The organism is Rhizobium leguminosarum, from assembly GCF_004123835.1.
In the GTDB taxonomy this organism is placed as follows: domain Bacteria; phylum Pseudomonadota; class Alphaproteobacteria; order Rhizobiales; family Rhizobiaceae; genus Rhizobium; species Rhizobium leguminosarum_M.
In genome coordinates, this window is sequence record NZ_MZMU01000001.1 from 1 (window position 1) to 114,127 (window position 114,127).

Below are 114,127 nucleotides of genomic sequence, written 5' to 3' on the forward strand. Positions count from 1 at the left end.
TCGCGGGGGCAGCGAGCGACAACTTCCACCTCGGCTCCGGCTCGGCGGCGATCGACAGCGGAACCGCTAAGTACGGCGTCGGGTCGGTCGATCTCGACGGCCACGCTCGCGTCGTTGGAACTGTCGACATGGGTGCCTACGAATCGGGCTCCAGCTCGACACCGGGAACGCCAACCACGCCAACGCAACCGGGGACGCCAACCACGCCAACGCAACCGGGGACGCCAACCACGCCAACGCAACCGGAAACGCCGACCACGCCGACGAAGGTATTCAACGGCACCAACGGCAACGACATCCTGCCACACACCGGTCAGTCCAACGGCGGCAACGAAACCTTCAAGGGTCTCGGCGGTAGTGACGTGTTGAAGGGCGGCGCCGGCGCGGACGTGCTCGACGGCGGTAATGGTACCGACACGGCCAGCTATGCGGGCTCCGGGGCGGTCAACGTCAATTTGGCGACCAAGGCCGTATCGGGCGGGCAAGCCACCGGTGACAAGATCGTCAGCATTGAAAACTTGACTGGCTCCAGCTACAGCGACGTGCTGACCGGCGGCAATGGCGGCAGCAACGTTCTCAATGGCGGGGCTGGCGCGGACAAACTCAGCGGCGGCGCCGGCGGGGACGTCATCAATGGTGGTGCCGACAACGACACTGCCGGCTATGCGAGCTCCGGCGCGGTCAACGTCAACTTGGCGACTGGGGCCGCAACGGGCGGCCATGCCGCCGGTGACAAGTTCGTCAGCATCGAAAACTTGACTGGCTCAAGCTACAACGACGTGCTGACCGGCAATAGCGGCAGCAACGTTCTCAATGGCGGGGCTGGCGCGGACAAGCTGACCGGCGGGCTCGGCAACGACAAGCTGTTCGGAAAAGCCGGCGCAGACATGCTGACCGGCAGCGGCGGCGGCGATACCTTCGTCTTCGATGTGAAGCCCAGCAATACGAGCGTCGACAAGATCCGGGATTTTTCCTCTGCGGCGGGCGACAAGCTGATGCTCGATCATTCGGTTTTCGACACGCTCAGCCTATCCAAATTTTCGGATGAGAATTTCGTTCTGGGAACGAAAGCGCTCGAGGCCGATGATAAGCTGATCTACGATAAGGCCAGCGGCTATCTATCCTATGACGCGGATGGAAGTGCAGCGGGCGCGGCCGTCCATGTCGCGGATCTCGATAATTCCGCAGCACTTCACTTCAAAGATTTCCTGCTTGTCTAACCGGCTCGGCCCGTCGCCTTTCAGGCGGCGGGCCTACAGCGTCACGGGCAGTCATGTCTCCTCCTCTTGCCCGCACGAAAAACCCGGCCACATTCTCCGTTGAAGCCACTCAGGCCGCAACGGAGAAGCCTTTGCCCTGGATCGCCTAGATTGCCCATTTCATCGCCGCGGCATTTCTGACCAACGGCATTCCACATTTCGTCACCGGCAGGAAGTTCTGCATCCCCTTCGCGCAAGGGCCAAAGCTCGGCTCACCGACGGCGAATGTCGTCTGGGCCTGGGCGAATTTCCTCATCGCCTTCCCAAGCCGCTCGGGCAGATCTCGCCAGTGACTACCGGAACGCCCCGGGAACACCGCTCGTCGTATCGCCCTTTCGTTACTCGGGCGGCGCGACTACGCTTTCGGTGTCCGCCCCAGCCTTCTGAAGATCCTGTAAACTGCCAAATTCTCCCGAAGGCATGATCCCGGGATGTATTCGGAAGCTCTTGTCGTTCAAATTGCCGGTGTAGCGGTTATTCGCGAACTGCACGTATCCAGGCCCATGGTCAGGAGCGTAGACATAGGCTGCAAGCCCGTTGCTACTGCCGATCGACACGATATTGCTCTCGATACGATTGGGACGTGCCCATGGCGGACGCCAACCCCTGCCCGTACCGTCATCAACGCGAAAAGCCGCGCCCGATCCGTGCGTGATGACGTTTCCCGTCACCAAGTTGCTCCAGCCGCCGTTGATGCCGATCGCCGATACGTTGTCCGAAAGAGTATTTCCTTCGATGCGCACCCCGCTGGCCTTGCCATCGGTGTAGATCGCCCAACTGATAGGGGTCGGCCATTCGTTGATATTTTCATATCCGGGAGGCCAAAACGTCCCATCGGCCCTGTTCATGAGTTGACCTGTCCCGGTGACCAGATTGTAGCGGATGCTGCTGTTCAGGAGGTCTGCCTGCTCGCCCATCAGCTTGATGGCACCGCCATCTGCCGTCTGCTGATTGGCATTGCGGATTTCGTTATGTTCGATGACTGCGTCGTGGACTGCGTCTTGTGCTCCCCACAGTGAGCCGCCGGCGATACCGAACTGCGCAGTATTCTCGACCAGGTTATGAGCGATCCTGATACTGTCGGTCGCCTGGAACCATATCCCCGCGGTTTCAAAGTAAACCCTTCCGATGTCATGAATATGGTTCGACAGGATTATGGCACCGTCGGATTTGCCGAAGCTGCCATAGGTCGTGCCAACGTAAATCCCGTTGCCAGCCACATCTCCAATCACGTTGCCGGCAATCAAGACATCTTTGCTCTCGGAAACATGGATGCCGACGCCGACATTGTCGATGGAGTTGCCGAGCAGCCGAACACCGTCCGAGTGATCGAGCCGTATGGCCCCAAAGCTTCTGGTATCGGTACCGAACTTGCCGCTGCCCCGCGGATCCCCATCCCGAAACCGGAGCCCCGATACAACCATCCCGTCGGCTCCATCCAGCCTGAAGAAGGTCGGCAGGATGCCGGCCACAGCCGTAGAACTGGTTGGTAGTCCATCGGTCGGGATATAATCGAGTTGACCTTTGGTGCGGTCGTACCACCACTCCCCGGGCGCATCGAGCAGTGCCGCCGCCCCGGTCAAAAAATAGCGGCTGCCTTCTGCGGTGAAGAAATAGCCGGTGCCTTGGGTATTTATCGCCCGGTTCGCGGTGTCGATTGAAACCACTGGGAGGGTGTCACTGCCCCACTGGCTGCCGGGGTGAAAACCACCGACGATGTGGGCGACAAGGCCTGCTGCATTTTTTGAGATCGGAAGATCGCCGGCATGGAAACAAAAGCGCGTGTTACCATGCCATAGATCGTCGTCCTGCGTGCACTTAGCCGCGAAAAGCCATCCTTTGCGCGGGTCTCCATCGAGTGGAGCGTTGGGAAAGCGAGCCTGCGTCTGGCGCGCGCCGCTGACGAAAAGATCGCCCACATCCCGGCCCGCAGGCAGCTTCAGTGACGCCTTCCAGCGACCATCGGCCTGCGCCGTCCAATTGCGCACAATCGGGCCGCCGTGCAGAACCGGCGCCTCGTTGCATCTCGCCGCGATGATCAGGCCCGCATCGCGAGCATCGAAGACTATCGGTTCAGCGAGATAGTAATCCCCATTGCCCATTGCGATCGTATTCTGGCCGCCCTTCTGGCGCGCAGCATCCCGCGCTCTTTCAATACTGGCAAAAGGACCGTCTGTACGCCGAGAATTTGCTTTAGGAAGGTGCCCGCTCCAGGTGTCTTTGCCATCGGGAGAGACATAGAATACTGCCCGGGCCGCGGATACTCCGGTCAATATATTGCTCAGCGAAGTCCCCTTCAGCTTGTCCGAAAAGGTCGCCGGCGAGGCTTCCGCGCAGGTTGCCTCCCTGACCGCCGTCTGCAGCCTGTCGGGCGCATCTGCGTCCGGGCTCACCGAGGCCAGCTTGCTCGGCTGCGGAAAGAGCATCGCAAGCAAAATGCTCAAGATCGGTGCGAAGCGCAGCCTCATGAGATTTGCAGCTCCGCCGTTGGGCTGCGGGCCGGTGCTCGCAGTTGCCGGCCGGGGGCCGTCGAAACAACAACAGGCTTGTATAGAGAGAACATGATGATGGCCGTTGTGAACAGAATGAAGATCGCGTCATTCTGGATCAGGAAGATTGTCTCGGTCAGGTTCATCACCAAAATCACAACCGTGAAGACGTTCAACCAGAGCCAGCCATAACGCGGGTCCCCGCATTGGAGGGCCGCCCCTTGGCGGAGTGCCTGCAAAAGCATCAGAACGAACAAAGTCATTCCGCTTATTCCGAAGCTCAGCAGCGTATCGCGGAATCCATTATGGGCGTGGGGAGCCATCCATTGGATCTTTGACCAGATAATCCAGGCTTCGGGATTCGCCTCTGTCCAAAACGCTTGGTAGCCGAAGCCGAGCAGCAGATGATCGGCGATCTGACCATCGACCAACTCCCACAAGGGTACTCGGCCCGTCAAAGTGGCATCCTTGCCAAGCGCCTCAAGGAATGGGACCAGGAATTCGTGAAGCAAAAGGAGGATTCCCACGAACATTTGAACAAAAAACAGGATGAAGACGATGCGACCGATGCCACGGATCCGCTGCAACATGGAGTAGAACCCGATCAGGCAATATGCCGATACCGTTGCAATTGTCGCGGTCATCGATCCGGAAAGGAAGAGACAAGCCCCGCCCGCCATCAGCAAGATCAAAGCGCTTCGCCGCAAGCCTCGATTGCCGTCCATTATTACGGCTGTCGACACGAGTATCATCATGCCGGCGTACCAACCAAGGCTGTTCTTGTGGATGAATATGCCGCGCACCGCGCTGTCCGTGGGCATGCGAGCGAGCCCCGGCGACACCACAAGAAGCAACAGGCTGAGGACGATACATGTTCCGAAGGTGGCAAATGCGATGAGAAGCAACTGCCTCGGCGTAAAGCGTATCGCCAACACATAAGCCAGAAGTACGGTGAAGAGCAGGCCGATGGCACGCCTGAAAGTCGTCGACGGGCCAACCGACCAGAAGACAGACACGAAGGGCATGGCGACCATCAGCGGGACAAACCAATTTCGCTTAAGCGCTGTGATGAATTGCGGAAAATTTCGTGCCAGCATCAGCAATGTAAACCCGTATACGGGTAAACAAAGCAGACGCAATATAGACTTGGCATGACCGCTAAGGCCTCCGTCGGCATCCGCCAGCATGAGCGGGAAAAGCGCGCTTGTCTGAAGAAAAAGGCATAGGCCGGCGCCCCAGCACTCTATCGCTCGCCAACTGACAGTCGGCCCATTCGCTATTCTAAGCGTATACGCTCTCATTACCGGTCCCGACTTGCTTAGACGGAGAGGCTGTTGATCGCGGCAATTTGGAAAGACATGGGTCCCCTTTCATAGCTGCGCTGCCTGCCAACCAACAATCATCCCGCCACATCCCCAGTCAACCAACGCAAACGAAGGCAGGGCTAAGCCTAACGCGCATACCCACCATCCAAGGACGGTGTTTGGTTTAAGCTTACGGTCTACCCCTCCCCCAAAAGTTGGTGCTGGGGCCTACGACATTGCCCATAAGAGGAGATGTCACCCGTGACCAATCACCGGTAGCTTGACGATCAAAGCATACCGCGAAGCACGTCGCGCTGAGCCGCAGTTTCCGGTGAAGTGAGGCAATAATTCTGGCGCAGCCGGCTGTTGGCAGGTGACGCTTAGAAGGGTTGGGATTGCAATGGTTCTGCGTCATGGTCCTGGTTTTGTACGTTATATAACGGGAGCGTCACGCGTTGCGGCGTTGTCGGCGGTGACCCTACCGGCTCAAGGCGAAATCCTGATCGAGCAGAACTCCTTCCATCAATTCGCGCTGCCAAACGCGGGAGCGTTCGCAACTCTGGCGCACCGACGTGTCGCCCAGCGACGCGCTTGAGGGGTGTCATGGAGCGGCCTACAATCAGCGTCCTTATCAATAACTACAACTACGGTCGCTTCGTTGCCCGGGCAATTGACAGCGCCTTGAGCCAACAGGCGTCCAATGTCGAGATAATCGTCGTCGACGACGGCTCGAGCGACCAATCGCGCTCTGTTCTCGACGGCTATGACAAGCGGGTGACGGTGCTTTTCCAGGAGAACCAGGGACAGGCCGCCGCCATAAATGCTGCTGTGAAGTTAAGCAGTGGCGACATCCTCTGTTTTCTCGATGCCGATGACTGGTGGGCGCCAGGCAAGCTGTCGGCAACAGCCGCTGCTTTCCACTCCAATCCTCAGGCATCGCTTGTTTATCACCGACTTCAGCCAACGCAGACCGATGGCTCACCAGCCTTCAAGCCAATCCCTCGGACCTTGTGTTCAGGAAATTTGCCGCCACGGCTCGCCAGATCGGCTGGTTGGTGGCCCTTCCCGATGACATCAGCCGTCGCTGTAAGACGTAGCGCGTGGGATGCTGCAGGGGATATTCCCGAGCAGTTCCGCATGTCTGCCGATGCCTGGCTCACAGGCATCTATCCATTTCTGGGGAGCGTTGTCGCCTTGTCGGATCCACTCGGGTTCTATCGGATTCACAGCAATAATTGGTATCGGCCAGTCGATGACGCCGCCATGCTGCGCAGGCGGATGGCCCATTGGCAAGCTACCGTTGAAGCGACGAACCGGTTTCTTTCCGCGCACGATCTGGCGGGAAGGCTGCGTCTGACTGATCACTATCCGTACCGGGTGGCCTCAGCCAGGCTGCAGGGCGCCGATACACGCACCCGGTTCAGCCTTGCTGTGGAAGGGCTCTTTTTCGCCGGAGAACCAAACTTGCTGAGGCGGACGCGTGATGCATTGCGCACAGCCTACGACTTGCCTCGACTTGGTCAGGATGTCGGCGTGTCGGAGTCAGCGGGATGAAGGCGCTGCTGCTGGTTTCCGAACTGGAAGACTACACCATCTCCTTCGCCAGCGGCGTTGCGCGACATGCGCACGTCGTCCTAGCGGTTCCGCGCCGGCGCTACGCACACCTTGCTTCATGGATCGATCCGGCTGTCGATCTGCATCTCATGGACTGGCCAAGGCACCGCTCGCTCTCCAATCCCTGGTTCCTGCACCAACTCACACGTCTTATCCGGCAGGAGCGGCCGAACGTCATTCACCTTCTGAGCAACTCGACGCTCTGGTTGAACTTTGCCGCGCCGTTCTGGCGCCCGATCCCGATCGTGACCACCGTCCATGACGTGGAAGTGCATCCCGGCGATTCCGACACCCGCACGCTGCCAGCCTGGGCTCCTCAATTGATGGTGCGGCAATCGGGTCATGTCGTCGTCCATGGCGAAGGGCTGAAACGAATGGTCCTCGAGCGATATTCAAAATCGCCTGATTGTGTCCATGTCCTGTCGCATCCCGCCATTCATCGCTACGCGGAACTCGCTCGGCGGCACAAGATGGCGCGGCGCGGCGCAGATGGAACTTTGCGCGTTCTGCTTTTCGGACGGATTTTTGCTTACAAGGGATTGGAGCATCTGATCCGTGCCGAGGCGATGCTCAAGGACCTGCTCCCCAATCTACGCATCACGGTGGCAGGCCGCGGCGATGATCCGTGGATCTTCCAGCCCCTTATGGGGGACGCCGTCCGCTATGATATTCGCAACCGCTTTATCGAGGATATGGAGGTCGCCCAGCTCTTTCTGGATGCCGACATCGTTGTCCTTCCCTATACGGAAGCCTCTCAAAGCGGCGTCCTCAATCTTGCCGCGGCATTTGGCAAACCGGTTATCGTGACTGATGTCGGCGAATTGCGAGCCACCGTTCTGCCAAACGGACTGGGAATGGTGGTTCCACCCGGGGATGTGGAACAGCTCGCGATAGCCATACGGACACTGGCGGAAAACAGCGAGCTCAGAAGCAGCTTCGGGATCAACGCGCTCGCATGGGCTACAGGTCCGAATTCGCCTCAACAGGTCGGAGCACAGGCTGCGGCCGTTTATCGTAAGGTGGTCGGGGCATGCTAATGAACGCGCTCACGGATGGGAATCGGGTAGCGACGCGGAACGCAGCAGCAACCGTCCGCCACTACGTCCCGGGTGGTTGCGAAAACGGTGGCGGAATTGGCAGGCTCGTCGGCTATATATCGAACACGGCGAAGGAGGCCGGCGAAACACACCTCGTCACCGACACCAGAGGGCCTCGGTGGTCCTCTGTTGCGTCGCCTGTGCGCCTGCTCGGCGCCGTCTTGATGATGGCGAAGGACCGGATAATTGCTCCGACACGCATTCACCATATTCATGTCGCGGGTCGCGGCAGCACCGCAAGAAAACTGATCCTGACCGAGGCTGCCCGTCTCCTCGGATGCTCTCACATATTGCACCTGCACGACTACGACTACGCGAGCGACTTTGCCGCACGCTCGCCACGTCAACAGATGCTTGTACGCCGGATGTTCCAACATGCTGACCAGGTCGTGGCACTGGGCCAGCGCGACCGCATGACGCTAACGACGCTTCTCGGCGTGGAAGAGCGCCGCGTAGTCGTCATCCGCAATTGTGTTCCCGACCCCGGGCCGCGCAATGTTCATGTCGGCGAGATGCCGTTGATCATATTTCTCGGCCGGCTGAGCGAACGCAAAGGCGTTCAGGAGCTTCTGCTTGCCTTAAGTCATCCGATCATGAAAGAGCTCCGGTGGCGAGCCGTGCTGGCAGGCGACGGACCTGTGGAAGACTACCGGCGCCAGGCTGCCGCCATGGGACTTTCAGATCTGGTGAAAATGCCGGGCTGGCTTGGCGCCGACGAGGCCCAAGCCTTGTGTACACGGGCAGATATCCTGGTCTTACCTTCGCATGCCGAGGGCTTGGCAATGGCTGTGGTCGAAGGGCTTGCCCATGGGCTCGCCGTCGTCACCACGCGCGTCGGCGCGCATGGCGAAGTCATCTCCGACGGTGAAACCGGCGTCTTCGTACCTGTCGGAGACAAGGATGCCCTGGCTGCGGCGCTGGCTAAGCTCGTCACCGACCCGGAAGTCCGAAACTATCTGTCGGCCAAGGCCCGCGCTCATTATCTCAACAATTTCAGTATGAAGGCTTACATGCGATCGCTGGACAAACTCTACGACGCGATCTCCGCGCAACCTCAAACAACGGCTGGTGAACGATGACTATTTCGACTGTGCCGCCAGACCGCAACTCCTCGCTCTCATCGATGCGCTACGATCCCCGGCTTCAGGTGGAGACTCGTTCGGACGACCTTGATCTGACTTCAGGCTTGCGCCTTATCCGGCGGCGGATGGCCATGATAATGGCCATCATCATGCTCCTTATGGTGGTTGCCGCAACCGTGATTTCGGGATTGAAGCCGACTTATCATGCCGAGTCCCGGCTGATCATCCACACGCCTCTGGCGACAAAGCTCGGCACCGACGAGTCCGGCCGCAACGATCCGCTGGACGCCACATCCGAGACCGAGCGGCTTCTTTCCAGAAGCATCGCAGAGCGGGTGATCCGCGACCTGCGGCTCAATGAATGGCCGGAATTCAATCCGGCGCTGCAAGAAATCTCGCCTATCGACAAGATCCGATCAATGCTGCGCGGTTGGGTCGATAGTGAAAAACCGTCCTTGCCGATACGGGACAGCATCGAGCCGATAATCCCGAAGTACTACAAGGCCCTCCGCGTTTGGCGCGATGGCCAAGGTGATGTCATTCAGATCGGTTTCGATGCGAGCGACCCCGAACTGGCCGCCTCGGTCCCGAACCGGCTCATCAGCATCTACCTCGAAGAGCGGAAGGACAGTCTGCGCGGTCGAGTGGACGCAGCAGAAGAATGGCTTCTGCTGCGCATCGACGAACAGATGGGGCGCGCCAAGGCAGCACGCGATGCCGCCGACATGTACCAGAAAACTACCGACGTTGCCTCAAATGACGACGATCAGGTTGAACAGATCAAGTCGATAATGGAGCTGGGCGAGCGGCGGACAAAAATTGAACAAAGCCGCGCTGAAGCGAGAGCAACGATATCCGCACTCGAAGCGGCCGACGACCCCTCGCTCGTCCTGCAGAATATGGTCATTCCCGACAGCATCGTTGCAATGCAACGCGAGCTTCGTGCGCTGGAGCAAGATCTCGAGCGCCTTCTTGAGACATATGGCAACACGGCCGAAGCCGTGGTCGACGCGCGCGCCAAGATCCTTAAATCCCGCACCGATCTCAGCCTTGCAACCGATCGATATCTCCAATCGATACACGCCAAGCTTGCGGCGCTCGATCATGAGGACGACGCAGTCCGGTCGGCATTGGCGGCCGCTCATGAGAAACGCACTCGCTCTGCCCTGGCGCAAACCGAGTTGGCCCGACTCCAGCGCATGGCTGACAAAGAGCAAACGGCGCTGGACAAGCTCGAGGAGCAGCGCCGTGGCCTGGCTGCGCAAGCCATGTTGCCGGGCGCGGAACTGGAAGTCTTGTCACCGGCAGCGGTGCCGCTTGCGCCGCAGGGACGCGGGCGGCTTTTCTATTTGATCGGCGCCCTTTTGGCTTCGATATCGATCGCGGTGACGGCCGCTTTCGTGGTCGAGATGTTGGACAACTCAGTCCGCAGCTTCGACCAGATGGCCGGAATGTCGCGCATCGTACCCGCCGGATTCATCCCGCACCTGAAACGGAGAGACCGGAGAGATCCGTCGATGCTCTTCGGGAGCATCCAAGACGGGATGTTTGACGAAGCAATTCGCTCCGTCATGACTTCGCTCAAACAATCCAACGGCGGAAAGTTGCCCAACAGTATCGTTGTGACGTCGGCTCATAGCGGAGAGGGCAAGTCGCTCGTCGCCAGATCCCTGGCAATCGATCTCGCCGCCAACGGAATTCCGGTGCTGCTTGTCGATGGCGACCTCAGACTCGGAAATCTCGACTCGTTTTTCAAATCAGAGCTAAAGCAGGGGTTGAACGAATTCCTGTGTGGACAGGCCGGAATGCGGGACATCATCCATCACCATCCAAGCGGCATCGACTTCATCCCGGCTGGCAATGCCAGTCTCCATCGGCGCGTTCGTTTGGCTGATGCGGCGGACATCGTCGCGATGGCCGCCTCACTCGGCCAAATTGTCATCTTCGACAGCGCGCCTGTGCTCGCCTCAGCCGATACGATGCATCTGACAGCGTTAGCAGAACGAACGCTGGTGGTCGTAAAATGGGGAAAGACGAGCCGTCGCGCCCTAGAATTTTGCCTACATCAGCTGAAGACCGCGCGCAACGCAGAGATTGCCGTTGCCATAAATAACGTCAATCCGAACAAACACGCCATGTACAACTTCAGCGATTCAGAACTGTTTGTGAGCTCATTGAGGAAGTACCACGAGTTCACATGAGTTCGAACAGCGTGTCCGCCTGATTCCGTCGAAATAAATTACGGAGACCGCAGTGAAAAATGAAAATAAAGTCGCGCTGGTTACGGGTATAACAGGTCAGGACGGTGCGTATTTGGCCGAATTGCTCCTGGAGAAGGGCTATATTGTTCACGGCCTCAAGCGACGCTCATCGTCCTTCAACACGAGTCGCATCGAGCATCTATACGAGGATCCCCATGTCGAAAATCCTCGCTTTATTTTGCATTACGGGGACATGACCGATTCAACGAACCTCATCCGCGTCGTTCAGGAAACGCAGCCGGACGAGATCTATAATCTCGCCGCACAGAGCCACGTTCAAGTCTCTTTCGAGACGCCGGAATATACGGCTAACGCCGATGGAACCGGCACCCTTCGGCTCCTTGAAGCCATTCGCCTCCTGGGGCTGACCAAGAAGACCCGGTTCTATCAAGCGTCCACCTCAGAGCTCTACGGCAAAGTCCAGGAAGTCCCGCAGAGCGAAACGACACCTTTCTACCCTCGATCACCCTACGCGGCGGCCAAGCTCTACGCCTATTGGATTGTGGTCAATTATCGCGAGGCATATGGCATGCACGCCTCGAACGGCATTTTGTTCAATCATGAAAGCCCGATCCGCGGCGAAACATTCGTGACACGTAAAATCACCCGGGCGGCGGCGGCGATCCATCTTGGGCTGCAGGAAAGGCTCTATCTCGGCAACTTGGACGCCAAGCGCGACTGGGGACATGCACGAGAATATGTCCGCGGCATGTGGCTGATGCTGCAACAGGACGAACCGGAGGACTATGTCCTTGCGACCGGCGAAACGCACTCGGTTCGTTCCTTTGTCGACAAAGCCTTTGCCAAGGTGGGCATGCCGATTGATTGGCGTGGGAACGGGGTTGAGGAAAAGGGATATGATAAAACATCCGGTCAGTGTGTGGTGGAGATCGATCCAGCTTACTTCCGTCCGACTGAAGTTGATCTTCTGATCGGCGATCCGACCAAGGCGCACACGAAGCTTGGCTGGAAACATGAAACCAATCTTGATCAGCTGATTGCGGAGATGGTTCGCGAAGATCTGAAACTCATGGCACGAAATGTTCCGTCGGTCGGTGTCACCAAAGGTTTTGCCTATGCCTGAGGTGATCTACAGCCTTGCCGGAAAGAGGGTCTATGTCGCGGGCCACCGCGGCATGGTGGGCTCTGCGATCGTGCGACGTCTCGCTTCCGAAGGCTGCGAGATTTTGACGGCCACCCGCGCCGAGGTCGATCTCAGACGGCAGGACCAGGTGGAGGCTTGGATGAGTAAGCATCGTCCCGACGCTGTCTTCCTGGCTGCGGCGAGGGTCGGCGGTATTCTCGCGAACGATACCTATCCGGCCGACTTCCTTTACGACAACTTGATTCTCCAAGCGAACGTCATCCACGCCGCCCATAGAACTCACGTCGAAAAACTGATGTTTCTGGGCTCGTCCTGCATCTATCCGAAATTCGCCGATCAGCCGATCGTTGAGGACTCACTGCTGACCGGATCGCTTGAGCCCACGAATGAATGGTATGCGATCGCCAAAATTGCCGGATTAAAGCTCTGCCAAGCCTATCGCAAACAGCACGGTAGAGATTTCATCTCGGCCATGCCTACCAATCTTTATGGTCCAGGCGACAATTTTGACCTCGGGTCAAGCCATGTCATGCCGGCGCTCATACGCAAGACACATGAGGCCAAGGTCAACCGGCAACAAGAGATATGCGTCTGGGGTACCGGCACGCCGCGGCGCGAATTCCTGCATGTTGACGATTGCGCCGACGCCTGCCTCCATCTCATGAAGACCTATTCCGCCGAAAGTCATGTGAACGTAGGTTGTGGCGAAGACATTACCATTCTCGAATTGGCATACCTCGTCTCCAAGATCGTTGGTTTCGAAGGCAAGATCACCCGCGACCTCACCAAGCCAGATGGCACGCCACGTAAACTCCTGAGCGTCGACAAGCTTCGCACTCTGGGCTGGTCTCCTAAGATAGGTCTGAAGGAGGGCATCGCAGATGCCTACCGTTCCTTCCTTGATGGCCACCATCTCGAACGCAGCAACAGAGCTCTGTCCAGTGACTTGATCGGTCAAAGCGACATCAGTTTTGAGAAAGCCAAGACTTCGGCGCACGCGGCCACGCTCTCTACAGTTGCGCATCATCCCTCGCGCATAGGCAATTTGCACGAGGGATAACAGGGTTTTGTCTCGAGGGGCGCATATGCTGGGACGGAGCAAATAATGCAACCTGTAGAAATCAGGATTGCAGCGCTCATTTTCCTAGTAGTCGTGTGGGTGATGATTGTCGTGCGGCAATGGATTTTTTCGCGGTCGAAATGCCGGTTTCGCTTGTCGCGCTATTGCGCAGATAGTCCACATCGGATGGCCCCACGGGGTCTTACCTTCGGCTGGACTGCCGGACGACAATCGCTGCAAGAAAGTCGACAGGCGAAGTGAGGAGCCGGACGGAACCCCGCCTCAGTTGATTGGCGGTTCCGCATCGATGTGACCGGGCGGCAAACCTGGCTGACCGAGCCCGAAGAACGCGCGCGCGGTAACGCAAGCGTCATCCCCTGGGACGCAGGCGCGGCAGACGTCAGGCCGAAGATCGTACACTTGACAGGATGTCTCTGAACCGACGCGACCGACCAGTGCGGAGCAGCGCGCACCGTCGCAACGCATCCCTTGCTGGTTCGCGGCTACGAAATGCGCCGGCAGCAAATCGAGAGCAGCGTCGGTTTCGGTGGAAAATCTGGGCCAGGTTGGCGAAAAGGAGCAGCAGGCTCCGCAGCCTTGGCAATCAAAATCGATCAATGATGTCATGGCCCGCTCCTATCACACAGCCCGCCATGAGCAAAGCCTTCGGCTATGCGCTTAACCTGGAGCGAGCGCATCCACCTTCATCAGGCTCCTCGAGGGCTCGTTCATGAAGTCGTATCTGTTCAAGTGAATTTGGGATCAATGGATTTTCTTACTTCGACAGTTGCCGTCAGACCGGCAATGAGATGCACGATTTACCGCCGCTGTTGAGGATGGGTGGCTGGCGTGCTCCTGCAAGCCAGCCAGCGCACTCGTCGACTTTCCTGACGAGGTGCCGGGAATGCGGCGGCAATTCCAATAGAAGGCGCGACCTGTCATGTGGCCTCGAGAATCATGTTGAGGGGCGTCTGGGCTGCACGCCGGATATGGGTGAAACCGCCTGAGCGGATCACCTCGGTCAATCGCCGCTCTCCCGCTTGCGCACCGAGCGCGAGCCCTGTCTCCTGCGCAAGCGAGGTCGGAACGCAGATCATCGTCGAGGCTGAGTAGTAGAGCCGTCCAACCGGATTGATATTCTCCTCCAGCGTATCTCCGGCCATTGGTTCGACCACCATCCAGACGCCGCCCTCTTTTAACGCCTTTCGGATATGAGCCGCAGCGGCTTTCGGGTCGCCCATGTCGTGCAAGCAGTCGAAGCAGGTGATCAAATCGAAATCTCGGCCGTCAAAGTCCTGCGCCCGGCCGACCTCGAAGTGCAGGTTCGTCAATCCGTGTGCCTGGGCGTGCGCGGACGCAGCGGCAATCGAGCCTGGATGGAAGTCGTAGCCCACAAACCGGGAATTGGGAAACGCCTGCGCCATCAGGATCGTCGATAGCCCGTGCCCACATCCGACATCCGCCACCTTCGCACCCGCTTTCAACTTATCAGTGACACCGTCGAGCGCCGGCAGCCAGTCCTGCACAAGAGCATTGACATAACCCGGGCGGAATAGGCGCGCGACGGCACAGAACATGCAGCCAGCCTGATCGCCCCAAGCAACGCCTCGGCCGGTTTTGAAGGCGGACTGAACCTTCGGCTGGTTCTCGACCATCGCAGCAGCGGTATCGAAAGCGCCGATCAGATTGACCGGGCTGTCCGGCTCGGCAAACACGAAGGCCTGCTCGGGCGTCAGCGAGAACAATCCTCGCTCATGGTGCACATAACCTGAGGCAGCCTGTGCCGCCAGCCACTCGCGCACATAGCGAGGTGCGCATCCCGAGGCATCGGCAAGTTCGTCGGCCTTCACCGGCCCGATCTCCTTAAGTTTCCTGTACAGCCCGAGAGCATCTCCGATCCGTACCAGCGGCACGCTGACCGCTCCGCCAAGGTCGTCAAGGACGCGGCCCACCAGTTCATTGAGCGTTGTTTCGTTGATTTCCGTCATCTCGAATTCCTCCCGGTCTTCGGACGGCGTCTTGCCATCCGTGACGCCAAGGATGAAGCTTGCCGTCTCGGCGAGCATGAGGCGGTTGTCCCGCGTCTACGAAGAAATCCGCTCCTTGGAGGGACAGATGTCCCATCGGCATCGGAGGATGTGTCTATCTACCTGTAGAAGCGGGACTATCGGGAGAGCGCGACGACGATCGCTTGCGAGCGGCTATGCACGCCGAGTTTGGTGAAGATCACTGACAGCTGGTTTCGCACCGTCTTTGCACTCTTGCCAAGCCGTTCTGCAATCACGCGGTTGTCTAGCCCCTCCGCGACGAGGTCGAGAAGGGCGGCTTCGGCGGGTGTCAGACCGGCCTCACGAACTGCGCGCGGCTGCACGGCTCGATCCTGTCCGAGGAAGGCGGCAAGTTCGGCTTGAAACAGGTTCCACGCAGGCTCGTCCGGCAAGAGCACATGATTCTTGCTCTCAAGAGGCACGAAGCGCGCGCCCGGAATCGCGGCGGCGAGCTTGCAACCCTGGTCAAACGGCACGCGCATGTCACCGCGGCTGTGTGCGATCAACGTCGGGACGCGCAGCATCGCCGCAAGGTCCAGCACATCGATCCCCTGCATCTGCCAAAGCAGTTGTGCGGCGACGTCGGGCGTTGCCGTTTGCCGCTCGAGATCGCCCCACCAGCGATGCTGTTCAGGCGTGCCGTCCGGGATAAAGAGATTGGTGAAGAACCGGCAAAATGCCGGATTATCGCGTCCCCAGCCGACGCGAACGAAATTGACAAGGGTCTCGGCTTCCAGCCGCTCTGCCTCGGTCTGCGCTCTGGCGCGTGCACCCTGACCGTAGGCGTTCAAAAGCACCAGATGCGATACTCGCTCGGGATACTTGAGGGCGTATGCGATAGCGAGTGCGCCGCCCTGCGAAAGACCGAGGAGGACGAAGCGCGGCTCCTCGATCGACGCCGCCACGGCAGCAAGATCTGCGTGCCACGCTTCCACCGAGAGGTCGCAGACATGCCGGTCCGACAGACCGCAGCCGCGCGGATCGTAGCGCACAAACCGGTTGTGGGCGGACAGCGCCTGGAGCCACGGCCGCCACACCGGGCTTTCAAGATCGTAATCGACATGGCTCAGCCAATGCGCCGCCCGCAGGATCACCTGACCCTGCCCGCAAGACGCCATGGCGATACGGGTGCCGTCCTCGGCGGTAGCGAACCGTATGGTCTGACTGAGTTTCATCGGTCGAGAATATCGCAACCGAAGATCGCATAACAGACCTATCTCCTACAGGATGATTCTCCTGGAAGACAGTTCAGCCTGGGACGCTCGCTATCAAGCCTTTCGATCAGTTTCGCCCGCTTCGGGCCATATGCCCGACCGGCGAACCGGAGACATGGGTAACACTTTTCGCATGTGCGGGAGGTGTTGATGCCGTGGAGAAGACGTCGATGTTGGCCTTTACCGACCACGCGCGGCGACCGGTGCGTATACCAACCAACTGCCTGAGCCCTCCCGCTAGCGCTTGAGCACGAAGCGAAGTCGCCGCGACCTCCGTTGACTGTCGCTGAACTCACGGTCTTGCGGTGAGTGCGAGGAGGCCATCGTAAAGCGCGGTGGCAAGCGGGTCGGCGTCGGGGGCTTCCTGGTGGAGGCGGAAGGTCGTCGCGACAAGTTTACCGCGGCCGAGCCGCTTTTCGATGATGAAGGCAGCGGGTTTGTGAACCCAGCCGATGACGACGCCGGCGTGCACGCGACCTTGGAATTCCCAGGGACGGAGGCCGGCCATCACCTGGTGCGGCGCGACACCCGTGAATGACAGATCGAACAGCGGACCGCCCGGCACATGGGCGAAGACACCATCCCGGCGCAACCAGGAGAAGTTGCCGACCCAATCCCCGCGCCAGATCGATTTGTGACGATTGACGAGATTGTAGCCGGGAAAGCTGAAATATGGCCCGGAAACCATGCCGCCGGCGCCCGGATCGATTTCGATCGACATCGGGCCATCGCGCGGCGGCGCGTCATCGCGCAGACGGCCGGGATCCTTGTCGACGATCTGCAGCACCCGCTGGCCGGAATGGATTGCCTCGACGCGATCGGCATCGATGTCCTTGGTGATGAAGACATCGGCGTCGTGCGGCGACACGCTGACATGGCCAAGGGCCGACAACCGCTCGGCAAGGCCGTCGTCGTTCGAAGCAAAGCGGATGGGCGGGACATCGCGTTTGCGATAGACCGCGAGTGTCTCGGAATTCTGAGACAGCACGCTTCCATCAGGCGCCACGACCCGGAAGCGTGCCTTGCGAATTTCGGACACCGGCACTCCATCTGCAGTCACGCTAATCGGGGCATTGTGAACCTGCATCGGTGCCATGGCCGGCAGCAATATCTCGCCTTTTTCCGCGCCGAACTCCCAGACGAGACGACTACCTTCGGGCAGCGCTGTTCCGCCGCTCGACACTTTAATGTCGAAGCTGGCCGTCTGCCCCTCATAGACGGCGTGACGGGCCGCGCCCGGCGCAATGACGATGTCGGAATTGATGGCCGGCAGCGCTTGGGCGAAGACGCGCGGATTGCGTGCCATGTCCATCAGTCCATTGCCCTCCCAATGGACATCGGTGAGTTCGGTGATGACATAGCCTCCGATCGGCGCGTGCGTTCGGATGACCTCGATCTCGTATTTGAGGTTCATATATTGATACCATTGCACCTTCTCGATGAAACGAGCGAGATCACCAAAAACCTTCTCAAGGGCGAGTTCGCGGAAACGGGCTTCGATGCCCTGGGGCAGTGCCGTGCCATCCGCCCAGGTGGCACCATAGGCCATCCACCAGGGGTCGCGGCCGTTCTTTTCGCGCAGACGGGCAGGATCGGGTAGACCCCAGACGCCGAACTCGGAGAGGACAAGCGGTTCCTTCCTCCTGCGCACCGCTTCCTTTTCGGTTGAGAAGGTCCAGTCGGCATTGCCTGCGAATTCGCGGCAGAGCGTGTCCCATTCCTCGCGCCGATCCACCGCCGTTCGGTAGAAGTGGTAGTCGTTGATGTCGGTCTTGACGTGGACGTTCGGGAAGCAGGCGGAATTGTCGACAACGAGCCGTAGCGGGTCTTCGACGCGCAACCAGTCGACCATGTCGGAAATCCATTGCCGCTGTTTGGCCGCTTCGCGCAGCCGAGTGCCCCAATCTTCATTGATCAGGGTCCAGATCACGATGGAGGGGTGATTGCCGTCACGGGCGAGAATACCTTCCATGGTCGTGCGCAGGCGGTCGGCGGAGGCCGGGGTGAAGGTCTCGATATTTGGAATTTCGCTCCAGATCAGCATGCCCAGCCGGTCGGCGACCTCATAATAGCGCGGGTCCGGCACCTTGATGTGGCAGCGCAGGCAATTCAGGCCCATTGCCTTAGCCTTGCGCAACTGGTCTTCGAGCAGGTCGAGCGAAGGCGGCGCGCCGAAACCATCGGGATAGTAATCCTGATCGAGCGCGGCGCGCAGATAAAACGGCTTGCCGTTCAGATGCAGGAAGCCGTCCTTGGCTTCGAAGCGGCGAAAGCCGAAACTTTCCTGCCGGCTGTCGATCTCGACGCCGTCGGCGCTGAGGATCGTTGTGATCGTATAGAGGTTCGGGCTGTCCGGCGACCATGGCACGACGGCGTCGAGCTGGATCGAATGTTCGAGGGTATGTCCCGTGGCCGGAATGTTTCCGGTAAAGACGGGCATGCCCTGCGGGCCGATGATCTCGATTTTCAGCGAACCTGCAACCATGCTCGCAAAGCTGGCTTTGAGATCGAGCCCGGCTTCCGGCCAAATCGGGTAGAGGCGAAGCGATGAGATGTGAGCGGGATCGCGGGCCTCGATGAGGACGGACTGCCAGATGCCGCCTTGCGGGCCATACCAGCTCTGCTTGCCATGCGGGATCTCCGCAAAATCGACGCCACTCTCGTTGCGATGAGCATCCGGCAGGCAGGCTACGACCTTGACGGTGTTCTCCGCCTTCAACAGAGCGGGTGGGATCACGAATTCAAAAGGAAGATAACCGCCTTCATGACGGCCGATCTCAGTGCCGTTGATGAAGACAGTGGCCAGATCGCTGACAGCACCGAAGCGGATGGCGATTTCCCGAGCCGACCATTCTGCGGGGAGCGTGAAGGTCCTGCGATAGGTTGCCGATCCGAAGCTGACGGCGAGATCCTCGAAACAAGCCTGCCAGTGCGCCGGCACCTTTGCATGCCGCCATGCACGATCGGTCTCGTGGCGGAACTCCCAGGTCCCATCAAGGGAAAACGTTTCGCGGAGCGGCGTGTTCGCTGGGGCGAGCGACTGGGAATAGGCGTTCATCGGTTGTCCTTGGAAGATCGGCTTTTTCGATTGGGGTTCCGGGATACGCACGGCGTGGCGCGTATCCCGGTGGGAGACCAACCCCTCAGGAGGGGTTGGAGGAACTAGCGATTGCGACGCAGGACGCGCTCGACGCCGGCCTGCATCGCTTCAAGCGTTGCCTGCGGATCGGTGCCTGTCAGCCACATCGCGTTCAAGTCGGTGATCATCGCGTTGTAGACCGCACGTTGGTTCTGGATCTGCGGCAGTGACGTGGCATTTTTGGCAGTGTCGGCAAACTCGGCGCGATGCGGTAGGGCCTTGAACTCTTCGGAATTCAGAACCGACTGACGGGTCGACAAATGGCCGGTACGCGACCATTGGAAGTTGTTGTCGTTCAGAAACTTCAGGAAGGCGAGAGCGGCTTTCGTCTTGTCTTCGCTGCGATTGTCGTCCTTCGGGATGACCCACATATGGCTGTCAGCCCAGACGGACGGTTTGGCGTAGAGCTGCGGCACATTGGCGACGCGATAATCCTTGAGGGCCACTTTGCCGCTCTTGGCCTGGGTATCGTAGTTGTCGACGCCCCAGGTGCCGTTGATCAGAATCCCGGTTTCGCCGTTGAGGAACGCCTGTTCGGAGCCGGGATAATCCAGCGCCGGATTGGCAAGACCTTCCGAGAATATCGATGAGATCAGCTTGGCTGCGTTCAGCCCTTCCGCTGTGTTGATGTTTGCCGTCTTACCGTCGGCGGAGATGACGTCGACGCCCTGCTGCCAGAGAAGCGTGTCGAACAGGCGCACCATCATGCCTTCCGAACTCTGGGCTTCGGAACCGATGTAGTATTTGCCGGTCGCTTCCTTGAACTTCTTGCCCTGCTCGAGCAGTTCCTCGGGCGATTTCGGCAGGATCGGCGAGCCGTCTGCGTTAACAAGGCCCGCCTTCTTCATCAGGTCCATGTTGACATGGAAGAGCAGCGCATGAAGGTCGTATGGGAGAGCATAAATTTCATTCTTGGCGGTAGCGTTCTTCAGCGCCGCCGGTACGAAGTCGTTTGTCTGGATACCGAGATCGGCAATAGGCTTGGTCAGCGGCGTCAGGAGATCCCGGTCGGAAAAATTCGGCATTATCGAGGCGTGCATGACGGCGACGTCAGGGATGTTGCCGGTGGAATAAGTCGCGGTCAGCAGGTCGTAATAGGCACCCCATTCGGCCGTCTGTGTGACGACCTTGGCGCCGATGGTGTTTTCTGCGTTGAACTTGTTGGTGAGCGCGGTGATGATGCCGCATTCGCCATTGGTCTTGGTCACGTCTGTCACCTCGCCGTATTCGCCTTGGCAATCGCCGAAGAAGCGGAAGAACGAGATGTCGACTGCTTGGGCTGCTCCTCCCCAGAGCGCGGTCATCAGTGTCGTGGCGAGCGCCAGACGTTGCAGCATTTTCGTCTTGTGCATCATATCCTCCTTGCGATGCCGTTGCGAAAAACCCGTCCCGGCATGGCCGGCCGGGCCGGTGCCTATTTGCCGGCGCTCATGGCAACACCTGCCACGATGAAGCGCTGGAAGATCAGGAACAGAAGAACGATGGGCAGGCTGGCAAAGACCGCCGATGCCATGACAGCGCCGATGCCCTCCGAGAAAGCGAAGTTGGTCTGGATCGAGGCAAGGCCGACCGTGACCGTGTACATGTCGGCCTTGGTTGCCGAGACGAGCGGCCAGAGAAAGTCGTTCCAGGCGAAGATGAAGGTGAACAGACCGAGCGTGGTCAGTGCAGGTACGGAGAGCGGCAACATAATCTTCAGAAAGATCGCCAGCCGTGAGGCGTGGTCAATGGCGGCTGCTTCCTCCAGCTCTTTCGGAACGCTGCGGAAGAACTGCATCATCAAAAACACACCGATCGGCACGGCGACGCGCGGCATGACCAGCGCGAAGTGGGTATTATGCAGTCCCCAGCCCGAGACCATCGTGTGCAGCGGAATGAACACCGCCTGCTCGGGCACCATCAGGCCAGCAATCACGAGCATGAACAGCGTCTTCTTGAAGGGGAACTCCAGGCGCGCAAACGCATAGCCGGCCATAGACGAGACGATCAGAACCAAAATTGTCATCGTTACGGAGACGATAAGACTGTGCATCAGCCAGCGCGGCACGGTATCGAGCTTCAGGAGACCGATATAATTATCGAGCGTGAAGGGGACCGGCAGGAAGCCTGCCGTAGAACGCATCAGCTCGGTATTCGGCTTCAGCGACATGGCGACGACCCAGACGACGGGCAGAAGCCAGAGGATCGCAAAGGCGATGGTTGCGCCGAGGATGAGAACGTCCGTGGCGCGGCGCAGGCCGCTTGTGCGTGCGCTTGGCATCATTCGTCCCCCCTGCGGCCGAGCCAGAGCTGCAGCATTGTGAAGCCAAGCATCAGGATGAAGAGCCCGAATGACATCGCCGTGGCGTAACCGACCTGCCAATCGCGGAAGCTCGTCTCGTAGATGTACTGAACCAGCGTACGCGTCCGATTGGCGGGGCCGCCCTGTGTCATCAGGTGGGCCTGGCCGAAAATCTGGAACTGACCGACGATCTGCAGGACCAGAACCAGGAGCACGGTGTGACGGATCGACGGCAGGGTGATGTTTTTCAGGACGCTGAACCGACCGGCATGATCGAGTTCAGCCGCCTCGTAAAGTTCCGGCGGTATCTGGCTTAGTGCCGCCAGAAACAGCGCCATGGGGAGGCCGACACCCCACCAAAGCGTCGTCAACGCAATCGACGGCATGGCGAGCGTCGGGTGCCCGAGGAAATTGATGGGCTTGACGCCGATGAGATTGAAGAGCGGCACCAGCAGGCCGTTGTCCGCAGACAGCACCATCGACCAGATCAGCGTCACGACCGATACCGAAAACACGCTCGACATGAAGAACACGGACCGCAGCACACCCTTGAGCCGCCCCTGCCCGAACACGGCAAGAGCCAGCACCAGCGCCAGTGCTGTCATGGTCGGAACGGTCATGGCGACGAAGGTCAGCGTGTTGCCCACGGTCTTCCAGAAGATCGTGTCGAACCACATGTCCTCGTAGTTCAGGAGGCCGATATATTTCCGGTAGTTGCCGGCAAGCTCCCAGTCGTGGAGACTGATCCACAAGCCCTTGAAGAAGGGGTAGACCAGAAACGTGGCATAGATCACCGCGAAAGGCGCGAGGAAGATATAAGCGGCGAGCGCATCGCGCCTGCGCGCGGCGGTCAGGCTGCTGGTGCTCATGCTCCACCCACTTCAGAATACAGGGTGATCGAGACCTTGTTTGCATCGAAGACGTGGCGTGTGCCGGGGCCGATCGCAAAACGGGCGACGGAGCCGATCGAGGGTGCCGCGCCGCTGCGCAGTTCGGAGACGATGGTGGTGCCATCAGCAAGGGTTGCATAGACAAGTTGCAACGAGCCGAGCTGCTCAACGACATCAACGGTTCCGCTGAGCGCTCCTTCATCGGCCGGCGACAGGATTTCCGGTCTCAGGCCGATCGTCACCGTGTCGCCTTTGGCGGGACTGGCACGGACCTTGGCAGTAAGGCGGGCATCTCCCGCACAGGCGAGTTCGACCGTTTCGCCGTCGACGGCTGTGACTGTTGCCGGGAGCAGATTGATGCGCGGCGCACCGAGGAAGCCAGCCACGAAAGCATTGGCGGGGCGCTGGTAAAGCTCGATCGGCGCGCCGACCTGTTCGATCTGCCCGTCCCTGAGGACCACGATACGGTCTGCCATGGTCATGGCTTCCGTCTGATCGTGGGTGACGTAGATCATGGTTGCGGCGAGGCGGTGGTGGAGCTTAGCGATCTCGGTGCGCATCGAGACGCGAAGAGCGGCATCGAGATTGGAGAGCGGCTCGTCAAACAGAAAGACATCCGGTTCGCGCATGATGGCGCGGCCGATCGCAACACGCTGACGCTGGCCGCCGGAAAGCGCCTTGGGCTTGCGGTTGAGATAAGGCTCAAGCTGGAGGATGGCGGCGGCCTTATCGATGCGTGAGGCGATTTCGGCCTTCGGCGTACCAATATTGCGAAGGCCGAAGGCCATGTTCTCGCGAGCTGTCATGTGGGGGTACAGCGCGTAGTTCTGGAAGACCATTGCCACCCCGCGATCGCGGGCGGCCATGTCATTGACGCGGTTGCCGCCGAGCAGGACGTCGCCGCCGGTGATGGTTTCGAAACCGGCGATCATCCGCAGAAGCGTCGATTTCCCGCAGCCGGAAGGTCCGACGAAAACCAGGAACTCGCCGTCGCTGATCGAAAGCGAAATGTCACGGATGACATTCACCGCGCCATAGCTTTTGGACACCCCAGCGAGCGTTACTCCTGCCATGCACTCCTCCCAGAGTGATTAGTTATAAATCACTGGTTATAACTAAAATTATTATCAGGCAAGCCCTCGCCGCTTTTGCGTTCGTAAAACTTCGTGCTAAGCGAATATTCAGTCTTGCAAGGGGTTCGCGTGATCAAAAAGCCGACGATGTCCGACATCGCTGCCGCCTGTGGAGTCTCGCAGGCGACCGTGTCGCTTGTGCTCAACAATGCTCCGGGAACGCGCATATCGCCGGCAACGCGTCAGGCTGTTCTAAGTGCGGCGGCCAGGATGGGTTACCGGACGCAGGCTCGGCGCATCGACCGGCGTCCGCTCATTGCCATGCTCATCAACGAGGTGACAAGTTCGCCCCATGTCGCCGGCTTGATCGACGGAGCCGGAGAGGCGGCAAACGAGCTGGGCTATCTGCTTTCGGTGATGCCGACGGACGCCGACGAGGAGGCAGAGCAGGCAGCGCTGAGCCATCTCGCGACGTTACCCGCTGCGGGCATCATCTATGCGCGGCTGATCACGCAGCAAGTGACGCTTGCTCCGCAGCTCGCGGAATGGCCGACGGTACTTTTGAACTGCTATACGGTCGATAACCCCCTGCCGAGCGTGGTGCCCGGAGACCTGTCGGCTGTCATGAAGGCGACGCTGTCGCTGATCGATGCCGGGCATACGCGCATTGCTTATATCGGTGGCGAGGACGCGATCGAAGCTTCTCGCGAGCGCATCAAGGGTTATCGCCGAGCTTTGACAATGCGCGACATTCCCGTCGACAACCATCTTATCATCAAGGGGCGTTGGACGATTCAGGGAGGTTATGCAGCCTTCAAGCGCCTGCAAGCGCTCGATGACCGGCCCACGGCAATATGCTGTTTCTGCGACCGTATTGCCATGGGTGTCTATGAAGCCGCGAAGGAAGCCGGCCTCTCTATCCCGCGCGACCTTTCGGTCATCGGTTTCGACAATGAATCCTATTCAGGCGATATGCTGCCGCCCCTCACGACGATGCAACTGCCCCATGCCGACATGGCGCGCTATGCCGTCGAAAAGCTTGCCGAGATGATCGCCGCGCCGCGGATGCGGCATGACAATCACAAGGTCAAGCTGGAGTGCGAAATGATCGTGCGCCAGTCGGTCGCGCCAATAGACGCCGCGTAGGCCGGATGCCAGGGTGGATTCCCCAGTTGTCCACAAGCGCTTCCTTGGATGACCGGCTCAAGGGCGAAACTCTGTTGAGGAGCAGACATGAGCTTCAACTGACAGAGTGACAGCCATGCGCCCTGCTGTGGCCACATCGAGGCCGCGGCGGATCGCTTTCGTTGGACGGACCCCTACTATGGAAGTCGACCATGCTTCTTCGCTCCATGTTTGCCCAAAATTACCGCTCGTTACGCTCCATCCGCATGGATCTGGCCGGCGTTAATGTGTTCATCGGCGAGAACGGCGTCGGCAAATCGAACCTCTACCGCGGCCTCCAGCTTGTGCAGGCGGCGGTGCGCGGCACATTCGCGCATGAGATCACCGCCGAGGGCGGAATGGCTTCGGCGTTGTGGACCGGCCCAAGGCGCGACGAGAAGAATTTTCGCATCAAGCTGGAGGTGGAGGTTCTCGACGAGGAGCGGGCTATGACGTGGCGATATTGGGTCGAAGCCGGGCTCAGACCGCCGGCCGCCGCCGCTGGATTTGCCTTCGAGCCTCAGGTCAAGGCCGAAGAGCTTTGTTTTGAGGCCGGATCGCGCCCCGTTACGATGATGAAGCGCGCCGGGCCGGGGATCATGGTTCGCGGTGACCGCGGCCGCATGGAGGATTATCCCGAGCAGGCGATGACGTCGGAAACAGGAATCGCGATGCTCGGAGATGCTGGACATTATCCGGAAATTGCGGCCTTTCGCCGTCTGATCGACGGCTGGCGATTCTTCCATGGATTCAGGACCGATCGGGAGTCGGCGTTGCGGCGTCCCTGCCTGGCGGTCACGTCGACGCTGCTGGACCAAGACGGCGGAAACATGGCGGCAGTGTTTGCGACGCTTGTGTATACCCGCGGGGACACGGTCGAGCTCGACCGGGCCATTTCCTCCGCCTTGGGCGGGGCAAAGTTGCACGTGCCGGAACCGGGGGAACATGCGGAATTCGGACTGATCTTTCCAGATTTCCCGCGCCGGATTTTTCAGCCCCGCGAGCTTTCTGACGGACAGATCCGTTTCCTCGGGCTTGCAGCCGCGCTGATGTCCTATCGCCAGCCGCCGCTGATCGCATTGAACGAGCCGGAAGCAAGCCTGCATCAGGACATGCTGTCGCCGCTCGCCGACATGATCGCCGCAGCGGCACGATTTAGCCAGATCTGGATCGTCACCCATTCCCAACGTCTCGCCTCGGCGGTGGAAGAGCGCTGTGGGGTGCGGCCGAAGCGGGTGATCCGAAAGGATGGCGCCACCTGGATTCAGGGTATGAGGCTGACGGGGGCCGTCGAAGACGAGGGCGATGATTAGCTGCAATCGAGCCGGTTCTTCTTAGGGCGCCAAGTCGGAGGCCGCGTATTCTGCGGCCGCATTCGCCGAACGACGTCGAGCAATATTCGCCGCCGCTTTGGCGCAAGGCCGGTGAGCTTCGGCGACAAGAGCGGCGATTGCGAGCTTCAAGACCGTGACTACGGTCTGGCTCCCGCTGGCTTATTGTCGTCGGCGTCCGATCGCTCAGCAAAAAGCTGAGACAGTGCTTGCGACGCAGCAATGGCACGGGGAAAGCCTGCCGGAACCGTTATCATATAGATCACTTCCTTGAGCTCCTCCTTGGGAACGCCGATGTTGAGCGCATATCCGGCATGAACCTTCATCAAGTCTGTCAGGCCCATTGCCGCAAATGCAGCGACGGCGGCGAGTTGGCGCGTGCGGTTATCGAGATCCGGGCGCGACCACACGTCTCCGAGAGCGTAGGCTTCGGTCGCTTCGGCGAGGAACGGAAACTCTTGCCGCATCGCTTCCAAATTTGGCTGTGTCGTGCCGTTGTTGAGGCTCCGGATGACAGCAGCACCGCGTTCGCGACGCTCCTCCACAGTCTGAGCGAAGGCCACATCCGGCGACACGGCCAAGAGCGCCGCAGTACCTGCGGCTGCAAAGTGTGAGCGGATATTCTGATACATGGAAGTTTCTCCTTGTTCGGTCCATTTTTCGGACGCGAGACCTGAGGACCCGGCTCGCTCCGCTTTCGTCAGCGCCCCAACCCAGACCTTTGCTAAATGTGACCGGCCGAGCGAGAGCGATGGAACGAAGCCCGCAGCGACCAGCGACCGATATCTTGTTAGAGAGGTGTGGATTTTCATCCCGAATGTCCTTTGAACCAAAAGTACGGCGGACACGGCGGCGAAACAATTTACGAATGGTGACAAGCTTGGTAAGCTTTTCTGACCAATGGCCATCGATCTAAAGCTCGTATCCGTATTCCTCGCCGTCGCGGAAGCGAAAAGTTTCCGCGGCGCGGCTGAGCGACTCGGCCTCACCCACTCGGCGGTAAGCCAGGCGATCAGACGGATGGAAGACCGGATGGGAGTTGCTCTCATCCAGCGCACGACGCGGAGCGTCAGCCTGACTGAAGCGGGCATGCGGCTTTACGAGCGCGTTGGGCCCGCAGTCGCCGAAGTCGAACTGGCACTGGATGATGCCCAGGATCGGGGCTCCCAGCCGACAGGACTCCTGCGGCTCGCTGTATCGTCGATTGCCGAGCGGTTTATTTCCGGGCCGCTGCTTGCGAGCTTCACGCACGCCTATCCGGGCGTGCAAGTCGATGTAAACGTCACGGATGAGGAGTTCGATATCGTCGCCGAGGGTTACGATGCGGGTGTGCGGCTCGGAGAAGTGATTGAGCAGGACATGATCGCGATACCGGTCTCTGGTAACCAACGGCAGCTCGTCGTCGCCGCGCCGTCTTACCTGGAACGCTTCGGAAGGCCCGCAAATCCATCAGAGCTTTCGCGGCACTGCTGCATCGGCTGGCGTCCGGCGCCGGATGTGGCGCCGTATCGCTGGGAGTTCGAGGAGAATGGTCGGGAATTCGACGTGGCCGTCAATCCGAGGATCACGACAAACGACATGGGGGTCATGGTGCGGACGGCGTGCGCCGGCGGAGGCGTGACATTCGGCATGGAAGAGACGTTCAGGCCATATCTCGACCGGGGGGAACTGGTGTCGCTTATGGAGGACTACCTACCGCCATTCCCAGGATTTTTTCTTTATTTCGCGGATCGCCGAAATCTGCCTCCGAAGCTGCGCGCCCTCGTCGATCACATGCGTTATCGCTCCGACAGGAATGGACATGAACCGTCTTTCGAGGCCGGCTGAGGACGAGGATCGGTCTCAGCCCGCTCCTGTTCTATACCGGAGGCGCCCGATCGAGCTACCGCAGCATTATCAGCGGCAATAGCTTTTCAAATCCTGCAGCCCAGCAGTCATAGTGCCGCCACAGAATTCGGCCCAATCAAGCTTGTTCAACAAGCGGATGGCGACAAGATGAGATTGCTGGCTCTCGTGGCTGCGGCCTTTTTGCTAACGGTCTTTCAGACTCAAGCCCAGATCTATGGGCCGTATGATGGATATGACGACTTTGGTGGATACGGTTACGACGATCCCTACAGCCCCTATCCGCCACCACTCGATTACGATCCGGCGCCTCCCTATCAAGAGCCCCTGCATGATCGCAGGCAACCGCCGACAGGGCGTGCAAAAGGAACCATCGAAATCGTGACGAGCGAGCATACGCTCATTTACACCACCCCTTGGGGTGAGCAATTCGCTTACCCCATCGCGGTCGGCCGTGAGGGCAAGCAATGGTATGGATCTACGCGGGTAGTGTCGAAGCGAGCACATCCTGAATGGCGACCCACGGCCAGCATGCGGCAGAAGAACCCTCGGCTTCCAGCGGTCGTGAAGCCCGGCCCCGCCAATCCGCTCGGAACCCGAGCGATCTATCTCGCCGATGGCCTGCTGCGCATCCACGGCACCAACGACCCCTCGTCCATCGGCACCAACGCGTCGAGCGGGTGCTTTCGAATGTACCGTCAAGATGTCGAAGAGCTTTACGAGATCGTCCAGCCGGGAACCAAGGTCATTGTTCGACGCTAGCTGTCAGCCGATCGATCGCTGATGGACCTCTGCGGATCGGCGTTGGGATATCTAACCGTCGATACGCCGCTTGCGCGCCAGAGCCTGAAGCTCCTTGAATCCTTCATAGCGCTTGTCATGAATACGAGGGATCTCCCCTTCTGATGGCAGGAATGTCGTTTCGACGGCCGAGAGTGTAGTCATCGCTTCGCGCACATCCGCAAACAGCCCGCTGGCGACAGCGCCCAGGATGGCGGCCCCCAGGAGGACCGGTTCTTCTGCCTTTGTCGCGATGACCGGCTTGCCGCTCGCATCGGCAAGCAGCTGGCGAACGAAGTCGTGCTGGCCGGCGCCACCGCTGATGACGATGTTTTCGATGGTAACGCACGCATCGGCCTGCGTCTCGATGATCTGCCTGAGGCCGTAGCCGATACCGCAAAGCCCTGCGACGTAAAGAGAGACCAGGCTGCCGATATCGTCCTCCATCCCGAGACCGGCAATGATTGCGCGGGCATGCGGATCGGCAAAGGGCGCGCGGTTGCCGAGGAACTCGGGAACGACGTGCAGTCCGCTCGCAAGCGTGACAGCGTCGGAGGAACGGCCCGCCTTTCGGGCGGCCATATCTGCAAGCAAAACCGGCAACGGAACGCCCGCCTTCTTCGAAAGCTCCCTCGCTTCTGCGGCAGCCGGATGGAAGGAGAGCAGCTGGTCGATCGCAGCGCCGGCGGCACTCTGGCCACCCTCGTTCAGCCATAGTCCCGGCACCATGGCCGAATAATAGGGGCCCCAGACGCCGGGCACGAACGACGGCTCAGCTGTCGATGTCATCGTGCAGGAGGACGTGCCGAAGACATAGGCCAGATTGGCTTGTGGACCGGCACCCGTGCCAACGGTTCCGATTCCGCCCGCATGGGCATCGATCAGTCCGGCAGCGACGGGCGTTTCCGGCTTCAGGCCGAGCTCGCCGGCTGCAGCCGCGGTCAGTCCTCGACCGAGTGCCGAACCGGGCTCGACGATAGCCTGCCCGATGCGGGCAAACTCTTCGTCGGCGAGCGTGCCGAGGCCGATCTGGTGAAAATAATCTTCATCCCAGCGCTTCTCATGGGCAAGATAGGTCCATTTGCAGGTGACCGTGCAGGTCGAACGCGACAGATCGCCAGTCGCTCGCCAGGTCAGGAAATCTGCAAGGTCGAAGAATTGCCACGCGGCATCAAAAACCTCAGGGCGATTTTCCTTCAGCCAGAGAAGCTTGGGCGTTTCCATCTCAGGCGAGATACGGCCGCCGACGTAACGCAGGACGTCATGGCCGAGCGCATTGATGCGCTCCGCCTGCGGCACGGCGCGGTGGTCCATCCAGACGATGATGTCCCGGTTCGGATCTTCCGAAGGCCCGACGGGAAGCGGCTTGCCGCCTTCGCCAAGGACGACGAGCGAACAAGTGGCATCGAACCCAAGCCCCATGACGGACGCCGGATCGATTCCGGCCGAGGAAACCACGTCGCGCACTGCCGCGCAAACGGCCGCCCAGATCTCGGTGCTCGATTGCTCAACCATGGAACCCGGCTCGTGAAACAGGGTGATATTTCGCTTGGCGGATGCAAGCATCCGGCCGGTCAGGTCGAACAAGCCGGCGCGGGCGCTGCCGGTACCGACGTCGACGCCGATGACATGTTTGGCATCCGCTTCTGGCGTGCGAGATGTGTCGCTCATGGTCTCTCCTTTGAAATCGGCAAGGATCAGGCTAATTGCAGTCTGGGCCGGCGTTTACAGATCCACGCTGTTCGGCAGAATCACCAGATCGCGGATCGTCACATTACGCGGCCGCGACAGGATGAAAAGGACGGCGTCGGCCACTTCTTTCGACTGCATCAGGCTGCCATTGGCCAGCGCCTCCTCCAGAATGGACGAAGGCCTGATCTGCGAATTTCGAGGCCGTGTAGGTCGGCTCCTACGCGACCGGCACGACGCCTGACGGCCGTCATTCCTGCGGAAACTGCTGCTGCCACGCCATGAACGCTATTTCCACGTGCGCCTGCGCATCTCAGGAACTCTCCGGTCGCCCATTTGTTTTACATTTTGCACCGCCCCGAAGTTTGCCCCCAGATGCAATCGGCGACAAGTGGAGCTGACCCATGGATATGACGCGCATCCGAGATCGCATGGTGGAGCACCACGTGACGCGTCGTGGCATTCGCGATCCAAGCGTGATCGAGGCCATGCGCACCGTGCCGCGCGAAAAATTCGTTCCTCCGGGCTCCGAGGAATTCGCCTATGAGGATGCGCCGCTGTCGATCGGCGAAGGCCAGACAATTTCGCAGCCGTTCATCGTGGCTTTGATGCTCGAAAAGGCCAATCTGGATGCCGGCGACACAGTGCTCGAGGTCGGAACAGGCTCCGGCTACGCTTCAGCCCTCATGAGCCGGGTAGCCAGGCATGTCTACTCCATCGAGCGCCACGAAAGGCTGGCGCTTGAGGCCAAGGAACGGTTCGAGAAACTGGGATACCGCAACATTGACGTTCGCGTCGGCGATGGCAGCAAGGGCTGGGCGGAAGCCGCCCCCTTCGATGCCATTGTCGTTTCTGCGAGTGCACCAGAGGTGCCAACCGCCTTGAAAGAACAGCTGGGGCTCGGAGGGCGGCTCATCATTCCGGTCGGCCGCGGTGAAGGGCAGCGCCTGAAACGCCTCACGCGCACGGGGGACGCCGCATTCGAGGAAGAGGATCTCGGCGGGGTGCTGTTCGTCCCCTTGATCGGGGAAGACGCCTGGACAGCTACCCATCCGATGTATACGGCGACGGCCCCCTCATTGCCGGGAACGGTTGCCTCCGAGCCAAGCTCTCCGCATGACGGACAGGGAGCGGGCATGCGAAAGATAGACAAATTGCCCGCGCTGCCGGAAGGTGTGCTCGATCATAGCGAATTTCAGCAACGGTTCTGGGCTGTTCAACGTTTTTCCTGGATCGTGTTCACGCTTCTTCTGGTGATCTGCTTGCTGGGATTGCTGGGAAGAGGCGGTCCGTTTTCGCGGCAAACACTGCTGTTGCCCGAAGGATCCGTGGATTTTCCCGTCATCTCCCGATGGAATGCCCCCGAGGACATGACCGTGACCTTCACGCCGTCATCCGAAGACAGGGTCTTCACGATCGATCCCGCCTTTCTTCAAAGCTTTTCGGTCCAGGGGATCGATCCGCCCCAAAAGGCGACCTTCGCGCGCGACGGCCGGATAGGTTATGTGTTCCCCGCCGACCCGGCTGGGCCGACGCAGATCGTCTTCCGTCTGCAAACGCAACTCCCCGGCCCTCGTCGCGCCCTCATCGGCATGGGCGGCGAGACGCGCACCCAATCGACTTTCATCTTTCCATGAGGGCGGCACGGTGGATGCGGTATTACGCGGACTGGCAATTTATTTCACGCTGCTCGTGATCATCCGTCTGTCGGGAAGACGGACATTGGCCCAGATGACGCCGTTCGATCTGGTCATCGTGCTGGTGATCTCGGAAACCACGCAACAGGCGATGCTGGGCGATGACTTCTCGATCACCAACGCCGTCATCTTGATCCTCACGCTGTTTACGACCGACATCGGCCTGTCCTACGCGAAGAGGTGGTGGCCTCGCGCAGCTCATATAATCGATGGCGTTCCAACCGTTCTGGTGACGGATGGCGTCTACGACGAACGCGCGCTCAAAGGCGCCCGGCTGCAAAAGGAAGATGTCATGCAAGCGGCTCGAAGCCAGGAAGGCATCGAGAGCGTGACGGAGATAAAATTTGCCATCCTCGAAGTGAGCGGCAACATCAGCATCATCAGGAAGCAGAAATCCGACTGACAATTGACGACGAAGAAGACATCCCGAGTTAAGGGGATGAACTCTCTGGCATTTCGAGCTGCCAGCTGCTTGGGATGCGTTTCAGAAGGATAGGTCGAGCACCCTGCCCTCGAACAAACGGTCCCGGGAGCCTTCGAGATGCGCCTTCATCAGTCTCTGCGCATCGTCAGGCCGGCCATCGGCGATCGCCTTGTAAATGGCGTTATGCTCTTCATAGACCTGTTCCAACCCCTGGCGGGGGCCGAGCAAAGAGAGGCCGTGGAGATGCATGCCGACGGCGATATGGGCCTTCAGCGCATCGATCGAGGCCGTGTAATAATGATTGTTGGCAGCCTCCGTCACCGCGCGGTGGAAGAGGAAATCAGCGTCGGTGCGGTGAAGCTGATGGCTGGTCGCCTCGCGCAGATCCGCAAGCGCGCTGGCGATCTTTTGGATCGCCTGCTCATTGCGGCGTTTGGCGGCGAAATAGGCCGCCGCCGGCTCGATCGTCAGGCGGAATTCGTAGCAGCGCTGAATGTCGGCGATCGTCTTGACCGGCGAATAGGCAAGTTGCGTCGTCGGCGATCCATGCGCGCTGACGAAGGTGCCGGCGCCCTGCCGGGCATAGACCATGCCCTGATCGCGCAGGCGCGCCAGCGCATCGCGGACGATCGGCCGCGACACACCCAGCATCGAGGCAAGCTCATGCTCGCCGGGAAGGCGTGAATCCGGCGGATAGTTTCCGCCGCGGATACGCTCGAGCAACTGATCGAGGACGCGATCGACCAGCTTGACGGCCTTGCCGCGTTCGGGCTTGCCCGGCGGGCCGGCTTCCGCGTTCAAAGATTCGCCATTCACTTCAGCCACGTCATTCTCCCCGACGGTATCTTACCAGAGCATGATGCCGAAAAGTGTGAGCGGTTTTCGGACGACATCATGCTCTCACTACAGAATTTAGAACAGGATGATCTTAGGCCGACCCGGCCTAAGATCATCCTGTTCTATGCCGCCCGATTCCAAAGGACCAGTCTTATCAAACTATCGGGAGTGCCGAAGCCCCCCGACTTCACGGCGCACCGAAAATGCCGCCCGTCGGCTGCCGTGACATCGAACCACGGCACGCCAGCTTCGATTTCGCCCTTCGGCGCCAGGACTCTGACCCCCAGCGCCTGGAAAACGGCAAGCGCCGTATCGCCGCCGCCGACCATCAGCATATCAGGCCTGGTATCGTCGATAACCGATCTTACGCCTGCCGCAAAACGGCGGGCGACCAATGCCGCATCCGCTGTCATATCGCCGGTGCAGCGCAGCAGTGCCGGCAGCGCCATTCCCTCCCCGCCTTCGACCTGTCCCACCGGCGCGTCCACCACCATGCGCAGGACACCCGAGGCTTCGAGCCGGTCCATCTGGATAGCGGTAATCGGGTCACGCGAGCCAAAGGCGAACAGGCTGCGCCGGGTCGCTACAAATTCCGGCACCGGCGGCTGCCCCGTCTCGCCGAGCTGGCGGGCAAGTGCAGCACCCAGACCCCGTGCGCCGACCGCTAGCGTCAGCCGCCAGTCATGATCGGCAACGATCTGGTCGAGATCACTATCGTCCTCCGCATCGGCAACAGCAACATTGCCCGCACGGCCCTCGAACAGATCGGCGATCGGCAGTGGCTTGTCGACGCCGCGGCCGACAACACAGCCTCTGTAGGTCACACGCTCCTGATCGGGAATAGCGGGCGCCACCAGGATGGTCTCCAGGCCGAGCGCATCGGCCAGCGCCAGGCTTTCCGCCGCGACATTGCCCTTCAGCCGGGAGTCGATCTTCTTCATCACGACTGCGGGCTTCACGCCGCGAAGTGCCGCGGTCGCGAAGCGGACCCTTTCGGCAGCTTCCGGTTCGCCAAGCGCGCGCGAAGCGGTGTTGACGACGACGACGTCACAGCCGGTGGCGATCGCATCCTCCGCGGCCTCGACATCGACGGCGACCGCAACCGAAAGGCCGGCTTCGACGAAGGGCGTGCCGGTATCGAGCGCGCCCGTCAGATCATCGGCGATGATGGCGGCCTTCAGCGTCATGCGGTCTGTCCGGTGTTGACGGCGTGACAGGCGACAAGATGGCCGGGCTCCGCCTCCTTCCACGCGGGAATGACCTTGCTGCAGACATCCATGGCGATTGGGCAGCGCGTGTGGAAACGACAGCCCGACGGCGGGTTCAGCGGGCTCGGCACATCACCCTGCAGGATTTGGCGCTGACGTGTGCGTTCATGCTCCGGATCGGTCTCCGGAACGGCCGACAGCAGAGCCTTGGTATAGGGATGCAGCGGATTGTCGAAAAGTTCCTCGCGGGTGGCGAGTTCGGCGAGCCGCCCGAGATACATGACGCCGACACGGGTGCTGATATGGCGCACGACCGCGAGATCATGGGCGATAAAGAGATAGGTCAGCCCGTATTTTTCCTGAAGATCGAGCAGCAAGTTGATGATCTGGGCCTGGATCGACACGTCGAGCGCCGAGATCGCCTCGTCGCAGACGATGAATTTCGGCTGGCAGGCGAGTGCCCGGGCAATGACGACGCGCTGGCGCTGGCCGCCGGAAAGCTCGTGCGGGTAACGCTGGGCAAACCGCGTCGGCAGGCCGACATCTGTGAGCAGCGTCGCCACCCTCTCCTTCAGTTCGGCCTTGGTGCAGAGCTTGTGAAAGAGGATCGGCTCGCCGATCGCCTCGCCCACCGTCATGCGCGGATTGAGCGTCGAATAAGGATCCTGGAAAACGATTTGCAGGTCGCGACGGAAGGGCCGCATCTGTTTTTCGTCGAGCGCCGCGAGATCCTGGCCTTTGTAGACAACCTTGCCGCTGGTCGCCTTGTAGAGGTTGAGGATGGTGAAGCCGGTCGTCGACTTGCCGCAGCCGGATTCGCCGACGAGGCTCAGCGTCTCGCCTTCCATGATGTCGAGATTGACATTGTCGAGTGCATAGACGGTCGCCGAACGCTCACCGAAGGCGCCGAGCTTGACGTGGAAATGCTTGACCAGGTTTTCGATCTTGAGCAGCGGTTGAGCACCCATCATGCGGCTTCCTGCATTCTCTGGACGACGAAACAGGCGGCGCGGTGATTGGCGCTGCCGCTCAACGGTTCGAGCTGTGGTACCTTCTCGTGGCAAATGTTCTCGGCAAGCGGGCAGCGCGGCGCAAATGGGCAACCCTTCGGCCGGCGGCCAGGCTCCGGCGGCGTGCCGCCGATCGAGCTCAGCCGGCTTGCCGGCGGGTCCGAGAGCTTCGGGATCGATGACAGCAGGCCGCGCGTATAGGGATGGCTCGGGCGGGCATAGAGCTCGTCGACCGGCGCATCCTCGACCACCGTGCCAGCATAGAGCACGGCGACGCGATCGACGAGGCCGGCGATCAGCGCCAGATCATGGGTGATCCAGACGACCGACATGCCGAGCTTGGCCCTGAGATCCTTCACCAGATCGACAATCTGGGCCTGGATGGTGACGTCCAGCGCCGTTGTCGGCTCGTCGGCAATTAAAAGCTTCGGATTGCAGGCAAGGCCGATCGCGATCATCACGCGCTGGCGCATACCGCCGGAAAGCTCGTGCGGATAGGCTTGCAGGCGCTCTTCCGGGCCGGGAATGCCGACAAGGCGCAGAAGCTCGACGGCACGGGCGCGGGCCTCCGTCTTCTTCATTCCGCGGTGATAGATCAGCGGCTCGCAGATCTGGGCACCGACGCGCATCACCGGATTGAGCGAGGTCATCGGATCCTGGAAGACGAAGCCGATATCGCCGCCGCGCACCTTGCGCAGTTCTCTATTCGACATCGTCTGCAGGTCGCGGCCGTCAAATGTCGCCGATCCCTTGGTGACTTTGATCTTGTTCGGCAGGAGCCGCATCAGGCTCAGCATGGTCAGGCTCTTGCCGCAGCCGGATTCACCGACGACGCCAAGGGTCTCGCCCCTGTCGACATGGAGATCGATGCCGTCGACGACGATGGCGGGGCCGTTGCGGCCGTCGACTTCGACAGTGAGGTTCCTGACATCCAGCAGGCGGTTGGTGCTTTTCGTATCCATCATTTGCTGCCCCGCGGATTGAGCGCGTCGTTGAGGCCGTCGCCGAGGAAACTGAAGGCAACCGAGGCAAGGCCGAGCACGGCCGCCGGAGCGGCGAGAAGATGCGGATAATGCTGCCAGACGCGCAGGCCGTCCGAGATCATGTTGCCCCAGCTCGGCGTTGGCGGATTGACCCCGACGCCAAGGAAGCTGAAGGCGCTTTCCAGCACCATCGCCGTGCCAAGACCGGCGCTGACCGAGACGATCAGGGGGCCTAGCGCATTCGGAATGACATAACGCTTGATGATGATCCAGTTCGAAAGCCCGAGCGCCTGGGCCGCGGTGATATAGGGCCGGCTGCGGATCGACAGCACCTGGGCGCGCACGAGCCGAGCGTATGGCGGCCAGGAGATCAGCGCCATAGACCCGAAGACGAGGGCGAAATCCACCCACATGGTTTCGCGATAGAAGGGATTGAGGGTCTCGAGATAACGCGCTTCCATCCATTTGCTGATCGGCGATTTCAGCGAGGCGTTGATGACGACGACGAGCAGCAGGTTGGGAACCGACATCGTCACGTCGGTCAGCCACATGATGATGCGATCGAATGGATTGCCGAAGAAACCGGCGACGGCGCCGAGCACGAGACCGATCACCACGGCGAAGACGGTGACGATGACGGCGACGAGGAAAGCGGTGCGCGTGCCGAAGACCACGCGGCTGAAGACGTCGCGACCGAGATCGTCGGTTCCGAAGAGGTGGCTCATCGACGGCAATACATTGCGGGCGTTGAGATCCTGGCTCAGATAGTCATAGGGCGTGAGATAAGGCCCGAAGATCGCCGTGAAGCCGAGGATCACGACGATGACGAGACCGAAGACGGCGAGCTTGTTGCGCTTCAGCCGATACCAGGCGTCGCGCCACAGGCTGACCGGCTCTTCGACGGTTTCGATGGTGGAAAGAGGGATTGCGGACATGGTCAGCGGCTCCTTCTTGAATCATTGGCGCGCGGATCGAGCAGCGGATAGAGCACATCCACCAGGAGGTTCGACACCATCACCAGAAACGATCCGATCAGCGTGATCGCTAGAATGACCGGATAATCGGAATTGATCAGCGCCTGCACCGTCAACCGGCCGAGGCCCGGCAGGCCGAAAACAAGTTCGACGAAGATCGCGCCATTGACGATGGTGATCATGATCAGGCCGAGCTGCGTGACGACGGGCGTCAGCACCGGCCGCAGGATATGGCGCAACGCCACGATGATCTCGGGTACGCCCTTGGCGCGGGCGGTCCGGACGAAATCCTCCGATAGCACCTCGATGACGGCGGCACGCGTCTGACGCACGATCAGCGCGATCGGCTGGAAGGAAAGGACAAGCAGCGGCAGCAGGATACGGACATCGAGGATGCCGCCCCAGCCATAGGGCACGCTCGCACCCGGCAGCAGCACGATGAGGCCGACCATCAGCAGCGGGCCGGCAACATAGGCCGGGATCGCCCACAGGAAGAGCGCGGAGCCCAGAATGGCATAATCGATGCGTGAATTCTGGTTGAGCGCGGCGATCATGCCGAGCGGGATCGCGACGACGGCTGTCAGGATGATGGAACAGAGAGCAAGCTGGAAGGAGACGGGGGCCGCGGCCGAGACCATCGCCCAGACGGAGCGGCCCGAGGTGAGCGAATTGCCGAACTGGCCGTGCAGCAGGTTCCAGATGTAAAGGCCAAACTGGACGATGAAGGGTTTGTTGAGGCCGGCACTTTCGCGAATGGCTTCGATGCGCTGCGGATTATAGGCGACGTCGCCCGGCGCGCGCAGGAAGATCAGCTTGATCGGATCGCCGGCGCCATAGAAGGCCAGCGCGTAGACCGCCAGCATCACCACCAGAACGGACGGAATCCAGATGGCAAATCGGGTTAGCACGTAGCGCAGCATGGCCACCTCTCACCTGTTGTTCGATGCGTTCCCGCTTTTGGCTGCGATCGCATCTCTTCTTCTTGAAACTTGCGCGAAGGCCTTGCGGCCTTCGCGCGGGGTATTGCCGATTGGGACGGTTCCGCCGGATCAACCGATGGAAATGTTCCAGGGTTCGACGACCTGCCAGTCAAGGTTCTTTTCCAGGCCCTTGACGTCCTTGGTGGCCCAGCGCGACATCGCCTGAGAATACCATGGAATGAAGACCCAATCCTCGCGGAACGCCTTCTGGGCCTCCTGAGCGAGAGCAATACGCTGCGGATCATCTGCAGCCTTGGTCGTGGCCTCGGCAAGGGCACTGTCGACCTTGTCGTTCTTATATCCGCCGAGCTTGTTCTGGGCGTTCGACGAGGTCGAGGCGATGCTGCCTGCCAGATAAGAGACGGCATCCGGCACGCGGGTGCCGACGTCGTCGCGGAATATCTGGACCGAGTTCTGATCCGGGCCCGCATAGGAATCCTGCTGCGGTTTCATGTCGACGGCAGTGATGCCGAGATTCTGGCGCCACTGCTCGGCAATGAACTGGGCGGCAGCCTGAATGGCTGGCCCCGAGATGCCGACGAACAGGATCTTCGGCAGCCGCTCCGGGCCGCCGTAGGTCGATTCCGCAAGCAGCTTCTTGGCAGCCTCCGGATCATAGGGATAGGGCTCGAAGCCGGAATTCTCCGCGCCCGGAACCGAGTTGAGGATCTGATCCGCCTTCTTATGCGGCCCGTCGGGATAGGAGGCCTTGAACAGGCCATCGCGATCGACCGCCATGATCAGTGCCTGGCGGACTTTCGGGTCGTCCATCGGCGCACGGGAAATGTTGAACCAGAAGTGCTGGCTGGTCGGGATCAGCGGGCCGGCCGAGAATTCCGGGCCGAGATCCTGGATGATGGTCGAGGTGATCAGTTCGGTATGGGCGTTGAACTCTCCCGACTTGATCAGCGACGTCGCGCTGACATTGTCCTCGATCGAGGTGACCTCGATGCGCGCAAGCTTCGGCTTCGGTCCGAAGAAGTTCTCATTCGGCTCGAAAGTGAGTTTGCCGGCGTCGATATCGATGCTCGTCAGCTTGAAGGGACCTGAGAAGACCGGCTTATTGTCAGGCTTATACCAATCGATGATCTCCTCACCGTCGCTACCGCGCGACTGCGATGCCTTGGTGATCGGCGCGATGTGGTTTGCCAGGCGCATGAAGAAGATCGGATCGGCGGCGGCCAGCGTCACGACGACCGTCCCCTCGTCGGGTGTTGCGACACCCGTCAGCTCGTTGCCGGAGCCGGCGGAGATTTCGGCATAACCCTTAACCTTGCTCAGCACCTGGTCGGCGCGCTGGCTCTTGGTGTTCGGCATCGAGGCGACTTCCCACGATCCCTTGACGTCGGCCGAGGTGATCTTGCTGCCGTCGGAGAAGACGGCCTTGGGGTCAATTTTGAAGGTCCAAACCGTATTGTCAGCCGATTCCCAGCTGGTGAAGACGTAAGGTTTGATATTGCCTTGGGTGTCGAAATACATCGGCGATGCCCACCAGATTGAATTCCAGCGGAACGTCCTGCCGCCGCCGCGCAGCGGCGACCAGTCCTGGTCGAAGGCCGGATGCGCGACCTTCAGGACCTGGCCTTCATCGGCCATGACGATGCGGGCATTCATCCCGAAAACGGTGAGGCCGACGCCGGCCGCAAGGCCGAGCTTCAGCGCGTTACGACGTGACATATTGGTTTTATCCGATTGATCAGACATGGCATTCCTCCCAGAGTGAATTCGGCAGCGCTCTCCCTGCACCCGCCAGGCGCAGCACAATCCGTTCCGTATCGTTCTCTCGTTATTGTAAATATGTCAACAAAAAATCGCGATTTCAATTCGAACAAAATTTTCTCCTGAAAATATATGAGTTATAACATATAGATAACTTTTCACAGCGGCGTCACCGCATTTTGTCTTCTTGACAAAAGCGCAGCAATGGAAAAGTTCTTTGCACTCCATCGCGACAGACGAATGACAATTGGAATGCGCAGCCGGCCAGGTTCTCACATGGGCCGGCAAGACAGGACGCGCCGAGGAGGGCGGAATGAGCCATCACAGGATTACAGGCGTTTTCAGCGCCTCCGCAACGCCGCTGACAACAGAGAATACGCCGGATTTCGCCCTTTTCACCGATCATTGCCGGCAGTTGCTGGCCGAGGGATGCCATGGCGTGGCGCTGCTTGGTACGACGGGCGAGGCCAATTCCTTCTCGGGCGCCGAGCGCCGCGCCATTCTGGAAGCCGCGCTGAAGGCCGGCATTCCTGCTGACAGGCTTTTGCCAGGCACCGGAGTCGTCGCCATCCCCGAGACCGTGGAACTCACCCGGCACGCACTGTCGCTTGGCGTCACCAAGGTGGTGATGCTGCCGCCTTTCTACTACAAAGGCGTCTCCGACGATGGTCTCTTCGCCGCCTATTCGCAGGTGCTGGAGAAGGTCGCCAACACGCGCTTGCAGGTCATCCTCTATCATATTCCGCAGGTCTCAGGCGTTGCGCTATCCATTCCGCTGATCGGGCGGCTGATTGCGGCCTTCCCGGAAACGGTCGTCGGCATCAAGGAATCTGCGGGAGATTTCAACAACATGCAGGCGATCATCGCCGCCTATCCCGGCTTCTCGGTACTCGCAGGCGCCGATCCGCTGCTGCTGCCGCTGCTGAAGGCCGGCGGCGCCGGCTGCATTACCGCCACCTCCAATCTCGTGGCGAATTCGCTGCGCACCGTCTACGACCATGTCCATGACGAGGCGCGCGCCGCCGATGTCGAGGCGGCGCAGGTACGCATCAACGCCTATCGCACGCTTTCCAATTCCTACGTCCAGATCCCGACCATCAAGGCGATGGTGGGACTGAAGACCGGCAATCCCGCCTGGAAGCGCACACGTGCGCCGCTGATGCCGCTCGGCGATGCTGACTATGCCGCACTCGCCGAAAGCTATGCCAAGCTGCCCTGAGGAGATCCGTCATGAACTTCACCGGCCTGCCCCCGGAAGCCGTTCCGGCCCTGATGACCGGGACCATTGCCCATCACCCCATCGTCGAGGGTCGTGCGGATGCCTATCTGCCCTCCCCCTGCATCCAGAACCACGCCGCAAATCTCGCCTTTCTGCCCGACGGCACGCTGACCTGCGTCTGGTTCGGCGGCACGATGGAGGGAATGGGCGATATCTCGATTTACATGTCGCACCTGGCGCCCGGCGGCGAGCATTGGTCCGTGCCAGAAAAGATGAGCGACGACCCGGAGAAATCCGAACAAAACCCGTTGCTTTTCAATGCTCCGGACGGAAAAGTATGGCTGCTCTATACTTCCCAGACCTTCGGAAATCAGGACGGCTCTGTTGTCAAATGCCGGATTTCTGACGATGGCGGCCAGACCTTCGGCCCGGTCCAAATTCTCTGCGACAGCCCCGGCACCTTCGTTCGCCAGCAGATCGTCGTCAACGGCAGGGGCGACTGGTTGCTTCCGGTCTTCCGCTGCATCGGCCTGAACGGCCAGCGCTGGAGCGGCAATGCCGATACGGCTGCGGTGCTGATATCGCGTGATGGCGGCGCGAGCTGGCAAATGCGGGATATTCCGGACAGTATTGGCGCGGTGCACATGAACATCCTGCCGCTTGCCGGCGGCGAGATGATCGCCTTCTACCGCAACCGTTTCGCCGAAAACATCCTTTCCAGCCGATCATCCGATGGCGGCGAAACATGGAGTGCGCCGGAGCCCGCCGAACTGCCGAACAACAACTCCTCGATCCAGGCCACGATCCTGAATGATGGAACAATCGCAATGGTTTACAACCATTCGAACGCCGCGATGTCGGATGCGCGGCGCCAGTCTCTCTATGACGAAATCGAGGATGGCGAAGCTGGAGAGCCCGCCGTCGTTGCCGATAACAGCGCACGCAAGGCCGTCTGGGGTGTTCCGCGTGCGCCTCTGAGTCTTGCGATATCGAGGGATGGCGGCAGAAGCTTTCCGCATCGCGTGGATCTCGATACCGGCGACGGCTTCTGCCTCAGCAACAATTCGAAGGATTCGCTGAACCGCGAATTCTCCTATCCCTCGATCGTCCAGGGCGGCGACGGCACGCTCCATATCGCCTACACCTACTACCGGCGCGCCATCAAATATATCAGCCTCGCCCGCAATTCATGCCGTAAACAAAGCGGCAGCCAGAAAATTGTCATCCCGCATCCGCTCGCATGCGAAAGGACGCAGGATGACAACGGCTGTGAGTTGACTGCCGAAAAATTTGACAACAGCGTTGGGTTATTCACTGCCGCCGCAAAGATGATGGCCAGCTGTGTCTGACATGCCGTTTTCATCACCACCGATTTCATAATACCCTGATATCTTTACCGATATTAGCACGGCAACACCGTCTTCAAGCGCGCCCGATCGCACATCAGATGACAAAAAATTCCGCTCGCCGGAATGCCGACTTGACATTGATCTTACAACTTTACATTAAAGAGGGCGACGATATTGCCGCAAGATCTTGCAGGGAGGACTGGTTCATGGCCAGCTTGGATTCGCCGATCACGATAGTTCGGCCGCATCTGATCGAATTCGGCGTCGGCACCGCGGGAAAGCTCGGCAAATGGGCGGCCGAAAAGGGCTATCGGCGCACGCTTGTCATCTCCGATGCCTTCAACGCCTCGCGCATCGACGTGCTGGAGCTGAAGGGCGAAGTAACCGTCTTTGCCGACGTGACGCCTGAGCCGGATACGGCCAATCTCGAAAAGGTCCTGGCGGCGGCAAATCGCGCCGATGCCGAGCTGATTGTCGGCTTCGGCGGCGGCAGCGCCATGGATCTGGCAAAACTTGCCGCCGTGCTTGCCGGCTCCGTCCAGACGCTGCACGAGGTCGTGGGTCCGAACAAGGTGCATGGGCCGCGCAAGGTGGCGCTCGCCCAGGTGCCGACGACATCGGGCACCGGCAGTGAAGCCGGCATCCGTGCGCTCGTGACCGATCCCGCGACGATGGCAAAGCTTGCGGTGGAAAGCCTGCATATGCTGGCCGATATCGCCGTCATCGATCCGGCTCTGACCTTCAGCGTGCCGGCCCGCACGACGGCCGCCACCGGCGTCGATGCCATGGCCCATTGCGTCGAGGCCTTCACGAACCGCAAGGCCCATCCGATGGTCGACATCTATGCGATCGAGGGAGCGCGCCTCGTCGGTAAATATCTCGCCCGTGCTGTCACGGACGGCAACGACGCCGAAGCGCGTGCCGGCCTCTCGCTCGCCTCGCTTTACGGCGGCTTCTGCCTCGGCCCGGTCAACACCGCCGGCGGCCATGCGCTCGCCTATCCCCTCGGCACGCGCTGGCATGTGGCCCATGGCGCGGCCAATGCGCTGATTTTTCCGCATGTTCTCGCCTTCAATACACCGTCCGCGCCTGAGAAAACCAAGGCGGTGATGGAAGCGCTTGGGCGTGAAACCTCCGGCAACGTCACCTCCGTCTTCGATGCGGCTTACGCTTTCTGCGCCGAACTCGGCATCGAGATGAAGCTTTCCGGCCTCGGCGTGCCGGAAACCGATCTCGACGCCATGGCCGACGACGCCTTTGCCATTCGCCGTCTGCTCGATAACAATCCGCGAGATCTCTCTCGCGCCGACATTCGCGCGATTTACGCGGCTGCCTTCTAGAGCATGATGCTCTAATTCTTTGATTGAGACAGGGTTTTCATAAGGAATTCTATCGATGGACAGGAATGCGAAAGTCGCCGTGACGCTCGGCGATCCGGCCGGCGTCGGCCCCGAGGTAATCGTCAAGGCCTTGGCAGCCCTTCCGAGGGAAGAGCGCCGCGATTTCGTCATCGTCGGCAATGTCGAAGCGCTGGAACGCGCCGACCGCGTCACCGGCACCGGACTGCGGTTCGGGCCTGCCGATGCACCCGGTGACGACAGGATCGCCGTCGACGAAGTCGCGCTCGGCGCCGCCCTCCCCGAGATCGGCAAGGTCAGCCCCGTCGCCGGTGATGCCTCGGTGCGCTATATCACCCGCGCCGTCGATCTCGCCATGTCGGGGCAAGCCGATGTCATCGTCACCGCGCCGATCAACAAGGAAGCGATGAACCTCGCTGGCCATCACCATGACGGCCATACCGGGCTTCTCGCGCATCTCACCGGCTCGAAGAGCTCCTTCATGCTGCTTGCCTCCGAGCGGCTGAACACCATCCATGTCTCGACCCATATCTCGCTGAAGGGCGCGATCGAGCGCGCCAAGACCGAGCGGGTGCTGGCGACCATCGAAGCCGGCCACAGGCACTTCCTGCGGCTTGGCAAGACAGCGCGCATCGCCGTGGCCGGCCTCAATCCGCATTGCGGCGAAAACGGCCTGTTCGGCACCGAGGACATGGAGTTCCTGGCGCCCGCCGTTGAGCAGGCGCAGGCAAAGGGCATCGACGTCGTCGGGCCGATCTCGGCCGATACGGTGTTTGCCCGCGCCTATAACGGCGCCTTCGATCTGGTCATCGCCCAGTATCACGACCAGGGCCACATCCCGATCAAGCTCGTCGCCTTCGACACGGCGGTCAACGTCTCGCTCGGCCTGCCGATCGACCGCGTCTCGGTCGACCACGGCACCGCCTTCGACATTGCCGGCACCGGCAAGGCCAACCACGTCAACATGCTGTCGGCCATCGCCTACGCCAGGCTGATGGCTCGCTCGCCGCGGCAGAGAGCGTGATCGCGGCTTTCAGAAGGACCGACAGGCGCCGATCGACGACACAACGATGTCGAACCTCGTTATGACACCTAATAGCAGAAACCGGACTCAGTCGTTCAGGCACGCTCTGCCGTTGACGCACCGGCATTCCGCACGTACATAGCTAGACAGTCTAGCTAGGAGCGGAATCGATGGAATGGCAACTGCAGGACGCCAAGAACCAATTTTCGAAGGTCGTGCAGAAGGCCCGACAAGAAGGGCCGCAGGTGGTGACCGTGCGCGGCGAACGCACGGCCGTCGTTCTGTCCGCCCGCGACTACGACGCCCTGCGCGCCGGCAGGCCGACGCTCGTCGACGACCTGCTCGGCGGCCCGGCCTGGGACGATGAGTTCGCCGATGCGGTCGAAGCACGCAACAAGACTCCAAGCCGCGACGTTGCCTTCTGATGTATCTGGTCGACACCAACATCGTCTCGGAGGCGCGACGCGGCACACCGCAGGTGGTCTCCTGGCTGCGCTCCGTCGATCCGCTCACCATCCACCTGAGCGCGCTGACGCTTGGCGAGATCATGCGCGGCATTGCCCTCAAACAGAAATCGGATCCGAAGACCGCGGCGCATCTCACCGAGTGGCTGCGCAAGCTGCGTTATGATCATGGCGACCGGATCCTGCCGGTGACCAACGAGATCGCCGTCGAATGGGGCCGCATCGCCGCCATCCGGCCGCGTGGCGATATCGACGGGCTGATCGCCGCAACCGCGATCGTTCATGATCTGATTGTCGTCACTCGCAATGTCGGCGATTTTGACGACATCGGCGCAGCGGCGATAAATCCATGGGAGACGGACGCGTGAGCAGTCGAGGCAGCCACCTCCTTTAAAAGGGCCTCCTGTGTCTTTGGATAAAGGATCCGGCTACGTCGGGCCGAGAGCTCTTGTCGGTGCGTTTGGTGGCAGCATCGTGATCTGCTGACCAAGTCTCGTCTGCCCGGCGTTTTGGTCTGTTCTGCGGAAACGCTGATTGCATCGCCCGGCCCATCACATGCCAAACAAGCGACGATCCCAGAAGACCGGTTGGTGGAGGCTTACTGTGATCAACGCGAATTCCGGGTGGGCCGGGTTTATCAGCATGTTGCGGTCGACGCGGGCGACGACGCTTGGCACCAGCAGGATGGCGCTGCGTTTTTCCTGGCACCACTTTTCGCCGAAAGCCTTGCTGACGTTTGCTGGCATGCTGTCCCAGCCGGGCAGCGCAGGCTCGGAGAAGACCTCGTAGCTTAGCCCCCGCGGCAGGGTGATCGTGACATAGTGCTGGTTGGGCGGCAGCCTTCCGCTACCATGGACGAGCTTTTCGAGCAGCGCGGTCGAATAGTGCTCGCTGGTGTAGATGATTGGGCTGCCCGATGTGTTCCACCGGCCCGGCGCGATGGTCGAACCGGTGGCGTCGAAGATCGGATAGGTTCCATGGGGATCTCCGATGCGGACGGATGTCAGTGTGCGGTCAAGAACCTGTGCACTCACGCAGCGCTGCCGTATTTCAGGCTTCCGAGAATATCGAGCACGAGCTCGCCGCCGATCTCGCTCTGAATGACCACGTCGATCGGCCGCCTGTCCTCGAGCATTGCATGCGGCCGAAACAGGAAATCGCGCGCCTCGGTCTCTGTCTGCCAGACATCGAGCGCCGATCCCCAGACGCGCGCCAGACGCGCGAGCTTTATGCCCTCGTCGGAGGAGAGCCGATGCTTGGACTTGCGCCGCTCATAGGTGGCCTTTGGAACGAGCCTATATTTGAACTGGGTATCATCAGGCGCCAGAAGCAGCGCCATGCGATCAAGCGCCTTGACCGGCAAACCTTCTTCGATGCTTGAGAGCAGGCCAAAGGCTGAGCGCGACGCCGGTTCCCTGGCGGGCAGTCCGAGAACGTCGGCGATGACTGCAAATCCCATCATGGCAAAGCTCCTTTTCACTTGAGGTTATATTTAGCCTCAAGTGAGCCAATCTTCAAGAGTGCCATTCGGCTTATCTTCGATAGCAGCCGATTGCCATGCGCGCGGGGGACCGCTATCTTTTCGCAAGGCACACGAACAACGAAGGAGGTTGCCTATGTCACCGCGGGACGCCTGATCCAGCAATATCAAGACTTCTGCCTTTCCAAGGGCATCGATTTCATACGCATAGAATCCGTACGGCCGCATGATGATACCACGCTCTTCTGCAGCGCTGGAATGCAGCAGTACAAGCCCCTCTTCACCGATCCCTCCCATAGTGGAACCGTCGCAAACAGCCAGGCCTGCCTGCGCATGGGCGACCTCGACGAGATCGGCGACGGAACTCACCTTCTCCACTTCACCATGCTCGGCCTTTTCTCGTTTAGGGAAATGACCGTCGGCAATGCCGTCGATTTCTGGCTCGAGTTTCTGGAAACGGTGGCGCTCGTGCCGGATCATGTGACGATCCATCCCGACCGCCTGGTGGAATGGACGCCGCTCTATCGCGGGCGCGTGCCCATTGTGCCGGATCCGGAATGCATGTGGAGCGATGGCAGCATCAGCGGATACTGCACCGAGTTCTACAAGGACGGCGTCGAGATCGGAAACATCGTCAATCCGCTCGGAAGCTGTATCGACGTCGGCTTCGGTCTTGAGCGTCTCGACATGATCGTCAACGGCACGCCGCAAGACGATGCGCTCGGTACACTGTGCGAGACGGTCATGACCATCGTGGAAAGCAGCTACCGGCCGGGCAACAAGGAGCAGGGATACGTCTTGCGAAAACTGCTCCGTCGCATCCACAAGATGGGCGGCACACTCGATCACCCCTTCTTCAAGGAAGAGGTCGAACGCCAGAAGCGGCTGCACGCCAAATATCTGCGTCTGCGTGACCGCCATTCCGACATGAGCCCCGAATGGTGGTTCGACACCCATGGCATCGATCTCTCCGACATCCGGGAGACGATGGACGAATAGCGGATCGAGGCCTCCCGCAGATAAAGCGGGGGGCCTTGCCATATTCCGGAAAGCGTTAGCGTTTCGGCCATCTCCTGTTTGCCCAGGCGACGAGGTCGTCATGTGCTGCCCGCATTGAACGCTTTCAGTTTCGCCCCAGCTGCAGCCGACGGAAAATCCGCTCGATCTGGGCAACAGCGGCAAAAAAGACGATGCCGGAGAAAGAGGCGAGCACGACGGCGGCAAAAAGCCTTTCCGCCTGATAGTTGAATGTCGACTGGATGATGACAGCACCCAGCCCCTGGTTCGAGCCGATCCACTCCCCGACAATCGCGCCGATCACACAGGTGGTTGCCGAAATGCGCAGCGACGCAAAGAGCAACGGGGCGGATCGTGGGGCGCGCAGGCGCCAGAACGTCTCCCACCCGCTCGCCGAAAGCACATGCATCAGGTCAAGCTCGCTCGCAGTCGCCAGATTGAGGCCCCGGGCGGTATTCACCAGGGTTGGGAAGAAGCAGATGAGAGCAGCGATGATGACCTTTGGCAGCATGCCGAGGCCGAAGATGAGGATGATGATCGGCGCAAGCGCCAACACCGGGATGGTGTTGAAGAGCAGGACAACGGGAAAATACGCGGCCTGGAACCGCGGATTATAGACAAAGGCAACCGCCAGGATCACAGCGAGACTATTGCCCAAGAGGAAGCCGAGGCCCGCCTCACCCCATGTCGGGATCGCATTCGACAAAAGGAAGCGCCATTCGATGCCAAGCGTGCGCAGGATCGCCAGCGGCGTTGGAACGATATAGGCCGGAATACCGAGAGCCGGCACCAGCCATTGCCAGGCGAGAAGCAGCGAGAGGGCGCCGATAACAGGAAGGCCGATTGCCTCGGCGAGTGACAACGGACGATGCGTCATGCAGCCGAACTCCCCTCCTGCAGCGATCCTCGCAGACGGGCGGCGGTCTCCTGAACATCGATGCTCTCGCGCCGACAGAGGCCGCGCTCGTCTTTCAACGGTGCAAGATCGATCAACGCCTGGACGCGGCCCGGATTGGCCGCCAGGACCAGCACGCGTCCGCCGAGATAGATCGCCTCGACGACGCTGTGGGTGACGAACAGGATGGTCGTGCCGGTTCGGCGCCAGACGTCCAGAAGCTCGTCGTTCAGTCGTTCGCGGGTGATCTCGTCGAGCGCACCGAAGGGTTCGTCCATGAGCAGGATGTCCGGCTCGCATTGAAGCGCGCGCGCAATGGCGACGCGCTGGCGCTGGCCCCCCGACAATTGATGCGGATAGCGGTCGGAGAGATGAGACAGACCGACCAGTTCGATCCAGTGGTCGGGCCGTGGATCGACCGATCGCGAGACATTCTTCTTCCCCACCTGCAACGGCAGCTCGACATTCTCCCTGACGGTCCGCCACGGCAGCAGCGTTGCGTCCTGGAAGACGAAGGCGACCTCGCGCCGGCGGCGCGCCTCCGAGGCTGTCCTGCCAAGCACGGACAGCTCTCCATCGAGCGGCGGAAGAAGATCCGCCACCGCGCGCAGGAAGGTGGACTTGCCGCAGCCGGAAGGACCGAGAATGGTCAGAAACTCGCCCCTGCCGACACTGAGGTTGACGCCGGAGAGAATGCGGGTCGTCTCGCCAGCGCCGGCATAACCGATTGCCAGATCCTTGGTTTCGATAGCCGCTGCTTCAGGCAAATCCGCTCTCACGCAATCTTCGGGCGGGCGTCCGCCGTCATGTCGAGTATCTCAGTCGTATAGCAGTCCTCCAGCTTCGGCGCGCCGCTCTTGAACTGGCCGATTTTGTCGTAGACTGAAATCTGCTCGGCAAGGGCGGCCGGATCGAAGCTGCCCCAGCCATCCTTGCCCGTTGTCGCATCGAAGCTCAGCGACAGGATGCGCGGCACCGTCTTCAGCTCCACGGCAAGGTCGAGCTGCGGATAGGCTTCCACCGCCAATTTGACCGCCTCTTCAGGATGTTCGTGCGTCCAGGCCCAGCCTTTGGCGACGGCGCGCAGCACCTTTGCCAGCGTCTCGGCATGGCCGGTCACGGCTTCGTCGGTGGCGAAATAGACATTGGCGTAAGACGGCAGGCCCGTGTCCTTCATCATCAGATCGATGCGGTCGGGACCGATGATGGAAAGGGCCTGGGTGTTGGTGATCCATCCGGTGACCGCATCGACCTGACCGGTCATCAGCGGCGTCATGTCGAAACCGATATTGGTGATGGTCAGGCTCGAGGGATCGATATCGTTTTTCAGCAGGATGGCATCGAGCACGTAACGGGCGGTCGGCTGGATGCCGATGCGCTTGCCGACCATATCCTTGACGGTGCGGATCGGCGCCTTGGGCAGCGAATAGAAGGCGAAAGGCGCCATGCGGAAACCGCAGGCGAAGATTTTGATCGGCACGCCGGATGCGCGGGCAAGAAGAAGCTGTGCCGAATCCGAGAACTGGCCGAGCTGCGCATCACCCGTGATCACGGGCGGCACCGTCGCCGAATTGGGACCGCCGGGAGAAAATTCGACGTCGAGACCCTCGGCCTGAAACAGGCCCTGCTTGACGGCGACGATATCGCCGATCTGTCCGTTGCTCATCAGCCAGTCATATTTGATGACGACCTTGGATGCGGCGGCTTTCGATTGACGCGGCACGAACACGCTGATCCCTGCCGTCGCTGCAGCAAGGGCAAATGCTCCGCCCTTCAGGACGGTACGCCTGCCGACCACGATTTGTTTGTCATCCCCGTTCATTTTGCTTGCCTTTCCCCTTGTTGGACTATTGGACGACCGGCCGATTGCAGTCGCTATTGCGGGTCGATGTCACCGATCGGGCCGCCTGCGGACCACGCATAGATTTCCCAGAGATTGTCGTCAGGATCGGCGAAATAGACGCATCGCGCGTTCCAGACATAGTCCTGCGGCGGCGCGTGGAAGAGTACGCCCGCAGCTTTCAGCTCCGCATAGGCAGCATCGACCTGCTCTGGCGAGGCGAGCTCGATGGCCGCGCAGGCCTTGTGCGCACCTGGAGGCGCACGGCGGCTTGAGACACCGGTATTCTCGGCGATATGCTCGATCTCCCACAGCGCCAGCGTCACGCCTGCCCCTTTGAAATCGGCAAAGCCGGGAGCACGGCGGCGAGGTTTGAAGCCAAGTCGCTCGACATAGAAGGCCGATGCTTTGTCGATATCCTCGACCAGGAAGCAAATGTCGGTAATCGGATTGGTTTGGGCAAAAGCGGTCATACGGGCCTCCTGATGGGAGAAGCCTCGCAGACCGCAGCCTCAAAAGATTTCAAATTCGTGCGGTTGTCTTTCGCAAAGCTGCTGATCTGTCATCGGCAAGAGCCGGATCAAAGACGGACCGAACGTTGGTATTCCTTCGGGGTCGCCCCCATCAGACGGCGAAAGACGCTGGAGAAATGCGCCTGGCTGGAAAAGCCGGTGGCATAAGCGATGTTTGCAAGCGTCTCCTTGCCATCGGCGAGGTAAAGGCGCGCCCGCTCGATCCTGCGTTCGAGAACGAAGCGATGCGGCGCCATGCCGGCCGCCCGTTTGAATTCCCGGCTGAAGTGAAAGGGGCTCATATGGGCCACCCCGGCCAGTTCCTCGACACCCAGATCGGATTTGCCAATCAGGTTCTCGATGTAATCGATCACACGCCGGAGATTGTCCGATGTCAGTGGACGATCGCCGGCTTCGGGTTTGGCGCCCAGCAGTTTTACAACGCAACAGGCGAGCGCCATTCCCAGATGTTGCATCAAAAGCGGGTCGTCGCGCCCGGTCTTCTCGGCGGCAAATGCAAGGGAGAGCGCGACCTGCAGCGTTGTCGGATCAGTCGTCGCGCTAAGCGCATCACTATCCCAATGCTCGGGATCGAAACGAGAGCCGCCAATGCCACTGTAGAGCGCCGGTGACTGGAAGATCGAGATATAATCCGCCGCATCGCCATCGACTTCAAGGACGGTGGCGGCCGGTTGAAATCCCAGGGTGAACGGCGGCCTCTCAACTTTGCGGAATGCCCCGCTTCCAAGCCGATAGGCATATTTGCCGTGCGCCGTGCGGTTGATCGAAATTCTATGAAGGGAGCCCCTCGAAACCATTTGCCCCGCGGCGCTGCGATAGGTCTCGACGATCATGTCGCGTTGAACGAAGGCCTTGTAGCCTCCGAGGGATGGTCGGCTTATTGAGAAAATCTGCGGGTCGATATCGGGCATTGTTTCATTCTCCCTAGCAGGGGAGAGGCAAGTTGCGCGCCAAGTGGAGCCAAGCTTCGCGCCAGATATCAACGTCGCAGCATAAAACCCGACGGTGCCTATTAAATCGTGATTTTACGCCTGCTGCGCGCCACAGGGCACCACGGCCTAGCAGGAGTTGATCCTCGGCAAATTTGGTCGCATGCGCAAGAATTATGCAGTGCATGTTTCTCCTTGATCGGCCCGCTCGCGGGAAACCGCAGCCAGAAATGAGCGTTCGCTCCGTCCACTCTTTTCATCGGAGAGCGTCATTTTGGAAATTCCTTTCTCCCCATTCTCATTAGTCTACTTAATTTATAGACATAACTGAATTGGAGAGAATGGTAATGAGCATCGAAAAGTCCGGAAGCGGTCTCGGAAGACGAGATCTGTTGAAACTGTCTGCCGCGGCCGGGGCCGTCGTCGCGGGTGCCGCGCTGGTCGGGCAGCAGCCAGTTTTCGCGGCCGACGAAGAACTGTCGCTGAAAGGCAAGCGCATCGCCATCAGCGCAACCGGCACCGACCACTTCTTCGACCTGCAGGCCTATAATGCCCAGATCGAAGAAGTAAAGCGCCTCGGTGGCGAGCCGATCGCGGTCGATGCCGGACGCAACGACGGCAAGCTGGTCTCGCAGCTGCAGACACTGATCGCCCAGAAGCCGGATGCGATCGTTCAAATCCTCGGCACGCTCAGCGTCATCGATCCCTGGCTGAAGAAGGCGCGCGATGCCGGGATCCCGGTTCTGACCGTAGATGTCGGCTCGACCAATTCGATCAACAACACCACTTCCGATAACTGGGGCATCGGCAAGGACCTGGCGCTGCAGCTCGTTTCCGATATCGGCGGCGAAGGCAATATCGTCGTCTTCAACGGCTTCTACGGCGTAACCCCCTGCGCGATCCGCTACGACCAACTGGTGAATGTCGTCAAATATTTCCCGAAGGTCAAAATCCTCCAACCGGAACTGCGCGACGTCATCCCGAACACCGTGCAGGACGCCTTCACGCAGATCACGGCGATCCTCAACAAATATCCGGAAAAGGGTTCGATCAAGGCGATCTGGTCGGCCTGGGACATTCCGCAGCTTGGCGCGACCCAGGCTTTGGCGGCCGCCGGGCGAACCGAAATCCGCACCTACGGCGTCGATGGCAGCCCGGAAGTGCTGCAACTCATTGCCGACCCGAATTCGCCGGCCGGCGCCGATGTCGCCCAGCAGCCGGCAGAAATCGGCCGCACCGCCATCCGCAACGTCGCCAAGCTGCTCGCCGGCCAGACGCTGCCGCGCGAGACCTATGTTCCGGCACTGCTCGCCAACAAGACCAATGTCGGCGAAGTCACCAAGAAGCTCGGCATCGGCTGACACTGAACACGAGCGATCCGGTCATCGCTGGATCGCTCGGAATCTGCCCGCCCGGAGAGATCGACATGACGGCCATTTCGTTGAAGCAGCCGGTGACGGCACGCGACGACATCATCCGCTTTGAAGGCATCGTCAAGCATTTCGGCGGTGCTCAGGCGCTTGCCGGTGCGTCGCTGATCGTTAGGCGCGGCACCATCCACGGTCTCGTCGGCCAGAACGGCGCCGGCAAGTCGACGCTGATCAAGCTGCTGGCCGGTCTTCACCAGCCCGATGGCGGCCGGATCGAGATCGAAGGGCAAACATTCGACAGGTTGACGCCGCATCTTGCCGAAGAGCTCGGCATCCACTTCATTCACCAGGATCGGCTGTTGGTGCCGACCTTCACCGTCGGCGAAGCCCTGTTCCTCGGCCGGGAGCCGCGGATATCCGGCACGCCGTTCCTCGACCGGCGACAGATGCAGCGCCGGGCATCTGAAATTCTCAACGACTATTTCGGTATCCGGTTGCCGAACGCAGCCTTGATCGGCGAATTGTCGACGGCCGAAAAGCAGATCGTGCAAATCACCCGCGCGCTCCTCAATCAGCCGAAGGTGCTGGTCTTCGACGAGCCGACGGCCGCCTTGGTTCGCCGCGAAGCCGATATCCTCTTCCGGCTGATCCGCCGTCTGCGCGACGAAGGCGTCACCATCATCTATATCTCGCATTACCTGAACGAAATCGAAGAGCTCTGCGACCACGTCACCGTGCTGCGCAATGGGCTCGACGTCGCCTCCCTGCCGATCGGCGAGACTTCGGCCGGTGCGATTGCGCGGCTGATGGTCGAACGTGATATCAAGGAGATGTTTCCAAAGCCGCAAGTGACGCCGGGCGAGGAAATCCTCAGGGTCGAGCAGCTGTCGGCGCCGGGGAAATATAGCGACGTCAGTTTCACGCTTCGCCGCGGCGAGGTGCTCGGCCTCACCGGCCTGCTCGGCTCCGGCGCAAAGGAACTGGTCCGCGCTCTCTTCGGTCTGGAGACCCCGGCTTCCGGCCATATCGAGATCAGCGGCAAGGCTGCCCGTTTCACCAATCCCACCCAAGCGGCCGGTCGTGAAATCGCCCTGGTGCCGGAAGATCGGCGTCGCCACGGTGTCGCGCTCGACCTCAGCGTCGCGGAAAATATCAGCCTTTCGAGCCTTGGCCGCTTCACGCGTTTCGGCTTTCTCGATCGCAGACGCGAACAGCAAGAAGTGGACGCTCTGATTACGCGGCTACAAGTGAAGACCAATGGGCGCGATGCCCTGCTGCGCACGCTTTCGGGCGGCAACCAACAGAAGGTCGCCATCGCCAAGTGGCTGAGCCGCCATTCCGAGGTCTATCTCCTCGACGAGCCGACAGTCGGCGTCGATATCGGCTCCAAGGTCGAGATCTATGCGCTGATCGGCGAACTCGCGTCGCGTGGCGCCGGCGTCATCGTGCTGTCTTCGGATCTGCCCGAGCTCGTCGGCATCACCGATCGCATCCTGGTGCTCTTCCGCGGCCGCGTGGTGCGGGAATTCATATCGTCGGAGACCACGGCGGATGCCGTGCTCGCTCAATCGACCGGATCATCCGAGGGACATCGCCATGTCGGCTGAAGTGGAATTTGCGCCTTCCGGTTTTTCCGCTGCGGAACCGCCTCCCCGGCCGACCGGCAATATTGCGGCTGCGACATTGCGCTTCGGATCGCTGATCGCCTTCGCCGCCATCCTGCTCATCTTCTCACTGACCGCACCCTATTTCCTCAGCATCGGCAATATCGGCAACGTCCTCGGCCAATCGGCCATCTCCGGTGTGCTTGCCATCGGGTTGACGATCGTGCTGATCGCCGGCGGCTCCAATGTCGTCACCGGCGGCATCGACCTGTCGCTCGCCGCCAATATGGGCCTCAGCGCCGCCGTCTATGCGAGCTTGACGCAACTCGGCTACGGCGATGCGACGGCGATCGTGGCGACGATCCTCGCTGGCGCCCTGATCGGCACGGTCAATGCCATTGCCGTCGTCTATGCCGGCATCGTGCCGCTGCTGGCCACGCTGGCCGTCATGAACGTCGTCGCCGGCCTGGAATTGGTACTGACTGGCAATACCGTCCTGCCGGCCTCGACGCCTTTCCTGTCGGCGCTTTCGGCCTCGGATGTTTTCGGCATCCCGGTTCTTGCCTATGTGCTCCTTGGCTTCACGGCGATCACCACGGCGATCGTGCAATATACCCCGCTCGGCCTGCGTCTCTATGCCGTCGGTGAGTTTCCGGATGCGGCGCGTGCCGCCGGTCTGCCGCTTCGCCGGCTGCTGGCCGGCGCCTTCGTTGCCAGCGGCGTCTCCGGCGGCATCGCTGGCATCCTGTCGGTTTCCTATCTGAGCGGCAGCACGACCGGCGCCGGCGAGATGCTGTTGCCCGTCGTTGTGACGGCCCTGCTCGGCTCGGTCTTTTCGCGCCGGCTGGTTCCAACGGTCACCGGGACGCTGCTTTCGGCCCTTTTGGTCGGCTTCCTGGTCAACGGTTTCCAGCTGCTGAACATTTCGAGCACGCTGGTCAGCGGCGTCCAGGGTGTGCTCATTCTCATCGTCGTTTCCGCGACCACGCTGCTGCGCCGGCAGGAGGCCTGACCATGTCGCTCCAGACCCCTACCCCCGCCACCATCGGCTTGCCGCGTCTTCTCGCCGGCGGCCTAGTGCGCTACGGGTTGATCCTCGCCCTGGTTGCGGTGTTTACCGCCTTTTCCGTGGCAACGCCGACATTCCTGACGCCTGCCAACCTGCAGAGCATCCTGGTCAACAATTTCACGCTGCTTGCCATCGTCTCCATCGCCATGACCTTTGCCGTCGCATCGGGCGGCATCGATCTTTCGGTGGGAACGGCGATGGATTTTGCCAGCTTCGCCTTCGTTTCGCTCGTCCTCGCCGGACAGCCGGTGGCAGTCGCCGCACTCGCGGGACTGGCGGCCGGAGCGTTCGTCGGCGCCTTCAACGCGCTGCTGATTTCAGGGATCGGCGTGTCGCCATTCCTCGCCACGCTCGGCACGCTGTTCATCGGCCGCAGCGTTCAGCAGCTGCTGACCAATGGCGGCAATCCGGTCTATCTGCCGCCGAACGGCGTGCCGGAAACCTTCCGTTTCCTCGGCCACGGCACGATCGCCGGCTTCCCGGTGCCGCTTGCCGCTGCCATCGTCGTCATCGCAGCCGCTGCGGTCGTTTTTGCCCGCACGCGTTTCGGCCGCGTCATCCTGTCGATCGGCATCCAGCCGGGGGTCGTGCGTTATTCCGGCATCGCCGCGCCGGCCCATGTCGCGGTGACTTTCATCCTGGTCGGGTTGATCGCGGCAATCGCCGGCCTGATCCTGACCGCAACCGTCACCACCTACATCCCCTCCTCCGGCAATGCCTTCCTGCTGAATGCGATTGGCGCGACCTTCATCGGCACGACGCTCAGCCCACTCGGACGGCCGAATGTCGGCGGGACCGTTCTCGGCGCGCTGCTGCTCAGCATCGTCGCCAATGGGCTGCTGCTGACCGATCTGAACTTCTACTGGCAGCAGGTCGGTACGGGAACGCTGATCTTCGCCGTGCTCGCCCTGAGCTTCATCAACAGAAAGGCCGCCGGCGGCGCTTAAGAGAAGTTGCCACTGCGGTGGTACCCTGGGAAGCGGTCCTATCCCGCCGAGGCGTCCGAGATCATTCTGGACACGGCATTCTTCCAGCCGATGATCTTGCCCTGCCGCTCGGTCTCATCCATCGAAGGGCTGAAGCGGCGATCGCAGGCCCAAGCTTTCGCAAAGTCCCGCTTGCCGGGCCAGATGCCGGCTTTCGAGCCGGCAAGCCAGGCTGCCCCCAGCGCCGTCGTCTCGCGGATCGCCGAGCGGTCGACAGGGTTTCCCGTCATGTCGGCCAGGCACTGCATCGTCCAATCCGAATCCGCCATGCCGCCATCGACGCGCAACACGGTTTCCAGCTGGTTGGCGCCCCAGTCTTTCTTCATCGCCACCAGCAGGTCGAGCGTCTGGTAGGCGACGGATTCAAGCACGGCGCGGGCAAATTCCGCCGGGCCGCTGTTTCGCGTCAGACCGAAGATCGCGCCGCGCGCCGCCGGATCCCAATAGGGCGCGCCGAGGCCGGTGAAGGCCGGAACGATATAGACCTGCTGTCCGGGATCGGCCTTGGCGGCAAGCACCCCTGCCTCGGACGCCTGACCGATGATGCCGAGGCCGTCGCGCAGCCATTGCACGGCAGCACCGGCGATGAAGATCGAGCCTTCGAGCGCATAGGTCGTCTCGCCGTCGAGCCGACAGGCGATCGTCGTCAGCATCCGGTTGGAGGAGGAAACACGATCCCGGCCGGTGTTCAACAGGGCAAAGCAGCCGGTGCCATAGGTGGATTTCATCATGCCGGGCTCGAAGCAGGCATTGCCCATGGCCGCCGCCTGCTGGTCGCCGGCGACACCGAGGATTGGAAGCTCCGCGCCGAACAGCGTCTTGTCGACGCGGCCGAAATCATCGGCGCATTCCCTGACGTCAGGAAGCATGGCGGCCGGAATGCGGAGAATGCCGAGAAGCTCCTCGTCCCAGGCACCGTCGTCGATATTGTAGAGCAGAGTCCTCGATGCATTGGTCGCATCGGTGGCATGCACGCGGCCGCCAGTCAGATTGTAGATCAGCCAGCTGTCGATCGTGCCGAAGCAGACATCGCCCACTTCCGCCTTCTCACGCAGGCCATCGACATTGTCGAGCAGCCAGCGCAGCTTCGTTCCGGAGAAATAGGGGTCGAGCAGCAGCCCGGTCTTGGCGCTGAACAGCTTCTCATATCCGTCGGCCTTCAGGCTCTCGCACATTTCCGCGGTGCGCCTGTCCTGCCAGACGATCGCGCGGTACAACGGCTTTCCCGACCCGCGGTCCCAGACGACCGCCGTCTCGCGCTGGTTGGTGATGCCGATCGCGGTGATATTGGCGGCGTCAATACCAACATCGGCGATCGCCTTGCGCACAGTATCGACGACGGATTGCCAGATTTCGGCGGCGTCGTGCTCGACCCATCCGGGCTGCGGATAATATTGGGTGATCTCCGCCTGCGCCGAGCCGGCCATTTTCATGTCGCCATCGAAGATGATGGCGCGCGACGATGTCGTGCCCTGGTCGATTGAAAGAATATAACCGCTCATGTCCGTCTCCGGCTCGCACGAAACCGCTCCGCCTGCAGAGGACAGCAGGACGCGGACGTTTCATGAGAGAAAGATTGTGGGTGCCACCGGCTTGCTGCCGGTGGCAGGAAGTGATGGCCGGAAGCCTCGTCGCCTCCGGCCTGGTCCGCCTTACTACTTCTGCCAGCTCTTGACGAGTTCGTCGTAGTTGACAGTGACCGGCTTGTCCTTTTCGTTCTCGATCTTCAGCTGCGGGGCAAGGTTGCCGTTCTTCACCGCATCCGCGTTCCAATAAGCGAGATCATGCTCCTCGGCGAGTTTCGGGCCGATGTCGCCCTGGATCTTGGCGCGTTCCAGGCGCTGCAGCACCTTTTCCTGCTCGGAGCAAAGCGAGTCCATCGCTTCCTGTGCCGTCTTGGCGCCGGAAGAGGCATCACCAATCGCCTGCCACCAAAGCTGAGCGAGCTTCGGATAGTCAGGAACGTTCGTACCGGTCGGCGACCACTGCAGGCGGGCCGGCGAACGATAGAATTCGATCAGACCGCCGAGTTTCGGCGCACGATCGGTGAAGGACTTGTGATCCAGCGTCGACTGGCGAATGAAGGTCAGGCCCATGTGGCTCTTCTTCACGTCGACAGTCTTCGAGGTGACGAACTGGGCATAGAGCCAGGCCGCCTTGGCGCGGTCGTCAGGCGTGGACTTCATCAGCGTCCACGAACCGGCGTCCTGATAGCCGAGCTTCATGCCGTCCTTCCAGTAGACGCCATGCGGGCTCGGTGCGAAACGCCATTTCGGCGTGCCGTCCGCATTGACGACCGGCAGGCCTTCCTTGACGAAGTCGGCGGTGAAGGCCGTGTAGGTGAACATCTGCTGGGCGACTTCGCCCTGCGACGGGACCGGGCCGGATTCGGAGAAGGTCATGCCCTGGGCGGCAGCCGGTGCATAGGCCTTCATCCAGTCCAGATATTTCTGAATGGAATAGACCGCAGCAGGGCCGTTGGTATCGCCGCCGCGCGCCACGCACGAGCCGACCGGACGGGAGTTCTCGTCGACCTTGATGCCCCATTCATCGACGGGCTTGCCGTTCGGAATGCCCTTGTCGCCGTTGCCGGCCATCGACAGCCAGGCATCGGTGAAGCGCCATCCGAGCGATGGGTCCTTCTTGCCGTAGTCCATATGACCGAAGACCTTCTTGCCATCGATCTCGCGGCCGGTGAAGAACTCGGCAATATCCTCATAGGCCGACCAGTTGACCGGCACGCCGAGATCGTAGCCGTACTTCGCCTTGAAGTCCGCCTTGTTCTTCTCGTCGTTGAACCAGTCGTAACGGAACCAGTAGAGGTTCGCGAACTGCTGGTCAGGCAGCTGGTAGAGCTTGCCGTCAGGCGCCGTGGTGAAGGACTTGCCGATGAAGTCGTCGATGTCGAGGCCGGGATTGGTGACATCCTTGCCTTCGTTGGCCATCCAATCGGTCAACGAGCGGGCCTGCTGATAGCGCCAATGGGTGCCGATCAGGTCGCTATCGTTGATATAGGCGTCATAGATGTTTTCGCCGGACTGCATCTGCGTCTGCAGCTTCTCGACCACGTCGCCTTCGCCGATGAGGTCGTGGGTGATTTTGATGCCGGTGATCGCCGTGAAGGCGGGTGCCAGCACCTTCGATTCGTATTCATGGGTCGTGATCGTTTCGGACACGACCTTGATGTCCATGCCGGCGAAAGGCTTCGCAGCGTCAACGAACCACTGCATTTCCTTTTCCTGGTCGGCGCGCGGAAGCGTCGAGAGGTCACCAACTTCCTTGTCGAGGAACGTCTTGGCCTCGTCCATGCCGGCATAGACCGATGCTGTCATTGCCAGCAGCAAGCCTGCTGTCGTCGTCAATAAGTGCCTTCGCATAATATCCTCCCAGGGTTTGCGATTGCAGTCACGTCTCAGGCGGCCAGTACCCCCGGCCATCTGTCTTCTCCTTGCCGTCACACGTAGCGGAAGACGCCGATGGCGTAGACCACGGAGATGGCAAGAGCCCACCACAGGTTGGGCCCACCGAGCCCAAGCCATGCAAGATGAATGAAAGCGCTGCCCAGCAGCGAAATGAAGAGCCGGTCGCCGCGCGTCGTCTCGAAACGCAGCACGCCCGTGCGCGGCGAGCCACCCGGCGAAAAATATTCCCAGACACTCATGGCGATCAGAAGCGCCAGGATCGTCAGGAAGAACAGCGTCGTCGGCAGCGTCCAGGCCATCCAGGAAAAATTCATGACCGTGTCCTCCTCAAACGCGCCCGAGCGCGAAGCCCTTGGCGATGTAGTTGCGGACGAAATAGATGACGAGAGCGCCCGGAATGATGGTGAGCACGCCGGCAGCCGCCAGCACGCCCCAGTCCATGCCCGAGGCGGAAACCGTTCGCGTCATGATCGCCGAGATCGGTTTTGCCGCCGTCGTCGTCAGCGTGCGGGCCAGCAGCAGCTCGACCCACGAGAACATGAAGCAGAAGAAGCCCGCGACACCGACGCCGCTGGCGATCAGCGGAATGAAGATCTTGATGAAGAAACGCGGGAAGGAATAACCGTCGATATAGGCGGTTTCGTCGATCTCCTTCGGCACACCGGACATGAAACCTTCGAGGATCCAGACGGCGAGCGGCACGTTGAACAGGCAGTGGGCAAGCGCCACGGCGATATGCGTGTCAATCAGGCCGAAGGCCGAATAGAGCTGGAAGAACGGCAGCGCGAAGACCGCCGGCGGTGCCATGCGGTTGGTCAGCAGCCAGAAGAACAGGTGCTTATCGCCGAGGAAGCGGTAGCGCGAGAAGGCGTAGGCTGCCGGCAGCGCCGCAGCCACCGAGATCACCGTGTTCATCACCACGTAGATGATCGAGTTGATATAGCCGTTATACCAGGACGGATCGGTAAAGATGACCGTGTAGTTACGCAGCGTCGGGTTCGTCGGCCAGAGCGAGAAAGCGCCGGTGATCTCCGAATTCTCCTTGAAGCTCATATTGACGAGCCAGTAGATCGGCAGGATCAGGAAGACGATATAAATCGTCGGAACGAGCCAGGAGAGGCTGCCTGCAGGTTTGTATTTGTTGGTCATATCTCGCCCTCCCTTTCAGCTCGCGTCGTCGCTGCTGGTCATCACGGTGTAGAACACCCACGAGAGCAGCAGGATAATCAGGAAGTAGATGATCGACATTGCCGCCGCCGGGCCAAGATCGAACTGGCCGACTGCCGTCTTCACGAGGTCGATGGAAAGGAAGGTCGTCGAGTTGCCAGGCCCGCCGCCGGTGACGACGAAAGGCTCGGTATAGATCATGAAACTGTCCATGAAGCGCAGGAGGACGGCGATCAGCAGCACCCGCTTCATCTTCGGCAGCTGAATGTAGCGGAAGACGGACCAGCGCGAGGCGCCGTCGATCTTGGCGGCCTGGTAATAGGCATCCGGGATCGAGACCAGGCCGGCATAGCAAAGCAGCACGACGAGGCTTGTCCAGTGCCAGACGTCCATGACGATGACGGTCACCCAGGCATCGATGGGATCGCGGACATAATTATAGTCGAGGCCGATCGCTTCGAGGGTGTGGCCGAGCAGGCCGATATCGACGCGTCCGAAAACCTGCCAGATGGTCCCGACGACATTCCACGGAATGAGCAGCGGCAGCGCCATCAATACCAGGCAGACGGGAACACCCGGTCCTGATTTCGGCATATTGAGCGCGATGAAGATGCCAAGCGGAATCTCCAGCGCCAGAATGATGAAGGAGAACAGCAGATTGCGCTCGAGCGATTCCCAGAAACGATCGGAATGCAGGGTCTGGACGAACCAGTCGGTGCCGGCCCAGAAGAATTCGTTGTTGCCGAACGTATCCTGCACCGAATAGTTGACGACGGTCATCAGCGGGATGACGGCCGAAAACGCCACGAGCAGCAGCACCGGCAGGACCAGAAACCAGGCTTTGTTATTCCACGTCTTCTGCATGGCTCAGGCCTCCCTGCCGACACGCCAACTGTCGGCGTAGATGCTGATGGCGGACGGATCGAAGGTGACGCGAGCGTCCGCGGGAATGTCGGCGTCTTCAGGCACGACGATGGCAATCGGCTGGCCGGCGAAACGGGCACGCACGATCTTCTGCCGGCCAATATCCTCGACCTTGCTGACCGTGACCGGCATGCCCTCCCGTCCGAGGCGAATGAATTCGGGGCGGATGCCGAGTTCGGTTTTGGTCGTGCCTAATGTCTTCGGCGCGTAATCGAGAGTCAGGGTTTCGTCTCCGACCTTGACGGCGCTGCCCTCGATCCTGGCCGGCATGAAATTCATACCCGGCGAACCGATGAAATAGCCGACGAAGGTGTGGCTCGGCCGCTCGAAAAGCTCGGCCGGCGTGCCGATCTGGACGATCTGGCCATCATACATGACAACGACCTTTTCGGCGAAGGTCAGCGCTTCCGTCTGGTCGTGCGTAACATAGACCATGGTGAAGCCGAATTGCTTGTGCAGCCGCTTCAGCTGCGAACGCAGCACCCATTTCATATGCGGGTCGATGACGGTCAAAGGCTCGTCGAACAGGATGGCGTTGACGTCATTGCGCACCAGCCCGCGGCCGAGCGAGATCTTCTGCTTCTGGTCGGCGGTCAGGCCCTGCGCCTTGCGCCTGGCCCAGCTGGCAAGGTCGATCATTTCGAGGATGTCGCGGACACGCCGGTCGACATCCGCTTCGGCCACACCGCGGTTGCGCAGGGGAAAGGCGAGATTGTCGTAGACGGTCATCGTGTCGTAAATAACGGGAAACTGGAAGACCTGTGCGATGTTGCGGCTCTGCGTCGAAAGGTTCGTGACATCCTTGCCGTCGAACAGGATGCGGCCATGCGAGGGCTGCAGCAGGCCGGAGATGATGTTGAGCAGCGTGGTCTTGCCGCAGCCGGAGGGGCCGAGCAGCGCATAGGCGCCGCCATCGTTCCATTCGTGGTCGACTTCCTTCAGCGAATAATCCTTGTCGGACTTCGGATTGGCGCCGTAGGCGTGGCGGATATGGTCGAGCGTGATGCGTGCCATTGTGCTCTCCTATACCTTTCCGGCCACAGCGATGGCGCGGCCGTCGCTGCCGAAGGCCATCAGGTGGCGGGTGTCGAGAAAAGCTTCGACCTCCATGTCGGGATCGATGTCGTGAATGCCATGCGCCAGCATTACCCAGCGCACACCGTCATATTCCAGGTGAACGAAGCTCTCCGAGCCGGTGATCTCGGAAACCAGCGTGCGCGCCTGCAGGCGGGCCGCGTCGCCGGTCTGCGGCGCAAGGCCGAGATGGTGCGGGTGAAAGGCGATAGTGACAGGACCATCCGGCACGACGGCCAAATGCGAGGGAACCGAGATCGTGACGCCGCTCGGACGCGTGAACACGTTGCCGGATTTCGTCACGTCGAGGGTGTTCAGCGGCGGATCGGCGAAAATGCCCGCGGTGGCGAGATTGACGGGTCGGCGATAAACCTCGATCGTCGGCCCGAACTGGGTCACCCGGCCCTGGTTCAGCGTTGCGGTATTGCCGCCAAGCAGGAGCGCCTCCGAAGGCTCGGTCGTCGCATAGACGAAGATCGCGCCGGATTGGGCAAAGATCTTCGGCAGTTCCTCGCGCAGTTCCTCGCGCAGCTTGTAATCGAGATTGGCGAGCGGCTCGTCCATCAGCACGAGGCTGGCATTCTTGACGAGCGCGCGCGCAAGCGCCGTGCGCTGCTGCTGGCCGCCGGACAGATTGAGCGGGGTGCGGTCGAGATAGGGCGTGAGCTTCAGCAGCTCGGCCGCCTTGCGCACCTCACGGTCGATCGTGGCAGCATCCTTGCCCGATATGCGCATCGGCGAGGCGATGTTGTTGTAGACGGTCAGCGCCGGATAGTTGATGAACTGTTGGTAGACCATGGCGACGTTGCGCTTCTGTACCGGCATGCCGGTGACGTCAGTGCCGTCGAAATGGATGGAGCCGCCTGTGGGACGGTCAAGCCCCGCCATCAGCCGCATCAGCGACGTCTTGCCAGCCAGCGTCGGCCCGAGCAGGACGTTCAGCGTGCCCCGCTCGAGAACCAGATCGGTCGGATAGATATGATAGTCCGCGCCCACCATCTTGGCGGCGTTTCGCAGTTCCAGCATTCCGATTCCCGTGCCTCCACGCATCGGGGACCACATAGCTCCTACCCGGCCATCGCCGGCATGGCAGCCATGTACTCCTCCAGTGACTGGGCCTGCTCCTTGGAAAGGCGCAGACCATCCTTTGTTCTCCTCCACAGCACGTCTTCGGCGTGCCGGGCCCATTCATGTTCGACGAGATAGGTGACCTCTGCCTCGTAGAGATCGCCGCCGAATAGCCGTCCGAGATCGTCGATGCCGCTGGCATCGCCAAGCAACAGCTCCGCCTTGGTGCCGTAGCGGCGCACCAGGCGGCGGGCAAGCGGATCGGCGAGGAACGAATAACGCCGCCTCAGCTTGTCAACCTGTGCCTCGTAACCGCGGACCGGGAAGTCGCCGCCCGGCAGATGGCTTTTGGCCGTCCACGGGGCGCCCTTGGCGCCGATCGCAGCACCGATCTTCTCCAGTGCATGTTCTGAAAGCCGGCGATAGGTGGTGAGCTTGCCCCCGAAGACGTTGAGCAGCGGCGCGGCGTCACCTTCACCCTCTAGCTTCAGCACATAGTCGCGCGTCGCCTCCTGCGCCTTCGAGGCGCCGTCGTCATAAAGCGGCCTGACCGCCGAATAGGTCCAGACGATATCTTCGGGCCTGACCGGCTCCTTGAAATATTCCGACGCCGCATTGCAGAGGTAGACTGTCTCCTCCTCCGAAATCCTGACGTCCCTGGGATCGGCGGTGTAGTCGCGATCCGTGGTGCCGATCAGGGTGAAGTCGCCCTCGTAGGGGATGGCGAAGATGATGCGGTTGTCGGGATTCTGGAAGAAATAGGCTCTCACATCGTCGAATTTCTTCTTCACGACGATATGGCTGCCCTGGACGAGGCGGACATGGTGGGCTTCGTTCTGGCCGAAGGCGGAGCGAATGACCTGGTCGACCCAGGGACCGGCAGCATTGACCAGCATGCGGGCCTGATGGCTGTCATTGCGACCGGTGGCGGTATCGGTGGTCTCGATATGCCACAGGCCATTCTCGCGCCTCGCCGACACCACCTTGGTGCGCGGCATGATGGTTGCCCCTTTGTCGGCGGCGTCGCGGGCGTTCAGTACCACCATGCGGGCATCGTCGACCCAGCCGTCGGAGTATTCGAAGGCCTTGGCAAAGAGCGCCTTCAGCGGCTTGCCGGCCGGATCGCTGCGCATGTCGAGAACGGATGTCGGCGGCAGCAACTTGCGGCCGCCAAGATGGTCGTAGAGGAAGAGGCCGAGCCGGATCAGCCAGGCCGGGCGGATACCGCCCTTGTGGTAGGGCAGCACGAAGCGCAGCGGCCAGATGATGTGCGGCGCCATCGCCCAGAGGATCTCGCGCTCCATCAGCGATTCACGGACCAGGCGGAACTCGTAATGCTCGAGGTAACGCAGGCCGCCATGGATCAGCTTGGTGGCGCCCGACGAGGTACCCGAGGCGAAATCGTTCATCTCCGCCAGCGCCACCGAATAGCCGCGCCCGACGGCATCGCGCGCAATGCCGCAGCCGTTGATGCCGCCACCGATGACGAATATGTCGTGAATATTTCGGCCCAATTCCCCCTCCGAGCCCGCCGTCGATTTCGCATCGCACAAAACTTGCGCAATTGCGAAAGTAACATCAGTTAAAACGAAAGTGATACGAATGTCAAACGAATGTTTCGGGGAGCCGTTGTCTAGCGAAATCTGCCGTTCGTTTCGATCAGTTTCACATTATTTTCGAGGCAGAGATTGCGGATCGACGGCACCGGACAGTGATCGGTAATGAAGGTATGAACCTGGGAAAGCTGGCCGATCCTGACCGGTGCGGTGCGTTCGAACTTCGTCGAATCGGCAACGAGAATGACATGTCGGGCATTGGCGATGATAGCCTGAGCGACCTTAACTTCGCGAAAATCGTAGTCAAGAAGCGCGCCGTCGATATCGATCGCCGACGCGCCGATTACGGCATAATCGACCTTGAACTGGCGGATGAAATCGACGGCCGCCTCGCCGACGATCCCGCCGTCCGAACCGCGCACAACCCCGCCGGCAATGACCACCTCGATGGCTGGCAAAAGACGCAACCTATTGGCTACGTTGATATTATTGGTGATCACCATCAGCTCGTGATGGTCGGCGAGCGCCTCGCCCACCGCCTCGGTCGTCGTTCCGATATTGATGAAGAGCGAGGCACCGCTCGGGATCAGCTCGACCGCGGCAATGCCGATCGCCTGTTTCTCGGAAGCGGCGATCTGGCGGCGCGCTTCGTATTTGACGTTCTCCGTCCCGCTCGGGAAGGTGGCGCCGCCATGGATGCGCGTCAGCACCTGCGCATCGCAGAGATCGTTAAGGTCCTTGCGGATCGTTTGCGGCGTCACCGAAAAGCGGGAGGCGAGTTCCTCGACCAGCACCCTGCCGCTCGACTTCGCAATCGCCACGATTTCGGTTTGCCGGTCGGTCAAGAACATGAGCGTGCGCCTTTCGATCTGCTTTCGTTTTAAAGAAAGCGAACGGCAGCGCAATGCCTATCTGTTACCGGGCCGCCTTCACGGCCCGAATTTGACGCTATCGCTTCCGCATCACGTTGACGACCAGCACGCCGAGGATTGCCATGACGCCGCCGACGGCGCCCAACGCCGTCGGCGTCTCGCCCAGCCAGACAAAACCGATCAGCGTGGCGACCGGCGGAACGCCGTAGAGGAAATTTGAGGCGCGGGCCGCCGTCAGCCGCTTCAGGGCGATCGCCCAGGTGAGGTAGCCGATCGCGGTCGGGAAGATAACGAGATAGGCAACGCCCCAGTTCACCTCAGCCGGCGCGGCGGCCAGCGCCTGAATCGTCGCCGGGACGGCTGGAAACAGTGGCACGGAACCGATGAGCAGGATCCAGGCAGTGACGGCAAGTGCCGGCAACCGTCCGAGCAGCGGCTTCTGCAGCACGCTGGCGATCGCCGAGCAGAGCGCTGCGCCAAGGATGAGGACGGCATTCGGATCGAGCTTGAAGCCGCCGTCGGAGGCGACCGCAATCAGCGCGACGCCGCCGAAGGAAACCGCGGTGCCCACCCAGCCCCAGCGGCCGAAGCGCTCGCCAAGCGCGAATGTGGCAATGAGGGCGGTGAAGACTGGCATGGTGTTGATGATGAAGCTCGCCGGTCCCGCCGCAACGGTCTGCTCGCCGGTGTTCAGCAGAACCGCATAGGCGGCGATGAACAGCACAGCGGCAACCGAGAGGCGGAAAAAATCGCGTTTTTCCGGCATCGGCCGATAGATGACGAGATAGACGAGGGCGATGACACCGGCTGCCACATAACGCGCCGTCGCCAGTTCGATCGGCGTCAGCGGTCCGAGGCAGATGCGGATCACCACGAAGGAGGAAGCCCAGAAGAGGATGGTGACGACGATCGCCGCAAAGGCCACCAGATCGAACCCGCCGTGCTGTTTCGTCGAAACCGGTGCGCTTGCCGCCATGCTCATTTTCGCCTCCATATGTTCCTGCGATAGTGGATTAGGCCTTCGATGCGTGCTTGAAAAGCATCGCAATCGATGATCAAATGTGCGTATGGTTCACAGCTCACCAGTTCTTCCGCCGCTCGATACGCTCGAGACCTTTGCCCGCGCCGCCCGGCTCGGATCGTTTTCGGCTGCAGCCGAGGAAAGCGGCATCACCCACGGCGCAGTGTCGCGGCAGGTCTCGCGCCTGGAGCGCTGGATGGGCGTTCGCCTGTTTGCGCGCGAAGCCCGAGGCGTACGCCTGACGCCGGAAGGCATGCGGTTTTTCGCGCGGGCGGAGGAAGCACTTACGCTGCTCGGCAATAGCGGCGAACGCTGGCTGCCTCGCCGCAACAAGGCGGTGGTGCGCCTTTCGGTGACGCCCTCTGTCGCCTCTCTATGGCTGTTCCAACGCCTGCCGAAGCTCGAAGGAAACGAGCTGCATGTCGAGCTGACGCTCGAACACCGGCTGGCGGATTTCGGCGAAGGCACCGATCTTGCCATTCGCTGCGGCAAGGGACCATGGGCCGGCGTGCGCGCCCTGCCGCTCTGGCAGGAGAAGTCGTTTCCGATCGCCGCCCCGGCGCTGGCGGACCGGCTCGGACAGCGAACCGATGCCTTGTCGCTGCTCGATCTGCCGATCCTGCACGATTCGAATATTGAAGGCTGGCGCCGCTGGCTCTCCCGTGAGGGTGTCGACTATACGCCGCGCGGTCACGACCGGCGTTTCGAGGATTACAATCTGGTGATCGATGCCTGTGCGCAGGGGCTTGGCATCGCTCTCGCGCGGCCGCCGCTGTCGGATGCCGCGCTTTCGGCCGGGCGCGTCGTCGCCGTATCGGAGCGGACGCTCGAATATCATGTGGCCTTTCATCTGATTAGACCGGACGAGGCGCTCAGAAGCCCTGCCATCGAATTCGCCAGCCGCTTCCTGCGCGAGGCCGGCCATGACGAGGCGACGATCGCCGCGTTCACGGCGCCAGGCCGGGCGAAAACGTAGGCGGATCGGACGGCCCGCGCTAGATCGAGCCAGTTGATCTCACAACAGACAAACGACGGCATTGCCACTGCGCGGGCCAAGGGAAAGAAACCGCGGCGCCAGCCACTCGATACCATGAAAATCGAGGCCGCTGTGAAGCTTGTTAGTGCTGGAACTTCGCCGTCGGAAACTGCCATACAATTTGGCCTAGGCCGCTCAACTGTTTATCGCGAATGCACCGGCTAGGTGTCAGACGCTCCGAGCAACAGGATTTCTTATGATACGCAACTCCTCGCAAAGCAATATCCTGAGACACACGGTACGATCCGATGCAGAAAAAGCGCGCATTTGTGCCGCTAACAATGCAGACTTGTATCAGGCGATGTTCCGTGCCCATGGACTGCCTGATCAGCGAACCAGTGCATTTTGGTCAAGCGATGCGATCGCACCCCCATACTATTCCAACATGACGACACTCGACCCGGATGCAACAGAGGAACAGCTGATTGAAATCGGTCGGCTGACAGATCGACTAGGACGGCGACCTGGTTTCAAAGACGGGTTTTCCAGGTTCGATCTCGTCAACAAAGGGTTCCAGTTGTTGTTTTCCGCATCATGGATTTGGGCTGAACCTCACAGAATTTCAGCGCGTGCGCCTCAATATTGGGCACGCATTCGCGATGCGGCGGCACTGGATCGCTGGGAAAATTCCTGGAAAGAGTCTGGTAGCCAGACCGATGCCAACGTCTTCACACCGGCCCTGCTTTCCGATCCCAACATGCATATCTATGGCCGATGGGCCGGCGACGGTATTGATGCAGGCTGCATCGTAAATCGATCACCCGAGGCTGTAGGAATCTCCAATATCTTTAACTTGACTGGTACGCCGCAGGCCTTCCGGGATGCCATTTCGTTGGCCACTATCGCCTTTTCACCCGATGTGCCGCTAGTCGGGTATGACAGTGGCGCAGCGCTAAACGAAATGACAAAGCTGGGCTTCAGGTCAGTCGGCAAACTGAGGATTTGGCTATCTGACGACGGTTCCTAAGTGTCTTTCTTTATTCGTTCTCCAATAGCGTAGTTTGATGGGAAACCAACGCTACGCCCTCTAAAGTGCTCCGGTGGTGTGCCGTAGCTGTCCCAGATCTTCAGATAGTGCCCAACCAGGATCTCGTCCTCGCCGGGCGTTGCCATTCGAATATCCATCATGTCGTGATCCGGCTTGGGCATGCGAGGGTGCGAAATCGCGCCTCAGACGAGATGACGTCCCCTGCCGCGCCGCGGCAGGGGAGGCCAAAAAGGCCATATCAATTCGCTGATGTGAGCGTCATCGAGGCGCTGCCGGCCGCAACGTTGAGGCCGAGCTGACCGGTCAGGCTGACCGTCTGCAGATGGATGGAACCGGAGGTGCCGCCAACCAGGAGATTGGCGCCGACACCGGCGCCGAGCGTCGCTTCGGCGGTGGCGCCGACATAGAGGCCGGCGAGCGATCCGCGGTGATAGCCGGCCGTCGGCGCGAACACGGCCCAGATCAGGCGGCTACGCGTGGTGAAGCCAAGGTCGATGCCGAGCTTTCTCATTTCACCCGTATAACGATCCGAAAGTTCGTTGCCGACGGTCGACTGGAAGATGCAGTCGGCCTCTTTGGAGGAACCGAGCACGTAACCCGTGCCGCCGCCGATATCGCAGGTGAGGTAACCGATCTTCACGCCATTGCGCAGGTCCGGCTCTTCATATGTCCTGGTGCCGAGATCGGCGGCATTGACCGCCCCAGCGCCGACAAACGTCAACGATACCGCGGCAAACGCCGTCGCAAGAATTTTGTTCATAAGTCTCTCCTTCTCAAATCGTGACGGGAGCATACCCGGCTACTCGCCACCAGATTCGGCAACAGATAACGGACGGAACCGCAAAACGATCCCGAACCGGCATCATTTACGCATCGCATGTCAAAGCGCCTGGGAGGGCGCAAGCGACAAACACGCTTACGGTTCAGCTCCCATTGGGACATTTCGAAGGCACATTTTCGCGTCATCCGGTTATTTCACGATGTTGTCAGGGATGGTTGCTGGAAAGGCACGATCCCGATTGCCGTTAACTCTCAACGAGCGGCATCATGCAAATCGCAGGCGCCCTATTTGGATAGGCGATCGATGATCGCGCAGGTTGCCATGCCGTATAGATAGCTGTACTGTTTGAAGATACTCTCCATGCCACACTGCAACTGGAGAGGAAACGGCATGATTGCTTGGCATTGCCGCAGAATTTCCGTTTGCTTTCCGGAATTCTGCTTCTGTTCGAACAGAAACTAAGTCTGAATTTGAGAAATATAATCAGGCGATATTTTCGCGGGGGCCGGACAATCGTACGCCCGCCGATCTCTATTGGAGATAACGGGTAATTTATCGGGAGGGAAAGATGCGCATACGCAGGACAAACATCATACTGGCGGGATGCCTTGCCGTCTCCGCCTGCCAGTCCGGTCCGCCGTCGCAGGCCGTCTCGGATCGTAATTCCGAATTCGGCTGCATCGCGGGAACCGTCGGCGGCGCGATTGTCGGTGGCTTGATCGGCAGCACGATCGGCGCCGGAACCGGGCAGGTGCTCGCTGTCGGCGCCGGCATCGGCGGCGGCGGTTACGTCGGCAACCGTCTGGCTTGCCGCTAATTGGGGAGGGATATCAAGCGATGAAGACCTTGGCTTTGGTGACCACATTCATACTGTGCCAATGCGTTGGAGCAGTGGCGCAACAACCGCAACAGCCCGGATCGATGTATCAGGGCCAGATGGATCGGCTTGACGCAAATACCAGCAAGACCGTCGACCGTTCGGAATACGAGACCTTCATGGGCACGGCTTTCGGAAGTCTCGACAAGAACAAGGACGGCAGCCTGCAGTCCGACGAGACGGTGCAGATCCTGACGGTCGAGCAATTCACTTTGACCGACGCGAACCACAATGGCCGCATCAGCCGAAGCGAATTCATGCAGCGTGTGATGGCGGATTTCGCGACAGCCGACCACGACAGGGACGGAAACCTTCAGTGATGGAGACGTCAAACCGACTGTAGAAATAAAGAAAAACCCGGCAATGTGTTTCGCCGGGTTTTTATACTTTAATCTGTCCGCGTTATACTTTTCGCATCAGTCGCATGACGAGCGATACGACGAACAGCACCAGGAAAATGAAGAACAGAACCTGGGCAATGGAAGCTGAAGCCCCTGCGATGCCGCCAAATCCGAGGACGCCGGCAATCAAGGCCACGACGAGAAACACCAGAGCGTAATAAAGCATCGCAATCTCCTTTTACGTTGCTGCGGAGATAACGGAGGCCGCCCCATTTGGTTCCCGTCCGTCTCACGGCCGGGACATGCAACGGGGCATCGGCTCCATTCAGCCGAAGTGAAAGACGCCGCTGTACATCCGGTCGCCTTCATTCGGTTCGGGAGGCTCGGCCGCATCGAGATAGGCCTTGAGCGGCCCGGTCAGGACGAACCAGATACTGGCTCCCAGCATGAAACAGGCTCCCACCGGATCGTCGATGGGGGCGATGAGCGGAAGGCTGGCCGATGCGAAGAGGACGATGATCCGCACCGACCACTCAGCCTCACGTTTGGCGATGGCGCGCGCTCTCAGCGACTTGTACTCCCGGGCGCCGTAACCGGCTCCCCTCGCCTTTGCCACCGAAAGCAGTTTTCGCGCGGACGGCAGCGCCAGCATGACCAGCGCGGCAACACTGAGCGCCAAACTCTTGCCGGCCATGACCTGCCCGCTTGCGATCAGGAGAAAGGAGAGCACAACGAGATTCCAAGTCGGCTCCAGCAGCTCCGGCGGTTGCCGCGTGCGGAGATGCCAACTCCGCAACAAACCCGCCGCGCCGTGCAGTAGCGGCTGATCGATATAACGATTGATCCAGTCCATGCCGATGCGCCCGTCCCCGATTGCATGAAGAGGCCTCCGAACACCACGGAATTTGGTCATCATCGTGGCAATAGCCGCCGAATCCGTTCTTCGCACAGATGAAGTGGCTTGCAGAGACGCGTCGGGGCCGAAGACGCGGACCCGCTCGTGTCACGCCCCCTAAATTTCAAGGCAGCCTCAGAGCGCGCGACAGCCTCCTAGCGCAATTCTTGCGCAACTTCCCAGACATGGCCCGACGGATCCGCAAAGGCCGCGGTGCGGCGACCCCATGGACGATCGATCGGACCATTGAGCAGCGTGATCCCGAGTTTGCGCAGTTCTGCACAAACCGCATCGACGTCATCGACCTTGATCGTCAGCAGCACGCGTGCGCCCGAACCGGGCGCTGACACTGCGACCGGCTCGACCAGCTGAGGCGCCTGCGCTGCATCGAGCAGGTTGATCATCGTTCCCGAGAATTTCAGGACCGCTGATACCGCGTCCTGATAGACGACGTCCGGCGCAAAGACCTTTCGGTAGAACGCTTTGGCCTCGTCGATATCATCGACGAACAGGGTGACGACCTCGATCCGATCCAACAGCATGGGCATATTCTCCTCCGTTGCTTCGACCCGTCAACCGATATCGCTGGCCGACTCTCCACTGGTCGCTTCGACGCTGACGGTTTCGACATGCCGCGCAAAAGTAATCGTCAGCTGCGCAGGCCGGGCGCCTCCTGGCCGGTGCGCGCCACATATTCGGTATAGCCGCCGCCATATTGATGGATGCCCTCGGGCGTCAGCTCCAGCACCCGGTTGGAGAGTGCGGCGAGGAAATGCCGGTCGTGCGAAACGAACAGCATCGTGCCCTCATATTGCGACAGCGCCTTGATCAGCATTTCCTTCGTGTCGAGGTCGAGATGGTTCGTCGGTTCGTCGAGCACGAGCAGGTTCGGCGGATCGAACAGCATCATTGCCATGACCAGCCGCGCCTTCTCACCGCCTGACAGCACCCGGCACCGCTTCTCGATATCGTCACCGGAGAAGCCGAAACATCCGGCCAACGCACGCAAAGGCCCCTGCCCTGCCTGGGGAAAACGGTGCTCCAACGATTGGAAGACGGTGTGCTCGCCGTCGAGAATATCCATGGCGTGCTGGGCGAAATAGCCCATCTTGACGCTGGCGCCGAGAGCGACGCTGCCTTCGTCAGGCTCGGCGGTGCCCGTCACCAGTTTCAACAGCGTCGATTTGCCGGCGCCGTTGATACCCATGATGCACCAGCGTTCCCGGCGCCGCACCATGAAATCCAGCCCTTCATAGATGCTTCGATTGCCGTATTTCTTGTGAACGTTCTTCAGGCTGACCACGTCCTCGCCGGAACGCGGCGCCGGCTCGAAGTCGAAGGAAACCGCCTGACGGCGCTTGGGCGGCTCCACCCGGTCGATCTTCTCCAGCTTCTTGACGCGGCTCTGCACCTGCGAGGCATGTGAGGCGCGCGCCTTGAAACGCTCGATGAACTTGATTTCCTTGGCGAGCATCGCCTGCTGGCGCTCGAACTGGGCCTGCTGCTGTTTCTCGTTCTGCGCCCGCTGCTGCTCGTAGAATTCATAGTCGCCGGAATAGGTCGTCAACGTGCCACCGTCGATCTCGATGATCTTGGTGACGATGCGGTTCATGAACTCGCGGTCGTGCGAGGTCATCAGCAGCGCGCCCTCATAACCCTTCAAGAACTCCTCCAGCCAGATCAGGCTTTCGAGATCCAGATGGTTGCTCGGCTCGTCGAGCAGCATGACATCCGGGCGCATGAGCAGGATGCGGGCAAGCGCCACGCGCATCTTCCAGCCGCCCGACAGTGCACCGACATCGCCATTCATCATCTCCTGGCTGAAGCTCAGGCCCGCGAGCACTTCGCGCGCCCGTCCTTCGAGCGCGTAACCGTCCAGCTCCTCGTAGCGCGCCTGCACCTCGCCATAGCGCTCTATGATCTTGTCCATGTCATCGGCTTGCTCGGGATCGGCCATGGCGCCTTCGAGCTCGCGCAATTCCGCAGCTACGATGCTGACCGGCCCGGCGCCGTTCATCACCTCGGCAACCGCGCTGTGGCCGGCCATCTCGCCGACGTCCTGATTGAAATAACCGATGGTGACGCCCTTCTCGCAGGAGACCTGGCCTTCATCGGGCTGCTCCTCGCCATTGATCATCCGGAAGATCGTCGTCTTACCGGCACCGTTCGGGCCGACGAGACCGATCTTCTCACCTCTGTTGAGCGCTGCGGACGCCTCGATGAAGAGGATGCGGTGGCTGAGCTGCTTACTGATATTTTCGATACGGATCATGGTTTGCGAGGCGCCTGGAGAAGGAGATTTTGGCGCGCTTATGCCATGCGGGGAAACCGCAGGATAGCCCTGTTCCCACCCTCTCGATCAAGAGTATCATGCCGAAAGGCGCGAGCGGTTTTCGAACGACATCATGCTCACCTTCTTTAATTTGGAACAGGATTGGATAATATCGCGGCTCACGCCAACGGAGACCTGTGCCAATGAGCGTTCGTCCGCCACAGTCCTTCAGACAATCCGAGCAGGATAGAAACGGCTTCAACGTCCTCGAATACGAGCTGATGTCGGAACGAGCCGATTCTCTCGGACGTCACGGGCTGAAGGTGGAGGCGGCGCTTGCCGCTCTGACGGCATGGACTCCCGACCGCCAAAGCGCCGAAGACCGCGAGAAGCTTCTCAACGAAGCGTCCGATGCCGTCTGGGCGTTCTTCATCCAGCGTGAGATCTGCGGCTTGCGGAACAACCGCGACGCCATTCAGCGCTACGGCATTCCGAACGAAGTGATCGCGAGATTGGGCGCAATGCGGAAATAACGAGGGCGATGGCTGATGTGGCCGCCGGCACGCCCTCTATTGGGTGGAAATCCCCGGTTCGGAACGATATGGCTTGCTGCCGAACCAATGCGAAAGGAAACGCGATGCCAATCTCCATCCGGATCGGGAACCAGGATCTCACCGTCGATGTCTCCTCCCTCGGCGCCGAGATGCAGGCGCTCACGTCAAGTGAAGGACGCTCTTGGTTATGGACCGGCGACGCAGCCTTCTGGGCCGGGCGGTCGCCGATCCTGTTTCCGATTGTCGGCAAGGCGCCGGATGACAAGATAGCGATCGACGGCACGGTCTATCCGATGGCCCAGCATGGCTTTGCCCGCCGCAGCGAATTCGTGCTTGCGGCCTCCACTGAGACGATGTGCCGGTTCGAACTGGCCGCCTCGGATGCGACGCGAGCGGTCTATCCTTTCGATTTTCAGCTGGCCGTGGTGCATGCGGTCGAAGGCCGCACGTTGACTGTCACGGCCGAGGTTACCAATCGCGACCAGAAGGCGATGCCGTTCGGCCTCGGATTCCATTCGGCCTTCGTCTGGCCATTGCCAGATGCTTCCGGGCGCGACCATGTCGTGACGCTCGACAATGAAGGCGAGCCGGGTCTTGTGCGGCTGGAAGGCGGTCTCATTAACCCCGCGGCCCTGCCCTCGCCGTTCGATGCCGGCCGGCTGGTGCTCGATCACGCAATGTTCGAGCAGGATGCGATGATTTTCCCTGATGGTGCGGGCGACGGCTTGAGTTACGGCGCCGAAGGCGGGCCGACCATGCAATTCCATTTCGAAAACCTGCCCAATCTTGCGCTGTGGACCAAACCGGGTGCCCCCTTCCTCTGCATCGAGCCCTGGCATGGAACGGCCGTGGAAGCTGGAGGTTCGAGCGAGCTGTCCGAGAGGCCTTCCACGACGATCCTTGCACCCGGGGCGGCGGCCAGCTTCGCCTTTACCGTCGAGATTCCGCAATAGATTGCAATCCTCCTTCGCAGAAGCCGACCTGGGAAGATTGGGCGTCCACTTCGGGATCAGTTCGCAAGAAGATGGGCTTTACTGGCTTGGTTCTTCTGGCGCCGCGACCGGGGACACCCTCAGTTCGGCGGAGCGCCCAGCGCATGCAGGATGCCGCGCAGTTCAGCGAGGCCGCGCATGCGGCCGATGGCCGGGTAGCCTGGTGTGACGACCTTGTCGAGGTCGTCGAGCATGCGATGGCCATGGTCCGATCGGAACACGATGGTGTCTTCGGGACTGCGGCGGCGGTCTTCCGCGACCAGTTCGCTGAGAACCGCGACCATGTCGACGTCGCCTTCCAGATGCGCGCTTTCATGGAATGTCCGGCCGTCACCCTCGCGCGTCGTGGCGCGCAGATGGGCGAAGTGGATGCGCGAGGCGAAGCGTCGGGCGATCGCCGGGAGATCGTTTTCGGCGCGCACGCCGAGGCTGCCGGTGCAGTAACACATGCCGTTCGCTGCCGACGGCACTGCATCGAAGAGAGCGGCATAATCGTCCGCCGTGGAGGCGATGCGCGGCAGGCCGAACAGCGAACGCGGCGGATCGTCGGGATGCAGCGTCAGCTTGACGCCGCGCGCTTCGGCCGCCGGCGTCACCGCCTCCAGGAATTCGATCAGGTGCCGGCGCAGTCTTGCGGCATCGATGCCACTATAGGCGACGAGCTTTTCGCGGAAGGCCGGAATGGTCAGAGGTTCGGTGGTCGACCCCGGCAGAGCCGAGGTGATGATGCGGGTGATATCGGCGATCTCGTTGTCCGTCATCGCTTCGAAGACGATACGCGCCCGTTCGCGGTCTTCGCTAGAATAGTGCTGCGCCGCATCCGGTCGTTCCAGGATGAAGAGATCGAAAGCTGCAAAACGCTCGTGATCGAAGCGCATGGCGGTGGCGCCGGTCGGTGTCACGAAATCGAGTTCGGTGCGGGTCCAGTCCACCACCGGCATGAAGTTATAGCAGACGATTGGAATACCGCAGGCGGCGACCGCTTCGAGGCTGGCGATCCACGACTCGATTTCGACCTTCGCCTCCCCGCCCTTGCGCTTGACGGCGTCGGGGATCGGGATGCTCTCAACGACCGACCAGACGAGCGGCGAGCGGTCGCCGGGCGTCGTCTCGATCAGAGCCTGGCGTTCGCGCACTTCCTTTTCTGTCCAGGCCCTGCCGATCGGCACCTGATGCAGCGAAGAGACGATATTCGTCGCGCCCGTCTGGCGGACATCATCCAGCGTCACCGGCGCTTCCGGTCCGAACCATCTCCAACCCTGTCGCATCCGTCTTCCTTCCCTCTCGCTTTTTCGTTTCGTGTTGGCCTGCCGTCAGCAGAAATAATCGGGGTAACGCGCGCGCAACTCGTCGACATCGGGAATGACGGCACTCAGATGATGGGTCATCGCGCTGCGTGCAACCACCGCATCATGGGCGGCCAGTGCATCGCGGATGATCATGTGTTCCTGCACCACATTATCCATGCGCCCAAGCACCGGTAACGTCAGGCGCCGTGCCCGGTCGATCTGCACTTTGACCGTTTTCAGGATTGCCCAGATGCCGGGATAACCCGATATCCGCGTGATCGCCTCATGGAAGGCCTCATCCTCCTCATGGAAGCTCGAGGCATTGCCGGTCGCGGCATGGGCCTGCTGGCGGGCAATGATGGCGTCGAGACGGGCGATATCGGCGGCCGTCGCAGTCAGAGCCGCAGCCTCGACGGTCGCGCCTTCGAGCGCCTTGCGCACGACGACCGCCTCAGGGATCGCCGAGACCGGCACCCGCGACACGACGGTGCCCGACTGCGGGTAGATATCGACCAGTCCGCCTTCGGAAAGCCGGAGCAGCGCCTCGCGCACCGGCGTGCGGCTGACGCCGAAATCATCGGCGATCCGCTTTTCCTGCAGCAGCATGCCGGGCGGCATCCGCAGCGACACGATGTCGGCATAAAGGCGATCGTAGATGGCGCCGGCCGTGGTGATACGGCGCAGCCTGCCCCCGGCCTCCCGCGATGCCGGGACGACCAAAACTTCGGTTTCTGATGCTTGCCGCATGGATATACCGGAACGCTGAAACTCCGCAGCATACTAGTATATCAGTTTTATCGACATGCCAAGACATGCTGCTCAAGGTTCGGCGCTTCGCGACTTGAGCAAGTCGACCCGCGGGCCGCAGGCTCGAGTCATGGAACGGCAGTTGCTGTGCGAAAGCGCGGGTGAACGGCATAGACCTCGCGGGAAATGGAAAGCCGATCTCTGCGCCGAGGCACTCTTTGTTTGGAACTTAGATCGGCCGAGTTGGTTGAGATCCGCAAGGAGATCCTCATGAAAAAGCCAGCACCACGCGAGACAAACGAAAATACGACTAACGGCGGCCGGCCGAAAACTCCACCCGCCGCGGACGCAGGCGGACGGAAGATGGTTCGGCGAGCCGCAAACGAAATCGACAGGCTGAGCGGCAGGTCGCCGGCAGCCAGCCGCGATGAGGAGATCCGAAGAAAGGCATATTCCCTGTGGGAGAAAGAAGGGAGGCCGGAAGGCAAGCACGGGCATCACTGGACCCTGGCCGAACATGAACTCGATGCGCAGCAGGGCGAAGCCGACAATCCTCCAAACCTTGCAGCATTGCGAGAGGCCTCGCGCGAACATACGGATGCATTTCTCGTCAAGACAGATCTCGAGGACGCCGATCAACGCGAAGCCTCCCCCGGCACGCGCGAGCAGGATTGAACGTCCCGCCTCGCGCCAATCACAAACCTCTTGCCAATTTCAGAAAGGTCCCCGACATGACCGACAAACAGAACTTGAACGCCGGATTCACCGGCACACCCGCTGAGCAGCCGGAGGGATTGACCAAGGTCGCGAAGTCGGCAGCCAAAGAGATGAAACGTGAGGCTTATGCCGTCGCCTTCGGTGCCAGAGAGCACCCGCATACCGCAAGCGCATTGCTGCTCACCACCGGCATTGTCGCATTTGGGCTTGGCTATCTCCTTGGTCGATCATCGGCGGAAGGTTCGACAGGCCCGTATTGGCGATAGCGGCAGCCGCGTCACTTCAACGACGCGCATGCATCGGTCTTCGCCGATCCCTATGATGCCGCCTTCTTCTCTCCGTACGCTCGTCGGCTGCTGGCTATCAAACCTTCACATCACGCCCGCACCTCAGACGTGTTTTCTGTTGAAGCCGGCCTTACCGTCGTACCTATTTGCCCCCATCATCGAACAGAACCAGGTCTGGCCAGACGCCTGTTGCCGGAATACCACGTCGAATAAAGCCATAGATTGCACCGTCATCACAGCTTGACAGCTGTGATGACGATCCTTAGCGAGGCAGCATCGACACGGTCAGGACCGGCAACGTGAATTATTTCAGACAACTCAAGATGGCAGTGCTTTATCCGGGGGATGAGGCCGGAAGCGCACTCGACCGAAACAACCGCATTGCCGTCTTTCTCTTTGCAATCCTTCCAGGGCTTTCGCCGAACTTTAACTCCTTCATCCTTCTCGCGTCGATGGTGTGGGGCGTCTACTGTCTGGCGATGGGCCGCCTCGTCTTGAACCTGTCGAAATCCGACCGGCTGGTCGCCATTGGCATGTCGATCTACCCGCTGGTGATGATCGCCAGCATCTTCATCAATCCGCCCTACTCCGAAGTACCGGACTGGATATTCCGGCTCCTGCCTTTCTTTTCCATCTGGCTGATATTGCCGCGGATGCGCCAATCTCCCGATGGCCGTCTCGTGCCGCTCTTTATCCTCGGCGCAGGCATCGGCATGATCGTCACCTTTCTTTTCAGTCTTCTGCAGATCATGTTTCTGATGGACAGGGCAGAGGCTGGAACGTCGAACGCTGCACTCCTCGGCGTGATAGGCATTCTGTTCGGCGGCATTGCGCTTCTCAACATTCAATCTCCCAGAAGCGTGGAGCAAAGAATTGCGATATTGGGATATGCCGCCGGCCTAGGCTGCGTGCTGCTTTCGGGGACGCGCTCGGCCTGGCTGGTCATTCCCGTCCATATCGTCATCTTTCTCTGGTATTTTCGCAAACACAGCTTCCATCTGAGTTTGCGCAGCCTGGCTATTACCAGCTCCTTGCTGTTGGCGGGACTTATCACCCTGGGCAGCGGCCAGATCCTCCATCGCATCCAGGCGCTTCAGGAAAATCTGACATCGCTCGAACGCACCGACGGCGAGATCACGTCGCTGAGTGCCCGGTTCGCCTTGTACAAAGGCGCACTATCGGCAATCAGTAAGGACCCGTTGACGGGTTATGGCCCGCAAAACCGGATGGCTTCGGTTTTGGCAGAGCTTCCCGATAATATAAGGCCGCAGCTGCCTTACTCGCATGTCCATAACGGCTTTCTGACCGCGGGAATCGACGCCGGCGTTTTCGGCATTGCAGCGCTTTCGCTGATGCTGCTGACGCCCGTGATCGGCGCGTGGAGAAAAGAAGCGGGACCGGGCCGGGATTTAGCGATTGCGCTCGCTCTTCTGCTCGTCAGCAGCTACGTCATAACAGGCAGCTTTGGCATCATGTTCAATCAGAAAGCTTTGGATCCGATCTTCGCCTACATGGTTGCCCTTATTTGTGCGGATCGCGGCAGCACGGGCTTTGCACCCGTCGTTCGGAGCTGACGTCCGGCACCCCTTGAGCCTGCAGACCCTACAGCGTGCTTTGAATTGTCTGAGGCAGCCGTATTGGCTCGGCGCCGGTGAAAGCCAGATCCGAGACCTCACCCGTTGACGAATAGCCGGAAACAAGCTCCGCCAATGTCGCACGTGCAGCGATCATATCGTTCCGGTCCAACACCGCGTTGAGCGCGTTGAGCCTTCGCGACAGCTCCGGCCAGGACAAGAAATCCTCGCGCGCCTTCATAATCCGAGGATGTTCGGTTGTTTCAGGATTATCCCCGATCAACAGCTCTTCAAAGAGCTTCTCGCCGGGCCGAAGACCGGTAACGGACAGCTCGATATCGCCTTCGGGATTGTCTTCGTCGCGGACGGCCAGCCCGGAAAGCTCCACCATCTTGCGGGCGAGATCTGCGATGCGAACCGGCTCTCCCATGTCTAGCAGGAAGACATCTCCGCCCTCCGCCATCGCGCCGGCCTGTATGACGAGTTGAGAAGCCTCGGAAATGGTCATGAAATAGCGGGTTATATCAGGATGTGTCAGCGTCACCGGGCCGCCGTCCTTGATCTGCTGCCGGAAAAGCGGCACGACGGATCCGGAGGAGCCGAGGACGTTTCCGAAACGGACCATGGAGAAATTCGTTCGCATTCTGTCGGTCGCCGATTCCGCCGCAAGCGCCTGCAGAACCATCTCCGCCAGCCTCTTGCTGGCGCCCATCACATTTGTCGGACGCACGGCTTTGTCTGTGCTGATCAGCACGAAATTCGAGACGCCGCATTTATTCGCCGCACGTGCCGCGACCAGCGTACCCATGACATTGTTCTTGATGCCTTCCACGGCATTGTGTTCGACAAGGGGAACATGCTTGTAAGCGGCTGCATGATAGAGCGTCTGAGGTCGCCAGCTCTGCATAACATGTTCCATGCGATCCTGATCGCGGACAGAACACAGAATCGGAACGATCTGCATATTTTCATGCTTGTACAGTTCGGCCAGCTTCTGCAATTCGGCATGGATATTATAAAGCGCAAACTCGTTCTGATCGATGAGGATGAGGCTGGAAGGCCCGGTGCGCAAAATCTGACGACATAGCTCGCCGCCGATCGAGCCGCCAGCACCGGTGACCATCACCACCTTGTTGCGCATCGACTTGTCGAGTAGCTCCTGGCGCGGCGCGACCGCTTCTCTTCCCAGCAGATCTTCGATCTCCAGCTCTCGGATGTCGGAGACGGCGATGCGTCCCTGAGCCAGGGCAGTGAGATCCGGCAACGTGCGAACATTGACCCTGGCTTTACGGATGTGCTCCAGGATTTCGTTGCGACGCTGCCGCGATGCGGAGGGAAGAGCAAGAAGCACGTTGTGCACGCCGAGAGATTCGGCAAGCACCGGAAGATCCGAGGGGTCGTAGATCGGCAAACCACCCATGACGCCGCCCTTGAGACGCGGATCATCATCCAGATAGCCGACGACATTGAGTTCGGCACTGTTGATCAAGGCACCGGCCAGTTGCCGCCCGGCCGTCCCTGCCCCATAGATCAGCACCTTGGCGAGCATATTCTTGTGAAGGATGCGCTGGTAGGCATCCCCGAGCCAGTAGCGGATACTCAACCTCGACAGCCCGATCGCAATCAACAGAAGGAAGGGCTGGAGGATGCCGACGGTTCTCGGAACACCGGGGACGCTGAGTGCTGTAAATATCGTCATGAAGGCGACGCCGTAGATCGCAATCGCCTTCAGAACAGTAATGAAAGCAGCCATATTGGCATAACGGAAGATCGCCCGATACATGCCCATGACGATGAAGATGGGAAGTGCCATACACAGCGAAACGAAGACCGGCAACCACTGGACGCCGGTCAGCACCGTCCATTCGTTCAGGCGGAAGCAATAGGCCAGCCAGATCGTCAGAACACAAAAGCTGGAATCCAGCAGCAAGGCCAGAGCGCGTTTGGCAACCCGCGGCATCGCCAGCAGAGGGGCGACGAGCGCTTGCATCGGCATTAAGAACCATCCTGAGCGCGGCGTCTCAGTGGGGGTATTTTCGGGCATTGCTTACCAGCGTCTCGCGGATCAATCAGACAACCACCTTCTTGTCATTTTCTGCAACGAGCGCAACTGAAATAATCGGAAAGTAAGGTCTCCCGCACCGCTTATCTATCAGAAGTAGGTAGCTTAATGCCTTATTCCCTTGCGGCGGATTACCTTCTCGGCCGTCATAAACAGGATGCTTATGTCGAAGCCGAACGAGCGGCGTTCGAGATATTCGACATCGAATTTTACCTTCTCCGGAATCGGCAATTCGTCCCGGCCATTGATCTGCGCCCATCCCGTCAGTCCGGGCAGGAGCTTGTCGACACCATGGGCCGTCCGCAACTCTATCAGATCATATTGATTGTAGAGTGCCGGCCGCGGGCCGACGAAACTCATCTTCCCCTCGAGAATGCACCAGAGCTGCGGCAGTTCGTCGAGGCTGGATTTGCGCAGAAACGAACCGATCGGTGTCAGAAAGCGATCCGGATTTTCGAGCAGATGCGTGGCAACCGTCGGTGTGTCGACGCGCATGCTGCGAAATTTCGGCATCAGGAAGATCTGATTGAAACGGCCGACACGTTTTGACCAATAGAGGATCGGTCCCGGCGAGGTAAGGCGAACACAAAGAGCGACGACAAGGATTGGAACGAGCAGGATCGCCGCCGCAATCAAAGCCAAGAAAAAATCCACCGCCCGTTTCAAACCCATGCTCCGCAGTTCTTCCGCCTCACCGACCGACCATCCGCCATTCGCGCTATCGCGTTGCCGTATCGTCAAAAAGCGTTTCGCGTCAACTGCTGGGATGTGGTGTTTTTTCATGGATCGGCTTGGTCGATCATCCCCTGCGGCGGCTCTTCCGTCTCTCAAAATTTTCTCGGCCCTAACCCTCTGATCCGAAAGCCGGAAGCTGCCAACCAGAAACTATTTCAGCCTTTATTTCCGTTACACTCTGTTAACCATAATCGTTCGTGTCAGCAGACCGTGAAGCGGGCAGCCGGCGTCACAACGCCGATGGCTTAGTGTCGCTGCTGCCTTCACAAAGCCTGCTTGCGTTTAGAAGCCCCCACCCGAACACCGGGTCTTTCCCTGGCTTCCCAATGTCATCGGTAAATTGCCTTATCTTTGCCTCCAGACTTTCATGCGACATATCAGGATCGCCAGCGATCAGCACCGAGACCGCCGCCGTGACGAAGGGCGCAGCGAAGGATGTGCCGGTTTTTTGTCGGGCGCCGGAGATGGACGCCGCAGTCCAGACCCCCACGCCAGGAGCGGCAATGTCAATATAATCGCCACGCACGGCACGGCGATAAGGGTTGCGCCCCTTGTCAACTGCCGTCACGGCAATCACGTCGTCATAGGCCGCAGGGTAAACAGGCTTTGCGTTCGGGCCATCATTGCCGGCGGCGGCCACCAGGATCATCCCGCTTTCAGTCGCCGCTTTCACGGATTTTTCGAGCACCGCGTTCGCCGGGCCGGTCAAGCTCAGGTTGACGACCTTGACGTCACGCTGAACGAGCATATCCAGCGCCCGCACGAGGTCGTAAATGTTGGCGATATCCGCAGATTTTCCGGAGCGCTGAAAGGCATCGACGGCGATGAGTTCCGCCCCAGGCAGGAGGCCGGGGACGCGGCTGTCCGATGCACCGATCAAGAGGGCAGCAACGGCAGTACCATGCTGCGCGCCCGATTTTGTCGCCTCCCCTTCACTGAGGCGAATGACCTCCAACCGCGTATTCGTCAGGGTCACATGATCGATATTGATCGCCGTGTCGATGAGACCGATGCGGGGCGGCTTGGCGCATCGGGTGATCTCACTGGTCGGCCACCCGACGATCTCGCGGACGAGTGCGCACCCCTCCCCCGAGCAGCCTGCCTTGTTCTCCGATTGCGGCTGGTAGAAATGGTTGAGATCGACCACGGCCGTCGCACTGCGGGCCACGACGGCAGCGCGCGCCGAATCGAGCGTCATGCCCGCCGGCACGATGAGCCTCACCATTTCGCTGCCGATGAGCGAAACCTGGATGCGATCATCAACGGCAAAGCCCTCCTGGGTCAATCCGGCAATCGCGTCTTCTTCAAGACCAATCGCGATGAGCTCGTTATGCGCCTGTTCCGGCGTTGGGGCTGGGCGGCGCATGGGTGTACGACGCTCGCGGGATGGCCAGCGAAAGAGCGAGCGCAGATCATGGAAGCCGCCTCCGCCCCGATGGTATGCGGGACTGTCACGGTCTCCACCGCGGCCGTTATCGTCGCCACCACCGCCGCCGTCATCGTCATCTCCATCATCGTCATCGGCAAGCGCAGCGGGCATGGTGAACCCAGCGTCACCCAACGGCAGGGGCAGAACAGTAAGTACCCCGCCGATAGTTGCAGCAGCGAGGAGTCGCAATGACTTAATCTTGACTGTAAGCAGCATGGTCGGTCTCCTGCGGCAGTTTCCGATTGGATTCTCAGATCGAGAAGCCACTTTCGATCAAACTATCCCGAGAATACGTTTGACTCGACAGCTTATTCCCTCGCGTGCGAAAAAGCGGAATGACCAACGACACGCAGACAGTACCCGAACGGCTGGTTGCCTTCCTGCCGAACCTCAGGCGTTTTGCGATCTCGCTGTGCCGTTCCTGGGAATTGGCAGACGACCTTGTGCAGATGGCCTGTGAGCGCGCTATCCTCGCAGCCGACAGCTTTGTACCCGGCAGCCGGTTCGATGCCTGGATGTTCCGCATTCTGCGCAATTTGTGGATCGACCACCTGCGCCGCCAGAAAACGGCTGGCCCCCAAGGCGATCTGGAGGATGCGCGCGATGTGTCGATTCCGTCCGGCGAGGCTGCATCGCTTGCGCGCATGGATCTGCTCGAAGTGACCGCCGCCCTCCAAAAGCTGCCGGCCGAACAGCGTGAAGTGCTGGTGCTTGTCTGCGTTGAGGAGTTCAGTTACCGCGATGCCGCCGAGGTTCTCGCTATCCCGATCGGCACGGTGATGAGCAGGCTTGCCCGCGCACGGAAAAATCTGATGGAGCTGACGGGAATAAGTTTTGGCGAGAGACGTTCGCCCGATACGAAAGGCGGCGTTTTATGAGCAAGAAAGATTTTGACGATGAAACATTGATGGCATTTGCCGATGGCGAACTGGACGAGACGCAAAGCCACGCCCTGGAAGAGGCACTTGCTAGCAACGAGGCGCTCTGCGAACGCCTCGCTGTCTTCCTCGACAGCCGCCAGTTGGTGGGTGACGCGCTGAAACCGCTGATCGACGAGCCGGTGCCTGAGGCGTTGCTTGCTTCGGTCCGCAGGATGGCGGATGAGGCACGGAGCCAGCCGCCGCAGGATAACGTCGTTTCCTTCCGTCCAAAACAACAGCAGCAGACGATGCGGCGCCGGCTCGTGCCGGTGGCGGCAAGTCTTGTGGCGATCGTGACCGGCGTTGTCGGTTTTGCGCTGGGCCGCATAAACCCGTCTGCATCGAATTCCGGCGCAGAGATCGCCGCTGTCCTCGACCGCGAGGTGTCTGGTCGGGACGTGACGCTGTCTTCCCCGGAAACGGTGCTGCATGTCGTCGCCTCATTCCGCGACGAACGCGGCGAACTCTGCCGCGAATATGAGCTGAAGCAGCCGAAAAGCAGCACGCTCACCGTCGCTTGCCGGCAGAACGGCGCCTGGGCGACGCGGCTCGCACTAACATCTGCGAAAGCCGACGGATACGTACCTGCCTCGTCACAGGAGACGATCGACGCCTATCTGGCCTCGATCCAGGCTGGGGCGCCACTTTCGCCTGAGGAGGAACGAAAGGTTCTGGCCCCCGAATGAATATTTGCCATCATCAGGAATAAGTCTTTCCGGGCGCCGTTCTTCCCGCATCGATTGATGGGAGAACAGCGATGACAATGGCTTTTTTGAATAAACCGCAGCCCCGATTGACATTTCTCTGCCGCAAGGAGGACGAGGGGGTTATCCCCGCTCCCGTGCGCGCCAAGACGGCGCTGCCCGACTGGTTCCGCAGGCTGCCTGCCGTCGATGAGGCACATGTCTCATCCAACAACAGCGGCTTGACCGTGAAGCGTTGCATGCCCTTCCTCGACGCGATGGCGACGGGCTGGGTGATCGGGCTGGCGGCAAGCGTGCGCATGGAAATCTCCGACGATGGCAAAACGGTCGATTGCGGTTGGGATTTCGACCGCACGCTCGTCAGCAACCATGCCAGCCATCAGGTCGCTGGCAATCCGCGCGAGCCGCTACCGCCGTGCAAGTTCCACAATTATTGGACCATCCGCACGCCGCCCGGCTGGAGCTGCCTGTTCGTGCCGCCGCTCAATCGACCGAATGGCGTCTTCGAAGTCGTTGCCGGGGTCGTGGATACCGACACCTACCAATCGGAAATCCACTTCCCGTTCTTCGCCACCGGTGAGGACGGCCTGCATATGCTGGAGCGCGGCACACCGATTGTCCAGGTCATTCCATTCCGCCGCGACGCATCCGACCTCGACGCCGACATCCGCACCGAAAACCCGGAGGAAGGCACCATTCGCAAGACGATCCTGCGCAAGACACTCGCATCGGACGGCTGGTACCGCCGCTTCGCCCGCGCGCAGCGATAGTTTTTTGAGACGGATTTTCCCGCTTCGCCGTCGCTGCCCATCGCAGCGGCGGTGCTTCCGCGTGTGTTGCAGATTCAAATTATCCTATTGAAAATATTTCGGTTTTTCGAGGAATAAACATCGCTCACCGCCGTTTCTCCCTCGCAGCCAAGGAGGCTGTCACTCAAAGGAGAAACGTCATGAAGAAGTTCATCGCAATCCTGAGCGCGTTCCTGGTGGTCGGTGCCGCGGCACCCGCGCCCGCCCTCGCCGATGACCCGGTCACACGGCTTTTGCAGAAGATGACGCAAAGCAACAAGGCGAGCCACGCCCGCTATAACCGCGACCGGGACGACGATCGGCGCAGCAGCTGGAGCTCGAACCGCAATTCCAACAGTTCGTCGAACTCCTCCCGGAATTCCAACTCGAATTCCAATTCGAATTCGAGCTCAAACAGCAGCTCCAATTCGTCGAGCAACTCCAACTCGAACAGTTCATCGAACTCTTCGAGCAATTCGAACTCTTCCTCCAATTCCTCGTCAAATTCGTCCTCCGACGACGATTGAGGCTCAGTCTGAAACCCGAAAGGAGGGCGATCGTGGCCCTATATGCAATCGCCCCTCTGGACCCCCACGCCAACCGGCGTGGGGAACCCTCTATGGCAGCCGAGCGCACCGTGCCGCTTGCCCGCGTCAAGCAGATCGTCGCGGCGATCGTGCTCGCCTTCAGCGCCATGCTGATCTTCCTGGCGATCGACGACCTCACCCTGAAGATGCGGCTGACACTCGCCGTCTTCGTCGCAACGATCACCGCCTGGACCATCCTCGACCTGCCGGACACGCCCGTGGCGCTCGCCGCCGCCGCTCTTCTGCCGGTCGTCGGCTCGATTGACGAGGATGTGCTTTACCGCTCGCTCGGTAATGATATCGTTTGGCTGATGCTGGCGGCCTTCGTTGTGGCCGGCGTGCTGCGTCAGGTCGGCGTAATCGAACAAATTATCCGTCGGCTGCTCGCCCGGTTCGCCACCGTACAAGGCTTGTTCTGGGCGCTGACGTTCTTGATCTTCGCCACCGCCTTCATCATCCCCTCGACCTCGGCGCGCGCCGCCATGCTGGCACCGGTCTATCTTGGTCTCGCAGCCGCAATCGGCAATACACGGGTCAACCGGGCGCTCGCGCTGCTCTTTCCCTCAGTCATCCTGCTCTCCGCCGGCGCTTCGCTGATCGGCGCTGGTGCCCACCTCGTCGCGGCCGGGATGATGGAGCGCCTGCAGGAGCAAGGGCCCGATTTCCTGGGCTGGATCGCGCTTGCCGGACCCTTTTCGCTGCTGTGCTCGCTGCTCGCCTGCGCCGTGCTGCTGCATCTTTTTCTTACCCGCGAGGAGCGGGCGATAGCGATCGCCGAGCGCAACGCCGACGAGGCCCCGACCCCTTTGACACGCCAGCAATGGACCGTGCTCGCCGTGACCGGCGCGATGATCCTGCTCTTCGCAGCGCAGCCCATGCACGGCATCGGCATGCCGCTCATCGGCATCGCCGCTGCCCTGCTGTTGGCGAACCAAAAGGTCTCCGGCTTACCGCTGAAGGCGGCGCTCAAGAGCGTGGAGTGGAACCTCCTGCTCTTCCTCGCCGGCACGCTCGTCATCGGCGAGGCGCTGTTGGAGACCGGCACCGCGAAAGTGCTGGCCGAGCGGATGGTCGACCTTGCCGGAAACAGCATCGCGGCATCGCCCGCACTCCTGGTCTTTTTCGCTGCCGTGGTCGCGACGCTTTCCCACCTCGTCATCACCTCGCGCACGGCGCGGGCGACCGTTCTCATACCTGCGCTTGCCCTGCCGGTCGCAGCCCTCGGTGTTGACCCGCTGAATCTCGTCATGGTCGTTACGTTGGCGAGCGGCTTTTGCCAAACGCTGATGGTCTCCGCCAAACCGGTAGCGCTATTCGGCGCGATGGATCCGCCCCCCTTCGGACAGGCCGACCTGTTCCGGCTCGCCAGTTGGCTGATCGTGCCCTTCGTGGTGCTGCTGGTCGTCTTCGCCACACTCGTCTGGCCGCTGCAGGGCCTGCCGCTGTACTGAACAGTACAGATAGACAAAAGGGAAAGACGGCAGCGTGCGGTCTTTTTTATTTAGTCGGCTTTTATATTCATACTGCAGGAATATCCTCGGGGCTGTCCCGTTCCTCCCCTGTCACATCGTTGTCATAGTAGAAAGGAACATCCCATGTCGTTCACGGTTCTCGTCGCGCCCTCCGGTTTCAAGGAAAGTCTGTCGGCAGATCAGGCCGCGGATTGCATCGAAAGCGGCGTTCTGCGCGCCTTTCCCGGCCTTACCATCATCAAAGCGCCAATGGTCGATGGCGGCGAGGGTTTCACCAAGGCGCTCGTCAAGGCGACCGACGGTACGCTTCACCAGATGACGGTGACCGGCCCGGTCAACGACCCAGTCGAGGCGCATTTCGGGTTTCTCGGCGGTAGCGACGAGCCGACCGCCGTCATCGAGATGGCCGCAGCCGCCGGGCTCAGCCTCGTGCCGCGCGACCAGCGCAATCCCTGCGTGACGACGAGCTATGGCGTTGGCGAACTGGTGCGTGCCGCGCTCGACCGAGGTGCACGCCGCATCCTTCTCGGCTGTGGCGATAGCGGCATCAACGATGGCGGCGCCGGCATGGCCGAAGCGCTCGGCATCCGTCTCCAGGACCAGGAAGGCAATCGCCTGCCTCGCGGCGGCGCAGCTCTTTCCCGCCTCGCCGCCATTGATATGAGCGGCCGCGATCCTCGTCTTGAAGGCGTACGCATCGATGCTGCCGTCAACTGGCATAATGTCCTCCTCGGTGAACGCGGTGTTGCGCGCATTTTCGGGCCGCAGAAGGGCGCAACGCCGATGCAGGTGGAGCTGCTTGCTGCCGCCATGGAGACGTATGCCACGGCGATTCGGTGCACGACCGGCATCGATGTCGGTATGGCGCCCGGGTCCGGCGCTTCCGGCGGACTTGGTGCCGCGATACTCGGCCTCCTCGGCGGCAGATTGCATCCGCGATACGACATCGTCATGCAGTATCTGGAGCTCGACCGGTTTATCGCACGGGCTGATTTGGTCATCACGGCGGAAGGCAGCCTTGACGGGCAAACCCCATATGGAAAGGTGCCTGCCGAAGTGGCTGCACGGGCAAAAATTGCCGGAGTGCCCGTCATCGCACTCGCCGGCACCATCGGCAAAGGCGTACGCCTTAATTTCGAGCATGGCATTGATGCCTTTGCGTCGATCCTGAGCAGGCCCTGCTCGCTGGAAGACGCCATCTTCAGCGCCCCAAAACTACTCTCCCGAGCGGCAGAGGATGCAGTCCGCATGGTCATGGTGGGCATGAAGCTTCGGGCACGATGGCGCCAGGTTGCGTGACCTTGAGCAAGGGTAAAGGGGACAAAGTTAGCTTCTGCAAGCACCAATTCATCCCGTCTTCGCTCTCATCGGCGAATTGCTGCGGGCAAGGGCCATCAGCATCGGTCCGATGGCGAATTCCCCTTTCTCCGCGCGTCGTGTCAGGTCGCGCAGGTAACCGCCGGCGGAATTGATGTGCCCTGCCCTTTCGAGAACGCAGGCCATGACGGTGGCCGCATTTTCAGGTCCCATGATGTCGCAGGCCTGCTCATAGGCCGATGGGCTGACGCCGAGCATCGAGCGAACGACCACAGCCGCGGCCATCAGCTCGCGCCATGTGCCGACCGAGCCCTGCGGTCCATAGGCTGCGATTTCCGGGCAGGCCTGCAGCACCAGCCCCAGTGGGAAGGATTTGAGCGCGGCGTTGGGAGCGGGGGCAGAACTTGTGGCCGGCACACGCCCGTTCTTCTCTTCATCTTTCTGTATTCCGACTGTCGGTTCGGCCCGACCCGCCGATCGATCGTCCGCCGTTGCGCCCTGCTTCGTTTCGGAAGCTGGTTCAAGTTCAGTAATGGATTGTGGATTTGAATTCTGTATGTGCCGCTCATAATGTTGGGCATTGCCGCTATGATTTTGAGTTTTAACCTGCATTTCCAACTGATTGGTGATTTCTTCGCGCAGCAGCTCCAATTCGTCGAGTGCGGCTGCGACCTGTTCGGCGGAAGGCGACCGTGGCAGCCGCTCGACGACATCGCGAAAATGCAGATGAACCCGGCTCCAATCGCCGGCGGCGCCCTCCTCCAATGCCATCTCGATGAGCTTGGCGACATCGCGCCGGCAAAGCGTCAGGCGTTCTCTGAGCCGCTGCAGGTGCAACCGTTCCGCAACCACCTCCGCCGCCAACCGCTCGATTTCCTCAGCACGCACCAGCAGCGGCGCCAGCGAAAAACCGAATGCGTCGCGGATCTCCCCACCCTGCTCCTTGCGGGCGTAGCGCTTGCCGTTCGGGCTGTCCTTGCGGATCAGCAGCCCGGCCTCGATCAGGCTCGCCAGGTGGCGACGGATCGTCTGCTCCGCCATCCCATGCGCGCGCAGCGAGAGCTGAGCATTGGAAGGGAACACCACGAGCCCGTTTTCCTCAGAGAGCTCTCCCTTGGGATAAAAGCTCAGCAAGGCGTTCAGGATAGCGAGGGCCCGGTCGGTGATGCCGAGCAGCGGCTTGGCCTCGCACAGGGCACGATAGAGTTTCCACTTGTCGATAGATTGGCCGGGCTCGATTTCTCGAGCAGCCGCCTGGCTTGCTAACATGCCAAGCGTCATCGGCCGCCGCCCGAAGGGCGTCGTCACACTTCCGCTTTCCATTTTCTTCGCCTTCTTCAAGGCAAAAGATCGCGGCTCACCAAATTCGGTGCCAAAGACTCTTGACTATGATTCGCGGAAATGTGATTCTCTGGGTGTCTAGATCAGAGAGGGCTTCCGCGACGGCAACGTTCGGGGGCCTTTTCTTTTGCTTATTGATCTCCGTTCTTGGTCAAATCCTGTGTCTTCTCGAACGCCTCGTAGAGACGATCCAGATTGCTGGCGATGTAGGCTCCAAAGGCAGACGCCTTCTCCGCCTTCAACGCGATGGTGAACTGTTTCCCGTCATCCTTGATCTTCGCCTTGACCGCGCCGTCCTTGCGCTGCCAGGCGTGAGCGGCGGGCTGAAGCGCCGCTATGGATGAGGCCTGTTGTTGCCTCCTGCTGATGAAGGCAACCAGCATATCGAAGCGGGCATCCGGCTCCGCCGTCTCGAATTCCGCCGATCTGGTGAACTCGATCGCTCGTGCGGCGATGTTTTCGGCCTCGAATTTCACGGACAGATCGTGCCAACGATCACGGCCAGTGGTCTTGGCCGCACCGATCGCGGTCAGGACTTCGGCTGGGATCCGCTTGGTGACGGACAGCATCTTGGAAACCGTCGTCTTGTCGGCGCTGAGCGCGGACATGATCGTTTCCCTGTCGAAGCCCAACGTGTCGAGTTTGTCGGCGAACATCGTCCTCTCGATGAAGGAGAGATCGGCGCGTGCCGAATTCTCCTGGCCCTGCGCAATGACATGGTCGCGATCGTCGAGTTTCTTGACCACGGCGCGGACAGGTCGGCCGAGTTCCTTGGCGGCCCGGGCGCGACGGTGGCCGAAGGCGATCTGATATCGGCCGTCCTTCTCAGGATGCGGGCGGACGAGGATCGGCGAATCCTGACCACGTAACCGGATCGCCTCGACCAATTCGCGAAACTGTTCGTCGGTATGCGCCAGCCGGTCCGTCACGAAGGAATCTTCGATCAGGGCAGGGTCGAGATCAATCACCGTCTCACCGGTCGCCAGCTTTTCCTCGATCGCTTTGGCGGCATCGGCCTTGGCAGCCAGCGCATCGATACTGCGTGTCACGGCACCGAGAGCGCCGATCCCCTTATAGGTGAGCTGCTGCTTCTCGTCCCTGTGGAGCGGTTCGTCCTCATTGTTTACCGCAGTAAACTTCTTGGAATCGTCCATCAGGCCCGAAAGGAGATTCTTACGCGCCATCAGCCAGCTCCTCGTCCCAGTTTACCGCAGTAAACTTCTCGGTCATTTCCGCCCCCAAGCCTTGTGGATGAGATCGGCGATCTCGGTGTTGACGGCATCCATCGCCTCCATGGCGCGGTCATAGGTCGCGCGGGTAAACTGGTTCCGCTCGACTTCGTAAAGCGTCTGATTGGTCATCGCCGCATCGGAGATCGCGACGCTGCGCAACATCGGATTGGTAAGCACATGGTTCTTGAACATCGAACGCATGAAGGCGACCATTTGCGTCTGCGGCCCGTCCTGCGGATCGTAGCGAGTGACGAGATAACGCAACCAGTCGAGGTTCATGTTGCCGCCGGCACCTTTCAGTGTGTTCAGCACCTCGCCGAGCATCTGCAGGAATTGGCACATCGACATGACGTCGAGCATCTGAGGATGAACGGTGATCAGAACTGCCGTTGCGCCGCAAATGGCGCTCATGGTCAAGAAGCCGAGCTGGGGAGGGCAGTCGATGATGACGACATCGTAATCGTCGGCGACTGAGGACAGCGCCTCGTCCAGCCGCGCGAAGAAGACGCGTCCATAGTCGCCCGCCTTGCCCTGAGCAAGGACGCGTGGCGTATCGTGCTCGAATTCCATCAGTTCGAGATTGCCCGGCACCAGATGAAGGTTCGGGAAATTCGTCGGACGGATGATCTCTCTCAGCGGACGCCGCTGATCGTCATAACGAATGGCGGCGTAGAGCGTCTCATTTTCGTCGACGTCGAACTCCGGCTGAAAACCGTGGATGGCGGAGAGAGAGGCCTGCGGATCGAGGTCGACGGCAAGGACACGGTGACCCGTCAGGGCAAGATGCTGGGCAAGGTGTGCTGCACTCGTCGTCTTGCCGCTGCCACCCTTGAAGTTGACGACGGCAACGACCTGCAGATGTTCGTTGTCGCGGCGATGGCGCATATAATGCGTTCCGGCGCGGGCGTTGTGCTCCAGGAAGCTGCGCATCTCTTCCATTTGCTCCGCCGTATAGGATCGACGGCCCGACGGCGTGACCTGGGGAAGGGCGCCTTTGCCTTCCAGCGATAGGTTGCGAAGATAGCCGCTGGTGACACCGAGGAAACGCGCCGCCTCGGCAAGCTGAAATTCCCTCAGACCCTTCAATGCACGCGGCGGAAACATCTCGAGCCGATGCTGCTTCAGCTTATCGGACAGTTCCTGCGCCTGACCAATAATCAGCTGATCGACATCAGAAATTGCTTTTTCTATCTGCGGTGCCATATTCATGGAAATCTCGAAAATGCGATTTAAAAGCCCCAGGCGCTGGGAAACCGCATTTAGCGCCGATTCTGGAGGGGTGGCAAGGCAAATAGGGTTAACAAGACCCTACCGCGAGGTTGTCCAATCTTTTTCAAAGGCTTGAATGGCGCCCGGTGCCGCTGTCCAGCGTGGCTATCGCGCATTCACTGGCCGAATCGCAAGAGTAAGACTGCACAACCGGCATCATAGCCGATTCGATACGTCAGAATCGAGATATCGAGCGTGCACAGCTTTTTGAAGTACGTCCGCAATGGGCAAACACCTGTACAGTCAGTGGCCGTTCAGTGCCGCGTGGCAGAGAACCGTCCTGATATCTGCCTGGGGGAGGGGACACGGCGCTTCTGTCGAGATCCTGCAGCAGAGCGCCCAGCGCAAGATCCAGGCGATAGGCGGAGAATTCAGCGCCCAGCTCGGCGCCGTCGCTCAGATAGCGATCCGGCAAATGCCAAATCGCAAGCAGACCCTTTCGGGAAATGCCACTGATTGTCCGGTCGGCCCGCCAGGCGCAACGCTGCGATACCCGCCTATTCTCCGCGCGGAAGGGTGATATCCGCTACGGAAGCTCCCGATGTCAGACCGCGGCTTTCCGCCTGCGCCATCGCCTTCACCAGCGCGATGACCGTTTCGCGGACATTGCTGTCGGCGATCTTTAGAAAGGCGCGATTGAGCACCAATCCCTCTTTCGTTCGCAGGAATTCGACGACCGGATCGGTATTTGCGGATAGATCCAGCCCTTGCAGCGTCAACGGCTCGGAACTCTCCTGTTCGAAGAAGAAGCTCGGCGACGTGTGTAGCACCTCGGCGATCCGCTGCAGCCGGCTCGCGCCGATGCGGTTGATGCCCTTCTCGTATTTCTGAACCTGCTGAAAGGTCACGCCGATCTGCTCGGCAAGCCGTTCCTGGCTCATCCCGAGCAACTGCCGGCGCATTCTGATGCGCGCTCCGACGTAGCTGTCTATTGCATTCGCTGTCTTGACATTCATCGCGTGTGTTCAGCCTCGATCGCATTTTCAATCGGCGCAGCTGTAGTATCCCCCGCACCGGTTTTCCATGGTTGTTTTCATATAGCATAGTGGATATGCGACGATCGCGACTGACTGTGATATGAAAGCCCCCCGTTCAGAAAGACGTGAAAGCACGCAGAAATCACTCGGCGGAAACGCAAATCGGACAAAAGCCGTACCAATACGGATAAAACTGGGCTGTAATTGCGTCCCTGCTTACGCTAAATGCAGTTCAGCGACCGTCGCACGAGAGTCTTCCCAGCCCCGATCGCCCGAAAATCCATCGAACAAAAGCGACGTCGCACGGCACCGGCCGTGCCTTGCAGGAGAAGTATTGATGGCAACCGTTGCCGAGAGCGCGCCCCGTTTCGAAAAAACAACGATGTCTATCCTGATGGCGGTCAGCTTCTGCCACATGCTGAACGACATCATGCAGTCGCTGCTCGCCTCACTCTATCCGCTGTTCAAGGCGAACTACGATCTCGATTTCGTGCAGATCGGTCTCCTCACCATGACTTTCCAGGTCACGGCTTCGCTGCTGCAGCCGCTGGTCGGCATCGTCACCGACCGCTGGCCGATGCCCTATTCGCTGCCGGTCGGCATGGCGAGCACCTTTTGCGGCCTCATTCTGCTCGGCAATGCCGGCAGTTTCGCCCTGCTGCTGGTTGCCGCAAGCCTGATCGGCTTCGGCTCGGCGGTCTTCCACCCCGAATCTTCGCGCGTTGCCCGTCTTGCCTCCGGCGGTCGCCACGGTTTCGCGCAATCCTTCTTCCAGGTCGGCGGCAATGCCGGCCAGGCGATCGGTCCGCTGCTTGCCGCCTTCATCGTGCTGCCGCTCGGTCAGCACAGCGTCTCCTGGTTCGCCGCCATCGCCATGGTCGGCATGGTCGTGCTGAGCTGGGTCGGCAACTGGTACATCAGCCACAGGCGTCAGAATGCCAGTAAGCCGGCAATAAGCCGGACCCTGCCGCTGCCGCAGAACCGGGTCATCTGGGCGCTGCTGATTCTGGTGCTGCTGACGGCAACGAAGAATGTCTACATGGCCAGCGTGTCGAGCTACTTCACCTTCTATGTCATCGACAAGTTCGAGCTCAGCGTGCAGCAGGCACAGCTGATGCTCTTCCTGTTCCTCGGCTCGGTCGCTGTCGGCACCTTCCTCGGCGGCCCGATCGGTGACCGCTTCGGTGCCCGTTTCGTCATCTGGTTCTCGATCCTCGGCGTCATTCCCTTCGCGCTCTTGCTTCCCTATGCGAACCTCTTCTGGACGGGTATGCTCAGCGTCGTCATCGGCCTTATCTTCGCTTCAGCCTTCTCGGCAATCGTCGTCTTCGCGCAGGAACTGGTGCCTGGGCGCGTCGGGCTGATTGCCGGGGTCTTCTTTGGCTTTGCATTCGGGGCAGGGGGGCTTGGTGCAGCACTGCTCGGGAGCTTCGCCGATACCCATGGCATCGATTTCGTCTACCGCATCTGCTCCTATCTGCCGCTGCTCGGTCTCCTGACGGTCTTCCTGCCGCGTATTCCCAAGCAGAAACCAGTCTGAGGCGACATCGCTTATCGACAATCGATCGAGCCGGAATGTCACCGACACTTCGGCTCGATGCATCATTCAGTTTCGCACGTCGCCATCGCCCACAGGCCCGAACGTATTTTTCTCCTCCTATGGGGAAGAGGGATCACCATTCCTTTAATCCACTATTTTTATAGATAATATTCGTCCAATAATGACCTCGGTCTCGGCACGATATTGGAAGGAAATGGCATGTCTGCTCACAAACTGGTCGGCCTTGCGGGTAGCTTCAACCGCCCCTCGAAGACCTTTGCGCTTGTCGAAAACATTGCCGGTCTGGCCGCCGAGAAATATGGCTTCGACAACACCATCTACGATTTGACTGATGTCGGCCCCTCGCTCGGCCAGGCGCTGCGCCGTGACGATCTCGACAGTCGCGCCCGGGAAGTTATCGACGACATCGTCAATGCCGATGTGCTGGTCATCGGAGCGCCGACTTACAAGGGCAGTTATCCCGGCCTCTTCAAGCATCTGATCGACCTGATCGACCCGCATGAGCTGCGCGCCAAGCCAATCATCATCACTGCGACCGGCGGCGGTGACCGCCATGCGCTGATGGTCGAGCACCAGCTCCGCCCGCTCTTCGGTTTTTTCATGTCTCACACGCTGCCGACAGCGGTTTACGCGTCCGACCGCGACTTCACGGATTACCGTGTGTCGTCCGATCCGCTTTCCAAGCGGATCGGGGAGGTCATCAGCGAACTCGCGGCCTTCTTTCCCAGCCGGAATCAGGCACTTATCGCTGCCGAATGAAGAGCGTCGGGAAGCTTGAAACGGCGCCACGGAGGCGCCGTTTTCATTTTGCAACATGCTCACGAGCCGCAATTAATCCACAAAATTGATGGAAATTTATCCTGCCGATATCGGTGGTTGGGCAAGAGTTTTTCCGGCCCTTCCTCCACATCAGACATTCGTGCTTCGCTCGCGATCCGCCCATTTGCCATGATCAGCCTGCTCGGGGCGTTCGGCCTCATTCAGTCAGACGGGATATACAATGACCAAGAACAAAAATCTTCACGGCTTCCACCTTTCGCGCCGGGCGGCTCTTGCCGCCGTCGCCGTTTCAGCGGCCGCAGTCTTTTCCTTTGCAGCACCCCACCCTTCCTTTGCCGAGGACAAGTCGATCAAGGTCGGCATCATGAGCGGCGAGGATGAAGATGTGTGGCGTGTAGTCACAAGCGAGGCGGGCAAGAAGGGTCTCAAGATCGAGACCGTCATCTTCAACGACTACACCCAGCCGAATGAAGCGCTGGAGCGCGGCGAAATCGATGCCAACGCCTTCCAGCATCAGCCCTATCTCGACAACCAGATCCAGCAGCACGGCTATCACATCGTTCGCGTCGGATATACCGGGGTCTGGCCGATCGGCCTTTACACCAAGAAATACAAGTCCGTTGCAGAGATCCCGGAAGGTGCCGTCATCGGCGTGCCGAACGATCCCTCGAACGAAGGCCGTGCGCTGCGCGTTCTCCAAAACGAAGGCCTGATCAAACTGAAGGACGGCACCGGTATTCTCGCGACCGTCGCCGATGTCACCGACAATCCGAAGAAGATCGAGATCAAGGAGCTCGACGCCGGTATCGTCGGCCGTTCGATCGATGATCTGGATGCCGGTATCGTCAACACCGACTGGGCGTTGAAAAGCGGTCTTTCGCCGGCCGAACGCATCGCCCAGGAGCCGATCGACGACAATCCGTACCGCAACTTCATCGCCGTCAAGGACGATAACAAGGATGCCGACTGGGTCAAGACGCTTGTGTCTTCTTATCAGAACGACACCGTGAAGGCCGAGTTCGACAAGGTCTATAAGGGAACGGGTCTCAGCGCCTATTGATCCGAGGCAGGGCTGGGGTTAAGGCCTGCCGAGAGGCGGTCCGGGCGTTCTTGCCCGGGCCGCCTTCAGTATTTGTAAGGAAAAACACATGAATTCCTTTGTTTCCACCACGGCGATCGAGGCAGAGCCGCAAGCGGCGGCCGAAGAGGTTGTGAGGCTGACCGACGTGAAGCGGCGGTTCGGAGCCACTGCAGCCCTCGACGGTGTTTCGCTGACGGTGAAGAGAGGCGAGATCCTCGGCATCATCGGTCGCAGCGGCGCCGGCAAATCGACGCTGATCCGCTGCCTGAACGGCCTGGAGCGCGCCGATAGCGGCGAGATCCTGATCGAAGGCCGTAACATCACCGGCCTTTCCGAACAGGAACTGCAGCCGCTGCGCCGCCGCATCGGCATGATCTTCCAGCATTTCAATCTGCTTTCCGCCAAAACCGTCGAAGAAAACGTCGCGCTGCCGCTGAAGATCGAGGGTCTTGCAAAAAGCGAGCGCCTGAGACGGGTGCATGAGCTGCTCGAACTCGTCGGCCTTGCAGACAAGGCCAAGGCTTATCCCTCATCGCTATCCGGCGGCCAGAAACAACGCGTCGGCATCGCCCGGGCGCTGGCGGCACGCCCGGCACTGCTGTTGTCCGACGAGGCGACATCGGCGCTCGATCCGGAAACGACCCGGTCGATCCTGGCATTGTTGAAGGACATCAACCGTAAGCTCGGACTGACCATTCTGCTCATCACCCACGAGATGGAAGTGGTACGCGGCATTGCCGATCGTGTCGCGGTCATCGATGCCGGGCGGATCGTCGAGGAAGGGCAGGTCTGGTCGGTCTTCGCCAATCCGCAGGCTGAGATCACCGGGAGCCTGCTTGGCGGCATCCGCCCGCAGCTTCCTGAGCATATCGCCGGCCGGCTGTCGGCGACGGCGGGCAGCGAAGCGATCCTCAGCGTCGATCTCGCCGGGCCGCAGGCGCAGGGCGCGCTGTTTGCCGAACTCTCGGCAGCATTGCCGCATTCCTTCCGTCTCGTCCATGGCGGCATCGACCATATCCAGAACCAGCCGGTGGCGCGGTTCTTCATCGCCGTTCCCGCGCGCGACCCCGCGCTTGCCGGAAAGGTCGAACAATTCCTGACGGCCCGGTCCGCCCGGGTGGAGGTGCTTGGTTATGACACCGATCATGCTTGAACTGCTTATTCGCTCCCTTTGGGAGACAGTCCTGATGACCCTCGCCTCGGGATTGATCTCGCTCGTCGCCGGCCTGCCACTCGGCCTTGCTCTGGTTGCGACAGCGCGGGGCGGCATCGCCGAAAACCTCTGGATCAATCGCGTGCTCGGCGCAGTCATCAACGGCTTTCGCTCAGTGCCTTTCATCATCCTGCTGGTGGCGCTGATCCCGCTGACGCGGCTGATCGTCGGCACCGCGCTCGGCACCTGGGCGGCCATCGTGCCGCTCGCCATCGCTGCAACGCCCTACTACGCCCGTATCGCCGAAGTATCGCTGCGCGAGGTCGACCGCGGGCTGATCGACGCCGTGCGCGCCATGGGCGGCAATCGCTGGACGATCATCCGCGAGGTACTGGTGCCTGAAGCGCTGCCGGGCATCGTCGCCGGTTTCACCGTCACGCTGGTGACGCTGATCGGCGCCTCGGCCATGGCGGGCGCGATCGGCGCCGGCGGCCTCGGCGATCTCGCCATCCGCTACGGCTATCAGCGTTTCGAAACCAGTGTGATGATCGCGGTGGTGGCCGTCCTCATCGTGCTCGTCTGCGGCATCCAGTGGCTTGGCGACCGGCTGGTCGCCAAGCTGGACCACCGATAGGTCAGCACCGGAACTGGGCTGCGGGATGAGCGGCGGGCAACCTGCCATTCCCGCCGCCGAAAAGCTTCTGCCGCAAGGGTCCTGCAGCATAGTCCGTCTTGAAAACGCCTCGCTCCTGCAGCACCGGCACCACCAGGTCGACGAAATCGCGCAGGCTTTCCGGCGCCACTGTCCGCGCCAGATTGAAGCCGTCGATGCCCCCCTCTTCTATCCATGTCGCGAGATGATCGGCGATGTGTTCCGGCGAACCCACCATCGGCTTCATCCGGCTGCCGAGCACCATCTGGTCGATGATGTCACGCAGCGTCACCGGCTTGGCGCCTGTTTCGTGATGGTCGCAAGTGCTGATTGATTGGCGTTGGTCGAGCTCTGGTCGATGACGTCGTCCAATCCATACTTGGAAAAGTCGATGCCTGTCGAAGCGGAGTAATGCGCAAGCGAAGCCTCGACGCTCGCATGGCGGCGATAGTCCTCCAGCTTGTCCCGCGCTTCCTTCTCCGTCCGCCCGACGACGACGGTGATCAGGCTCAGGATCTTCAATGCGTCGGCGCCGCGGCCGAATTCCGTCGCTTTCGCCCGCAGCGCATCGACGGTCGGCTTGGCCGCCTTGGGGTTTGGCCCGGCAATGAAGACGCATTCGGCGTGGCGTGCGGCGAAATCCTGCCCGCGCGCCGAGGCGCCGGCCTGGAAGAGCAGGGGCGTGCGCTGCGGCGAGGGCTCGGAAAGATGGATGCCTTCCATCCGGTAATATTTGCCGTCGTGACGGACAGAGCGCACTTTGGAGGGATCTGCATAGACGCCGCCCGCCTTGTCGCGCACCACCGCATCGTCGTCCCAGCTCCCTTCCCAGAGCTTGTAGAGAATTTCTAGATATTCTTCGGCTGCGTCGTAACGCGCATCATGTTCCGGCAGCTTGTCGAAACCCATGCTGCGAGCCGCACCGTCGAGATAACCGGTGACGATGTTCCAGCCGATCCGTCCCTTGGTCAGGTGGTCGAGCGTCGACATCCGCCGCGCCAGCAGGAAGGGTGGCTCATAGGTGGTGTTGACGGTCACGCCGAAACCCAGATGTTTCGTGACATAGGCCATCGCCGAAATCGGGATCATCGGATCATTGACCGGGATCTGCGCGCCCGTCTCGATCACCGGCGACGGGCTACCCCTGTAGACATCGTAGACACCGACGATGTCGGCCAGGAAGATGCCGTCCAGCTTGCCGCGTTCGGCGGTCTTGGCAAACTCCGTCCAGTAGTCGAGATCGGTATAGTGCGCTGAGCGGTCGCGCGGATGCGTCCACAGACCGTGGTTGATGTGCCCGACGCAGTTCATGTCGAAGGCATAGATCTGCATGGTCTTCATGAGGCGGTTCCCAAAGCCGGCAATAGAAATCAAGGATTTGCCGCATTAATTATCCTGGAGCATGATACCGAAAAGTGTGAGGCTTTTCGGACGACATCATGCTCTAACTATATAATGTAGAACAGGATTCAGATTTTAGCCGGCTCGGCCTAAAATCATCCTGTTCGGGCTCTATCGCACGAGGAGCCTGTGAAATGGTAGGGTGGGGATGAAAAAAGCCGGAGGAACCGCATGACGAAGAAGATGCTGTCGGATTGGGCGGAGCTTGCGCAAAAGGAACTGCGCACCTCGCCCGAGAAGCTGACCTGGCAGACGCCGGAAGGCATTGCCGTCAAGCCGCTCTATACGGCCGAGGATCTTGACGGCGCCGGGCACCTTGGTTCGCTTCCTGGTTTTTCGCCTTTCACCCGCGGCCCACGGGCGACGATGTATGCCGGCCGGCCTTGGACGATCCGCCAATATGCCGGCTTCTCGACGGCAGAGGAATCCAACGCCTTCTATCGCCGCAATCTGGCGGCCGGCCAGAAGGGCCTGTCGGTCGCCTTCGATCTTGCCACCCACCGCGGCTATGACAGCGATCATCCACGCGTCGAGGGTGATGTCGGCAAGGCGGGTGTGGCAATCGACAGCGTCGAGGACATGAAGATCCTGTTCGACGGCATTCCGCTCGGCGAAATGTCGGTGTCGATGACCATGAACGGCGCCGTCATCCCGATCCTTGCCTCCTTCATCGTGGCCGGCGAGGAGCAGGGCGTTCCACGAGCCGACCTTTCGGGGACCATCCAGAACGACATCCTCAAGGAGTTCATGGTCCGCAACACCTATATCTATCCGCCGGAACCATCGATGCGGATCGTTGCCGACATCATAGAATATACGGCCAAGGAGATGCCGAAATTCAATTCGATCTCGATCTCCGGCTATCACATGCAAGAGGCCGGCGCGACGCTGGTGCAGGAACTTGCCTTCACGTTGGCCGACGGTCGCGAATATGTCAGGGCGGCGATTGCCAAGGGCCTCAATGTCGATGATTTCGCCGGCAGGCTCTCCTTCTTCTTCGCGATCGGCATGAACTTCTTCATGGAGGCGGCAAAGCTTCGCGCCGCCCGGCTGCTTTGGACCCGCATCATGGAGGAGTTCCAGCCGAAGAAGGCTTCCTCGCTGATGCTGCGCACCCATTGCCAGACCTCCGGCGTCTCGTTGCAGGAACAGGATCCTTATAACAACATCATCCGCACCGCTTTCGAGGCGATGTCGGCCGTGCTCGGCGGCACGCAGTCGCTGCATACCAACTCGTTCGACGAGGCAATCGCGCTGCCGACGGAATTTTCCGCCCGCATCGCCCGCAACACGCAGCTGATCCTGAGCCACGAAACCGGCGTCACCAAGGTGGTCGATCCGCTGGCGGGCTCCTATTACGTCGAGAGCCTGACGAAGGAGCTTGCCGACAAAGCCTGGGCGCTGATCGAGGAGGTGGAAGCACTCGGCGGCATGACGAAGGCGGTCAATGATGGCCTGCCGAAACGGCTGATCGAGGAAGCGGCTGCACGCCGCCAGGCGGCGGTCGACAAGGGCGAAGAGGTCATCGTCGGCGTCAACCGCTACCGGCTCGACAACGAGCAGCCGATCGACATTCTGGAGATCGACAACAGCGCAGTACGCAAAGCGCAGATCAGACGTATCGAGGAAACCAAGCGGCGGCGCGATGGCGGAGCCGTGCGCGAGACGCTGGCGGCCCTGGCCGAGATCGCACAGAACGACAAAGGCAACCTGCTGGAAGCCGCCATTGAGGCGGCCCGAGCCCGCGCCACGGTCGGCGAGATATCGGATGCGATGCGCGGCGCCTTCGGCGATCATGCCGCTACGCCTGTGGTGATCAAGGGCGTCTATGGCGAAGCGTATGAAAATGAGCCGGAACTCGCCGTGCTTAAGGCTCGTATGACCGAGGTGACGGAAGCCATGGGGCACCGGCCGAAGATCATGGTCGCCAAGCTCGGTCAGGACGGGCACGACCGGGGCGCCAAGGTGATCGCTTCGGCTTTCGGCGACATCGGCTTCGATGTACTCGCCGGTCCCCTCTTCCAGACACCGGAGGAAGCTGCCGGCGTCGCGCTCAGCGAAAAGGTCAACGTCGTCGGCGTCTCGTCGCTGGCGGCCGGTCACAGGACGCTGCTACCGCAGCTGATCGACAGCCTGAGGGAACAGGGCGGTGGCGATATCATCGTCGTCTGCGGCGGCGTCATCCCGCGTCAGGACTATGAATTCCTGCACGAACACGGCGTTGCAGCCGTCTTCGGCCCGGGGACAAACGTTCTCGAGGCGGCAAACTCCGTCCTCGACTTGCTGCAGGGCAGGCGACGGAATCAGTAATTTAGAGAAGACCGCGCTTTGCGAGGTTGCTCATCAGCGCCGAAATACCGAAGGTCCAGGGCGGGCATTCGGTGGAGAGCCGCACGGTGTTGACGAGCGCACCGAGGCCTACCGAGGAAATCTCGACGACATCGCCGATCTTGTGGGTGAAGCCTTGCTTCGGCGCGTCGCGGTCCTGCGTCGGCGCAAACAGCGTGCCGAGGAAAAGCATGAAACCGTCAGGATATTGGTGATGGGCGCCGACCGTCTGCTTGACGAGATCGGTCGGGTCGCGGCTGATCTGTGACATCGAACTCTTGCCATGCAGCACGAAACCGTCCTGGCCCGACACCTTCAGGTCGAGTTCGGCCTTACGGACGTCATCCAGGCTATAACCGGCATCGAACAGGCGGATGAAAGGACCGATCGAGCAGGAGGCGTTGTTGTCCTTGGCCTTGCCGAGCAACAGTGCCGAGCGGCCCTCGACGTCGCGCAGATTGACGTCGTTGCCGAGCGTCGCACCCTTGATCTCGCCGCGGCTGTTGACCGCGAGCACGATTTCCGGCTCGGGATTGTTCCAGGTCGAGATCGGATGCAGGCCGACGTCCGCACCCCAGCCGACGGAGGAAAGCACCGGCGACTTGGTGAAGACTTCGGCATCCGGCCCGATACCGACCTCGAGATATTGCGACCACATGCCCTCGTCGATCAGTGCCTGCTTGACCTTGGCGGCCTCCGGCGAGCCGGCCTTAAGATTGGTGAGGCTACCGCCGATCAGCGTGCTGACACGCTCGCGGATCGAGGCGGCGCGTTCCGGACTGCCGGCCGCCTTCTCCTCAATGACGCGCTCGATCATCGACTGCGCAAAGGTGACGCCGCAGGCTTTGACTGCCTGCAGGTCGACGGGCGCCAGGAGATAGGGACGCGCTTCATCCGGCGTGCCGGTGCTGTTGGCAGCGATCTCCTCCAATGAGCCAACCGCCTTGCCACTTGCGGCACGGACGAAGCCGGCGGCATCCTGACGCTCGAGCAGGGCGCTCAACGTCGGCGCCTCGCGCGAGGTGATGTCGACCAGCACCCCCTCGCGAAGCGTCACGATGCTTGGCCCGGCAACCTCGGGATTCCAGGCGCGGCCGACAAAAAGACCATCCGAAGCGGCGACATCGAGCAGAGGTTGAGACATGGTGATCTTCCGTCACAGGCGAGCGGGGAGCGCTCTTCAAAACATTGCAGGGTGTTGCCGCCCTCCAGCCCGGCGGCGGCCGAAATCGATCACATTCACGGAGACGGGGCAAGATGCGTCGGGGAAAAAGACTTTCGCCCGATCGGTTCAAGCCGTGGCCCTTTGTCGAAAGACCAAGCGCAAAAACCTGCAAAATAACTATTTAGATACAAATTAATCATTATATTTCAAATGTTTAATTTGAACCATGGTCGGTTTCCCCCTTCATCTCGCCTTGACAGGAGGCGGCTTTCGTTATCTGTTTTGCTCAACATGGAGGAGGCTGGCGTCATGCGGCCACACGAAAATCCCAGGAGGATATTGCAGCGATGTTGAGATTTGCCGTCGTCGGAATCGACCATGGGCACACATTCGATCACGTAAAGGGATTGCTGGCCGCAGGCGGCGAGTTCGTCGGCTATTGCCCGCAGACCTCGGTGCCGGCACTGCGCGAGGCCTTCGAGAAGACCTATCCTGACGCGCCGCAGATCGACAGGGAAAAGCTGTTCGACGATCCGTCAATCGATGTCATCTGCATTTCCGCAATCCCCCGCGACCGCGCCGGACTTGCCATCCGCGCAATGAGAGCGGGTAAGGATGTGATGACCGACAAGCCGGGCGTGACCACCTTCGCCCAACTTGAGGACGTCAGGCGCACCGTTGCCGAGACCGGCAAGATCTTCTCGATCTGCTTTTCCGAGCGCCACTGCGTACGCTCCGCCGTCAAGGCCGGCAAGCTTGTCGCCGAAGGCGCGATCGGCAAGGTGATCCAGACGCTCGGCGTCGGTCCGCACCGGCTCCAACTGCCGACCCGGCCGGATTGGTTCTTCGATCCCGAAGCCTTCGGCGGCATCATCGTCGATATCGCTTCACACCAGGTCGACCAGTTCCTGTTTTATACCGGCTCGACCACAGGCGAGGTCATCGCAAGCTCGATCGGCAATTTCGGCATGCCCGACAAGCCGGCTTTCGAGGATTTCGGCGAGGTGCTTCTGCGTTCCGACAAGGCGGCGGGTTATGTCCGCGTCGACTGGTTCACACCGGAGGCGCTACCGACCTGGGGCGACGGGCGCCTGACCATTCTCGGCACCGAAGGCTACATCGAACTGCGCAAATATATCGATATCGCCGGCCGGCCGGGCAAGGATCACCTCTTCCTGGTCAACGGCAAGGAAATGACCCATATCGATTGCAGCGGCGAAAAACTCGATTATTTCGACGCTTTCACCGCCGACGTCGGCAACCGTACGCAGACGGCGATGACCCAGGATCACGTTTTTGAAGTCTGCCGTCTTTCGCTCGAAGCCCAGGCGAAAGCCGCGCGCATCGGCGCTCGCTGAGGAGGATATCATGACCAGAAAATTGCGCGTCGGCGTCATCGGCGCAGGCATCGCTGCGCGGCATCTGGCCGGCTTCGGCTGGAACAAGGAGCTTTTCGAAGTCCCCGTGCTCTGCTCGCTCGACGAGGAACGCGGCAGGGCGCTGTGCGAGGAATACGGCATTGGCGAATACACGCAGGATGCGGATTCGCTGTTTGCCCGTGACGATCTGGATATCATCGACATTTCGACGCCGCCGAGTTCGCATTTCGAACTCTGCCGCAAGGGTATCGAATCCGGCAAGCACGTGATCTGCGAGAAGCCGCTCTTCGGCTCGATCGCCGAGGTCGACGAGATGGGGCGCATCCTCGATCGTTACCCGGGCAAGAAGCTGATGCCGATCTTCCAGTATCGCTACGGTTCCGGCCTGCAGAAGCTGAAGTTGCTGATCGAGCGCGGCCTGGCCGGTAAGCCGTTCCTGACAACGATCGAAACCCATTGGTGGCGCGGACCGGATTATTATGCCGTGCCGTGGCGCGGCAAATGGGCAAGCGAACTCGGCGGCGGCCTTCTCGGCCACGCCATCCACGCTCATGACATGCTGAACTACGTGCATGGCCCCTGCGCCGAGGTGTTTTCCTATGGCGCGACGCTGGTCAATCCGATCGAGGTCGAGGATACGGCAGCCCTTTCGGTGAAGATGCAGAACGGCTCGCTGGCGACGCTGTCGATGACGCTCGGCTCGCGCAAGGAGATCTCGCGGTTGCGCTTCTGCTTCAACGATCTCGTCGCCGAAAGCATCATCGAACCCTATACGATGGGCCGTGATCCGTGGACGTTCGTCGCCGGGACAGAGGAACATCAGGCGCGGATCGACGAAGTGCTCGCCGCCTATGTGCCTGGCGAGGATGGCTACACCCGTCAGTTCGAGCTCTTCCACAAGGCGATCGTCGAGGACACCGCCCCCCCGGTGACGCTGCAGGATGCCCGCAATTCGCTGGAACTGGTAACGGCCGCCTATTTCTCGCAGCGAACTGGACAACCGACACCGATGCCGATCGCCGCCGATCATCCGCTTTATCGCTCCTGGCTTCCGACAGGGGAATGGCGTGCTGCGGCCACCGTCTGAACCGGGAAGGGCTCTCCCATGCTGAAATCCTTTGAGCATCTCGGCATGACGGTCAGCAACATGGACCGCACCGTCGATTTCTACTGCGGCTTGCTCGGCCTCAGCCTCGTGCTGCGCAAGACGATGGCGAATGGCATGCAGGTAGCGTTCCTCGATGCAGGCGGCGGCATGCTGGAGGTCTTTGCGCCGCCCGACGGCGCGTCGAGGGCGGTCGACGTGTCTGAAGATACGGCCGGCGTCCGCCACCTCACCTTCCATTTCGACAGTGTAGACGAGGCCTTCGCCCGCCTTGAACAGGCGGGCGTCGAGATCAAGGAGCGGCCGCGCTTCGCCGTCCACTCCGAGATGCTGAACAAGATCGCCTTCGTTCGCGATCCCGACGGCATCATCGTCGAGCTTGCCGAACGCTCTCAGAGCCGCCAGGGCTGACCCAGGTGCTGCCGATCGCTTCGCTGCGGGCGGTCAGACCGTCCCGCAGCAGATCGATCAGGCGCGTTTGCCGATCGATGGACTAAACACCATGAGGCTCAGGATCTCAAAGAGCACCTGTGCTGCGGCGTGCGCTGTGTTGGTCGTTGCGTCATATTGCGGGGCAACTTCGACGACATCACCACCGACCAGGTTTATCCCTTTCAGCCCGCGGATCAGTTCAAGGACTTCACGCGTCGTCAATCCACCGACTTCGGGCGTGCCCGTGCCGGGCGCAAAGCTCGGATCGAGGCTGTCGACGTCGAAAGAAAGATAGGTCGGGCCGTCGCCGACGATGGATTTTGCCTTGGCAACGACAGCCGCAATCCCCATTCCGCCGATGTCCTCTGCGTGGATCACGGTCATCCCCGACGCATAGGAGAATTCCCACAAATATTCCGCCGAACCACGGATGCCAATCTGGATTGTCCTTGTCGGATCGAGCACGCCGTCCAGCACCGCATTGCGGAACGGCCCGCCGTGATGAAACTTCGTCTGATCGAAGGCGCCGCTCGTATCGCAATGGGCATCGATATGAATGAGGCCGACCGCTTGCTGCCGGCCGATCGCCTTCAAAATCGGATGGCTGATGGAATGATCGCCTCCGACCGAAAGCGGGGCAACGCCGGCATCGACGATCTGGCCCATGCGTTTTTCGATGTCGTCGTGGCTGAGCTCCAGCCGATAACGGCTTTGGAACGGCACATCGCCGATGTCGGCGACCCGAAGATCAAAGACCGGCGCCGTGGCGAGGACGTGATTATAAGGGCCGATCCTTTCGATGGCGCGAAGCGCTCTCGGTCCGAAACGGGAGCCTGGGCGGTTGGTGACGCCAAGATCCATAGGGATTCCGGTGATCGCGACCTGGAGATTGCCGAAGTCCGGATCATCGGCCGCGACCTGCATGTAGGGTGCGCTGAGGAAGGTCGGTATTCCGGCATAGGGCGCCAGTCTCGTGCCGCTCTTGGAGATGATCTTCTCCGCCACTTTGCGAAACTTCTCATCGAATATCTCGCCGCCATTGGCGTCTGCAAATTCTGCGCGCAGCTGTTCGAGCCGCGTTTTGTCCCACACCATGCGCATGTGTCTCCGCTTCAGCTCCGTCTCGTCAGACAAAGAGGTTGAGAAAACAATTGGTATCGTTGTAGCAATCGGTATCAAAGAGAAATCGATATGATCGCTGCAAAACCCAATTCCCTCGTTGCCCGTCTCTCTGCCCCGCCCATTCCCTCCGTCGTCGCCTGGAGCCGCGAATACAAGGGGGAAAAAGGGCCGCTTATCGATCTGTCGCAGGCCGTGCCTGGCTATCCCGCGCATCCGGAGATGCTTCGGCTTCTTGCCGAGGCGGCCGGACAACAGGCTATGACAGGATACGGGCCGATCGAGGGAGAACCTCTATTGCGCAAGACCTACGCAGCTCATCTTGCCGCGCTTTACGGAACCGACATTTCCGCCGGCAATATCCACATGACCGCCGGCTGCAATCAGGCGTTCATGTGTGCGGCGATTGCACTGGCGAGAGCCGGCGATACGGTCGCGCTGACCAATCCCTTCTATTTCAATCACGACACGACGCTGTCGATGCTGGGGATAGCGCGCCGGTTGGTCGATTGCGACTCCGCCGGCGGCTTTCTTCCCGATCCGGGTTCAGCCGAGGCGGCCCTTGCGGCCGGCGCGAAGATGCTTGCCGTCGTGACACCCAACAATCCCACAGGAGCCGTGTATCCGCCAAGCCTGCTTCACGAGTTTTTTGTGCTTTGCCGGAAATATGGCGCCTGGCTGATCCTCGATGAAACCTATCGCGATTTCCTTGGCGAGGATGACGGACGGCCGCACTCTCTTCTCTCCGAGCCGGGCTGGGAGGACACGCTCGTTCTTCTCTACAGCTTTTCGAAATCCTTCTGCATTCCCGGTCATCGACTGGGTGCAATCACGGCAGGGCCCAAACTCATTGCCGAGATCGCCAAGGTGATGGACAATATGCAGATCTGCGCGCCGCGTTCGGCTCAGATCGCCGTTGCATCGGCGATCCCCGCACTCGCCGAGTGGCGAGCCGGCAACCGGCTGGAGATTGCTCGCCGGGCGGACGCTTTGAGGCAGGTCCTTTCCGGGCTGGCGGATTGGGAGATCGGAGCGATCGGAGCCTATTTCGCCTTTGTCCGCCATCCCCACGCCGATCGATCGTCGTCCGAGGTTGCCGAAAAGCTCGCCAAAGAATCCGGCATCGTTTGTCTACCCGGCGCTTATTTCGGCGAGGGCCAGGAGCGATACCTCAGACTTGCCTTTGCCAATGCGGGTGTAGCTTCGATAGGGCTATTGTCCGAGCGCCTTCGCTAGACCGTTTTGATCAACCTCCGCCGGAAGTTCATGATAGCCGCCGCGCCAATATAGCAGCGGCCCTATGTCCTGCCGGATTTCCATCGCGCAGACATGTCCGACCAAAACGGCATGGGAATTGTAGTGGAATGCGGTTTCGAGCTTACAGTCCAGGACCGCCAGGGCCTTTTCAAGGACCGCCGCGCCGGTCTTGAGGCGATACCATCCTGCATCGCCGTAGCGTTCGGCGCCCTTTCGCCCGTCAAGACCGGCAAAGGATTGCGCCACCTGCTGCTGGTCGGCGGCGAGCACGTTGACACAGAAGCAGCCGTACCGCTGCAACGCCGGCCATGAGGAAGATGCTCGGTTGACGCTGACGATGACGGACGGCAACTCCGCCGAAAGCGAGGAGACCGACGTTGCCGTGAAGCCGGTGCGGTGTTGCCCGTCGCCGACCGTGATCACGCTGACGGCACCCGCCAGATGACGCATCGAAAGCTTGAAGTCCGCTTCGCTGATCAAAGCCTCGGCACTCATCGGGCTGACTCTTTCGTTTTGGCAAAACGGTTTACCGGCATTGAAAGACCCAGGTTTTCGCGCAAGGTCTTGCCCTCATATTCCTCACGGAACAGCCCGCGACGTCGAAGCTCGGGCAGGACCAGCCGCACGAAGTCGTCGAGGCTGGACGGCAAGGTGGGGAACATCAGGATGAAGCCGTCGGCGGCGCGCGTCTCGAACCATTCCTCCATGAAGTCGGCAATCTGGGCCGGCGTGCCTGTCATTCCATTTCCGGTATGCTTCTCGGCATAGTGCCGGATGAGTTCGCCGACGGTGCGGCCGCTTCTCACGAAATCGACCAGCTCGTCGAACAGGGCGCGTGATCCCTTTGGCGCCGCCGGCAGCCGATCCATGGGGAAAGGCTTGTCGAGCGCCACGTCGCGCAGGTCCGCTTCCAGAAATTCGGAGAGCATCAGCCGGCCGACATCCGGATGCATCTTATCGATCAGATAGTCCACCTTCGCCTTTGCCTCGGCTTCGGTTTCACCGACATTGATCACGATGCCCGGCATGATTTTCAGGTTGTCCGGATCGCGCCCAAAGGCCGGCATCCGGCGCTTGACGTTTTCGTAAAAGGCTCGGTTCCGGTCGATATTCGATGCGAGGCTGAAGACGATCTCGGCTGTGCGCGCCGCCATCTCCATTCCGGGTTCCGAACCGCCCGCCTGGGCAATGACCGGGCGGCCCTGCGGCGTTCGCGCGATGTTGAGGGGACCGCGAACCTGGAAGTGCTTCCCTTTGTGATTGAGCGTGTGGTGCTTGTCCTTGTCATAGTAGACACCGTTTTCACGGTCGAGAAGCAGCGCGCCTTCCTCGAAGCTGTCCCAGAGGCCGAACACGACATCGACGAACTCGTTGCCGCGCTCGTAACGCAGCGCATGCGGGTCGAGCCCCTCGCGATTGAAGTTGTAGCCGGTTTCGTCGTGATCGGAGGTGACGACGTTCCAGCAGACGCGCCCCTTGCTCAAATGGTCGATCGAGGCGAATAGGCGCGCCACATTGTATGGCTCGTAATAACTTGTCGACACCGTCGCCACGAGGCCGAGATCGTTGGTGGTGACCGCCAGAGCCGAAAGCAGCGAGAGGGGTTCGAAACGGTTCATCTTGGTCGGAATGCGGGCAAGCGCTTTCGGATCGCCGACGGCAGCGGCAGGAGAATCCGCCATGAACATGAAATCGAATTTGGCCGCCTCGGATCGTTTGGCAACATCGTGCAG

General features: G+C 60.5%; 104 protein-coding genes and 3 pseudogenes (1 of these 107 cut by a window edge). 50 read left to right on the top strand and 57 right to left on the bottom strand.

Going from position 1 to position 114,127, the window contains the following annotated elements; genetic code table 11:
* The coding region (locus tag B5P46_RS00005; RefSeq protein WP_164986414.1) for a calcium-binding protein at positions 1–1,220 on the top strand (1,220 nt) is incomplete at its 5' end.
* Between the two features lie 377 nt (positions 1,221–1,597).
* Here the strand turns inward: B5P46_RS00005 and B5P46_RS00010 are convergent.
* A complete protein-coding gene (locus B5P46_RS00010) occupies positions 1,598–3,727 on the bottom strand; it encodes a right-handed parallel beta-helix repeat-containing protein (RefSeq protein WP_129416839.1) in 2,130 nt (709 codons plus the stop codon).
* Complete coding sequence (locus tag B5P46_RS00015) at positions 3,724–5,049, bottom strand: O-antigen ligase family protein (RefSeq protein WP_129416841.1); 1,326 nt, start codon at positions 5,047–5,049, stop codon at positions 3,724–3,726. Before B5P46_RS00015 ends, B5P46_RS00010 begins: the two co-directional genes overlap by 4 nt.
* Positions 5,050–5,655: 606 nt before the next feature.
* On the opposite strand from B5P46_RS00015, the gene B5P46_RS00020 reads away from it, so the two are divergent.
* Genes B5P46_RS00020 through fcl form a run of 6 tightly spaced genes read left to right on the top strand, consistent with a single transcriptional unit; the run spans position 5,656 to position 13,271 of the window.
* Complete coding sequence (locus B5P46_RS00020) at positions 5,656–6,606, top strand: glycosyltransferase family 2 protein (RefSeq protein ID WP_129416842.1); 951 nt, start codon at positions 5,656–5,658, stop codon at positions 6,604–6,606.
* Complete coding sequence (locus B5P46_RS00025; RefSeq protein ID WP_129416844.1) at positions 6,603–7,703, top strand: glycosyltransferase family 4 protein; 1,101 nt, start codon at positions 6,603–6,605, stop codon at positions 7,701–7,703. Before B5P46_RS00020 ends, B5P46_RS00025 begins: the two co-directional genes overlap by 4 nt.
* Complete coding sequence (locus B5P46_RS00030; RefSeq protein ID WP_129416846.1) at positions 7,697–8,842, top strand: glycosyltransferase family 4 protein; 1,146 nt, start codon at positions 7,697–7,699, stop codon at positions 8,840–8,842. The genes B5P46_RS00025 and B5P46_RS00030 overlap by 7 nt, the downstream gene beginning before the upstream one ends.
* A complete protein-coding gene (locus B5P46_RS00035) occupies positions 8,839–11,046 on the top strand; it encodes a GumC family protein (protein ID WP_129416847.1) in 2,208 nt (735 codons plus the stop codon). The genes B5P46_RS00030 and B5P46_RS00035 overlap by 4 nt, the downstream gene beginning before the upstream one ends.
* Positions 11,047–11,098: 52 nt before the next feature.
* Positions 11,099–12,190: a GDP-mannose 4,6-dehydratase gene (gene gmd, locus B5P46_RS00040; RefSeq protein WP_129416849.1), complete on the top strand. Its 1,092-nt coding sequence runs from the start codon at positions 11,099–11,101 to the stop codon at positions 12,188–12,190.
* Entirely contained in the window at positions 12,183–13,271 is a 1,089-nt protein-coding gene (gene fcl / locus B5P46_RS00045; RefSeq protein ID WP_129416850.1) for a GDP-L-fucose synthase, read from the top strand. Before gmd ends, fcl begins: the two co-directional genes overlap by 8 nt.
* A gap of 282 nt (positions 13,272–13,553) precedes the next feature.
* On the opposite strand, the gene B5P46_RS00050 is transcribed toward fcl, so the two are convergent.
* The 8 genes from B5P46_RS00050 to B5P46_RS00085 form a co-directional block, all read right to left on the bottom strand.
* On the bottom strand, positions 13,554–13,898 hold the full coding sequence (locus B5P46_RS00050) for a YkgJ family cysteine cluster protein (RefSeq protein ID WP_129416852.1): 345 nt from the start codon (positions 13,896–13,898) through the stop codon (positions 13,554–13,556).
* Between the two features lie 311 nt (positions 13,899–14,209).
* Positions 14,210–15,259 (bottom strand): class I SAM-dependent methyltransferase, encoded by a 1,050-nt coding sequence (locus B5P46_RS00055; RefSeq protein ID WP_129417122.1) that lies wholly within the window; start codon positions 15,257–15,259, stop codon positions 14,210–14,212.
* A 176-nt stretch (positions 15,260–15,435) separates the two neighbouring features.
* Positions 15,436–16,494 (bottom strand): alpha/beta fold hydrolase, encoded by a 1,059-nt coding sequence (locus tag B5P46_RS00060; protein WP_129416854.1) that lies wholly within the window; start codon positions 16,492–16,494, stop codon positions 15,436–15,438.
* A 331-nt stretch (positions 16,495–16,825) separates the two neighbouring features.
* On the bottom strand, positions 16,826–19,591 hold the full coding sequence (locus B5P46_RS00065; RefSeq protein WP_129416855.1) for a glycoside hydrolase family 2 protein: 2,766 nt from the start codon (positions 19,589–19,591) through the stop codon (positions 16,826–16,828).
* A 104-nt stretch (positions 19,592–19,695) separates the two neighbouring features.
* On the bottom strand, positions 19,696–21,024 hold the full coding sequence (locus B5P46_RS00070) for an extracellular solute-binding protein (RefSeq protein ID WP_129417123.1): 1,329 nt from the start codon (positions 21,022–21,024) through the stop codon (positions 19,696–19,698).
* 62 nt (positions 21,025–21,086) lie between these two features.
* Positions 21,087–21,935, bottom strand: coding sequence for a carbohydrate ABC transporter permease (locus tag B5P46_RS00075; RefSeq protein ID WP_129416861.1), 849 nt, complete (start codon positions 21,933–21,935; stop codon positions 21,087–21,089).
* Entirely contained in the window at positions 21,932–22,822 is an 891-nt protein-coding gene (locus tag B5P46_RS00080; RefSeq protein ID WP_129416863.1) for a carbohydrate ABC transporter permease, read from the bottom strand. Before B5P46_RS00080 ends, B5P46_RS00075 begins: the two co-directional genes overlap by 4 nt.
* Complete coding sequence (locus B5P46_RS00085) at positions 22,819–23,916, bottom strand: ABC transporter ATP-binding protein (RefSeq protein ID WP_129416865.1); 1,098 nt, start codon at positions 23,914–23,916, stop codon at positions 22,819–22,821. Before B5P46_RS00085 ends, B5P46_RS00080 begins: the two co-directional genes overlap by 4 nt.
* A gap of 129 nt (positions 23,917–24,045) precedes the next feature.
* Here B5P46_RS00085 and B5P46_RS00090 point away from each other — a divergent pair, with 129 nt between their 5' ends.
* Both B5P46_RS00090 and B5P46_RS00095 read left to right on the top strand, forming a co-directional pair.
* The gene (locus B5P46_RS00090; protein WP_129416867.1) at positions 24,046–25,062 is read left to right on the top strand and encodes a LacI family DNA-binding transcriptional regulator; all 1,017 of its coding nucleotides are present in this window, start codon (positions 24,046–24,048) and stop codon (positions 25,060–25,062) included.
* 191 nt (positions 25,063–25,253) lie between these two features.
* Entirely contained in the window at positions 25,254–26,393 is a 1,140-nt protein-coding gene (locus B5P46_RS00095; protein ID WP_129416869.1) for an AAA family ATPase, read from the top strand.
* 158 nt (positions 26,394–26,551) lie between these two features.
* Here B5P46_RS00095 and B5P46_RS00100 read toward each other — a convergent pair whose 3' ends face one another.
* The gene (locus tag B5P46_RS00100; protein WP_129416871.1) at positions 26,552–27,043 is read right to left on the bottom strand and encodes a carboxymuconolactone decarboxylase family protein; all 492 of its coding nucleotides are present in this window, start codon (positions 27,041–27,043) and stop codon (positions 26,552–26,554) included.
* A 268-nt stretch (positions 27,044–27,311) separates the two neighbouring features.
* On the opposite strand from B5P46_RS00100, the gene B5P46_RS00105 reads away from it, so the two are divergent.
* Both B5P46_RS00105 and B5P46_RS00110 read left to right on the top strand, forming a co-directional pair.
* Positions 27,312–28,238 carry a LysR family transcriptional regulator gene (locus B5P46_RS00105; protein ID WP_129416873.1) on the top strand — a complete coding sequence of 309 codons (927 nt, stop codon included), beginning with the start codon at positions 27,312–27,314 and terminating at the stop codon, positions 28,236–28,238.
* Positions 28,239–28,406: 168 nt separating this feature from the next.
* On the top strand, positions 28,407–29,018 hold the full coding sequence (locus tag B5P46_RS00110; protein ID WP_129416875.1) for a L,D-transpeptidase: 612 nt from the start codon (positions 28,407–28,409) through the stop codon (positions 29,016–29,018).
* Positions 29,019–29,069: 51 nt separating this feature from the next.
* Here B5P46_RS00110 and B5P46_RS00115 read toward each other — a convergent pair whose 3' ends face one another.
* A complete protein-coding gene (locus B5P46_RS00115; protein WP_129416877.1) occupies positions 29,070–30,707 on the bottom strand; it encodes an FGGY-family carbohydrate kinase in 1,638 nt (545 codons plus the stop codon).
* 54 nt (positions 30,708–30,761) lie between these two features.
* Positions 30,762–30,969: pseudogene (locus tag B5P46_RS00120) on the bottom strand (glucose dehydrogenase); the annotation flags it as partial.
* Positions 30,970–31,129: 160 nt separating this feature from the next.
* Here B5P46_RS00120 and B5P46_RS00125 point away from each other — a divergent pair.
* Both B5P46_RS00125 and B5P46_RS00130 read left to right on the top strand, forming a co-directional pair.
* Entirely contained in the window at positions 31,130–32,362 is a 1,233-nt protein-coding gene (locus B5P46_RS00125; RefSeq protein WP_129416879.1) for a protein-L-isoaspartate(D-aspartate) O-methyltransferase, read from the top strand.
* Between the two features lie 10 nt (positions 32,363–32,372).
* On the top strand, positions 32,373–32,825 hold the full coding sequence (locus B5P46_RS00130; protein WP_129416881.1) for a DUF421 domain-containing protein: 453 nt from the start codon (positions 32,373–32,375) through the stop codon (positions 32,823–32,825).
* An 81-nt stretch (positions 32,826–32,906) separates the two neighbouring features.
* Here B5P46_RS00130 and B5P46_RS00135 read toward each other — a convergent pair whose 3' ends face one another.
* The 7 genes from B5P46_RS00135 to B5P46_RS00165 form a co-directional block, all read right to left on the bottom strand.
* Positions 32,907–33,671 (bottom strand): FadR/GntR family transcriptional regulator, encoded by a 765-nt coding sequence (locus tag B5P46_RS00135; protein WP_129416883.1) that lies wholly within the window; start codon positions 33,669–33,671, stop codon positions 32,907–32,909.
* Between the two features lie 134 nt (positions 33,672–33,805).
* Positions 33,806–34,870 carry a four-carbon acid sugar kinase family protein gene (locus B5P46_RS00140; RefSeq protein WP_129416885.1) on the bottom strand — a complete coding sequence of 355 codons (1,065 nt, stop codon included), beginning with the start codon at positions 34,868–34,870 and terminating at the stop codon, positions 33,806–33,808.
* Positions 34,867–35,859, bottom strand: coding sequence for an ABC transporter ATP-binding protein (locus tag B5P46_RS00145; RefSeq protein WP_129417124.1), 993 nt, complete (start codon positions 35,857–35,859; stop codon positions 34,867–34,869). The genes B5P46_RS00140 and B5P46_RS00145 overlap by 4 nt, the downstream gene beginning before the upstream one ends.
* Positions 35,859–36,866: an ABC transporter ATP-binding protein gene (locus B5P46_RS00150; RefSeq protein ID WP_129416887.1), complete on the bottom strand. Its 1,008-nt coding sequence runs from the start codon at positions 36,864–36,866 to the stop codon at positions 35,859–35,861. Before B5P46_RS00150 ends, B5P46_RS00145 begins: the two co-directional genes overlap by 1 nt.
* On the bottom strand, positions 36,863–37,819 hold the full coding sequence (locus tag B5P46_RS00155; protein ID WP_129416889.1) for an ABC transporter permease: 957 nt from the start codon (positions 37,817–37,819) through the stop codon (positions 36,863–36,865). The genes B5P46_RS00150 and B5P46_RS00155 overlap by 4 nt, the downstream gene beginning before the upstream one ends.
* 2 nt (positions 37,820–37,821) lie before the next feature.
* Positions 37,822–38,778 carry an ABC transporter permease gene (locus tag B5P46_RS00160; protein ID WP_003552254.1) on the bottom strand — a complete coding sequence of 319 codons (957 nt, stop codon included), beginning with the start codon at positions 38,776–38,778 and terminating at the stop codon, positions 37,822–37,824.
* Positions 38,779–38,907: 129 nt separating this feature from the next.
* Positions 38,908–40,542: an ABC transporter substrate-binding protein gene (locus B5P46_RS00165; RefSeq protein ID WP_129416891.1), complete on the bottom strand. Its 1,635-nt coding sequence runs from the start codon at positions 40,540–40,542 to the stop codon at positions 38,908–38,910.
* A gap of 328 nt (positions 40,543–40,870) precedes the next feature.
* Here B5P46_RS00165 and B5P46_RS00170 point away from each other — a divergent pair, with 328 nt between their 5' ends.
* The 6 genes from B5P46_RS00170 (at position 40,871) to B5P46_RS00195 (ending at position 46,339) form a co-directional block, all read left to right on the top strand.
* The gene (locus tag B5P46_RS00170; protein WP_129416893.1) at positions 40,871–41,776 is read left to right on the top strand and encodes a dihydrodipicolinate synthase family protein; all 906 of its coding nucleotides are present in this window, start codon (positions 40,871–40,873) and stop codon (positions 41,774–41,776) included.
* A gap of 11 nt (positions 41,777–41,787) precedes the next feature.
* On the top strand, positions 41,788–43,125 hold the full coding sequence (locus tag B5P46_RS00175; protein WP_245456077.1) for a sialidase family protein: 1,338 nt from the start codon (positions 41,788–41,790) through the stop codon (positions 43,123–43,125).
* Between the two features lie 206 nt (positions 43,126–43,331).
* A complete protein-coding gene (locus tag B5P46_RS00180; RefSeq protein WP_129416895.1) occupies positions 43,332–44,465 on the top strand; it encodes an iron-containing alcohol dehydrogenase in 1,134 nt (377 codons plus the stop codon).
* Between the two features lie 55 nt (positions 44,466–44,520).
* The gene (gene pdxA, locus B5P46_RS00185) at positions 44,521–45,507 is read left to right on the top strand and encodes a 4-hydroxythreonine-4-phosphate dehydrogenase PdxA (RefSeq protein ID WP_129416897.1); all 987 of its coding nucleotides are present in this window, start codon (positions 44,521–44,523) and stop codon (positions 45,505–45,507) included.
* A 170-nt stretch (positions 45,508–45,677) separates the two neighbouring features.
* On the top strand, positions 45,678–45,932 hold the full coding sequence (locus tag B5P46_RS00190) for a type II toxin-antitoxin system Phd/YefM family antitoxin (RefSeq protein ID WP_011649626.1): 255 nt from the start codon (positions 45,678–45,680) through the stop codon (positions 45,930–45,932).
* Entirely contained in the window at positions 45,932–46,339 is a 408-nt protein-coding gene (locus B5P46_RS00195; protein ID WP_129416899.1) for a type II toxin-antitoxin system VapC family toxin, read from the top strand. The genes B5P46_RS00190 and B5P46_RS00195 overlap by 1 nt, the downstream gene beginning before the upstream one ends.
* A gap of 183 nt (positions 46,340–46,522) precedes the next feature.
* Here the strand turns inward: B5P46_RS00195 and B5P46_RS00200 are convergent, their stop codons facing one another.
* Positions 46,523–47,005 carry an RES family NAD+ phosphorylase gene (locus tag B5P46_RS00200; RefSeq protein ID WP_129416901.1) on the bottom strand — a complete coding sequence of 161 codons (483 nt, stop codon included), beginning with the start codon at positions 47,003–47,005 and terminating at the stop codon, positions 46,523–46,525.
* Positions 47,002–47,433: an antitoxin Xre-like helix-turn-helix domain-containing protein gene (locus tag B5P46_RS00205; protein WP_018070805.1), complete on the bottom strand. Its 432-nt coding sequence runs from the start codon at positions 47,431–47,433 to the stop codon at positions 47,002–47,004. The genes B5P46_RS00200 and B5P46_RS00205 overlap by 4 nt, the downstream gene beginning before the upstream one ends.
* A 90-nt stretch (positions 47,434–47,523) precedes the next feature.
* Here B5P46_RS00205 and B5P46_RS00210 point away from each other — a divergent pair, with 90 nt between their 5' ends.
* A complete protein-coding gene (locus B5P46_RS00210; RefSeq protein WP_129416903.1) occupies positions 47,524–48,450 on the top strand; it encodes an alanine--tRNA ligase-related protein in 927 nt (308 codons plus the stop codon).
* A gap of 124 nt (positions 48,451–48,574) precedes the next feature.
* Here B5P46_RS00210 and B5P46_RS00215 read toward each other — a convergent pair whose 3' ends face one another.
* From B5P46_RS00215 to B5P46_RS00235, 5 genes are all read right to left on the bottom strand, one after another.
* Positions 48,575–49,345: an ABC transporter permease gene (locus tag B5P46_RS00215; protein ID WP_129416905.1), complete on the bottom strand. Its 771-nt coding sequence runs from the start codon at positions 49,343–49,345 to the stop codon at positions 48,575–48,577.
* Positions 49,342–50,130: an ABC transporter ATP-binding protein gene (locus B5P46_RS00220; RefSeq protein WP_129416907.1), complete on the bottom strand. Its 789-nt coding sequence runs from the start codon at positions 50,128–50,130 to the stop codon at positions 49,342–49,344. Before B5P46_RS00220 ends, B5P46_RS00215 begins: the two co-directional genes overlap by 4 nt.
* Positions 50,131–50,138: 8 nt before the next feature.
* Positions 50,139–51,185 (bottom strand): ABC transporter substrate-binding protein, encoded by a 1,047-nt coding sequence (locus tag B5P46_RS00225; RefSeq protein ID WP_129416909.1) that lies wholly within the window; start codon positions 51,183–51,185, stop codon positions 50,139–50,141.
* A 53-nt stretch (positions 51,186–51,238) separates the two neighbouring features.
* Complete coding sequence (locus B5P46_RS00230) at positions 51,239–51,676, bottom strand: VOC family protein (RefSeq protein ID WP_003549520.1); 438 nt, start codon at positions 51,674–51,676, stop codon at positions 51,239–51,241.
* Positions 51,677–51,783: 107 nt separating this feature from the next.
* A complete protein-coding gene (locus tag B5P46_RS00235; protein ID WP_129416911.1) occupies positions 51,784–52,647 on the bottom strand; it encodes an AraC family transcriptional regulator in 864 nt (287 codons plus the stop codon).
* Positions 52,648–53,012: 365 nt separating this feature from the next.
* Here B5P46_RS00235 and B5P46_RS00240 point away from each other — a divergent pair, with 365 nt between their 5' ends.
* From B5P46_RS00240 to B5P46_RS00255, 4 genes are all read left to right on the top strand, one after another.
* A complete protein-coding gene (locus B5P46_RS00240) occupies positions 53,013–54,026 on the top strand; it encodes a sugar ABC transporter substrate-binding protein (RefSeq protein ID WP_027687208.1) in 1,014 nt (337 codons plus the stop codon).
* A 65-nt stretch (positions 54,027–54,091) separates the two neighbouring features.
* A complete protein-coding gene (locus tag B5P46_RS00245) occupies positions 54,092–55,642 on the top strand; it encodes a sugar ABC transporter ATP-binding protein (protein ID WP_129416913.1) in 1,551 nt (516 codons plus the stop codon).
* Complete coding sequence (locus tag B5P46_RS00250) at positions 55,632–56,651, top strand: ABC transporter permease (protein ID WP_129416915.1); 1,020 nt, start codon at positions 55,632–55,634, stop codon at positions 56,649–56,651. Before B5P46_RS00245 ends, B5P46_RS00250 begins: the two co-directional genes overlap by 11 nt.
* A gap of 2 nt (positions 56,652–56,653) precedes the next feature.
* A complete protein-coding gene (locus tag B5P46_RS00255; RefSeq protein WP_129416917.1) occupies positions 56,654–57,655 on the top strand; it encodes an ABC transporter permease in 1,002 nt (333 codons plus the stop codon).
* Positions 57,656–57,693: 38 nt separating this feature from the next.
* Here the strand turns inward: B5P46_RS00255 and glpK are convergent, their stop codons facing one another.
* From glpK to B5P46_RS00305, 10 genes are all read right to left on the bottom strand, one after another.
* The gene (gene glpK / locus B5P46_RS00260) at positions 57,694–59,196 is read right to left on the bottom strand and encodes a glycerol kinase GlpK (RefSeq protein WP_129416919.1); all 1,503 of its coding nucleotides are present in this window, start codon (positions 59,194–59,196) and stop codon (positions 57,694–57,696) included.
* 153 nt (positions 59,197–59,349) lie between these two features.
* Positions 59,350–61,071: an ABC transporter substrate-binding protein gene (locus B5P46_RS00265; RefSeq protein ID WP_129416921.1), complete on the bottom strand. Its 1,722-nt coding sequence runs from the start codon at positions 61,069–61,071 to the stop codon at positions 59,350–59,352.
* Between the two features lie 77 nt (positions 61,072–61,148).
* Positions 61,149–61,430 carry a DUF2160 domain-containing protein gene (locus tag B5P46_RS00270; protein ID WP_003549529.1) on the bottom strand — a complete coding sequence of 94 codons (282 nt, stop codon included), beginning with the start codon at positions 61,428–61,430 and terminating at the stop codon, positions 61,149–61,151.
* A 13-nt stretch (positions 61,431–61,443) separates the two neighbouring features.
* Positions 61,444–62,265 (bottom strand): carbohydrate ABC transporter permease, encoded by an 822-nt coding sequence (locus B5P46_RS00275; RefSeq protein WP_003549530.1) that lies wholly within the window; start codon positions 62,263–62,265, stop codon positions 61,444–61,446.
* Between the two features lie 15 nt (positions 62,266–62,280).
* A complete protein-coding gene (locus B5P46_RS00280) occupies positions 62,281–63,147 on the bottom strand; it encodes a carbohydrate ABC transporter permease (RefSeq protein WP_129416923.1) in 867 nt (288 codons plus the stop codon).
* A 3-nt stretch (positions 63,148–63,150) separates the two neighbouring features.
* The gene (locus B5P46_RS00285) at positions 63,151–64,221 is read right to left on the bottom strand and encodes an ABC transporter ATP-binding protein (RefSeq protein WP_129416925.1); all 1,071 of its coding nucleotides are present in this window, start codon (positions 64,219–64,221) and stop codon (positions 63,151–63,153) included.
* A 9-nt stretch (positions 64,222–64,230) separates the two neighbouring features.
* Positions 64,231–65,307: an ABC transporter ATP-binding protein gene (locus tag B5P46_RS00290; protein WP_129416927.1), complete on the bottom strand. Its 1,077-nt coding sequence runs from the start codon at positions 65,305–65,307 to the stop codon at positions 64,231–64,233.
* A gap of 41 nt (positions 65,308–65,348) precedes the next feature.
* Positions 65,349–66,863: a glycerol-3-phosphate dehydrogenase gene (glpD, locus tag B5P46_RS00295; RefSeq protein ID WP_129416929.1), complete on the bottom strand. Its 1,515-nt coding sequence runs from the start codon at positions 66,861–66,863 to the stop codon at positions 65,349–65,351.
* Positions 66,864–66,982: 119 nt separating this feature from the next.
* Positions 66,983–67,756 carry a DeoR/GlpR family DNA-binding transcription regulator gene (locus tag B5P46_RS00300; RefSeq protein ID WP_129416931.1) on the bottom strand — a complete coding sequence of 258 codons (774 nt, stop codon included), beginning with the start codon at positions 67,754–67,756 and terminating at the stop codon, positions 66,983–66,985.
* Positions 67,757–67,853: 97 nt separating this feature from the next.
* On the bottom strand, positions 67,854–68,771 hold the full coding sequence (locus B5P46_RS00305; protein ID WP_129416933.1) for a DMT family transporter: 918 nt from the start codon (positions 68,769–68,771) through the stop codon (positions 67,854–67,856).
* 73 nt (positions 68,772–68,844) lie between these two features.
* Here B5P46_RS00305 and B5P46_RS00310 point away from each other — a divergent pair, with 73 nt between their 5' ends.
* From B5P46_RS00310 to B5P46_RS00320, 3 genes are all read left to right on the top strand, one after another.
* Positions 68,845–69,774, top strand: a complete 930-nt coding sequence (locus B5P46_RS00310; RefSeq protein ID WP_129417125.1) for a LysR family transcriptional regulator — start codon at positions 68,845–68,847, stop codon at positions 69,772–69,774.
* A 114-nt stretch (positions 69,775–69,888) separates the two neighbouring features.
* Positions 69,889–69,999 carry a helix-turn-helix domain-containing protein gene (locus B5P46_RS34740; protein ID WP_245456083.1) on the top strand — a complete coding sequence of 37 codons (111 nt, stop codon included), beginning with the start codon at positions 69,889–69,891 and terminating at the stop codon, positions 69,997–69,999.
* Positions 70,000–70,030: 31 nt separating this feature from the next.
* Positions 70,031–70,801: a hypothetical protein gene (locus B5P46_RS00320; protein ID WP_129416936.1), complete on the top strand. Its 771-nt coding sequence runs from the start codon at positions 70,031–70,033 to the stop codon at positions 70,799–70,801.
* 59 nt (positions 70,802–70,860) lie between these two features.
* On the opposite strand, the pseudogene B5P46_RS34745 reads toward B5P46_RS00320, so the two are convergent.
* Positions 70,861–70,983 (bottom strand): annotated as a pseudogene (locus B5P46_RS34745) (GNAT family N-acetyltransferase); the annotation flags it as partial.
* A 77-nt stretch (positions 70,984–71,060) separates the two neighbouring features.
* Entirely contained in the window at positions 71,061–71,582 is a 522-nt protein-coding gene (locus tag B5P46_RS00330; RefSeq protein ID WP_029874988.1) for a DUF992 domain-containing protein, read from the bottom strand.
* A 589-nt stretch (positions 71,583–72,171) separates the two neighbouring features.
* Between B5P46_RS00330 and B5P46_RS00335 the strand changes: the two genes are divergently transcribed.
* Both B5P46_RS00335 and B5P46_RS00340 read left to right on the top strand, forming a co-directional pair.
* Positions 72,172–72,420 (top strand): hypothetical protein, encoded by a 249-nt coding sequence (locus B5P46_RS00335; protein WP_129416938.1) that lies wholly within the window; start codon positions 72,172–72,174, stop codon positions 72,418–72,420.
* A gap of 20 nt (positions 72,421–72,440) precedes the next feature.
* On the top strand, positions 72,441–72,800 hold the full coding sequence (locus B5P46_RS00340) for an EF-hand domain-containing protein (protein WP_129416939.1): 360 nt from the start codon (positions 72,441–72,443) through the stop codon (positions 72,798–72,800).
* Positions 72,801–72,882: 82 nt separating this feature from the next.
* Here the strand turns inward: B5P46_RS00340 and B5P46_RS00345 are convergent, their stop codons facing one another.
* From B5P46_RS00345 to B5P46_RS00360, 4 genes are all read right to left on the bottom strand, one after another.
* The gene (locus B5P46_RS00345) at positions 72,883–73,047 is read right to left on the bottom strand and encodes a DUF1328 domain-containing protein (protein ID WP_003549551.1); all 165 of its coding nucleotides are present in this window, start codon (positions 73,045–73,047) and stop codon (positions 72,883–72,885) included.
* A gap of 99 nt (positions 73,048–73,146) precedes the next feature.
* Positions 73,147–73,737, bottom strand: coding sequence for a hypothetical protein (locus tag B5P46_RS00350; protein WP_129416940.1), 591 nt, complete (start codon positions 73,735–73,737; stop codon positions 73,147–73,149).
* Positions 73,738–73,871: 134 nt separating this feature from the next.
* Positions 73,872–74,264 (bottom strand): VOC family protein, encoded by a 393-nt coding sequence (locus B5P46_RS00355; protein ID WP_129416941.1) that lies wholly within the window; start codon positions 74,262–74,264, stop codon positions 73,872–73,874.
* A 101-nt stretch (positions 74,265–74,365) separates the two neighbouring features.
* On the bottom strand, positions 74,366–75,988 hold the full coding sequence (locus B5P46_RS00360) for an ABC-F family ATP-binding cassette domain-containing protein (RefSeq protein ID WP_129416942.1): 1,623 nt from the start codon (positions 75,986–75,988) through the stop codon (positions 74,366–74,368).
* Positions 75,989–76,191: 203 nt separating this feature from the next.
* Between B5P46_RS00360 and B5P46_RS00365 the strand changes: the two genes are divergently transcribed.
* Entirely contained in the window at positions 76,192–76,521 is a 330-nt protein-coding gene (locus B5P46_RS00365) for a DUF6665 family protein (RefSeq protein WP_129416943.1), read from the top strand.
* Between the two features lie 104 nt (positions 76,522–76,625).
* Positions 76,626–77,495 (top strand): aldose 1-epimerase family protein, encoded by an 870-nt coding sequence (locus tag B5P46_RS00370; RefSeq protein WP_129416944.1) that lies wholly within the window; start codon positions 76,626–76,628, stop codon positions 77,493–77,495.
* A 119-nt stretch (positions 77,496–77,614) separates the two neighbouring features.
* Here B5P46_RS00370 and uxuA read toward each other — a convergent pair whose 3' ends face one another.
* Positions 77,615–78,802 (bottom strand): mannonate dehydratase, encoded by a 1,188-nt coding sequence (gene uxuA / locus B5P46_RS00375; protein ID WP_129416945.1) that lies wholly within the window; start codon positions 78,800–78,802, stop codon positions 77,615–77,617.
* 45 nt (positions 78,803–78,847) lie between these two features.
* Positions 78,848–79,570: a GntR family transcriptional regulator gene (locus B5P46_RS00380; protein ID WP_129416946.1), complete on the bottom strand. Its 723-nt coding sequence runs from the start codon at positions 79,568–79,570 to the stop codon at positions 78,848–78,850.
* Positions 79,571–79,840: 270 nt separating this feature from the next.
* On the opposite strand from B5P46_RS00380, the gene B5P46_RS00385 reads away from it, so the two are divergent.
* From B5P46_RS00385 to B5P46_RS00395, 3 genes are all read left to right on the top strand, one after another.
* On the top strand, positions 79,841–80,245 hold the full coding sequence (locus B5P46_RS00385; RefSeq protein WP_129417126.1) for a DUF2934 domain-containing protein: 405 nt from the start codon (positions 79,841–79,843) through the stop codon (positions 80,243–80,245).
* Between the two features lie 56 nt (positions 80,246–80,301).
* On the top strand, positions 80,302–80,553 hold the full coding sequence (locus B5P46_RS00390; protein ID WP_129416947.1) for a hypothetical protein: 252 nt from the start codon (positions 80,302–80,304) through the stop codon (positions 80,551–80,553).
* Positions 80,554–80,873: 320 nt separating this feature from the next.
* Positions 80,874–82,148, top strand: coding sequence for an O-antigen ligase family protein (locus tag B5P46_RS00395; protein WP_129416948.1), 1,275 nt, complete (start codon positions 80,874–80,876; stop codon positions 82,146–82,148).
* A 28-nt stretch (positions 82,149–82,176) separates the two neighbouring features.
* Here the strand turns inward: B5P46_RS00395 and B5P46_RS00400 are convergent, their stop codons facing one another.
* The 3 genes from B5P46_RS00400 to B5P46_RS00410 form a co-directional block, all read right to left on the bottom strand.
* The gene (locus B5P46_RS00400; protein WP_129416949.1) at positions 82,177–84,192 is read right to left on the bottom strand and encodes a polysaccharide biosynthesis protein; all 2,016 of its coding nucleotides are present in this window, start codon (positions 84,190–84,192) and stop codon (positions 82,177–82,179) included.
* A 123-nt stretch (positions 84,193–84,315) separates the two neighbouring features.
* Positions 84,316–84,882 carry a sugar transferase gene (locus tag B5P46_RS00405; RefSeq protein WP_129416950.1) on the bottom strand — a complete coding sequence of 189 codons (567 nt, stop codon included), beginning with the start codon at positions 84,880–84,882 and terminating at the stop codon, positions 84,316–84,318.
* 292 nt (positions 84,883–85,174) lie between these two features.
* Positions 85,175–86,590: a S8 family serine peptidase gene (locus B5P46_RS00410; protein ID WP_245456078.1), complete on the bottom strand. Its 1,416-nt coding sequence runs from the start codon at positions 86,588–86,590 to the stop codon at positions 85,175–85,177.
* A gap of 119 nt (positions 86,591–86,709) precedes the next feature.
* Here B5P46_RS00410 and B5P46_RS00420 point away from each other — a divergent pair, with 119 nt between their 5' ends.
* From B5P46_RS00420 to B5P46_RS00445, 6 genes are all read left to right on the top strand, one after another.
* Positions 86,710–87,252, top strand: coding sequence for an RNA polymerase sigma factor (locus B5P46_RS00420; RefSeq protein WP_129416953.1), 543 nt, complete (start codon positions 86,710–86,712; stop codon positions 87,250–87,252).
* A complete protein-coding gene (locus tag B5P46_RS00425; protein ID WP_129416954.1) occupies positions 87,249–87,980 on the top strand; it encodes a hypothetical protein in 732 nt (243 codons plus the stop codon). Before B5P46_RS00420 ends, B5P46_RS00425 begins: the two co-directional genes overlap by 4 nt.
* Before the next feature lie 71 nt (positions 87,981–88,051).
* Positions 88,052–88,768, top strand: a complete 717-nt coding sequence (locus B5P46_RS00430; RefSeq protein ID WP_129416955.1) for a DUF6065 family protein — start codon at positions 88,052–88,054, stop codon at positions 88,766–88,768.
* A gap of 179 nt (positions 88,769–88,947) precedes the next feature.
* Positions 88,948–89,313 (top strand): hypothetical protein, encoded by a 366-nt coding sequence (locus tag B5P46_RS34195; protein WP_164986416.1) that lies wholly within the window; start codon positions 88,948–88,950, stop codon positions 89,311–89,313.
* Between the two features lie 92 nt (positions 89,314–89,405).
* Complete coding sequence (locus tag B5P46_RS00440; protein WP_129416957.1) at positions 89,406–90,824, top strand: SLC13 family permease; 1,419 nt, start codon at positions 89,406–89,408, stop codon at positions 90,822–90,824.
* 144 nt (positions 90,825–90,968) lie between these two features.
* Positions 90,969–92,144 (top strand): glycerate kinase family protein, encoded by a 1,176-nt coding sequence (locus B5P46_RS00445; protein WP_129416958.1) that lies wholly within the window; start codon positions 90,969–90,971, stop codon positions 92,142–92,144.
* Between the two features lie 48 nt (positions 92,145–92,192).
* On the opposite strand, the gene repC is transcribed toward B5P46_RS00445, so the two are convergent.
* From repC to B5P46_RS00470, 4 genes are all read right to left on the bottom strand, one after another.
* Positions 92,193–93,485 carry a plasmid replication protein RepC gene (gene repC, locus B5P46_RS00450; protein WP_129416959.1) on the bottom strand — a complete coding sequence of 431 codons (1,293 nt, stop codon included), beginning with the start codon at positions 93,483–93,485 and terminating at the stop codon, positions 92,193–92,195.
* 149 nt (positions 93,486–93,634) lie between these two features.
* Positions 93,635–94,687, bottom strand: coding sequence for a plasmid partitioning protein RepB (gene repB / locus B5P46_RS00455; RefSeq protein WP_129416960.1), 1,053 nt, complete (start codon positions 94,685–94,687; stop codon positions 93,635–93,637).
* Positions 94,688–94,729: 42 nt separating this feature from the next.
* On the bottom strand, positions 94,730–95,944 hold the full coding sequence (gene repA / locus B5P46_RS00460; RefSeq protein WP_129416961.1) for a plasmid partitioning protein RepA: 1,215 nt from the start codon (positions 95,942–95,944) through the stop codon (positions 94,730–94,732).
* A 557-nt stretch (positions 95,945–96,501) separates the two neighbouring features.
* Entirely contained in the window at positions 96,502–96,960 is a 459-nt protein-coding gene (locus B5P46_RS00470; protein ID WP_129416963.1) for a helix-turn-helix domain-containing protein, read from the bottom strand.
* 358 nt (positions 96,961–97,318) lie between these two features.
* Between B5P46_RS00470 and B5P46_RS00475 the strand changes: the two genes are divergently transcribed.
* From B5P46_RS00475 to B5P46_RS00495, 5 genes are all read left to right on the top strand, one after another.
* On the top strand, positions 97,319–98,521 hold the full coding sequence (locus B5P46_RS00475) for an MFS transporter (protein ID WP_129416964.1): 1,203 nt from the start codon (positions 97,319–97,321) through the stop codon (positions 98,519–98,521).
* Positions 98,522–98,740: 219 nt separating this feature from the next.
* A complete protein-coding gene (gene msuE, locus B5P46_RS00480; protein ID WP_129416965.1) occupies positions 98,741–99,301 on the top strand; it encodes an FMN reductase in 561 nt (186 codons plus the stop codon).
* A gap of 241 nt (positions 99,302–99,542) precedes the next feature.
* Positions 99,543–100,382 (top strand): MetQ/NlpA family lipoprotein, encoded by an 840-nt coding sequence (locus B5P46_RS00485; RefSeq protein ID WP_129416966.1) that lies wholly within the window; start codon positions 99,543–99,545, stop codon positions 100,380–100,382.
* An 88-nt stretch (positions 100,383–100,470) separates the two neighbouring features.
* A complete protein-coding gene (locus B5P46_RS00490; RefSeq protein ID WP_129416967.1) occupies positions 100,471–101,556 on the top strand; it encodes a methionine ABC transporter ATP-binding protein in 1,086 nt (361 codons plus the stop codon).
* Entirely contained in the window at positions 101,537–102,190 is a 654-nt protein-coding gene (locus B5P46_RS00495) for a methionine ABC transporter permease (protein ID WP_129416968.1), read from the top strand. The genes B5P46_RS00490 and B5P46_RS00495 overlap by 20 nt, the downstream gene beginning before the upstream one ends.
* A 1-nt stretch (position 102,191) precedes the next feature.
* On the opposite strand, the pseudogene B5P46_RS00500 reads toward B5P46_RS00495, so the two are convergent.
* Positions 102,192–103,549: pseudogene (locus B5P46_RS00500) on the bottom strand (LLM class flavin-dependent oxidoreductase).
* Positions 103,550–103,780: 231 nt separating this feature from the next.
* Here B5P46_RS00500 and scpA point away from each other — a divergent pair.
* Positions 103,781–105,919 carry a methylmalonyl-CoA mutase gene (gene scpA, locus B5P46_RS00510; protein ID WP_129416969.1) on the top strand — a complete coding sequence of 713 codons (2,139 nt, stop codon included), beginning with the start codon at positions 103,781–103,783 and terminating at the stop codon, positions 105,917–105,919.
* 1 nt (position 105,920) lies between these two features.
* On the opposite strand, the gene B5P46_RS00515 is transcribed toward scpA, so the two are convergent.
* Entirely contained in the window at positions 105,921–107,081 is a 1,161-nt protein-coding gene (locus B5P46_RS00515; protein WP_129416970.1) for a fumarylacetoacetate hydrolase family protein, read from the bottom strand.
* 368 nt (positions 107,082–107,449) lie between these two features.
* Between B5P46_RS00515 and B5P46_RS00520 the strand changes: the two genes are divergently transcribed.
* From B5P46_RS00520 to B5P46_RS00530, 3 genes are read left to right on the top strand one after another with little or no spacing between them, the layout of a single operon-like run.
* The gene (locus B5P46_RS00520; protein ID WP_129416971.1) at positions 107,450–108,460 is read left to right on the top strand and encodes a Gfo/Idh/MocA family protein; all 1,011 of its coding nucleotides are present in this window, start codon (positions 107,450–107,452) and stop codon (positions 108,458–108,460) included.
* Between the two features lie 10 nt (positions 108,461–108,470).
* Positions 108,471–109,568: a Gfo/Idh/MocA family protein gene (locus B5P46_RS00525; RefSeq protein WP_129416972.1), complete on the top strand. Its 1,098-nt coding sequence runs from the start codon at positions 108,471–108,473 to the stop codon at positions 109,566–109,568.
* Between the two features lie 18 nt (positions 109,569–109,586).
* Positions 109,587–109,997, top strand: a complete 411-nt coding sequence (locus tag B5P46_RS00530; protein ID WP_129416973.1) for a VOC family protein — start codon at positions 109,587–109,589, stop codon at positions 109,995–109,997.
* A 57-nt stretch (positions 109,998–110,054) separates the two neighbouring features.
* Here B5P46_RS00530 and speB read toward each other — a convergent pair whose 3' ends face one another.
* Positions 110,055–111,113 (bottom strand): agmatinase, encoded by a 1,059-nt coding sequence (gene speB / locus B5P46_RS00535; RefSeq protein WP_129416974.1) that lies wholly within the window; start codon positions 111,111–111,113, stop codon positions 110,055–110,057.
* Between the two features lie 96 nt (positions 111,114–111,209).
* Here speB and B5P46_RS00540 point away from each other — a divergent pair, with 96 nt between their 5' ends.
* Positions 111,210–112,373, top strand: a complete 1,164-nt coding sequence (locus B5P46_RS00540) for an aminotransferase (protein WP_129416975.1) — start codon at positions 111,210–111,212, stop codon at positions 112,371–112,373.
* Here B5P46_RS00540 and B5P46_RS00545 read toward each other — a convergent pair.
* A complete protein-coding gene (locus tag B5P46_RS00545; RefSeq protein ID WP_129416976.1) occupies positions 112,350–112,889 on the bottom strand; it encodes a flavin reductase family protein in 540 nt (179 codons plus the stop codon). The genes B5P46_RS00540 and B5P46_RS00545 overlap by 24 nt on opposite strands.
* A protein-coding gene (locus tag B5P46_RS00550) for an LLM class flavin-dependent oxidoreductase (RefSeq protein ID WP_129416977.1) crosses the window boundary here: on the bottom strand, positions 112,886–114,127 show its 3' portion. 114 nt of this gene lie beyond the right edge of the window; only the last 1,242 of its 1,356 coding nucleotides appear in the window; its start codon lies off the right edge, out of view; the stop codon is at positions 112,886–112,888. The genes B5P46_RS00545 and B5P46_RS00550 overlap by 4 nt, the downstream gene beginning before the upstream one ends.

Excerpts from the sequence above, each read along its gene's own strand:
- B5P46_RS00180 (WP_129416895.1), top strand. The coding sequence starts at position 43,332 with ATGGCCAGCTTGGATTCGCCGATCACGATAGTTCGGCCGCATCTGATC.
- B5P46_RS00115 (WP_129416877.1), bottom strand. The coding sequence starts at position 30,707 with ATGAGCGACACATCTCGCACGCCAGAAGCGGATGCCAAACATGTCATC.
- repB (WP_129416960.1), bottom strand. The coding sequence starts at position 94,687 with ATGGCGCGTAAGAATCTCCTTTCGGGCCTGATGGACGATTCCAAGAAG.
- B5P46_RS00240 (WP_027687208.1), top strand. The coding sequence starts at position 53,013 with ATGAGCATCGAAAAGTCCGGAAGCGGTCTCGGAAGACGAGATCTGTTG.
- B5P46_RS00515 (WP_129416970.1), bottom strand. The coding sequence starts at position 107,081 with ATGTCTCAACCTCTGCTCGATGTCGCCGCTTCGGATGGTCTTTTTGTC.
- B5P46_RS00020 (WP_129416842.1), top strand. The coding sequence starts at position 5,656 with ATGGAGCGGCCTACAATCAGCGTCCTTATCAATAACTACAACTACGGT.
- B5P46_RS00530 (WP_129416973.1), top strand. The coding sequence starts at position 109,587 with ATGCTGAAATCCTTTGAGCATCTCGGCATGACGGTCAGCAACATGGAC.
- B5P46_RS00140 (WP_129416885.1), bottom strand. The coding sequence starts at position 34,870 with ATGACGCTGAAGGCCGCCATCATCGCCGATGATCTGACGGGCGCGCTC.
- B5P46_RS00070 (WP_129417123.1), bottom strand. The coding sequence starts at position 21,024 with ATGCACAAGACGAAAATGCTGCAACGTCTGGCGCTCGCCACGACACTG.
- B5P46_RS00060 (WP_129416854.1), bottom strand. The coding sequence starts at position 16,494 with ATGAAACTCAGTCAGACCATACGGTTCGCTACCGCCGAGGACGGCACC.
- B5P46_RS00405 (WP_129416950.1), bottom strand. The coding sequence starts at position 84,882 with ATGGGTTTGAAACGGGCGGTGGATTTTTTCTTGGCTTTGATTGCGGCG.
- B5P46_RS00245 (WP_129416913.1), top strand. The coding sequence starts at position 54,092 with ATGACGGCCATTTCGTTGAAGCAGCCGGTGACGGCACGCGACGACATC.
- B5P46_RS00540 (WP_129416975.1), top strand. The coding sequence starts at position 111,210 with ATGATCGCTGCAAAACCCAATTCCCTCGTTGCCCGTCTCTCTGCCCCG.
- B5P46_RS00330 (WP_029874988.1), bottom strand. The coding sequence starts at position 71,582 with ATGAACAAAATTCTTGCGACGGCGTTTGCCGCGGTATCGTTGACGTTT.
- B5P46_RS00170 (WP_129416893.1), top strand. The coding sequence starts at position 40,871 with ATGAGCCATCACAGGATTACAGGCGTTTTCAGCGCCTCCGCAACGCCG.
- B5P46_RS00010 (WP_129416839.1), bottom strand. The coding sequence starts at position 3,727 with ATGAGGCTGCGCTTCGCACCGATCTTGAGCATTTTGCTTGCGATGCTC.
- B5P46_RS00100 (WP_129416871.1), bottom strand. The coding sequence starts at position 27,043 with ATGTATCAGAATATCCGCTCACACTTTGCAGCCGCAGGTACTGCGGCG.
- B5P46_RS00360 (WP_129416942.1), bottom strand. The coding sequence starts at position 75,988 with ATGATCCGTATCGAAAATATCAGTAAGCAGCTCAGCCACCGCATCCTC.
- B5P46_RS00065 (WP_129416855.1), bottom strand. The coding sequence starts at position 19,591 with ATGAACGCCTATTCCCAGTCGCTCGCCCCAGCGAACACGCCGCTCCGC.
- B5P46_RS00195 (WP_129416899.1), top strand. The coding sequence starts at position 45,932 with ATGTATCTGGTCGACACCAACATCGTCTCGGAGGCGCGACGCGGCACA.
- B5P46_RS00205 (WP_018070805.1), bottom strand. The coding sequence starts at position 47,433 with ATGATGGGATTTGCAGTCATCGCCGACGTTCTCGGACTGCCCGCCAGG.
- B5P46_RS00340 (WP_129416939.1), top strand. The coding sequence starts at position 72,441 with ATGAAGACCTTGGCTTTGGTGACCACATTCATACTGTGCCAATGCGTT.
- B5P46_RS00265 (WP_129416921.1), bottom strand. The coding sequence starts at position 61,071 with ATGCGAAGGCACTTATTGACGACGACAGCAGGCTTGCTGCTGGCAATG.
- B5P46_RS00275 (WP_003549530.1), bottom strand. The coding sequence starts at position 62,265 with ATGACCAACAAATACAAACCTGCAGGCAGCCTCTCCTGGCTCGTTCCG.
- B5P46_RS00385 (WP_129417126.1), top strand. The coding sequence starts at position 79,841 with ATGAAAAAGCCAGCACCACGCGAGACAAACGAAAATACGACTAACGGC.
- B5P46_RS00160 (WP_003552254.1), bottom strand. The coding sequence starts at position 38,778 with ATGCTGCGCTACGTGCTAACCCGATTTGCCATCTGGATTCCGTCCGTT.
- B5P46_RS00030 (WP_129416846.1), top strand. The coding sequence starts at position 7,697 with ATGCTAATGAACGCGCTCACGGATGGGAATCGGGTAGCGACGCGGAAC.
- B5P46_RS00150 (WP_129416887.1), bottom strand. The coding sequence starts at position 36,866 with ATGATGGATACGAAAAGCACCAACCGCCTGCTGGATGTCAGGAACCTC.
- B5P46_RS00155 (WP_129416889.1), bottom strand. The coding sequence starts at position 37,819 with ATGTCCGCAATCCCTCTTTCCACCATCGAAACCGTCGAAGAGCCGGTC.
- msuE (WP_129416965.1), top strand. The coding sequence starts at position 98,741 with ATGTCTGCTCACAAACTGGTCGGCCTTGCGGGTAGCTTCAACCGCCCC.
- B5P46_RS00305 (WP_129416933.1), bottom strand. The coding sequence starts at position 68,771 with ATGGAGGCGAAAATGAGCATGGCGGCAAGCGCACCGGTTTCGACGAAA.
- B5P46_RS00095 (WP_129416869.1), top strand. The coding sequence starts at position 25,254 with ATGCTTCTTCGCTCCATGTTTGCCCAAAATTACCGCTCGTTACGCTCC.
- B5P46_RS34740 (WP_245456083.1), top strand. The coding sequence starts at position 69,889 with ATGAAAATCGAGGCCGCTGTGAAGCTTGTTAGTGCTGGAACTTCGCCG.
- B5P46_RS00080 (WP_129416863.1), bottom strand. The coding sequence starts at position 22,822 with ATGAGCACCAGCAGCCTGACCGCCGCGCGCAGGCGCGATGCGCTCGCC.
- B5P46_RS00320 (WP_129416936.1), top strand. The coding sequence starts at position 70,031 with ATGATACGCAACTCCTCGCAAAGCAATATCCTGAGACACACGGTACGA.
- B5P46_RS00110 (WP_129416875.1), top strand. The coding sequence starts at position 28,407 with ATGAGATTGCTGGCTCTCGTGGCTGCGGCCTTTTTGCTAACGGTCTTT.
- B5P46_RS00015 (WP_129416841.1), bottom strand. The coding sequence starts at position 5,049 with ATGAGAGCGTATACGCTTAGAATAGCGAATGGGCCGACTGTCAGTTGG.
- B5P46_RS00345 (WP_003549551.1), bottom strand. The coding sequence starts at position 73,047 with ATGCTTTATTACGCTCTGGTGTTTCTCGTCGTGGCCTTGATTGCCGGC.
- B5P46_RS00280 (WP_129416923.1), bottom strand. The coding sequence starts at position 63,147 with ATGCAGAAGACGTGGAATAACAAAGCCTGGTTTCTGGTCCTGCCGGTG.
- B5P46_RS00050 (WP_129416852.1), bottom strand. The coding sequence starts at position 13,898 with ATGACATCATTGATCGATTTTGATTGCCAAGGCTGCGGAGCCTGCTGC.
- B5P46_RS00335 (WP_129416938.1), top strand. The coding sequence starts at position 72,172 with ATGCGCATACGCAGGACAAACATCATACTGGCGGGATGCCTTGCCGTC.
- pdxA (WP_129416897.1), top strand. The coding sequence starts at position 44,521 with ATGGACAGGAATGCGAAAGTCGCCGTGACGCTCGGCGATCCGGCCGGC.
- B5P46_RS00190 (WP_011649626.1), top strand. The coding sequence starts at position 45,678 with ATGGAATGGCAACTGCAGGACGCCAAGAACCAATTTTCGAAGGTCGTG.
- scpA (WP_129416969.1), top strand. The coding sequence starts at position 103,781 with ATGACGAAGAAGATGCTGTCGGATTGGGCGGAGCTTGCGCAAAAGGAA.
- B5P46_RS00545 (WP_129416976.1), bottom strand. The coding sequence starts at position 112,889 with ATGAGTGCCGAGGCTTTGATCAGCGAAGCGGACTTCAAGCTTTCGATG.
- B5P46_RS00470 (WP_129416963.1), bottom strand. The coding sequence starts at position 96,960 with ATGAATGTCAAGACAGCGAATGCAATAGACAGCTACGTCGGAGCGCGC.
- B5P46_RS00390 (WP_129416947.1), top strand. The coding sequence starts at position 80,302 with ATGACCGACAAACAGAACTTGAACGCCGGATTCACCGGCACACCCGCT.
- B5P46_RS00290 (WP_129416927.1), bottom strand. The coding sequence starts at position 65,307 with ATGCTGGAACTGCGAAACGCCGCCAAGATGGTGGGCGCGGACTATCAT.
- B5P46_RS00425 (WP_129416954.1), top strand. The coding sequence starts at position 87,249 with ATGAGCAAGAAAGATTTTGACGATGAAACATTGATGGCATTTGCCGAT.
- B5P46_RS00485 (WP_129416966.1), top strand. The coding sequence starts at position 99,543 with ATGACCAAGAACAAAAATCTTCACGGCTTCCACCTTTCGCGCCGGGCG.
- B5P46_RS00235 (WP_129416911.1), bottom strand. The coding sequence starts at position 52,647 with ATGCCCGATATCGACCCGCAGATTTTCTCAATAAGCCGACCATCCCTC.
- B5P46_RS00525 (WP_129416972.1), top strand. The coding sequence starts at position 108,471 with ATGACCAGAAAATTGCGCGTCGGCGTCATCGGCGCAGGCATCGCTGCG.
- B5P46_RS00355 (WP_129416941.1), bottom strand. The coding sequence starts at position 74,264 with ATGCCCATGCTGTTGGATCGGATCGAGGTCGTCACCCTGTTCGTCGAT.
- B5P46_RS00230 (WP_003549520.1), bottom strand. The coding sequence starts at position 51,676 with ATGACCGCTTTTGCCCAAACCAATCCGATTACCGACATTTGCTTCCTG.
- B5P46_RS00225 (WP_129416909.1), bottom strand. The coding sequence starts at position 51,185 with ATGAACGGGGATGACAAACAAATCGTGGTCGGCAGGCGTACCGTCCTG.
- B5P46_RS00085 (WP_129416865.1), bottom strand. The coding sequence starts at position 23,916 with ATGGCAGGAGTAACGCTCGCTGGGGTGTCCAAAAGCTATGGCGCGGTG.
- repA (WP_129416961.1), bottom strand. The coding sequence starts at position 95,944 with ATGAATATGGCACCGCAGATAGAAAAAGCAATTTCTGATGTCGATCAG.
- B5P46_RS00075 (WP_129416861.1), bottom strand. The coding sequence starts at position 21,935 with ATGATGCCAAGCGCACGCACAAGCGGCCTGCGCCGCGCCACGGACGTT.
- B5P46_RS00400 (WP_129416949.1), bottom strand. The coding sequence starts at position 84,192 with ATGCCCGAAAATACCCCCACTGAGACGCCGCGCTCAGGATGGTTCTTA.
- uxuA (WP_129416945.1), bottom strand. The coding sequence starts at position 78,802 with ATGCGACAGGGTTGGAGATGGTTCGGACCGGAAGCGCCGGTGACGCTG.
- speB (WP_129416974.1), bottom strand. The coding sequence starts at position 111,113 with ATGGTGTGGGACAAAACGCGGCTCGAACAGCTGCGCGCAGAATTTGCA.
- B5P46_RS00350 (WP_129416940.1), bottom strand. The coding sequence starts at position 73,737 with ATGATGACCAAATTCCGTGGTGTTCGGAGGCCTCTTCATGCAATCGGG.
- B5P46_RS00255 (WP_129416917.1), top strand. The coding sequence starts at position 56,654 with ATGTCGCTCCAGACCCCTACCCCCGCCACCATCGGCTTGCCGCGTCTT.
- B5P46_RS00025 (WP_129416844.1), top strand. The coding sequence starts at position 6,603 with ATGAAGGCGCTGCTGCTGGTTTCCGAACTGGAAGACTACACCATCTCC.
- B5P46_RS00145 (WP_129417124.1), bottom strand. The coding sequence starts at position 35,859 with ATGGGTGCTCAACCGCTGCTCAAGATCGAAAACCTGGTCAAGCATTTC.
- B5P46_RS00105 (WP_129416873.1), top strand. The coding sequence starts at position 27,312 with ATGGCCATCGATCTAAAGCTCGTATCCGTATTCCTCGCCGTCGCGGAA.
- B5P46_RS00175 (WP_245456077.1), top strand. The coding sequence starts at position 41,788 with ATGAACTTCACCGGCCTGCCCCCGGAAGCCGTTCCGGCCCTGATGACC.
- B5P46_RS00250 (WP_129416915.1), top strand. The coding sequence starts at position 55,632 with ATGTCGGCTGAAGTGGAATTTGCGCCTTCCGGTTTTTCCGCTGCGGAA.
- fcl (WP_129416850.1), top strand. The coding sequence starts at position 12,183 with ATGCCTGAGGTGATCTACAGCCTTGCCGGAAAGAGGGTCTATGTCGCG.
- repC (WP_129416959.1), bottom strand. The coding sequence starts at position 93,485 with ATGGAAAGCGGAAGTGTGACGACGCCCTTCGGGCGGCGGCCGATGACG.
- B5P46_RS00380 (WP_129416946.1), bottom strand. The coding sequence starts at position 79,570 with ATGCGGCAAGCATCAGAAACCGAAGTTTTGGTCGTCCCGGCATCGCGG.
- B5P46_RS00285 (WP_129416925.1), bottom strand. The coding sequence starts at position 64,221 with ATGGCACGCATCACGCTCGACCATATCCGCCACGCCTACGGCGCCAAT.
- B5P46_RS00410 (WP_245456078.1), bottom strand. The coding sequence starts at position 86,590 with ATGCTGCTTACAGTCAAGATTAAGTCATTGCGACTCCTCGCTGCTGCA.
- B5P46_RS00300 (WP_129416931.1), bottom strand. The coding sequence starts at position 67,756 with ATGTTCTTGACCGACCGGCAAACCGAAATCGTGGCGATTGCGAAGTCG.
- B5P46_RS00370 (WP_129416944.1), top strand. The coding sequence starts at position 76,626 with ATGCCAATCTCCATCCGGATCGGGAACCAGGATCTCACCGTCGATGTC.
- B5P46_RS34195 (WP_164986416.1), top strand. The coding sequence starts at position 88,948 with ATGAAGAAGTTCATCGCAATCCTGAGCGCGTTCCTGGTGGTCGGTGCC.
- B5P46_RS00165 (WP_129416891.1), bottom strand. The coding sequence starts at position 40,542 with ATGTCTGATCAATCGGATAAAACCAATATGTCACGTCGTAACGCGCTG.
- B5P46_RS00475 (WP_129416964.1), top strand. The coding sequence starts at position 97,319 with ATGGCAACCGTTGCCGAGAGCGCGCCCCGTTTCGAAAAAACAACGATG.
- B5P46_RS00035 (WP_129416847.1), top strand. The coding sequence starts at position 8,839 with ATGACTATTTCGACTGTGCCGCCAGACCGCAACTCCTCGCTCTCATCG.
- B5P46_RS00310 (WP_129417125.1), top strand. The coding sequence starts at position 68,845 with ATGGTTCACAGCTCACCAGTTCTTCCGCCGCTCGATACGCTCGAGACC.
- B5P46_RS00055 (WP_129417122.1), bottom strand. The coding sequence starts at position 15,259 with ATGACGGAAATCAACGAAACAACGCTCAATGAACTGGTGGGCCGCGTC.
- B5P46_RS00445 (WP_129416958.1), top strand. The coding sequence starts at position 90,969 with ATGTCGTTCACGGTTCTCGTCGCGCCCTCCGGTTTCAAGGAAAGTCTG.
- B5P46_RS00125 (WP_129416879.1), top strand. The coding sequence starts at position 31,130 with ATGGATATGACGCGCATCCGAGATCGCATGGTGGAGCACCACGTGACG.
- B5P46_RS00440 (WP_129416957.1), top strand. The coding sequence starts at position 89,406 with ATGGCAGCCGAGCGCACCGTGCCGCTTGCCCGCGTCAAGCAGATCGTC.
- B5P46_RS00365 (WP_129416943.1), top strand. The coding sequence starts at position 76,192 with ATGAGCGTTCGTCCGCCACAGTCCTTCAGACAATCCGAGCAGGATAGA.
- glpK (WP_129416919.1), bottom strand. The coding sequence starts at position 59,196 with ATGAGCGGTTATATTCTTTCAATCGACCAGGGCACGACATCGTCGCGC.
- B5P46_RS00490 (WP_129416967.1), top strand. The coding sequence starts at position 100,471 with ATGAATTCCTTTGTTTCCACCACGGCGATCGAGGCAGAGCCGCAAGCG.
- B5P46_RS00495 (WP_129416968.1), top strand. The coding sequence starts at position 101,537 with ATGACACCGATCATGCTTGAACTGCTTATTCGCTCCCTTTGGGAGACA.
- B5P46_RS00520 (WP_129416971.1), top strand. The coding sequence starts at position 107,450 with ATGTTGAGATTTGCCGTCGTCGGAATCGACCATGGGCACACATTCGAT.
- B5P46_RS00215 (WP_129416905.1), bottom strand. The coding sequence starts at position 49,345 with ATGACGCATCGTCCGTTGTCACTCGCCGAGGCAATCGGCCTTCCTGTT.
- B5P46_RS00420 (WP_129416953.1), top strand. The coding sequence starts at position 86,710 with ATGACCAACGACACGCAGACAGTACCCGAACGGCTGGTTGCCTTCCTG.
- B5P46_RS00430 (WP_129416955.1), top strand. The coding sequence starts at position 88,052 with ATGACAATGGCTTTTTTGAATAAACCGCAGCCCCGATTGACATTTCTC.
- B5P46_RS00270 (WP_003549529.1), bottom strand. The coding sequence starts at position 61,430 with ATGAATTTTTCCTGGATGGCCTGGACGCTGCCGACGACGCTGTTCTTC.